Genomic DNA, 115,343 nt, shown 5'->3' on the forward strand with positions numbered 1-115,343 from the left:
CTTTTCTCCGGAAGTTACCCGGCACTGATCTTGTCTGGGTTTAAACCCATTAACATCCTAAGGGGAACCTATAGAAAGTCTCCACAGGGGGCCAACTTAAGAAAGGGCTTGGTGATTTTTCAGTTTAGCCTCTCCATTGCCTTGATTGCGAGTACCATCATTGTTTATGATCAACTGGGATTTATGTTCAGCAAGGACATGGGCTTTGATAAGGAGCAGCAATTGGTTCTCGATTTCAATTGGGACCAACAGGTCATTGCCAATATGGAAACCATTAAAAACGAGTTTAGGGCTATGCCCAGTGTTAGCTCGGTTTCCATGTCCAGAACTGTTCCAGGGAGCCACTTTCCTGCAGCTGGAACAATGGTGGAATTGGCTTCTGGAGAGATGAAAAACTTTGGCCCCTATATTTATGAGGTAGACAATGATTTTATACCCCATTACAATATTGAAGTGGTTGCGGGGAGGGCCTTTTCCAGAGATTTCCCAACGGACAGTGTTTCGGCCTTAATCGTAAACGAAGCCGCAGCGAAGAACTTTGGATATACGGACCCTAGTGATATCGTTGGCAAAAAATTTGACCAATGGGGAAGACAAGGCACCATCATTGGCGTAGTAAAGGACTTTAATTATCTATCCCTTCATGAAGAGATAGCCCCATTGACACTGCGCCAAGTGAGCTATGGGCAGTATTTTTCACTTAAGCTTAGCTCCAACGACTACTATAGAACAATTTCAGAAATTCGACAAAAATGGGCTGCTCTAGCGCCACATAGGCCCTTCCTTTACAATTTTCTGAATACCTCCTTCAATGAACAATACAAGGCGGAGGTGAGGTTTAGAAAACTGTTTACCATTTTCTCGTTTTTGGCCATTTCCATAGCCTGTTTGGGCCTCTTTGGATTGGTAACTTATAGTGCTATGCAGCGCACCAAGGAAATTGGAATTAGAAAAGTGTTGGGCGCCCAGGTTACCAACATAATTGCATTGATGTCCAAAGATTTTATCAGATTGGTGGGGTTGTCTCTCCTAATCGCGGTGCCCTTTTCTTGGTATGCCATGGATCAATGGCTCAACGACTTTGCTTACCGCATCCATATACAATGGTGGGTTTTTGTGCTGGCTGGAATTTTGGCATTGCTCATTACCTTTTTTACCATCAGTTTTCAGGCCGTAAAGGCTGCTCTTGTTAATCCTGTTAAAAGTTTACGCAACGAATGAAATAAAAAATTTATCATCAATCAACCCTGAGCGTAGTCTAAGGGCTTAAAAATGGACAATCATGTTTAAAAATCATATCAAAATTGCTTGGAGAAGCCTTAAAAATCAGCCTTTTTTTACATTTCTGAACACCTTTGGCCTTGCTATTGGGATGGCTGGAAGCTTGCTGATTGCATTGTACATATATGATGAATTAAGCTATGACACCATGTTTACCGATGCCGATCGGATCTATCGTATAAATGCGGATGTTAAATTTGGTGGTTTGGCGGAAGAACTTGCAGAGGTTTCGGAACCCATGGCCGCCACCTTAAAGCGGGATTGTCCCCAAATAGAAGAAGTAACCCGACTGGTAAACAACGGAAATCTACTGCTCCGGAAAAGCAATGTTACCACAAACATTAAGGAGTTGCATACCGCATATGCGGATTCCACACTTTTTAAATTGTTTGACCTCAACATGCTGGTAGGGAACCCCAACAATGCGCTCAGCAACCCTAATACTTTGGTAATGACCAGGACTGCTGCTGAAAAGCACTTTGGCATAAACAATGCCGTGGGTCAAAAAATGGTCGTCAATAATTCACTAACCTATACAGTGACAGGGGTAATTGAGGATTTTCCCAAAAACTCCTTACTGCGCGACCATTCCATCTTCATGAATATGTCCGGCTATCCAAACATACAATTGGGGCATTGGGGGAGCCACAATTATTACACCTTTATCAAACTGGTTCCATCTGCTCGTATCTCGGACCTTGAAGCACCATTAAGATCTGTTATCGGGAAATATCTAATACCGTGGATTCAGGTATATTATCCAGGCATGACCGAGGACTCCTTTGCCGCATCTGGCAACTATCTAAGGTATAGTACCATGCCTTTAAAGGACATTCATTTGCACTCTTCCAAGAAAACAGAACTCAGCGCAAATGGAACCATGCAAAACATATACATCCTTTCATTTATTGCCCTCTTTCTTGTTGTTTTGGCCTGTGTCAATTTTATGAACCTTTCAACCTCCTATTCCTTAAAAAGAGCAAAAGAGGTAGGCGTAAGAAAGACATTGGGATCTCAAAAAGCAGATTTGGTGAGGCAGTTTTTGATTGAATCGGGGCTGGTCTCCTTTTTATCTCTCCTCTTGGCCTTTGGGATTGCCTTGTTGGCAATGCCTTACTTCAACGAATTGGCCGGGAAAGACATCGCTATCCCATTTTCCAACCCATTTTTTTGGTTGGTTTTGGTGGGAGCAGCAATAATATTAGGCTTGTTTTCCGGAACCTACCCTGCCTTTTTTATGTCTAGGTTCATTCCTGTGAAAGTCTTGAAATCTGGAGGACAAAATAGTGTGGGCGGCGGAAAGGTCAGGAATGCGTTGGTGGTTTTTCAATTTGCCATTTCGGTCTTCTTAATTGTGGGTACCCTGACCATATTCCAACAACTGCGCTTCATTCAGAACAAGGAACTGGGATTTGAAAAAAGTCAGGTTTTGGTCATCAACGATGTTCGAAATGCGGGCAATCAGGTGCAATCCTTTAAGGAGGAAGTTACCCAACTTGCACAAGTAACCAATGCCACCTTAAGTGGTTATTTGCCAACTCCGTCCGTTCGGAGCAGCAGCACCTATTTTAAGGAAGGCGCAAGAGACCAGGAAAATGCCATAAACATGGAGAATTGGAGAGTGGATCATGATTATGTCTCAACCTTAGATCTTGAAATTATAGCGGGAAGGGATTTTGATGTGAGGATTCCAACGGACTCTTCCGCAAGTATTGTGAATGAATCTGCTTTAAAGGTGCTTGGAATTGCGCCCAATGAGGCCATCGGCACAAGAATTTCCACAGACTTGGGTTCAGAGAACCCATCGTTTACAACAATCGTGGGGGTGGTAAAGGATTTCCATTTTGAATCGCTAAGAGAACCCATTGAGGCTCTGGCCTTGACCATTGGCACTTTTTCAAATGCCTTGGTTGTAAAGTTGAATACTGAAAATCTATCCCAAAGCATCTCCAGTATTGAACAGCTATGGAACCAAGTGGCCCCAGGTCAACCTTTTGACTACTATTTTATGGACGAGTCTTTTAACAACACCTATCAAGCTGAGCAAAGACTGGGACGGATTTTTATGATTTTTACGGTTCTTTCCATTTTGATCGCCTGTCTTGGACTATTGGGCTTAGCTGCGTTCAACGCGCAAAAAAGGACTAAGGAAATTGGAGTCCGCAAGGTCCTGGGCGCTACAGTGAGTCAGATTACCTACCGATTGACGGTGGACTTTCTGAGGCTGGTTGGAATAGGAATCCTTATTGCGTTACCTGTGGGGTGGTTTTCCATGGACCAATGGCTGCAAGATTTCTCATATCGAATTTCAATAAGCTGGGAGGTATTTGTACTTGCCGCCATGCTGGCTGTAGGGACTGCGGTTCTCACGGTAAGCTATCAGAGTATAAAAGCCGCTATTGTGAATCCAGTCAAAAGCTTGAGAACTGAATGATAAAAACTTGCCTGGAAGCTGAAGTGCAGAGGGCTCAAAAAACGGACAATCATGTTTAAGAATTATTTAAAAACTGCCTGGAGGAACCTTTTAAAGAACAAGGTTTATTTCTTAATCAACACGGTTGGATTATCCATCGCCATCGCCGTTTCCGTGCTCATGCTGCTTTGGGTTTTTGACGAATACAGCATGAACAAATATCACGAAAAGGATGATCAGCTTTATCTCGTGAAGCGAACCATTCCTTTGGAAGATGGCATCTTGGATGTGTATGCAGGTATTTCCTATCCGTTGCTAAACGCTGCCAAAGAAAAGTTTCCAGAGGTAGAGGACTATATTACCTTGGGTGCCACCTTTGAAGACAACCTTAGAATAGGGGATACCGATTTTAGGGCTCCAGGTGCATTTACCAATGCTGCATTTTTTAAACATTTTACAGTTCCAATCCTTTTGGGAAACGCGGATGATTTGGATAACAAACCGGAATCCATAGCTATTTCTGAAAGTTTGGCCAAACGGTTTTGGGGTGAGGACTGGGCAACCAAAGCGTTGGGAAGTCCAGTGCATATTTATGACAATGGCGATTATGCGGTGGCCATGGTCTATGAAGATTTTCCAAGCCAATCTTCCATCCAAAACGATTTCTACTACGGATTCAACCGCCACCTTAGTCAAAACGATTGGTTATTGGAATGGGGCAACAATGGCATGCAGGGCGCATTTTTGTTGCGTGAAGGTTCAGATATTGCACAGGTCGTTCCCAAAGTGGAGGCCTTATTCAAGGAAAATATTTCAGGGGAGTTTAAAGAGGGGATTTTGCTTCAAAAATTTTCAGACAACTACCTACACAACCAATTTGATGAGCGAGCACAAGTCTCAGGAGGGCGCATTGAATATGTTCGAATCTTCACTTGGGCAGCTATTTTTCTTTTGGTGATTTCCTGTATTAATTTTATAAACCTTTCCACGGCTTACGCCACCAAGAGAGCCAGCGAAATTGGGGTCAGAAAAGCCATTGGTGCCAAAAAGAACATGCTGATTGGGCAGTTTTTTACAGAAACCTCATTGATAACTGCAACATCTTTTTTGATGGGCATAGTGATTACCTTGCTGCTGTTGCCCTTTGTAAATGTACTGACCAATAAGAATCTTGGCTTTGATATTTCCGAGCCACAGCTTTGGCTCACTCTGCTTGGTGTTTTTCTCTTGACCACATTTTTGTCCGCGGTGTACCCTTCATTCATTATTTCCTCTTTTAAACCGGTGGCCGCACTAAAGGGATTGGGCAAAGAGCAAAAGAGTACCACTTCATTCCGAAAAGGATTGGTGGTGCTGCAGTTCTCCCTGGCCCTGTTGCTCATTATTTCGGCACTGGTCATCCAAAAGCAGGTGGATTTTGTCAATCAGAAGGATTTGGGAATTGCAAAGAACCATATCATATCCATTCATCAAGATGAGGTGCTTACCCAAAAATATGAAGCTTTAAAAAATGAACTCATGGCTTCGGAAGGTATAGCGGATGTAACCTTGGTAGGGCCATCCCCGTTATCAACCCCAGCCTCTAGTAGTGGGGTAAGTTGGCCAGGGAAAACCCAGGAACAGGAAAATATTGAATTCGCTTTACTATGGACGGCCCACAATTTTCCAGAAGCTTTTGAAATTCCCATAAAACATGGAGCCTATTATCGGGAAGGAACACAGGACACGCTTAATTTGGTTGTCAACCACACCGCAGCCCAGCTAATGAATCTGGGTGAGAATCCGATTGGAAAAACGGTACAGTTATGGGGTAGCCAAAGGCACATTATTGGAGTTGTGGAAGATTTTCATAACCGCTCGCTGTTTGAACCCATTCAGCCTACCGTATTTCTTTTGGATCCCAATGATGCAGGGGAGATGATGATAAAATTGGATGGAAACCAAACCAAGGCGGCTTTAGCATCGGTGCATGCAGTTTTTGACAAGGTACTCCCCGATAATCCGTTGCATTACGGTTTTCTGGATGAGGAATATGCCGCCAATTACAATGCGGAAATCTTAACGGGAACCCTGGCACGATATTTTGCGCTGATTTCTGTCCTGCTATCTTGTTTAGGACTGTTTGGGTTGGCAGCATTCACGGCCAAGGAACGTACCAAGGAAATTGGGATTCGGAAAGTTCTTGGGGCCAGTGTACAAAATATAACCTTGTTGGTCTCCAAAGACTTTTTCAAACTAATTGCCATCGCCATTCTAATTGCCTCGCCACTGGCGTACTATTTTATGAGCAACTGGTTAAATGGTTTTGCCTATAGCATAAACATTCCAATGTTTGCCTTTGTACTAGCTGGCGGACTAACCTTGTTGGTAGCATTGCTTACTATAAGTTTTCAGGCGATTAAATCAGCTACCGCCAACCCTGTAAATAGTATACGAACCGAATAAATCAATCAATCAAAACCAGTCAGTCATGTTAAAGAATTATCTCAAAATTGCTTGGAGAAACCTTTTAAAGAACAAGGCTTATACCATCATAAATATTGGAGGATTGGCCTTGGGGATGGCAGTTACACTGATCATTGGCCTTTGGATGGAAGATGAACTTACATACAACAGTTATTTTTCAAACAGGGAGGAAATTGCACAGATCTACCAATCGGAAAATTTCAACGGCACTATCGGCACTGGGCCAGCAATTCCTCGTCCTTTGGAAAAAGCCTTACGGGAAGAGTACGGAGCTAATTTCAAGCATATTGTGATGTCTTCCTGGAGCACTTCCCAGTATTTGGAATACATGGAAACCAGTATTTCCAGGGATGGAAATTTCATGCAAAGTGGGGCTCCTCAAATGCTGGATCTAAATATTCTAAAGGGCGAAAAGGATGGATTGAGGGATATAAATTCCATTATGTTAAACCAATCCACTGCGCATGTTTTGTTTGGAAATGAGGACCCCATAGGTAAAATCATCACCGTTAATAGCGAGTCTCCAATGACCGTGACCGCTGTGTATGAAGATATTCCTGTCAACAATTCGTTCAAACACCTAAGCTATATTGTTCCCTGGGACAAGTATGTGGCCTCCATGGAATGGGTGAAGAATTCTGAGGATAATTGGGGGAACAATTCTTTTCAAATGTTTGTCCAGATAGCGGAAAATACGACAATGTCATCCATTAGTGCCGCCATCAAGGACGTAAAGAAAGAAAGTGGCGAAGACATTGCCGAGTTTGACCCCCAGCTTTTTCTCTTTCCCATGCAAGAATGGTATTTGCGCGGGAATTTTGAAAACGGCAAGCAGGTTGGTGGAAGAATAAAATATGTTTGGCTTTTTGGCATTATCGGCGTTTTTGTTTTACTATTGGCCTGCATCAACTTCATGAATCTGAGCACGGCCCGATCCGAGAAACGCGCCAAGGAAGTAGGTGTTCGTAAATCCATTGGCTCCCAAAGAGGACAGCTTATTTCCCAGTTTTTAAGCGAATCCTTTTTGGTGGTTATGTTGGCCTTTTTCATGGCTGTTTTTATTGTCTTGATTTCCTTGGACGGATTCAATGACCTATCCCGAAAGAGCATTGAATTTCCTTGGGGCAGCATTAATTTCTGGGGCATCTCCCTAATTTTTGTGCTTTTGACAGCTCTTTTGGCTGGAAGTTATCCTGCCTTGTACCTTTCTTCATTTAAGCCTGTTCGGGTATTGAAGGGAACATTTAGGGCCGGAAAATATGCCAGTATGCCCAGAAAAATTCTTGTGGTATTGCAGTTTACGGTTTCCGTTGCCTTTATCATCGGAACGGTGATTGTAATGCAGCAAATCAACTTTGCCAAGAACAGACCGGTAGGATATGACAAGGAAGGATTGATCCAAGTCCCAACTTTCAGTGAAGATTTTACGGGCAAATACGATTTAATGCGAAGTGAGTTTTTAGCATCGGGCGCAGCAATTGAAATGTCAGCCTCCAGCTCTCCCACTACAAGAGTATGGTCCAACCGAAACGGTTTTGATTGGGAAGGCAAACCTGAAGGGTTTCAAGAAGATTTGGCGTGGACGGATGTCTCGCCTGAGTATGCCAAGTCGCTTAATCTAAAGATTATCAAGGGCAGGGATTTTTCCCGTGAATTTGCTTCTGACTCTGCAGCAATTCTCATCAATGAAACTGCAATGAATTATATGGGACTCACCAATCCTATTGGAGTGCTTTTGAAGGACAATGCACCTACAGACCCAGACCCTCCAGTAAAGATCATAGGGGTGGTGGAAGATATGGTTGCCCAATCTCCATACGAGCCGGTCAAACAAGCGGTATATGCTTTTAATAGAGAGGATTACACCAATTTTTATAACCTTCGACTTAATCCCAAACAAAGCACAAGTCAAAACCTGGCAATTATCGAGCAGGTATTCAATCAGCATTTTCCGGGGCTACCTTTTCAATATCAGTTTATAGACGAGGAATATGGCAAAAAGTTTGCCGCGGAGGAGCGCGTGGGGCGGCTATCAGGAATTTTTACCGCTCTGGCCATTTTGATCAGCTGTCTAGGGCTTTTTGGCCTTACCTCCTTTGTGGCCGAACAGCGCACCAAGGAGATTGGAGTAAGAAAAGTACTGGGGGCCACAGTTTTTAATGTATGGAACATGCTGTCCAAAGACTTTTTAAAGTTGGTGATCATCTCCTGTTTTATTGCGGTCCCCATAGCATATTATGTAATGAACGGATGGCTGCAAGAGTACCCATATAGGGTTATTCTTAAGTGGTGGATTTTTGCTTTGGCCATGATGGGGGCTATGCTGGTCACGGTGGTCACAGTCAGCTTTCAAGCTATTAGAGCGGCAAAATCCAATCCGATAAAGAGTCTTAGAACAGAGTAAGTGTATCAGTATGATCAAGAACTATCTAAAAATCGCTTGGAGAAGTCTCCTTAAGAACAAAGTCTTCACCTTATTGAACATCTTAGGTTTGTCCGTTGCATTCGGAGTGGCAATTTTGCTGTCCATGGCCGGGTTTTTTGATCTCTCTTTTGATAAATTCCATGAGAACGGCGATGCTATTTACAAAGTGTACTCTATATGGCAAAATCCAAAAGGGCAACAGGTTAGTGAAAGCCATGGGGTACCGCTAATGCCAACCTTAAAACAAGAAGTTCCGGGAATTGAAAAAGCGACTCGCCACTTAGAGGAAGAGGTTATTATCTCCTATGGAGAGAAAGAAATCAATATGGAGGTTAGTTGGGTGGATGCCGATTTCTTTTCAATGTTCACATTTCCTGTTGTCAAGGGGAAAAGGGAAAATCCATTGGAAAAACGTTCAGATATTGTTCTCACCGAAGAAATGGCCCATGTGTTGTTCGGTGGGGAAAATGCCGTGGGAAAAACAGTGCAGGTACTTGTTGATGGCAAGGACAAACCCTTCAATGTTAGTGCCGTGGTTGCCAATATCCCTGAAAACAGCAGCATTGCTTTTGAAGTGGCAATGCGATTTGAAGAAGAGGCCTCCTACCAAGAAAATATTGATGCATGGGATTCCAGATACCATAGCGTTTATCTACAACTATCCAAGAACATGGCTCCCGGGCAATTTGACCCTGCCACGCGTTCACTCATAGACATCAATTTTGCACAGCGGATAGCCAATGCCAAACGCGACGGTGCATTACCGGATGCAGATGGTAGGTTTTACCGCTTTGAACTTTTACCATTGGAAGATGAAAATTTTGTAAGATTCAAAAATGGAGCCTTGGAAGTGGTTCGAAGTGGCCCCTTCTTGGTTTTGGGGATTGCTCTTTTGATTCTTTTCATTGCCTGTGTCAATTTTATAAACATGAGTGTCGCCCAAAGTGGGCAACGACTCAAGGAGATAGGCATGCGAAAAACGCTGGGAGCCAAACGAAAGCAACTTTTCTTTCAATTCTGGAATGAGAGTCTTCTTGTCTTTTTGGTTTCTCTAGGTATTGGAGTATTCTTAAGTGTCCTTTTTCTAGAACAGTTCAAAACCATTTTTGATACAAAAATGTCATTTGATGTCATCATGACCCCGACCATTATCTTGATTTTTACTGGGGCAGTTGTATTGATCACATTACTTGTTGGAGGTTATCCCGCAGTGCTGTTGAGCAAGTTGGGAACCCTACAGTCCCTAAAAGGCAAAATTGAAATCTCAGGAGAAAACCGGGTTCGTGACACCCTTATGGTAGTTCAGTTTAGCATTGCCATCCTACTGATTACGGGGACCTTGGTGCTAAGGAGCCAGCTTGATTTCATGCGAAATAAGGATTTGGGCTTCAACAAGGAACAGGTAGTTTCCTTTCCCATGGATGGAAAGAAAAATAGCTATGATGCCCTTGATCTTCTTCGTAATGAATTGGCGGGCAATCCAGACATATTGGAAATATCAGGGGCGGATAACAATCTGGGTTATGGAAAAGACGGCAGTGTTTCTAAAAGTGTGTTTGGCTTTGAATACAAGAACAGGGTAATAAATACCCACTACCTGACCGTAGACTATGATTATGTGGAAACTTTGGATTTGGAGATCGTTGCGGGGCGAAATTTTAGTAGGGACTATTCAAGTGACCGCTCAGGAGTAGTCATCAACGAAGCCATGGCCAAAGAGTTTGGTGAAAAAAACCCGTTAACGGCCTACATAAGTTTTAATGATTCGATACGATTTCCAGTGATCGGGGTGGTCAAGGACTACCATTTTGAAGAATTGGACAAAAACATTCAACCCATATCCATGATGATGAGCACGGACTATCCTTTATTCTATGCTTACGTCAAGGTCGCTCCAAAAAACATAGCCAAATCCTTTGACGCCATTAAGAACGCCTGGGCTAAAATAGAGCCAAACGCTGAATTTTTAGGGTCTTTCTTGGACGAAAATGTTAATCGCACCTTTAGAAAGGAAGAGAAAATAAACACGATGATTACCTCGGGTTCAATCATAGCTATAATACTAAGCTGTATTGGGCTTTTTGCCATTTCATTGTTGATCGTTACGCAACGTACCAAGGAAATAGGTGTGAGAAAGGTTATTGGGGCGAGCGTAGCCAACATTACATTTTTATTGACCAAGGACTTTTTGAAGCTGGTGTTTATTGCATTTTTAATTGCCTCCCCCATAGCCTGGTGGTTTATGGACGAATGGTTACAAAACTATCCGTTCAAAATAGATTTAAGCATCGGGTTTTTTCTGGCATCGGGATTATTGGCCACGCTTATTGCGCTATTGACAATTAGTGCAAAGACCATTAAAGCCGCTTCGCAAAACCCGGTTAAAAGTTTACGAACCGAATAAAATCTAAACGATGGAGATAAAATCTTATATAAGACATTTATTGAAGAACAAATTGTATGGTTTGGTTACCGTACTTGGATTTGCCATTTCCATGACCTTTGTATTGCTTCTGAGCATTTATATCCAGGAGGAGTTGGCCGTGGATGAATTTCATGTCCATAAAGACCGCATCTATAGAATGGAGAATGAAGCAGTTGATTTTTCACCGCCCATTGCCCAAGACCTGAAAAACAGTGTCCCAGAAATTGAAAGTTTTACACGGGTTCTTGACAGTGATGCCAGAATTTCCACTGCAGATAGTCAAAAAATGAAGTTTGATTATTTGGGTGTTGATGATTCCTTTTTTGAGATGTTTTCCTTTCCCTTGATAAAAGGAAGACCCAAAGAGGTGTTGCAGACCCCCAATAGCATTGTCTTGTCCAAGTCTTTGGCATTGCGACTTTTTGGTACCCTTGATGTTGTTGATAAACAGGTTTCGATTAATACCGAGCACAAGTTTATGGTTACAGGAATCATGGACGACTTTCCAAAGAACACACACTTTAAACCCCAAGATGCCATTGTTAACTTCAAGGCCTTCAAAACGTTGTGGGGATTTGAAACCATTTTGGAGGAATACGGATTTGCTTCCGTGAGCATGTATTTTTTGGCAAAACCCAACACCAACCTTCCGGCTAAAGCGCCAGAAATCTTGGAACGATTCAAAAAAGAGTATTGGCTTTATAAGGATGGTTGGGCCCACTCCCTGGTTTTTACCCCACTACAAGAGCTTTATTTTAGCCCTAAAGAAGGCAACGGGACCCAAAGCAACAGCAAGACCTTGGTAGTTGTTTTGTCCATTATTGTTTTGCTCATCCTGATATTGGCCATCGGGAACTACATCAACCTTACCATAGCCCAGGCAACGTTTAGAGGGAAGGAAGTGGCCATAAAAAAACTGCTGGGGAGCTCTAAAGGAAGCTTGCTGCTTCAATTTGTTAGGGAATCTATGCTCCTGACGGGCGTTGCTCTAATACTTTCTTTGTTTTTATTGAAGTTGGTGGAACCCGTTTTCAATTCCCTATTAAACACCCAAATTGACCTGGATGCCAAAATTGGTTTTTGGAATCTGCTCAAAATCGTATCCGTTTTTGGCCTTATTGGGGCGTTTTCCGGGATTATCCCCGCACTCAAAATATCAAGTTTTAGACCCATTGAAGTTGTACGGGGCCAACTAAGGAAAAAAGCCAAAACGGTTTACGGAAAAGTGTTCATCACTTTTCAATATACCGTTACCATTGGTTTGCTGATCTGTAGTTGGATCATCGTCAAGCAAACCAACTTTTTGCGTAGCAAGGAGTTGGGATTCTCAAAAGACAACATTGTACAAATTGAATATCTAGGAGCGATGAACGAAAAGGCTACCATCAAAAATGCCCTGCTCAACATTCCAGGTGTTGAAGATGTTTCACTCACCTGGCAAAGCCCACTTGATGGAGGCAGTAATCAGACTTTTGATTATAATGGAAAGCCCATGAGTTTTCAAGAATTCGCCATTGATTCCTCCTTTTTCAATGTTTTCAATATTAAGATGACCCCTACACAGGCCGCTAAAGCGGAAAACGGAGTGTATCTGAATGAGGCCGCTATCAGCGCACTGGAAATTACGGATGATCCAGTGTCCTTTAAGATGGAGCAATTTACTGTCCCCATTATTGGTATTACCAACAACTTTAATTTCAACCATTTGCGCGAGAATATTGGGCCTTTAATGCTTAGACATTTGGGGGAATCCTTTTACCCCCAAAACATCTTTGTTCGGATTAATGGGAAGGGAATGTTTAAAACTTTGGATGAGATAAAGTCCACTTACGCTGGTCTGTTGGACAAAACCCCATTTGAAGTCAAGTTTGTGGATGAAACCATTAACAGTTGGTACATCAAAGAAGAAAGAACAGGGAAGATCATTGGATATTTTACCCTATTATCGTTTATTATTTCCGTAATGGGGATTGTGGCAATGTCTGTTTTCTATATGCAGCAACGAAGAAAAGAAGTGGGAATCAGGAAAGTGAATGGCGCATCAATTACGCAAATTCTGTCCATGTTGAACAAGGATTATATCAAATGGGTGGGAGTGGCTTTTGTTTTAGCTGTGCCCATATCGTGGTACGCGCTGCAAAGTTGGCTGCAAGGGTTTGCATACAAAACAACACTCAGCTGGTGGGTTTTTGCCCTGAGTGGTTTAACAGCGCTGTGCATAGCCTTATTGACTGTTAGCTGGCAAAGTATAAAAACAGCGGCTGCTAACCCTGTTGAGGCGCTTAGGGATGAATAAGAATTACTAAAGATAAAATCATGCTATTACAACTAAACAACATATTCAAATGGGTCAACTCTGGAGGCCAACGTATCTTTTTATTGAAGGACATTAACCTTGAAGTCCAGGAAGGGGAATTTATTTCTGTGATGGGCCCCTCTGGCTCTGGGAAGTCCACTTTGCTAAACGTTATTGGAATGCTGGACGGGTTTCAAGAAGGGGAGTACCAATTTTTGGACGAGTCGGTGCACAACCTTAAGGAGAAGCACAGGGCCAACCTGTACAAGGAATATATTGGGTTCGTTTTCCAACAATACCATTTGTTGGATGATTTAACCGTTCAGGAAAATCTGGAAATGCCCTTACTATATAAAAAACTAAAGGGGGCCGAACGCAAGGCCAAGGTTGCCGATATGTTGGATAGATTCAATATTGTTGGTAAAAAGGATTTGTTTCCTGCCCAACTGAGTGGAGGCCAGCAACAATTGGTGGGGATAGCCAGGGCATTGATTTCCAATCCCAAATTGATTCTGGCAGATGAGCCCACCGGAAACCTGAATTCCAAACAAGGGGAAGAAATCATGGATTTGTTCAAACAGTTGAATGAGGAAGGGGTTACCATCATTCAGGTGACACATTCCGAGAAAAATGCGGCCTATGGCTCCAGAATTATCAATTTGTTGGATGGAAGAATGATTTGAAAGTAGAAGGTGGCAGAATACTCTTATTTAGGCTGGAATTCAAGGAAAAAGCAACTTCTTTGTTTTGATGTCTTCGGACGAATTAGTGTAATTCGTATCCAACCGCGGCTTTTAAATGAACCTTGGTAAAAGCAAGAGATCTAAGCCAGTTCCGCAAGCTCTTTGCCTACCAAACTTCCCAATGCAACCCCCATTCCACCCAAACGAACACCGCAACTTATGTTGTTGGAGAGTTGCTTGACTATGGGCGATTTCTGTTTTCCAACGCCCATGATTCCGCTCCATCTTTGGGCGATTTCAACTTGTTGTTGGGGCAGTATAACGGTATCCAATAATTTTTCAAGATGGTCTTGAATCAATTTGGTTTGACCAAAATTGGAGGTTTCCTCAGTTTGCAAATCCAAGTTTCTGCCACCACCAAACAAAATTCGGTCATCTATATTTCTGAAGTAATAGTATCCCTGATCAAAATGGAAGGTACCTTTGATCTTCAGGTTTTTGATGGGGGCCGTGATCAATACTTGGGCACGGGCAGGAACCACATTTTCGGTTGGAAGCAGTTTTGAGGCAAACCCATTGGTGGCCACAAACACTTTTTTGCTTTTAAATTCAAATTGACTTGTTCCCACCACCGCGGAATTTCCCAAGTCGGATAACTCTTCAACAGTGATTCCGTTAAGAATATGAATGCTCTTTTTTAGGCATTTTTGAAGTAAGGTATTCATCATTTGACCCGTGTCCAGCTGTCCTTCAAATTGCTGTGTAATGTAATTGGATTGAATCTGTCCAAATCCAAAAAGATTGCCATTTGTCGCAAAGGGATCTTGTCCAAAAATGGGCTTAAGCAGCTTGTTCAAGTTCTCCATTGCTTCCAGGCATTGTTCAAACAACGCAGAGTCGCTGTCCAGAAAGAGTTCATGCCCTCCTTGCTGTTGAAAACCTATATTGTCATCCCCTAAAAGCTTTCGCATTAATTGGATACCTTGATGACGCCTTTGTACCAGTGCAAATACTTCCTCCTCTGCATGTGATTTTAAGTCTGACAGGATTTCGGAGATGCTTCCAAAACAGGCAAATCCGGCATTCTTGGTGCTGGCTCCTTGTGGAAGGCTCCCTTTTTCCAACACCAAAATTTTACTTTGCGGATATTTTTCCCTCAAATGCAAGGCACAGTTAAGGCCTACTATACCACTACCCACAATGGTAAAATCTACTTTAGAAAACCAAGATTTATATTCCCAATAACTAAGTTGCACGCCTATTACTGTTTGACACGAATTTCACAAATTTTCTCGAATCAATTCTATTTGCTTCCCAGAGTTAATCTAAAAAACACCATCCCTTGATATTAATAAAAAACCCCGATGTAAATCGGGGTTGGGTTTAATCTTGATATTTTGGATCCATTTCAAAGTCTTCCATGAACTTGGTGGTATAATTGCCCGCCAAGTAATCTGGATGTTCCATAAGCTGTCTATGGAATGGAATGGTGGTTTTTATTCCTTCGATTACAAACTCGTCCAAAGCTCTTCGCATTTTGTTGATGGCCTCCTCCCTGGTCTGGGCAGTAGTAATCAACTTGGCGATCATGGAATCGTAGTTCGGCGGAATCATGTACCCGCTATATACGTGTGTATCCAAACGTATTCCGTGACCTCCTGGGGTATGCAAAGTGGTTATTTTACCTGGAGATGGTCTAAAGTCGTTATAAGGGTCTTCCGCATTGATTCTGCACTCAATGGAATGCAATTTTGGCAGGTAGTTCTTTCCGGAGATTGGAACACCTCCAGCGACTAAAATCTGCTCTCGAATCAAATCGTAATCCACCACTTGTTCCGTAATGGGATGCTCCACTTGAATACGGGTGTTCATCTCCATGAAATAGAAATTTCGGTGTTTGTCCACCAAAAATTCCACAGTTCCCGCACCTTCATATTTGATAAATTCAGCGGCCTTGACAGCAGCCGCTCCCATAGCTTCCCGAAGGGAATCTGTCATAAATGGCGATGGGGTTTCCTCCGTCAACTTCTGGTGTCTACGCTGTACGGAACAGTCACGCTCCGATAGGTGACAGGCTTTTCCAAACTGGTCACCCACAATCTGAATTTCAATATGTCGAGGCTCTTCAATAAGTTTTTCCATGTACATGCCCCCATTGCCAAAAGCAGCAGTGGCTTCTTGAACCGCACTCTCGAAGTTGCTTTCCATCTCATCCTCGGACCAAATGGCGCGCATACCTTTACCTCCACCGCCGGCAGTGGCCTTGATCATAACGGGATAACCCATTTTCTTGGCCGTCTTTTTGGCATCATCCACATCCTTCAACAAACCATCAGACCCTGGGACGCAAGGTACACCTGCCTTTTTCATTGTCTCTTTGGCGGTTGCCTTATCTCCCATTTTGTCAATTTGTTCCCCAGACGCCCCAATGAACTTAATCTCGTGCTCTGCACAAATCTTTGAGAATTTGGAGTTTTCAGAAAGAAAACCATATCCTGGGTGGATGGCGTCGGCATTGGTGATTTCCGCAGCCGCTATAATATTGGGAATTTTCAGATATGATTCATGACTGGGCGCTGGTCCTATACAAACAGCTTCGTCCGCAAATCTAACGTGAAGACTTTCCTCATCCGCCTTGGAATAAACCGCTACGGTCTTGATTCCCATTTCTTTGCAAGTTCGAATAATTCGAAGGGCAATTTCTCCCCTATTTGCAATCAATACCTTTTTAAACATAATACCTTGAATTTTCAATGCTCAAATTCCAAATTCCAAAACGTTTATTGGTATTTGGAGCTTGGGTATTGTGATTTAAATTAAGATGGGTCAACCAAAAACAAAGGCTGATCAAATTCAACTGGCGAGGAATCTTCCACCAATACCTTTACAATTTTACCAGAGACTTCGGATTCAATATCGTTGAAGAGCTTCATGGCTTCAATAACACAAAGAACATCTCCCTGGCTAATGGAGCTACCCACCTCAACAAATGCCGGTTTATCCGGAGCAGGTTTTCTGTAAAAGGTTCCTATGATAGGAGATTTGATGGTGATGTATTTTGAATCATCCGCTGCAGGTTCCGGAGAACTGGCTGCAGGAGCGGGTGCTTCAGACGCTGCGGGTGCAGGAGCAACAGGTACCGCTGGAGCCTGAGCCATTGGAATTTGTTGAACAATAGTGGTCTCTGGAGTAGCGGTTGTGCTACCCGTTCGGATGGTGATTTTTACGTCTTCCATCTCCAGCTTTACCTCGCTGGCACCAGATTTGGCTACGAACTTGATTAAACTTTGAATTTCCTTAATGTCCATGGAATATGATTTAGTTAGTTGTGCAATTTATGGATTGTACGCCCATTTTAGATAAATGGCCCCCCAGGTAAAACCACCCCCGAAAGCAGCGAAAATTAAATTGTCGCCTTTCTTAAGTTGCTTTTCATAATCGTGCAACAACAAGGGCAGCGTTGCCGAAGTGGTATTTCCGTATTTATGTATGTTGATCATTACTTTATCGTGCTCCAAGCCCATTCGTTTGGCCGTGGCATCTATAATTCTTTTGTTGGCTTGATGTGGCACCAACCAGTTTACATCCTCATGAGTAAGTCCGTTGCGCTCCATAACCAAGGCAGAAACGTCGGCCATGTTGGACACAGCAAACTTAAAAACAGACTTCCCATCTTGATTGACAAAGTGCTGTTTGTTCCTCACCGTTTCTTCGGAAGCCGGAAGAATAGATCCACCTGCTTCGATTTTCAAAAACTGACGCCCTACACCATCGGTACGCAAATGTTCATCTTGCAGCCCCAAACCTTCATCATTGGCCTCAAAAAGTACGGCCCCTGCACCATCACCAAAAATGATACATGTGGTACGGTCCGTATAATCTATAATGGAGGACATTTTATCTGCCCCGATCAATAGTACTTTCCTATATTTGCCAGACTCTATATAACTAGAGGCGGTAGACATACCATATAAAAAACTGGAGCATGCAGCTTGTAGGTCATAGGAGAATGCATTGGTAGCCCCAATTTCGGATGCTACATAAGCGGCGGTTGCTGCAACGGGGAGGTCAGGGGTGGCTGTAGCCACTAACACAAAATCAATTTCCAATGGATCCAGCCCACGTTTTGCAATTAAATCTTCAGCGGCCTTGATGGCCATGAAGGATGTGCCTTGGTTCTCCTCTTTTAAGATTCTACGTTCTTTGATTCCTGTTCTGGTAGTAATCCATTCGTCGTTGGTATCCACCATGGTTTCCAACACCTTGTTGGATAATACAAACTCCGGAACATACGCCCCCACAGCTGTAATAGCTGCCGTAGTTTTCTTCATATTAGTGTCTTTTTTTGTCAAAAACGTCCAAATTTGACCCAAAAGCTGTGAAAAATAGTCATTTTATATGACTTTTTAGGCAAAAAAGGGTTTTTTTGGATTTAAGTATGATCCATAAAAAAACTCCCGTTGTAAATCAACGGGAGTCGTAATTTCTTTGTAAGAAATCCGCCATTAGGCAGCAGTTTCCTCTTCGGTTTTGTCGATCAACACTTGACCACGGTAATACAATTTACCTTCATGCCAGTGCGCTCTGTGGTACAGGTGCATTTCTCCTGTTACAGAATCTTTTGCAATGGTAGGGGCAGTGGCCTTATAGTGGGTTCTTCTCTTGTCCCTTCTGGTTTTTGATATTTTTCTTTTAGGATGTGCCATTATATAACCTATTTATCCGTTAATAACTTCTTTAAGTCGTCCCATCTGGGATCTGTTTTATCTGATTCTTCCTTGATTTCTTTTGGCTGAAGTTCTTCCAGCTTGTCCAAGATTTCTGATTTTAATGATCCGTCCTCAACCCCAGGATGAACCCGTTTGGGAGGCACCGCCAAGGCCAACATTTCATACACGTATTGAGCTATGTTGATACGGTACTCGCCGTGGGGAATAATCAATATTTCATCGTTCTCATTATTGTACTCCTCCCCAAATTTGATGACCAGTTTTAAGTGCGATGCAATGGGCAAATCAAAAGGTTCACCTGTTAAATCACAATCCACATTAACCGTTCCTTCCGCTTCCAGCTCCAACTCCATCATATTGTTCATCTTGTCCAATATGGCGGTAAGTGCTATTGCGGCATCATTAAATTCTTGGTATTCAAAAGATTCAAAGAACGTATTGTCAATTTTGTACTCAAACGTGTGCTTCCCCAACTTCAATCCTGAAAAAGGAATAAAAAACTCCTTTAGCTCCATCATATATACACTTAAGGTTTGTGTACCAGCCCCATAAAGGCGGGGGCAAAGATACTACTTATTTATAAATCTACAATTCCAAAACCATATTTATGGCCTTGTTCTGTAAATTTTAACTCGCCTTTTTTGTCTTTTGTTTTTGCAGGGGATTTTTATTGAGCTTTATATACTCTTCCCTGTTCCGGAAAACCTGTATGGCGGCAAACACAGCTTCCTTGAACGAACTCTCATCTGCCTCTCCCTTCCCTGAAATCTCATAGGCGGTTCCATGATCTGGCGAGGTCCGCACCTTGGACAGTCCGGCCGTGTAATTCACCCCTTTGCCAAAGGAGAGTGTTTTGAACGGGATAAGTCCTTGATCGTGGTAAGCGGCCAACACGGCATCAAAACTTTCGTGGGTGTTGGAGCCAAAAAAACTGTCTGCCGAATAAGGACCGTAAGCCAAGATCCCTTTGTTGAACAGATCTTGCACCACAGGTTTAAGAATTTTATCGTCTTCCTCCCCTATAGTGCCGTTGTCCCCACTATGCGGATTGATTCCCAGCAAGGCAATTTTAGGTTTTCTGATTCCGAAATCCATTTTGAGGGAATTGACCATGGTAGAAACCTTGTCCCTGATCAACTTTGGGGTTATTGCCTCGGCAACATCCTTAACGGCAATATGATCCGTTAATAATCCAACGCGCAGTGAATCGGCCACCATGAACATCAGGCTCTCTCCATTTAGTTCTTGGGCCAGAAAATCGGTATGGCCGGGAAACTTAAAATCTTCAGCTTGAATATTGTTTTTGTTGATGGGAGCTGTGACCAAGACATCAATTTTATCGGTCTTTAGGGCTTGCACCGCAGCCCGAAGGGACTTGATCGCATATTTGCCCCCTTCTTCAGTTGCCTTTCCAAACTCAATTTTGGGAACTTCCTTCCACACATTTACGATATTGATTTTTCCCTCAATTACTTGGGAAGCATCCCTGACCCCGTTGAAACCGACATTCAATCCCAATTCATTCTTTTGTTGGGAAATGGTCTTGTTGGAGGCAAAGATTACAGGGGTGCAAAAATCCATCATACGGAGATCCAAAAATGTCTTTAGGGCTACCTCACAGCCAATCCCGTTTAAATCCCCTATGGAGATTCCAAGTTTTATTTTTCCCTTTTCCTTCATATAATTTATGCCGTTATGGCTACATTTACGCTACAAAACTACTCAATTAAAAAGATTCATGTTTACAGGTATTATTGAGACCTTGGGAAGGGTAGAAAAGTTGGAAAATGAGGGTGATAATTTGAATATTACCATATCCTCCAAAATAACTCCAGAACTAAAAATTGACCAAAGTGTGGCCCATAATGGAGTGTGTCTCACCGTGGTCAAAAAAGAGGGGAATGCCTATACGGTAACCGCCATTGAGGAAACCTTGAACAAGACCAATTTGGGGGAGCTAAAGGTTGGGGATTGGGTGAATCTTGAAAGGGCCATGGTTTTGGGCGCCCGATTGGATGGACATATTGTTCAAGGCCATGTGGATCAAACCGCTACTTGCTCGGCATACGAAGAAAAAGACGGAAGCTGGGTATTTACCTTTCAATACGATTCCGGTTTAAATAATGTAACCATTGAAAAAGGATCTATTACAGTTGATGGGGTGAGTTTGACCGTTGTTGATTCAAAAAAGGACAGCTTTAGCGTGGCCATTATTCCCTATACCCACGAGCATACCAGATTTAATACCTATAAACAAGGAACTACCGTTAACCTGGAATTTGATGTGATTGGAAAGTATGTGGCTCGGCTGTTGGATGTGAGAGGCTAGACTCAAGACCAAAGACGAAATAGCAAGCCCGTATCCTACAAGCTCTACCGTTCAACATTTCGATTCTTAAATCTAGACCTTAATAAAGATTTTCCTTTTGTACATCACATAGGCCAATAGGCAGTAAAACGAGACCACAGCAAGACCGTACAGCATAGATGAGAATTTCATGGACATGAAATCATGTACAAAGACAGTGTTGAACAACCACTCATGAATGGAGTTTTCGCCATCCACCTTTATCAAATAAAACAACTTGGTGATAAAACTGGACAAAAAGTAAACCACAATTGCGTTTGCGCCTGCATATCTGAAAATACTTCCAAACTGAATTTTCTTTACATCGGTCAGGAAATAAATCAAAGCCAAAAATATATTGGCCCATCCTGCCGTTACCAGCACAAAACTACTTGTCCAAAGGGCTTTGTTGATGGGAAATGCCAAATCCCAAAGGTGTCCCAAAACCACTAGTGCGGCACCCAAAATCAACATGAGTTTGGTTTTGTCCTCCCTTTTTGAAGTCAAGATCAAACCCGTAAAAATTCCCAATAACGAACTTACAATGGCAGGAATGGTACTCAATAATCCCTCAGGGTCGTAGTCTGGTTTGTAGTTATGGGTGCCAAAGATTTGCACATCCAAATAATTGGCAAAATTGTTGGGTGCTCTTTCCAGAGTAGAAGCCACACCTTCAACAGGAACAAGCGTCATCAGGGCCCAGTATCCCAGCAGTAGGGCAACCGAAAGCCCAATAAGTTTTTTCCAATCAAGATTTAGAAACAGGATTGCTGCAAAAAAGAAAACGACCCCAATGCGTTGCAAAACGCCAGGAAAACGAATAGCTTCAAATTCTTTGATAAAAGGAAAACTTATGGTAAAAGCGCCAAGAAACAATCCCAGCCCGATAAGCTTAAGACTTCTGATGGTAATCTTTTTGTACGTGGAGGCCTCTGCCTTTTTATTTTTATAGGCGAACACAATTGAGGTTCCCACAATGAACAGGAAAAATGGAAATACCAAATCCGTTGGGGTATATCCATGCCATTGGGCGTGCAAAAGAGGGGCATATACATTGGACCAAGTTCCAGGGGTGTTTACCAAAATCATCAAGACAATGGTCAAACCCCTAAAAATATCTACTGCCAGAATCCTGTTCTTCATATCGTGTTATAATATGTTATCTTTCATTTTATTCCAGACTCGAATAAGCAAGAGTCCAGAAACCAATGCGATGACGGACATGATCATTGCGGAAGTGGTTTTGCCATAAATCCAATGTCCTGTAGAGAACATTAGGGAGTAAATCAATACTACCCCAAGTAGCATGGCTCCGATTCCTGAAGGCACGGTCCACTTTTCTCCTTTGTCAATCTCAATTCCAGAATCTTTGGCTTCATCAACCACCTTACTCCAACCAGGGCCTCCTGGTTGTATTTTTTTGTAGAAGGATTGCAAGACTTCTTTGGATTCCGGTTGTGTTACAAAGGTGGCCGTTAACCAGATAATACTGGTAACGATCATCACAAATGGAATTTCTCCCCAATCTGGAAAAACACCACCATCTGTGGCGAACAACATTGGGCCCAACGGCGTCGCCTTCAAAAGGATGGACAAGATTCCTGATGCGAACATAGCCGAAATCTCCGTCCAGGCATTAATTCGCCACCAGAACCAACGAAGGATAAAAATGAGCCCTGTTCCTGCCCCAAAAAGCAAAAGCATATCAAAAATCTGCATGGCGTTTTGCATGGCCAAGGCCAAAAAAGCACTTAACACCATCAATATTACGGTGGACAAACGGCCTACGTTTACCATTTGTTTTTCGGTAGCATCTGGATTGATCTGTTTCTTGTAAAAATCAAAAACGATATAGGATGATCCCCAATTCAATTGGGTGGAGATTGTACTCATATAAGCGGCTACCAAAGAGGCCAAAACCAGACCTAAAAGCCCGCTGGGCAACTTGGTTAGCATAGCTGAATACGCCAAATCATGACCCAGTTTATCTTCACTCACGTTTGGAAAGGCCTCCGCAATACTGGCGATGTCTGGATATACTACCAGGGAAGCCAGAGCTACCAAAATCCACGGCCAAGGTCTTAGCGCGTAATGCATGATATTGAAAAAGAAGGTGGCACCAATGGCATGATTTTCATTTTTTGCCGCCAACATACGTTGCGCAATATATCCACCCCCACCGGGTTCCCCGCCAGGATACCAGGAACTCCACCATTGCACGGCCAGTGGAATAACCAACAAGGTAATTACCATTTTGGTATCGCTGAGTTCAGGCAGGATATCCATTTTGGACTTTACCAAGTCATTAGACATCATGGCACTGACCCCTCCCACTTCTGGAAGGTTCACAAGATAGAAGGCCGCCCCAATAGCACCAACCATGGCAACAAAAAACAGGAGGAAATCGCTATAAACAACGCCCTTAAATCCACCAAGCGCACTAAAAACAACCGTAATCAATCCTGCACCAACTACCGTTACCCAAGGCTCCAAATCCAACATAACCCCACCAATCTTTATGGCTGCTAGGGTTACCGCCGACATGGTGATCACATTGAAGATCAATCCGAGATAAATGGCTCTAAATTTTCGCAAAAAGCTAGCAGGCTTTCCTCCATATCGCAGCTCATAAAACTCAAGATCCGTTTTGACATTTGATTTACGCCATAGTTTGGCATAAACAAAAACGGTCAACATACCTGTAAGCAAAAAACACCACCAACCCCAGTTGCCGGAAACCCCTGTGTCACGGACAAAATCGGTCACCAAGTTGGGCGTGTCCGTTGAAAAGGTAGTGGCCACCATTGACATTCCCAGGAGCCACCAAGGCATGCTCCGACCTGATAAAAAGTATTCTGATGAGTTTTTTCCAGATTTTTTGGAAACGTACACACCTATGAAAAGTACAATTGCGAAAAATCCGAAGATTATGAAATAATCTAATGTTTGTATGTCCATTTGGTTAAAGTTGGTTAACCACTAAAGGTATGATTTTTTGGGATACCTTTGCCCATTGTTCGCTAAACATCAACTTTGACCCTATCGACAACATTGGAGCCTTCTTTAATAGCTTGGACCCTTGCTTTTAGTGCTACTTTCCTTATGGGGACATCCAAAGCAGGGCTCAAGGGACTTGCTACTTTTAATGTGACTTTGTTGGCACTGGCGTTTGGTGCCCGTATGTCCACGGGATTGATTATCCCCTTGCTGATTGTGGGAGATATTTTTGCCGTCATTTATTACAATAGGCACACCCAATGGAAGTACATTGTAAAGTTCTTACCATGGATGCTTTCCGGAATTTTGATTGGGGTCGTGCTTGGGAAGGACTTACCGGAACAGGAGTTTAAATTGGGGATGGTCATCGTCATTTTTATCAGTTTGGGACTCTTGATTTGGTGGGACAAACGTAAATCAAGCCAAATACCCACCCATTGGTTGTTTGCTGGACCTATAGGAATTATGGCTGGAATTTGTACCATGATCGGGAATTTGGCAGGGGCCTTTACCAACATATTTTTTCTAGCTATGCGGCTTCCAAAAAACGAATTTGTAGGAACAGCTGCCTGGCTGTTTTTTATTACCAATCTCTTTAAACTTCCCTTTCACATTTTTGTTTGGAAAACCATCACTTGGGAAACCTTGCTTATAAACATCAAGTTGTTGCCTGCAATTGCACTAGGGCTCATTACAGGGGTTTTGGTGGTAAAAAGGATCAATGATAAAAACTACAAACGTTTTATTTTGATTGTTACTGGGATTGGTGCTGTAGTTATGCTGATCAGATAGGGCTATCCGTTGTTCAATTCTTCAGAAAGCTTTTCCAAATCTGCTTTGGTCAAAGGTTTGGTTATGTATCCCTTGATAAAGTCGTACTGTTTGGAAAGATTCAGGTCCTCAGGGGCGATTGAGGATGTAAGGATATGGATTTGTACTCCTGTTTTGATTGCGGCGGGACCATCTTTTAATTCTTCCAATAATTCCCAGCCGTTCATTACGGGCATATTGATATCCAATAAAACCAACTCGGGTAAATTGGAGGGAATTTCTGCTAATTGTATCAGTTCTTGGTATACTTGAAGCCCATTCTCAAAATGCGAAATCTCATCGGTCAATCCAGAGCTTTTGATCAACACCTCCGCCACTTCACGAAATACAAAGTCGTCATCTACTACAAATACTCTGGGTTTTGTCATTGCTTGTTGCATTTGGGATGTGGGAAAGTTAGTGTAAAGGTAGCTCCTTGACCTTCCTGGCTCTGGGCAGATATTTGGGCATTCATTGCATCCATTTGATTTTTGGAAATAAACAACCCCACTCCCTTTGCATCCTTGTTGCCATGAAAGGTTTTGTACATACCAAATAAGTTTGATCCATGTTTTTCCAAATTGATTCCCTTGCCGTTATCTTGGAAGGAAATGACGGTCTGATGGATTTCGGCCTGGGCTTTTATTTTTATAACCAGTTTCTTTTTGGAATCCCGATACTTCAAGCTATTGGTCAATAGGTTTAAGAAAATACTGGTGATATACGCACTTATTCCATAAACCTTGAGGTCATTTGGCACTTCTATTTCAATGTTGGGTTGGATTTCATCAATATGGGCATTTATACTTTGCAACACGCTGTCCAAAGTTGTTTTGATGGAAACCCATTGGGATTTTTGGTTGTGATCTGTTTGAATTTTGATCACCTCGTTCAATTGTACCACGGTTTCATCCAACCGCTCCGAAGATATCCGAATCATTTCCAGAAAGCGTTGTTGTTTATCTGGTGCTATATCATCTAACAACATTCCCGTAAGCATGGATAGATTACTGGAATTTGACCGAAGGTTGTGTGAAACTATATGGGCAAAGTTCAGCAAGCTTTTGTTTTGTTTTTCAGTGGTATTCAGTAGCTGTCTTAGGCGATCATCCGCTTTTTTAATTCGTGAAACATCGGTGTTGGCACCTATCATCCGTAATGCCGTTCCATCTTCATCCCTAAAAACTTTTCCGCGACCATGGATATGTCTAATGGCCCCATCTGCAGTGATTATCCGAAATTCCGTATTGAATTCCTTTTTACCTGCAATGGCAAGCTCCACCTCTTTTAGGCTTTTCTCTTTGTCATCTGGGTGAATGGTCTGTTCCCAAGCGGCCACTTCCCCGCTGAACTCATTTCTATCTATTTGATATAGGTCATACATATTATCATCCCAAACCAAAATATTGTTTACAATGTCGTAATCCCAAATACCAATATTGGAACTTTCAACAGCAACCCTCATTCGATCTGTAAGCACTTTGATTTTGTCGCTCCCTCTTTTGGATTTATCAATATCCATGAATACACCAAACATACGGGCCGCCTTTCCATTGATTGTTTCCGTTTTACCAATTGCCCTGACCCATTTCTCATTCCCCTTAGCGGTTACTATGATGAGTTCAACGTCGTAAGGGGTTCCATTTTCAATAGCTTCGGAAACCACCTCAATTATTTTATCACGATGCTCCCCTTCCTTATAAAAGTTGATTCCCGTCTCCAAGTCGGGAACAAAACCGGAAGGAACCTCATGAATTTCCTTGGTCATCTCGGACCAAAAAATCTTGTTGTTTACCAAATCCACTTCCCAGCTTCCTATTCTTGCTGTCTTTTCTGCCTGTAATGACAGATCTAAGGCGATTTTCTTTTTGGTAACATCATCAAAATAAATGTAATAATTAGCCGATTCGGAAGATGGGTGTAGCACCATCTTGTACCATTTCAATTCGTTTTTTCTTGTGATATGGGTTATGAACTCGTTAACCTGTGTTTTTTGAAAACGCTTGCTCTTTTTGATTTTATGAAGAGATGATGGGAGTTCACCAATTACAGTTTCCAATTCCAAAAAGCCCTCCTTGGGGCCTTCCATTCCAAAAAATTCATAGAAGCTATGGGAACAATCTTGAACGTTCATATGCAGGTCAACCATTACAATGGGGAAAGGCAGGTTTTGAATGGTGGATAAGGGCTGTTTTGTGATTTTCATTGAGCTTGGAAAAAGCATTAAAAATCAAACGTAAGAAAATTCCTAATATTGTATTTTGAGATTGATGTAGCCTGACCATATTCTTTAAAATGATATTGCCAGTGGAATTTAGAGGGCCATTGTTTTTCAAACTTGCCCACTTAGCCTAATTTTAAGGTTGAAATAAAAGATTATGGATTTACAGGGTAAAGTGGCCTACATTACAGGTGGAACCAAAGGGATAGGACTTGGTGTTGCCAAATGTCTATTGGATGAAGGAATGAAGGTAGCTATCAGCGGAAGAAGCCAAGAAGGGGTTAAAAAGGCCGTTGAGGTATTGGGAGATAATGAAAATGTTCTGGGAGTTCAATCTGACGTAACCAAGCTGCTGGATGAGCGGCAGGCGGTAGAACAGATTCTGGAACATTGGGGCCGAATGGATTTGGTCTTGGCGAATGCCGGGGTCGGTCATTTTGCACCAGTGGATGAACTTTCTGAAAAAGCGTGGGAGCAGATGATCAACACGAATCTCAATGGTGTTTTTTATACCTTAAAGGCTTCTGTGGAAGCATTAAAAAAGTCCGAAGGTTATTATATGACCCTGGCCAGTTTGGCAGGGACCAACTTTTTTCCCCAAGGAGCTGGCTATAATGCCACAAAATTTGGCGTAGTGGGCTTTACCCAGGCTGCCATGTTGGATCTTAGAAAATATAATGTCAAAGTAACCACCATTATGCCTGGCTCAGTAGCCACCTATTTTAATGGAAATGAGCCTTCTGAAAAAGACGCATGGAAGATTCAGGCTGAAGACATTGGAAAATTGGTGGTTGACCTGCTTCAAATGCATCCGAGAACCTTGCCAAGTAAAATTGAGGTAAGACCAACTCGCCCTGACCTAAAATAATCAGGATTCCTTTTCGGCAAAGGCCACTTTTGGATCACAGATTTCAAGAATAATCTGATGGAGGTAATTTTCAAAGGTGCTCATGGTCTCTCTATTGATTAATGTACCTGAAGTAGAAAATGGGAGAAATCCATGCTTTAAATTTTTGAAGGAATACAACCCGGCAATAAGAGATTCTGTACCGTGTTTGCTATGGTACAAATAGGCATAACATAGCAGTTGAAAAGCTTTGCTTTTGTCATAATTGGAAATTAGGCTGTCCCAATCTTTGATTTTTACATGGGACGGTTCAACCCTTCCAGTTTTGTAATCCACAATCCGAATGGTGCCATCCACCTGGTCTACTCTGTCCAATGTCCCCTTTAGTTTGACTGGAAAATCAAGAGCAGGGATGTGCAGGGGTGATTCGTATTTTTCTTCCAACGCCAAGATTTTAACCTCATGTTTTTGAAGCTGTGCCATTTCCATATCCACGAAATTCTGAAGGTACTTTAGAATCACATGGTAAACTAGCAGGTATCTTCCTTTGTTGATATCCACCCCAGGGAGTGTTGCTGCAAATTGGGAAGACACCACTTTTGGAATTTGGGTTTGGAGTGATTCCATGTCTGCTTTTTCAAGCACCTTATTGATCAAGGGGTTGTACAGCACCTCCAAACTATCATGAATTATGGTACCAAAGGTGTTGGCCGCAATGGATTGTTCTACCTCCTCGGCATCATAGATCTTAAGAATGTTCTTCTTGTAGAAATCCATGGGATTTCTAATGTAATTGGTAATTGAGGTGGGAGAAAAACCGTTGCCCGCAAAGGTTCGGATGTCCTCCACCAATAAGTTACTTTTTTTAATTTGTGGGTTGGGAGAAGCATCGATTTTCAATTCTGGCGAGGCAATGGAGTGCGTTATATAGCGCGAAATATTCTTATCCGTTAAGAGCTGGGAAATCAATCGGCTTTTTTCTCCGCCCTCCAATACATCGGGCTCTGTGTTATAGATAAGGTGCACATGTTTGGCCCTCTGGATCAGTCGGTAAAAGTGGTAGGTATATATGGCATCTTTTTCCTTGTAGGTGGGTAATCCAAACTCCTGTTTGACATCAAAAGGAAAAAAGGAGTTGCCAGACTTTCCTGCTGGTAGAATTCCTTCGTTGACAGAGGTAATGATGACCGTTTCAAAATCCAAATTCCTGCTTTCCAACATTCCCATAATCTGTAAACCAGAAAGCGGTTCCCCTATAAAATCTGTGGTTTCCAAAGCTGCCAATTGCTTAAAAAAGCTTTTAACCGATTTTAACTGTTTGATAAAGTTTACAGATTCCACATGCTGTTTGAGTTGATTGAACAACTTATGGAATCGATATAGATACTCCAGTTCCATAGGGTCGTTTTGTTCTTGGCCAATGGTCTTTAACTTTTGGATGAGTTGGAGACATCGATTTATCCAATCCAAGGGAGTTGCAGGATTGGCGGGAAACAGCAAACCCAACAGCTCTGACTGGCTCGAATACTTCTCAAGATATTGGTGATTGAGATAAAGCCTGTTGTGTTGTTTGATATCCTTGCCGATTGACGAAATGGCATCCACCTTTTCGGAAGAAGAAAGTGAAAGACAAAATGGATTGGAGAAAAAGCGGAGGACATCTTCAAAAAACCACCCTTTTTCGGATTGGGCCAATTGTAGGTCCAAAAAAGACAAAAAGAAGGAATACAGAACCGTTTTGTTCAATGGGAAACCCATGGTAATGTTCACCTTGGAAACTGAAGACGGAAGAGCCTGGAGCATTGGATTGAGCAACGATTCGTCTGCCAGAACCAAGGCGGTATCGTGAATACCATCTGGGGTGGCACGCTGTATTTCCGCCAAAAGATTTCCTACATATTGGGCTTGGCTTATACTTTTTGGTACGCCGGTTATAGATATGTTCTTCTGGGATAAAAAGTTTTGATGGACGCCTTCCAGTTCATTTCGTTGATAATAGGGCCAAGCTTGCTTGTAGTTCCTAATAAATAGTCCGGCATCGTGGATAGAGCTGTCCAGGAAATAGGCGTCTATGTCCCAATAAATGTGATTGGCGGGACTATCCAAATAGTGTTGAATGATTAAAGCTTCGGCTGTATTGAGGGCGTTGAACCCGATGAAAACAATTGGTTCTTCCTGAAAGATGGAATCACCGGTATCTATATGCTTTGCGGCCCATCGGTACAAAAGGCCCTGATAGCCCTTTTGTTGAGCTATAAGAGTTTTGGTAAAGGCCTCGTAAATGGTGCTCAGATTGTTCCAAAGTGCGAGATAGTTCTTCACCAAATCAGATTTGTCCTTTTGCATGGACCAATGATTGAGTTCCTTTATGGCCGAGAGATAATTAAGAATTTCGTTTGGCGGAATAAGGTACCGGTCTATTTCATTAAAATCTTGTAGCAGGGTTTGTCCCCATTTCAGAAAAGTGTCAAAGTCATCGTGTTCTTTAATTTCGGTCTTTTTGTAGACCGAATAAAGCTCGAGAATAAGATCTACATTGGAAGCTTGGGTCAGCCCCGAGATTTGGGTCACAAAATCTTCAATGGAGAGCACAGTTGGGCTAAAAATGTTCTTTCCAATAATCTGCGCCATATGTTTTTTAAGGAAGGTTCCTGATCGCTTACTTGGAAGTATATAGGTGCATTCGGTGAGGGACACACCTTTTTGCTGAAGATCATGGAGTACGTATGCGAGGAAGCTTTGTTGCATGGACCAAAAATAAAAAAGGCTCCCGACATTGTCGGGAGCCTTTTTATGAAGGAAATCTAAATTCCTTGTATTATTTGATCAAGTTGATTTCAACTCGTCTGTTTTGCGTTCTACCAGCTCTTGTGTTGTTGGTAGCGATTGGCTTGTCTTCACCGTATCCGATGGCAGTCAATCTACCAGCGTCAATTCCTTTGTCAATCAAGAAATCACGTACAGAGTTAGCTCTCTTCTCAGAAAGAGACTGGTTCAATTTAGCGCTACCTACGCTGTCAGTGTGACCTTCAACAGTAAACTTAGCGTTAGGATACTCGTTCAAAATTTGGATGATGTCAACCATTACAGAAGTAGACTCAGCTTTGATTGAAGATTTACCAGTATCGAACAAGATAGTTCTAGCGTAGTCGTTCAATTGCTTTTGAACTTCCTCAGTTACTTCTGGGCATCCGTTGTTGGCTACTGTACCAGCTACGTCAGGACACTGATCGTCTTTGTCAAGAACGCTGTCACCATCTCTGTCTGGCCAAGGGCATCCGTTGTTTTCAGCAGGACCAGCTTCGTTAACACACTGATCGTCTCCATCTCTTACACCGTCACCGTCAGCATCAGGACAACCTGCCAATGCAGCAAGACCAGCTTCGTTAGGACAAGCATCGTCTTTGTCAGCGATTCCGTCACCATCGGTATCAGGGCAACCGTTCATTTCTTTGGAACCAGCTTCGTTAGGACAGCTATCCTTGCTATCTTCGATTCCATCGCCATCAGCATCAGGACAACCGTTGAAAGCTTCCAAACCAGCAACCTCTGGACAAGCATCGTCCTTGTCATAGATTCCGTCACCGTCAGTATCAGTTCCACCAAATTTGATACTAATACCTCCCATGTGTTGGAAATGTCTTACCAAGAAATCTTCGAAAGCGTGCTTGTATTGGGTTTGTAGGGTAAGGCCAACATTTTCGGAGAACCAAATGTTAACACCAATACCACCATTAACTGTACCAGCACCAATTTCATCAATCCAAGTATAACCACCACCGATTTCAGCAAAAGGATCGATAGTTGTGTTTTTTAGGAAGTTGTATTTGATGGTACCGTCTACAGCATAGTGTGAAAGATCGTCTATGGATTGGTCACCATTTTTTTCAAGTCTGTTCAAAGAACCTCTTGCTCCAATAGAGAAACCATCCCCTATATATTTAGAAACAGCCACATAAGAAACGGAAGGCAAAATATTCCAGTGATCAGATACATTGAAATACTCATCAAACAAAGTAGTACTTGAGAACGGGTTGTCCTCGTCGTTAGTAGGGTAAGTGTCAATGGCGTTTACCCCAAAACTGATCTGCCATGGATTATTCTCGTCTTGCGCTTGTACGTTGTTAAAGCCCAAAAAGACTAGGGCAACAACTAATAATTTGCTAAGATGTTTCATGCTCAAAATTTTAAGTTTAAGTGTTTATCAGCAGCAAATGTAAGTTGTTAAGACTTATTAACAAAATCAAATTTTCTTTTTTTTTGGTGCATTACATAGAAGTTTTAGTGCAGTTCAACGATTTTTAAAGCTTTTCCAACTTCGGTGAAGGCAGCTATGGCTTTGTCCAAGTGATGCTTCTCATGGGCAGCGGACAACTGAACCCTTATCCTTGCCTTTCCTTTGGGAACCACGGGATAAAAGAACCCAATTACGTAAATGCCCTTTTCCAAGAGCATGTCTGCCATTTCTTGGGATAACTTGGCATCATAGAGCATCACGGGAACGATGGCAGAATCCCCATCAATGATGTCGAATCCGGCCTCTTTCATGCCTTTTTTGAAGTATTCCGTATTCTTTTGAAGCTTATCGCGTAAGCTGGTGTCTTTATCCAGCATCTCAAACACCTTAATGGAAGCACCTACTATGGCAGGAGCCAGGGAATTGGAGAAAAGATAAGGGCGAGATCGCTGGCGCAGCATTTCTATGATTTCCTTTTTACCAGTAGTATAACCCCCCATGGCACCTCCTAAGGCTTTGCCAAGGGTTCCGGTAATAATATCTATTCGGTCCATTACGCCTTTTTCTTCCAAGGTGCCCCTGCCGGTTTCCCCAATAAATCCAGCAGAATGGCATTCGTCAATCATCACCAGGGCATCATATTTGTCCGCCAAATCGCATATTTGGTCCAATGGGGCCAATAATCCGTCCATGGAGAACACCCCGTCGGTAACTATAATCCTGAAACGGGAACCGTCGTCATGGCTCTGCTTAAGTTGGGTCTCAAGATCAGCCATATCGTTGTTGGCATACCTATAGCGTTTGGCTTTGCACAAACGAACCCCATCAATAATGGAGGCATGGTTAAGGGAATCGGAGATAATGGCATCCTCCGCAGTCAACAAGGGTTCAAACACCCCGCCATTGGCATCAAAGGCAGCAGCATATAATATGGTATCCTCCGTACCGTAAAAATTGGCAATCTTTTGCTCCAGGTTTTTATGGATATCCTGGGTGCCACAAATAAATCGAACGGAGGACATTCCAAAACCATGGGTGTCCAAGGTATCTTTGGCCGCTTGGATTACCTCGGGATGGGAGGAAAGTCCCAAATAATTGTTGGCGCAAAAGTTGATTACCTCCTCTCCAGTGGATATTTTGATGACAGCATCTTGTGGGGAGGTGATAATGCGTTCCTTCTTAAAAAGGCCTGCTTCCCTAATGTTGTCCAGTTCTTGGGTCAAATGTTGTTTTATAGTTCCGTACATAGTTTTTTGTTTAAAGGAAAAGGGGTTTTATTTCGTGATCAATATATACAATAATAAGATGTCCGAGGGTAAAATCCATGGCTTTTAAAGCATCGGCATATTCCATGATTTGTTCGTGGTGTGAAGGGGCGGGTTTACCTGTTTTGTAATCAATAATAGTTGCCTTTCCATCTTTTATGGCGATTCGATCGGGCCTTAGGGTTTTACCATTGCCCAGAAGGATTTCCTGCTCGTTTAATATTTGGTGGGCCAGGGTAAAGTATTCCCTGAGTTGGGGATGTTCAACCACCGCAATAATTTTTTCTTTGACATATCCCGAATCGGCCGCCGTAAGCTGGCCTGATACCTGAAGGTCATTTAAAACTGAAGGAACATCATCCGCAGTCTTAATTTTGCTCAAGGCATGGTGAACCAAATTTCCAAGTTCTATAGCCTCCCTGCGTTCATCATCCCACAGATGAACAGATCCGGTGGAAATGGCAAATCCAGTATTCCTTTCATCCTTATCTACAAATGGAATACTGCTGCTCGGCATGGTCGGTTTCCCTTGTTCTTCATCCCTGTGGGTCAATTCCCCAAAAATGAACTTTCCCGTTGAGCCCTCTTCCAATCCTTGTTGATCAAGGAAATATTGGAACAAGTTGGAATAGGAGTTGCATTGATCCAAGCTGTTTACAGCTTTGTCAGTTTCGGAGAGTACAAAAAGTCCTTTTTCAGCCCTCGTCAAGGCTACGTAGAGGACATTAAGGGCATCCAGTTCGGTTTTTTCCATTTCCTCCAAATAGTTCTTGGAAGTGATCTCGTTATACTGGAGCATTTCCTTTTTTGTGTTGATGAGGAATTCATCGAGTCCCAGTTCTTTTTCTTTCGGGGAAACACCCACCCAAGATTTCTTTTGCTTTCTGGGATCATGGATCAAGGCATTGGCAAAGGGAAAAATCACTATTGGAAATTCAAGTCCTTTGGACTTATGAATGGTCATAATTTTAACCGCATCAATATGCTCCGGTGCTGCAATGGAAAGCTTGTCCTTCTTCTGCTCCCAATACTTAAGGAAGGCATGGATTCCCGGACCTTCCCTCTTTTCAACAACCAGCACTTCGTCCAGAAGAAAAACCAGATAGGCTTGGGATTCATCCGTAAGCTCAAAATGTCGAATGGCCCTTTCCAAAATGGTGATCACAGGTTGGGTTTGGAGCTCGGTTATGGAAAACCCGTAGGACTCCAACAGCAAATCCGTTAAGTTGTCCAGATGACTGGAAATAAAATGATGCGGATCAGAGGCGGTTTTGGACAGATAAAACAAAAGCGCGTAGTTGGCCTCCTGATCGGTTGGATTTTCCATGACTTTCAACAGAGAAATCAGAAACCCCACTGTGGAATTATTTTTTAACAAAAGCGATTCCGAGGAAACAACGGGAATTTGATTTTCGGATAGAAAGTTGGCCAAGAGCATGCCATGGTCATTTTTCCGCACCAAAATGCAGATGTCGGAATACACATAATCCTTGGATTGTATATTCTTAATGGTCTTTAGCACCTGTTTACAATGTTCCTCCGCCTTATCATCAACTTCCTTGTCCACAAAGGAAAATTCAATATAACCCCCTTGTTTGTTGTTGGTCTTCTGCTGGCATCCTTCCAAGAAAAGATTGCGATATTCCGTATTCCTTAATAAAGGTGCAACGGTACTGAAAAATTGGTTGTTGAACTGAACTATTTCACTGTAGCTCCTCCAATTGGTATCCAAAGCAAATGTGGTAGGGCCAACAGAAAAGGGTCTGGATTTGCCGCTGATCAGGTTTAGAAACTGCTCCGCTTTGCCCCCTCGCCATCTGTAAATGGCCTGCTTAACATCCCCTACCAGAAAAAGGGTGCCCTGTTCGTTTTTCTCGTTCACACTTTCCAGGGCATTCCCGATCAAAGGAACCAGATTTTCCCACTGCACTTTGGAAGTATCTTGAAACTCATCCAAAAAGTAGTGTCTGTACTTTTCACCCATCCGCTCGTAGATAAAGGGAACGGGTTGGTTCTTGACTTCTTTGGATAAAAGCGAGTTTAGGGCAGAAATGGGAATGATTTCGCGATCCAGTTCAATGTTCTTGATTTCCTTGGCGATTTCGCTCAGCAAGGTCAGGGGAACAATGTTGCCATAAATGTTACGCAGATAATGGCGTTGGTACAATGTTTTCTTTATGGCCTGGTAAAGCCCAAGAATAACGGTGGCCAAATGGGAACCGTCTCGTTTGTCCGAAGCTTTTAAAAGTCTGCCAGCTTCAAGGGACTCTTCCAGTTTGTTGGCGTAAAGTACTTTGATGTTGAATTCCTTCTCACAGATTTTCTTGAAGTGGTTGGGGAGCGTCTGTCTGGGGAAATCTTCAGGAGCAAATCCTTGCTTTTCAATTTCCTGTAAGACCAAAGTGGCCTGTTGGATTACGTGGGATTCCAAAGCAGCAATTTGTGTGGAAATCTTTTGTTGGACTTTCTTAAAATCCTGAAGGGTTTTGGTTTCCAAGGATGCAATATGATCGGCATGATCCTCTTGAAAAAGCAGCTTGCCAATTTCCATCAGATCATAAGAAACGTCCCAACTTTTGTCCTCTTCAATTTTTTCCAGGGAAAATGCAATGAGGGTTTGGGTCAAGGCTTCGTCACTGCCCGCTCGTTCCAATAATCGGCCTATGGCCTCGTGCAATAATAGATCGGTGTCCAGCTCCACTTCAAAGTTTTGCGAAAGCTGTAGGTCGCGGGCAAAGGTTTTGATGATTTTATGGTTGAACTTGTCTATGGTGGAAATCTCAAAAAAGGAGTAGTTGTGCAAAATCCGTTGTAACACCGTTTGGGAACGTTGCTGTAATTGTAGTGGACTCAACGAAAGTTCCTCCCGAATTTCATTGAAAAGTGAACTTCGCTTCTCAGGGGGAATGTCCAACCCAAAAGTATACAGGCTTTCCAAAATCCGCGACTTCATTTCACCCACCGCTTTGTTGGTAAAGGTGATGGCCAATAGCTGCCTGAATTTGGAAGGGGAACCATCCTTTAGCAACAGCAAAAGGTATTCCTTGGTCAAGGAATAGGTCTTGCCGGATCCGGCTGATGCGCTGTATATTTTAAATTGGGGAGACTCCAAAACCATTTTCCTGCAAATTACGGATTACCCGCCTTAAGTTAATCTCCGAGAGCATGAAATATATCCCATAAAGCCGTATTTTTACAGGAATCAATAATAACTTAAAAACAGTACAATTATGGCTTTTGAATTACCAAAATTACCCTATGCATACGATGCTTTGGAGCCACATATAGATGCCAGGACCATGGAGATACACCATACCAAGCACCACAACGGCTACACCACCAAATTGAACGGCGCCATTGCCGGAACCGCCTTGGAGGGACAGTCCATAGACGACATCCTTTCCAACTTGGATATGTCCAATGGTGCGGTTAGAAACAATGGTGGAGGATTTTACAACCATTGCCTTTTCTGGGAAGTAATGTCCCCCGATGGTGGAGGTGCCCCAAGTGGGGATTTGGCCGCTGCCATTGATGAGGCATTTGGTTCTTTTGATGCGTTCAAGGAGCAGTTCAGTGCTGCTGCCGGAACCCGATTTGGTTCTGGATGGGCATGGCTTTGTGTGCACAAAGGAGGGAAGCTGGAAATCTGCTCTACACCCAACCAGGATAATCCGTTGATGCCGGATACAGGTTGTGCAGGACACCCCATTTTAGGATTGGATGTTTGGGAGCATGCCTATTACCTAAACTACCAAAACCGCAGACCCGATTATGTTGCTGCATTCTTTAATGTGATCAATTGGGACAAGGTAGCGGAAGGATATGCTTCCAATAAATAATAACTAGAAATTCAAGCGTCACTTCGAGCGTCCCGAAAGAATTTTGGGGCGTATCGAGAAGTGAAGTCCGGATAAAAGTACTTGATTAAGAGGGCCGCACTAGCGGCCTTTTTTTTGCGTCAGTTCGAGTGTCCCGAATTTAATTCGGGATGTATCGAGAACAAAATGAGGCATTGCAAACACATCCCTGATTTCAGCATGCTGAAATCTTCCCTTCTCAAGAAGGGAGCATATACTAAAAAGCGACAGCAACCAATTCCCCTCTCAAGAGGGGTTCGGTGTGTTAACTCAAAACCTCCATCCGTCAATTGAAAAGGGGCATTCGTCAATTGGGAGACTCTTGGCCAAGCACGTTCCGCTTCTTTTATGGTCTAAACCACATGAATGAGGAGCAGAAAGACTTTCAACCTGTTATTTGCAATACTTATTTTCTCTTGCGGTAATGACGATAGCCTAAATGGTCTCAAAGGGAAGCAGACCCAAATTGAAAGCGTGGAACCGATGAGCGGCGCAATAGGCGAAATTGTGGTTATTGAAGGAAAAGGTTTTGGGGATATGATGGAAGAAAATAGGGTGAAATTTAATGGCCATACAGCCTCTATCATAACTGCGAGTATAACAAGATTGGTAGTAACTGTTCCGAATGGAGCAGAGAGCGGTCCTGTAACAGTAAAGGTAGGAGGTAAGACAGCAAAAAGTAATACTGACTTTGTCGTTAAGCCCTAAGAGATCAATTGGCCTAGTGGACAAAAGCAATGATGTATTTGTAAAATATTTTTTTGGGGTAATTGGATTTTTTTTCAATTGGGGGCGCCTTTGGCGTCCCTTTTTTGTTTTTAAATACCCCAAATAGAAAAGGGCGAGGAAGCCCTCACCCTTTTCGTCCCAAATCTTACCATAAACTTAACCTACTTATGCTATGGCGAAACTAAATTACTGGTATTGTGAGAAATAACAAAAGTTTTTGCAGAATTTTTTGAATTGGAACCAAAAATGGAAGGGAAGATTTAAGCAACATTTTTGGTAAATCGTTGGGGTTCAAACATAAAGAAGGCGGACATTGTCCGCCTTCTTTCCCCAAATCTTACCATGAACTTAACCTACTTATGCTATGGTAGCCCCAAAAGTAAGGCAAGGGGTTGTTTTGGGAACAAGCTTTTAGATGAAACTCCTGTTAATTGGGTGAACGGATCTGGAAGGGGTGTGAACGTACGGGAATTCAGGAAAAGGACTACGGGGAATTATGGCAACTCCTAAAAAATAAAGCGACCGGAGTATTCTCCGGTCGCTTTCCCCAAATCTTACCATGAACTTAACCTACTTATGCTATGGTCCTCCAAATGTAAGGCAGAGCGCCGCTTTGGGAGCAAGCTTTTAGATGAAAGCCCAGTTGTTCGGGTGAAATACAATTGTCGTTGAAAAGGACTACGAAATTTGTTGGGGAAAGCGGGATGTAAAATAAAAAAGGTGGAATAGCTTCCACCTTTTTTGCCCCAAATCTTACCATGAACTTAACCTACTTATGCTATGGCAATACTAAAGTAGGTTTGTAGGTTGCCCAGTGGGCATAAATCCGTTCATCTGCACGTTTCATCGATGAAATGCACAGCTAATCCCGATAATGGGAAAACTAGTACGCCCTCTGGTTTTTTCCCTCGTAAAAATTAATGAATGCCCTGTTTACAACACGGTTGCCTCCTGGTGTAGGATAGTTGCCTGTAAAGTACCAGTCCCCCAAATTTTTGGGACAGGCTTGGTGCAAGCCTTCAATGCTCTGATAGATGATATCCACTTCAGCATTGATCCCTTTCGGACTTAGGATTTCGGCAATTTTCTTCGAAATCTGGTCTGCAGTGAATGGAGCGTAGAATTCCTTTACATAGTTCACCACCTCTTTGTCCTTAGACTCAGTTTGGGTGAGGCACTTTTCATAAATCTCTCGGATCTTGTCTGTGGTGCCATGATCTTCGTGCAGTGCTTGGGCCGCTTTAAAGGCCACAAAATCCTCCAGCTTGGCCATGTCTATTCCGTAACAATCCGGATAACGGATTTGCGGAGCCGAGGAAACCACTACAATCTTTTTAGGAGATAAACGATCCAAGATTTTTAGGATACTCTTCTTTAAGGTTGTCCCTCTAACAATACTATCGTCAATGATAACAAGGTTGTCCCCTTTTTTTACAGAACCATAGGAGACATCATAAACGTGGGCCACCAAGTCGTCTCTACTACTATCTTGGGTTATAAAGGTCCGTAGCTTGGCATCTTTGATGGCCACTTTTTCTATCCGCGGGCGAACGTCCAAAATTCTGTGTAGTTCCTCTCCGGAAATGTTCGGTCCAAGGGCAAGGATTTGCTCCTCCTTGAGTTTGTTAAGGTAGTTCTGCGCCTCTTTGACCATTCCAAAAAAAGAAGTTTCCGCCGTATTGGGGATATAGGAAAAGACAGTGTTGGCCAAATCATTATCAATGGACTGAAGAATTTGTGGGAATACCAATTTCCCCAGCATCTTTCTTTCCTGATAGATTTCCTTGTCACTTCCCCTAGAGAAATAAATTCGTTCAAAAGAACAAGCCTTTCTTTCTGTAGGTTCTTGGATTTGCTCCAAATGAACATCACCTTTTTTCTTGATGATCAAGGCATGTCCTGGATCCAGTTCTTTAACTGAATCGTAGGGCACATTGAATACGGTTTGTATGGCAGGGCGTTCCGAAGCCACTACCACTACTTCATCATCTTGGTAATAATAGGCAGGTCTGATTCCCGCGGGATCACGTACCACAAATCCATCACCATGTCCCAATAGACCGCCCATGGTATAACCCCCGTCCCAATTTTTGGAGGCCTTTCTCAATATTTTGGCAACATTTAGGCGTTCTGCAATTAGGGGCGAAGCTTCCCTTTTGTTGTATCCTTCCTTTTTGATTTGTTTGTACAGTTTGGCTACGGCATCATCCAGAAAATGTCCAATCTTTTCCATCACGGTTACCGTATCTGCCATTTCCTTTGGATGCTGACCCAGGGTAACAAGGTTCTCGAACAACTCGTTTACATTGGTCATATTAAAGTTACCTGCAACAATGAGGTTCCGATGCATCCAGTTGTTCTGCCTTAAAAAGGGGTGAACGCTTTCTATGCTGTTCTTCCCAAAAGTGCCATACCTTACATGCCCCATCAACAACTCCCCTATATAAGGAATGTTGCTTTTCTGCAGCTCCACATCATTTTCCAAGCCTGGATTTTGTTCCAGCGCCGTGTTGATGCGGTCATTGATTTGGGCAAAGATGTCTTGGATCGGCTGTTGCTGGGCGGAACGTACCCGACTCATATAGCGCTCCCCGGGCTTCATGTCCAATTTAATACTGGCAAAACCGGCTCCGTCCTGACCTCTGTTGTGCTGTTTTTCCATCATGAGGTACATTTTGTTGACCCCATAAAAAGCAGTACCGTATTTTTCCTTGTAGTACTCCAGTGGTTTAAGCAATCGGATCATGGACAATCCGCACTCGTGCTTAATAGCATCACTCATAACAAACCAAAATAAAAAAGCCCCGAAACGTGTCAGGGCAGTTATTTATGTTAACTCAATATTGAATTGCGTCAATTCTTTAAATTGCATAAGGCGGCGCTCCACCTGCTGCTTCTCCAGTTCCAGCATTCGTTCCGTACCAAATCGTTCTACACAGAACGAGGCCAGGTTAGATCCATGGATAATGGCATTCTTCAAACTTTCAAACGAGATATTTTTGGACTCGGCCAAATAACCGGCAAATCCACCAGCAAAGGTATCTCCAGCTCCAGTGGGGTCAAAAACCTCTTCCAATGGTAGGGCGGGTGCAAAGAAAACATGTTCTTTATGAAACAAAAGTGCCCCGTGCTCCCCTTTTTTGATCACCACATATTTAGGACCCATCTCCTGAATTTTGGCCGCAGCCTTTACCAGGGAATATTCGTTGGTCATCTGTCTTGCCTCTTCATCGTTGATGGTAATCACATCAATCTTTGCAATGACCTCCATCAACTCATCCCAAGTATTGTCCATCCAGAAGTTCATGGTATCCGCTATAATAAGTTTTGGTCGTTCTTTCATCTGTGCAATTACACCCAACTGGATGTTTGGATGAAGATTACCAAGCATAACAACATCTGCGTTTTTGAAGTTGTCCGGGACAACGGGGTTAAAATCGGCCATGGTGTTCAACTCCGTGACCAAGGTGTCCCTGGAATTTAGGTCATTGTGGTACTTGCCTTTCCAGTAGAAGGTCTTACCTCCTTTTACAACCTCAATTCCGGAAATGTCAATATTATGTGCTGTGAAAATATCCAGATATTCTTGAGGAAAATCTTCTCCTACCACAGAAACTACGGCTGACTCTACCTTAAATTGTGAAGCAGCCAAACCTATAAAGGTGCCTGCGCCACCAAGAATTTTATCACTCTTCCCAAATGGCGTTTCAATATCATCAAAAGCCACACTGCCTACAATAAGCAATTTGCCCATGCGCTAAAATTTGCTGCAAATATACGTTTAGATATTCCATTTTCCACCACTTGACATTTAATTAAGAAAATGGTGGGAAATCTATTGGATATGACCCTACTTTCTTCCAAAATCTGCAGGAATTTCACCCCAGGCTTTCGTCTCCCATTTTACAATTGGCGTGTTGTACCTATTTTTTTTCAACCAATTTTCTGCGCGTTCTATCAGTTCAAAGAGCTGGGCATTTTTGGCGTTTTTTTTCAGTTTGGTGCCGCACTTTTTCTTTCGCACCCAGCCAATGGCTATCCTGGAATCGGAATAGATCACACGCTCACTTTTTCTTTCCTTTAAAAAGGCCAGGCCATGCACCAAGGCCAAAAACTCCCCTATATTATTGGTTCCTTGCTCAAACGGCCCCTGCTTGAACAACACTTTTTTGGATTTGGTATCCACCCCTTGATATTCCATTTTGCCAGGATTCCCGCTGGATGCCGCATCCACCGAAATGGAATTGTAGTTGGGGTCGCCGATTCGCAACAACTCTTCCGGGGATAGTTCCTTTTTTCCTTTGGAAGTCCCTTTGTACTCCAAGTAATTGCCATTGTACGCTTTTTTGGCCTCTTCAAAAGATGAAAAGGACTTGTATTGTGCACCCTTGAAGCCTGTTATTTGAGCTTTGCAGTCGTCCCAGCTCTCAAATATTCCGGGTCGTTTCCCCTTCCAGACCACATAGAATTTTTTCTTATTCGCCATGTTAGGTTAAGAGTTTTTCAATCACTTTGGGAAAGTGCTCGTATTCCAGTTCGTGCACTTTTTTGGCAATGGATTCAGGGGTATCCTCTGGTGTCAATTCCGTTTTGGCTTGAAAAATAACGGCGCCCTCATCATAATTCTCGTTCACATAATGAATAGTGATACCCGTTTCCGTTTCCCCGCTTTCTTTTACAGCCTCATGGACTTTGGATCCATACATGCCTTTTCCACCATACTTGGGTAATAGCGCAGGATGTATGTTGATGATTTGGTTTGGAAATGCACGAATGAAACTTTCAGGAATCTTCCATAGGAATCCTGCAAGAACAATAAGGTCTGGCTCAAGACTTTGGATTATCCTCAAAAGCTGGTCCGTTCCAACAAACGATTCCCTATTAAAGTAGTAGGCGGGAACCTTTAGCCTTTTGCTGCGTTCCAGTACTTGGGCAGTATTTTTATTGGTGAAAACCGCTGCGACTTTGGCCGTTTGTTGTTCCTTAAAATGGGTTATGATTTTTTCGGCATTGGAACCGCTGCCGGATGCCAGAATAACTATCTGTTTTACGTTGGGTTTCTCCTGCAAATCGTTGTACATGTTTAAAAGGCTAAATTACTGCACGCGTACCTAATATGTTTAATTTGAGGCACATTTTATCGACAAATGGTGTATTTAATCCAAAGTTTTATATTTTTGCCCCGATTAAATTTTTAAAACCGATATAATTATGTCAGACATTGCATCAAGAGTAAAGGCTATCATCGTTGATAAACTAGGTGTTGATGAAAATGAAGTAGTAGCTGAGGCTAGCTTTACCAACGACTTGGGCGCGGATTCCTTGGACACTGTTGAACTTATCATGGAGTTTGAAAAAGAATTTGACATTCAAATCCCTGATGATCAGGCAGAAAACATTGCAACTGTTGGTCAAGCCATTAGCTATATAGAAGAAGCCAAGTAATTTTATGATATTTTACTAAAGATTTTAAATTATCCATGTGGTGAGGATCACATGGATAATTTTTTTTTAATTTAGGTTCATAAGGGTAAATAATAGTTCAATGCAGTTAAAGCGAGTTGTGGTTACTGGAATGGGTGCGTTAACACCTATAGGTAACAATTTGGAGGCTTATTGGGAAGGACTAAAAACAGGGAAAAGCGGTTGCGCTCCCATCACGTATTTTGATACGGAAAAGTTCAAAACCAAGTTTGCCTGCGAACTTAAAGGCTATAAACCTGAAGATTATTTCGATCGAAAGGAAGCCAGAAAACTAGATAGGTTTGCCCAATATGCATTGGTTTCTTCCGATGAAGCCATTGCAGACTCCGGTATCAATTTGGATACAGTCGACAAATTTAGGGTAGGTGTAGTTTGGGGTGCTGGAATAGGCGGTCTGGAAACTTTCCAAAATGAAGTGATCGGGTATGCCGGCGGAGATGGAACTCCAAGGTTCAATCCTTTCTTCATCCCTAAAATGATTGCCGATATTGCCCCCGGAAATATTTCCATCAAGCACGGTTTTATGGGGCCTAATTATACCACGGTATCTGCCTGTGCCTCTTCTGCCAATGCCATGATAGATGCGCTCAATTATATTAGATTGGGCCACTGTGATGTTATTGTAACAGGTGGTAGTGAGGCGGCGGTTACCATTGCCGGAATGGGAGGATTCAATGCTATGCATGCCCTATCCACGAGAAATGACAGCCCAGAGTCGGCTTCCAGACCTTTTGATGCCACTAGGGATGGTTTTGTTTTGGGAGAAGGTGCAGGAGCCTTGATTTTGGAAGAGTATGAACATGCCAAGGCAAGAGGCGCCAAGATTTACGCAGAGGTTTTAGGTGGCGGACTTTCCAGTGACGCCCACCACATGACAGCCCCTCATCCAGAGGGAATTGGAGTGGTTAAGGTTATGGAAAATTGCCTTCAGAATGCCGGACTAAACCCAGAAGATGTAGATGCCATCAATACGCACGGAACATCTACGCCTTTGGGAGATGTGGCCGAATTGAAAGCCATCTCCAAAGTGTTTGGGAAACATGCTCCCAACATTAATATCAATTCCACAAAATCCATGACAGGGCACTTATTGGGTGCGGCCGGAGCCATAGAAGCTATTGCTTCCATCTTGGCCATGGAACACAGTATGGTTCCTCCCACGATCAACCATAGTGTGGTGGATGAGAACATTGACCCTTCATTGAACCTGACCCTTAACAAGGCACAGGAAAGGGAGGTAAATGTGGCCATGAGCAACACCTTTGGGTTTGGCGGACACAACGCTTGTGTTCTGTTCAAAAAAATAGGGTAGTTTTGTAGTGTAATGAAATTCCCCTCCAAAATATTCAATTCCCATCCGAAATCGGATGGGGATTTTTTTTTAGGTATTAAGTCAATTCTGGGATTTAAACCCAAAGATCTTGATATTTATAAAAAGGCATTTCTGCATCGATCCGTAAACAAAAGGGATAAAGACGGTAACCCCATGAATTACGAGCGCTTGGAATTTCTTGGGGATGCCATGCTGGGAACCATAATTTCCAAACACCTATATAATAAGGTGCCTGGGGGAGATGAGGGATACTTAACCAAAATGCGCTCCAAAATAGTCAGTAGAAAACACCTCAACGAGCTTGGAAAGGATTTAAAACTGCTTAAATATGTAGAGAGCAGAATTCCCAAATCCCACTTTGGGGAAAACATTCACGGCAATGTTTTTGAGGCCTTGGTCGGAGCTATTTATCTGGATAGAGGGTATACCTACTGCGAAAAATTCATCAATTCCAGGGTCATTATGCCGTATGTGGATATTGAGCAATTGGAAGGAAAGGTAATCAGTTACAAGAGCTTGCTCATAGAATGGTGCCAGAAACAGAAAAAGACTTTTCACTACGATGTTTACGAAGATACAGGCAATGACGAGCTAAAGCATTTTGCGGTTAAATTGACCATCAACGAAAGAGTTATGGCCAAAGCACGGGCCACATCCAAAAAGAAGGCAGAGGAAAAAGCCTCCAAAAGAGCCTATTTTGCCCTTCAGAGTAGAATAGAAAATAGTTGACTTTAAATTACGGTAAACTCAAACGTTTTCGTTGTGTTAAAATGGGTATTGTCCCTATTAAGCTAGGCTGTCAAAGGGAATAGGAGTATATTTGGGGTTCGTGTAAAAGAGATGTGGACGACCCATAAGATATCTGAGGATTTTTATGACGACAACTTTCAGCTTATTGCAATTCATAGTGGGCTGGAAGATTTTGCGATGGGCTATGCCGTTAATTTAGCCTGTGGACTTCAATTAAGTAGAAGGAAAAACGACCTGCAATTTGACCAAGACCTCACTTTTTCAGTCTTTGATTGGGACGATGAATTGAGTGACACTTTTTGGACGCTCATGTCCAACAAATGTGCTGTTGAAGAGACCATTACGTCCATTGGACTTTTTCAGGACAGAACTTCTTCCAGAGCAGATTATTTGATCAAAGAACGCAAGGAAGTAGATTACTTTTTGAAGGTTGATGGCGTGGACGGGCCTACCCTGGTTCAAAAAATAAAGGCCATTAACACTATTCCAAAGGTGGTTACTGCGTACCCACTAGAAACACAAACTTTAAAATCAAAAAGAAACCTAATCTTTTAACAATGCCAACCGTTAAAAAAACAAAAATAGTAGCCACCCTTGGACCTGCCACCAGCAAGAAGGAAGTTCTTCAGCAAATGATGGAAGCTGGGGTGGATGTTTTCAGAATAAATTTTTCCCATGCTTCACATGATGACGTAGCTGAGCGAATAAGGCTCATTAGGGAATTGAATTACGAACTTGATACCAACACTGCGATTCTTGCCGATTTGCAAGGACCAAAATTGAGAGTTGGGGTTATGGGAGGTGAAGCTGTGGTGGCACCCGGGGATGAGATTACCTTTGCCACTGGAGAACCCTTTGAAGGAAGCGCCAAAAGGGTTTATATGAACTATGCCAGCTTTCCCCAGGATGTGAAACCAGGCGAGCGCATTTTGTTGGATGATGGAAAGCTGATCTTCGAGGTGAAGTCAACCAATGGGAAGGATGAGGTGAAGGCTGTTGTGGTACAAGGAGGCCCTTTGAAATCCAAAAAAGGTGTTAATCTCCCCAATACAGATATCTCGCTGCCAGCCTTGACTGAAAAGGATATTAAGGACGCCGAATTTGCCATTTCCCAAGAAGTGGATTGGATTGCACTGTCCTTTGTTCGGCATAGCCAGGACCTTATGGACCTGCAAAATTTGATCAACAAACATTCCGAGCACAAGATTCCAATTATCGCCAAAATTGAAAAACCTGAGGCGGTTGAAAACATAGACAAGATTGTTGCCTATTGTGATGGTCTTATGGTTGCTCGTGGGGATTTGGGTGTGGAAATACCTGCACATGAAGTACCTCTGATTCAAAAACAGTTGGTATTGCGGGCTAAAAAAGCCAGGATTCCCGTGATCATTGCAACACAGATGATGGAAACTATGATCACCAGTCTTACCCCAACCCGAGCCGAAGTCAATGACGTGGCCAACTCTGTCATGGATGGGGCGGATGCCGTAATGTTGTCTGGAGAAACCTCAGTCGGAAATTACCCGGTTCAGGTTATCGAAAAAATGTCCAGTATTTTGATGAGCGTGGAAGGTTCCAATCTGATCAGTGTTCCACAGACACCCCCGCATATTCGTACGAAAAGATATATTACCAAATCCGTTTGTTATCATGCCGCCATTATGGCCAACGAAATAGAGGCCAAAGCCATATCAACCTTGACCAATAGTGGTTATACGGCTTTCCAGATTTCCGCTTGGAGACCCAGTGCCCACATTTTGGTGTTTACCTCTAACAAAAGAATCCTGACCCAACTAAACTTGTTATGGGGAGTAAAAGCGTTCATGTACGATAAGTATGTTTCCACGGATGAAACCATAGAGGATGTAAACCAAATTGCCTGCAAAAAAGGCTATTTGGATGTTGGGGACATGCTGATAAGCTTGGCAGCCATGCCCATCAAGGACAAGGGAATGGTTAATACCCTTAGGGTAACAGAAATAGAAAGCTGTAGTTTCTAGGCTACTTTTTCAAAAGCAATAAAATTGACCAACTTGCCAGCCTTGTCAAATACAGGGCTGCTTTTGATATGGCATTCGTAAGTGGTGCCATCTTTCCTGTAATTGGTCAAAACCACTTCAAAGGGTCGTTGGTCCTTAATGGCCTGGGAAACTTGACTTGTGGTTTCCCTACAGGTGGCCTCCCCTTGGAACATTCTAGGTTGTTTACCTAAAACCTCATGCGGTTGATAGCCATTCATTTCAACCATATTCTGAGTGGCATAAACAATATTCAACTGGGCATCCGTAACAACTACTACCTGATCCTTTTTAAGAATCTCAGTGCCAAAATTGGCCATTTTACGCCATTTTCCGGATAATGCCATGCTCTCCAAACTTTTTACATCGGCAAGGTTGCCAGACAGTCGATCAAAAGACTGGGCAAACAAATCCATGGAGTGGAGAGGGTAGCCATGCACATCCAATTTATTGTAAAAAGTATGTGCAGCTTCGTCGTAAAATCGCATCTTTTCCATACCCAATACTATAAAAAGGAATATGGACCAGAAAATCTACGCATAACATTAACACTCTTGTTTAAGAATTTACGTGTTATAGATGGAAATTGGGCTGTAAGTATCAACAGTATTTAAGGACTAAAGTCCAGAAAAACCATCATCCGGGCTTGGAATAGGGCAGGCTAGTATATCATGAAATACGAATATTCAGATCCAAAACTGGGGGCCATATTAGGTCTTACCAATGACATTAGAAAAGACAAGGATTACTTTTCATCAACGGCCAACACCATTAAATTTTTATGGAACCGAAACCCTGAACCCATAAGTCTTGAGGTAGATGGATTTGATTTAATGCTGGAACCCAATCAAATTGTAACGGTAACTTATCTGCAACAAGTGTCTTTTGTGAAGACCAGACTGCCGTTGTCCTCGGTGTTTTTTAACAGGGAATTCTATTGTATCTCAGATCATGATGCCGAGGTGTCCTGTAATGGCATCTTGTTTTTTGGCACCCAAGATTTACCCATCATTTCCATACCTACTGATCAACAGCGGAAATTCAATCTATGGTATGAAGTCTTTGTGGAAGAGTTTTCCACTCCTGACAATATTCAAGGGGATATGTTGCAAATGCTGCTGAAGAGATTGATCATCATGAGCACCCGATTGGCCAAAGAGCAGCTGATTGTGAAGAGTTTGGACAACACCCAAATTGATACCATCCGTAAGTTCAATTATCTGGTGGACATCCATTACAAAACCAAAAGAAAGGTAAGCGACTATGCGGACATGCTCTTTAAGTCGCCAAAGACCCTTTCCAATTTGTTTTCCATTTATAATCAGAAAACACCACAACAGATCATATTGGATAGACTCATGTTGGAGGCCAAACGCCTGATCCATTTTACTGAAAAACAAAATCAGGAAATTGCCTACGATTTAGGGTTCAACGATCCGGCCCATTTTAGTCGTTTCTTCAAAAAAATGACGGATATGAGCCCCTCGGAGTATAGAGAAAACCTGCTTATTGCTCCCTAAGGGAAATTTTGGCAAGCGTTCGGGAAATCCCTCCTAACACCTCCCCTCTTTTTCGTCACATCTTTGCTCAGTAATTAAAAGAAAGGTAAAGATGAAATCACTGGAAAAATCTGTTTTCAATCTCATTGAGATTTTCAGGTCTACACGAAGACCAGAAACAAAATCGATTATTTCTGCCGCGCATTGTGAGCAGAAATACCATCACGATTTTTATTGTGATGCAGAAAAACCATTTGTAAAGAATTTTTAACCCATATAACAATTAATAGAATTTATAATCATGAGCAATTTTAATGTACCAAAAAGAGAAGAAGTAAGTAGTGCCAATCAGGCCATTTTTGACAACTTGGAAAAAGCAGTTGGTTTTGTACCCAACCTTTATGCAACCTATGCATATTCAGAAAATGCCCTAGGGAATTACCTGACTTTTGCCAACGCCAAAACATCCCTTAAAGCAAAAGAAAAAGAAGCAGTGAACCTTGCAGTTAGTGAAGTAAATGGATGTGAATACTGTTTGTCTGCCCATACCGCCATTGGTAAAATGAATGGATACACAGACGAGCAAATTTTGGAATTGAGAACTGGAAGGGCCTCTTTTGACAACAAATTGGACGCTTTAGCCAGATTGGCCAAAAACATCACTGAAAATAGGGGTGTAACGGATGCTGCTGTTCTTGAAAATTTCTTCGATGCCGGATGGACGAAGGAAAATTTGATAGACACCATCGTTTTGGTTGGTGACAAAACCATCTCCAATTATATCAACAACACAACACAAATCCCTGTGGATTTTCCAGTGGCACAACCCTTGGAAGCAACAGTTTAATTAAATACAAGAAAACAACAAGTAATTATGAAAAAGACAATTTCAATTTTAATAGTAGCACTAGTAACTGCATTTTCTGTTCAAGCGCAGGACAAGATGGGCAAAAATGAAGCAGTGAAAACTATTGCCTTGGAGCAAACTTCCGGTGAGTTTACACAAAAGCAAATTACTGTTTCTGAAGGAACCTATGTTTTTGACATTGCCAATAACGGTGTAGGACATGATGTAGGGTTTGTTTTGGTGAAAAAAGGACAGGATTTGAGCAAGCCTGAAAACCATATTCAAACGGCTTATGTGACCAAACCGGTTGCAACTGGAGCTTCCCAGACCTCCAAGCCCACTAAACTAACAAAAGGCGAATATGTATATTTCTGCCCTTTGAATCCAACATCAACAGACAATATTTTGACGGTGAAGTAGATGGATTGATGTATGGTTGTAGAAGCCTCTTCTGAAAAGAAGGGGCTTTTATTTTACCTCAGAATTGGCAAAAAGGGAAGGAGCCATGTTTTTTGCCATGTAAATGGGCCAATCATTTTTGAACAGATAACTTTCAGTGATGGCACTTTCGTACAAAAGATAAATTCCACCTGATATTTTCTCGATTTCCGCTTTGGAGACATTGATGATGTTTTCTCCAACAACTTCCCCCAAATAAAGCAAAAGCTCCTTCTTGTGCTTTTGGATTACGGCAATAATCTTTTTTTGCTTTGGCGAAAGCTCCCCGAACGTCTTGAGGCCCCAGCAACCGTGAAAATTCTCTTCACGATACAAATCCCTAAGAAAGTCGAAGATGGCCAAAAGCTGGTTTTTTCCAGTCTTTCGCTTGGATACAAAACTCCTTAATGAATCCAGGAGTCCATCATGTCGCTGCTGCAGATAGGCAATGCAAATCTCTTCTTTGGACTTAAAATGACTGTACAGGGTAGCTTTGGCAATACCACACTTTTCCACGATCTCATTGATTCCCGTGGAGTTGTAACCGTTAAGATAAAAGAGGTTACCCGCAGTGGTTATGATATGTTCATGTAATTCAGGACGTTGCACTGACACAAATTAAGTAAGAAATGGGGTATGCGTCAAATTTAAAAATCAAATTTTAATTGTACAATAAAAGATTCCTTGGGAGTTTCCTCGTTTTTCTTTTCCGTATTAAGGTTGGCCAAGGAGATTCCCAGCAACCTCACCGAATTTTCCAATTTGGATTGGTACAACAGTTCCTTCGCCGTCTCCAGGATGAGTTCTTTTTTGGAGACAAAATAAGGCAGGGTCTTGCTTCGCGTCTGAAGCGTAAAATCACTGTATTTGATTTTTAAGGTAATGGTTTTACCTGCAATTTTCGATTTTTCCAACCGCCGCTCCAATTCAGTGGCAATATGATCTAGCTTTTCCAGCATAAATACCTCACTGCTTAGGTTTTCACTAAATGTACGTTCAGCACCCACGGACTTTGGAATACGATGCGGTTTTACCTCACTTGTGTGAACCCCACGGACCACATAATAATAGTAACGGCCGCTCTTTCCGAAGTGCTGATCCAAAAATTCCAAGGATTTTTCCTTAAGGTCGATTCCGGTGAAAATACCTAGCTTGTACATTTTTTCCGCAGTGACTTTTCCCACCCCATAGAACTTTCGAATATCCAATTTTTCCAAGAATGCAATAACCTCTTCGGGGTTTACCGTTTTTTGTCCGTTGGGTTTGTTGTAATCACTGGCCACCTTGGCAATAAATTTATTGATGGAGATACCTGCAGAAGCGGTCAATCCGGTTTTATCCAGGATTTTCTTTCTAATTTCCTTGGCAATTAAGGTGGCCGAAGGGTTCCCTTTTTTGTTTTCGGTGACATCAAGGTAGGCCTCGTCCAAGGATAGGGGCTCCACCAAATCGGTGTATTCAAAAAAAATATCCCGTATTTGACGGGAAACTTCCTGGTAACGGTCGTAGCGGGGTCGAACAAAAATGAGGTCAGGGCAATTTCGCTTCGCGATATAACCGGCCATGGCACTCCTTACCCCGAATTTTCGAGCTTCATAACTGGCAGCGGAAACCACCCCGCGTTTGGAGCCTCCACCCACCGCAATGGGCTTGCCTAGGAGTTCAGGATTATCGCGCTGCTCCACAGATGCGTAGAAGGCATCCATGTCCACATGAATAATTTTTCGCAAAGGAAGATCCAACTCCATACCCAAATTTAGGCTATATTTAGTTTGATGGAACACTTGGAAATTGAACGGAAATTTTTGGTCAAATCAGAGGACTACAAGCATCAGGCAAATGAGCAGATTCGGATTGTCCAGGGGTTTTTGAATACGGCACCGGAACGCACGGTTCGGGTAAGGATCAAAGGAGACAAAGGGTTTTTGACCGTGAAGGGAGCTAGTAACGTTTCTGGAACTACCCGATTTGAATGGGAAACCGAAATCAACATAGCTGAGGCGACCAACTTAATTGATCTGTGCGAAGCGGTTATCCTGGAAAAAAACCGATTCAAAGTTCCATTTGGCAATCATGTTTTTGAGGTGGATGAGTTTCTTGGGGAGAATAGGGGACTTGTTGTGGCGGAAGTGGAACTGCAACATGAAGATGAGGTTTTTGATAAACCAGATTGGTTGGGGGAGGAAGTAACAGGAGATGTTAGGTACTACAATTCCCAACTCAGCAGAAAACCATTTCAAAATTGGTGATGGGAAAGTTTAGCCGTCGTTCGTGGATAAATTTGCTGATTTTTTGCTCGGCGTGCGCTGCTATTTTCGCAGATTATATGAGCTGGGAAATGCTTTATCGCATCCTTAAACCATTGACCACTGTTTTAGTGATTTCCCTTTTATTTTTTGCAAAAAACCCAAGCTTGATCAAGTTTAAGAACATTATGGTTGCCGCCTTGATCTTCTGCTTGCTTGGAGATATCCTATTGCTTAAGGATGAATTCTTCGTATTTGGTTTGGGCTCATTCCTGATAGCCCATCTGCTTTTGACTTACGGATTTGTGGTGTTGGAGGGCTTTCATTTTCGTTTGACTTCAGGGCTACTTTTTCTGGGATTGGGTTTGTCCATATTCTTTTGGCTGAAGCCCGATTTAGGGAATCTGGAATTCCCTGTGGCCATCTACATTTTGGCCATCTGTTGCATGGCTTGGCAGGGCTTTGGACTTTGGTTTAAAAAAAGGATAATGGCATATACCCTTATCGCCATTGCTGTATTCTTATTTATGTTTTCGGATACGATGATTGCTGTAAATAAGTTTAAATCCCCATTCCCTCTTTCAGGAGTTGTCATTCTGAGCACCTATTGGATGAGTATTGCTTTGATTGCCAACGCAACATTTCTAAAGCTCAAGGAGCAAGATAGATAAGGGTCAATCCAACTTTTCGTCAAGGGAGAGTATGGTCTGAAGTAAGACGTTCGTTCCGTTGGCCATGTCCTCCGCGGATGTAAATTCTTTTGGTGAGTGGCTAATTCCACCTTTGCTGGGAACGAATATCATTCCCGTAGGAGCAATATGGGCCATATCCTGAGCATCGTGTCCCGCTCCACTGGGCATATATTTAAAGGAAAGACCTAAGTTTTTGGAGACAGCTTCAATTTCCTTTTGCACTGCTGGATCGGTCAACGCTGGATCGGCGGTGGTGTCCAGGGGAACAAACTCAATCTGTACGTTGGAGGCGTTGCTTATTTCCTGGGCTTTAGCTTTAATGGCGTTAAAAACCTGCTCTATTACCTGGGAAGATAGGTCCCTAATTTCCAAACTGGCCACCACTTTTCCAGGAATCACATTGGGTGCCCCAGGCTCCGCTTTTATTCGGCCTACGGTACCTACCTGTGCACCTTCAAAACTATTGGTGACCTCATTGACGGCAACTACAAATTTGGCTGCGGCCAGAAGTGCATCTTGCCTGGCATTCATTGGGGTGGTACCTGCGTGGTTGGCAAATCCAGTGAAAACCACATCCCACCATTTTAGTCCAACTATACCCTCCACGATGCCGATATCCAAATTTTCTTTTTCCAAGATTGCGCCTTGTTCAATATGTAATTCCAAAAAGGCTGCCATGGAGTTTTTCTTTCGAATGACTTTTTTGATTTGGGTCGTATCCCCACCCAAACGCATAATACCCTCTCCCATGGTATAGCCCGTGGAATTTGCCACGGTAAAGGCCTTATGGCTTAAATGACCTGACATGGCTCGACTTCCCATTACACCACCTTCCTCGTTCGAAAAAATAATCACCTCCAAAGGATGTTTCGTCTTAATGTTGTTTTCGTTCAGGGTTTCAATGATTTCCAAAGCAGCCATAGAGCCCAAACACCCATCATAATTTCCTCCATTGGGAACGCGGTCTATATGTGAACCAAAGGAAATGGTTTTGGCTTCTTTGTTTCTACCCTTTCTAAGTCCGATAATATTTCCCGCATAGTCAATGGATACGGCCAAGCCCATATTTTCCAGGGTTTGAACCACCCATTTCCTTGCTTCAATGTCCGCATCACTGAAAGCCACCCGCTCCGTTTCTCCATTTTCTTGTAACCCAATTTTGGCTAATTCCATAATTCGGGATTCCAATCGATTTTGATTAACGCGAACTTCATTTTTCTGACCCAAAATGGAAAAGTGGACCAAACAAAGCAAGATAAAAAGAAGACGAATTCCCATGATTAAAAGTGTTCTGAAATTAATCCAAATTGAGTTCGATGCTATAATGCACCTTTATAAATATAGGGATAAAACCAGCTAAGCGTTAGTTATCAGCTAAATGGAATTTTAAGAGGCTTACTTTTCTTTAATCGGAATCCAGATTTCCTCTTCGGAATTGGGGTCGTTGTTTCTGTATTTACTGCCCAAAACCTCAAAATGTGGTCTGTCGTCCAAAAGGTATTTGGAATTGGGGAGCCAAACCGTAAAAATATATTGGAAAATGGAAGTGTCAGCACTGGAACCTTTATAATGAAAAACAGCATAGAGCCCACTTTTTAAGGTAAAACTGTCCATTCCATCAGGGATATTTTCATGGTCTGCGACTTCAACACTGGCCCATTTTACAAAATTGTTGGTGGGGCTGAAATTTGCAAAATAGGAAGGGTCGTATACTTGCATCGAAATAAAATCAGAAGAAAGCCTGTTCTCTATTTCATGGATTCTTGACCTAAATTTTCCCCATAGCTCGAAGGTTTTATTGTGAACCAAGCTCATGGAGGTATGCATACCCACAAGTTGTTTCTCCTTAAGTACGTTGATTTGGGGTTCCATTTACCTTTTAAAGGGAGCTTTTAAATTGCTCCAAAAACCGAATGTCATTTTCACTTAACAATCGGATGTCTGAAATTTGGTGAAGTAGCAACGCAATACGATCAATACCCATACCAAATGCAAATCCTGAATACACCCCAGGGTCAATATTACAATTTTTCAGTACATTGGGATCTACCATCCCGCATCCCATGATTTCCAACCATCCTGTACCCTTGGTCATACGATAATCGGTTTCGGTTTCCAATCCCCAATACACATCCACCTCTGCGCTAGGCTCCGTAAACGGGAAATAGGATGGGCGTAATCTAATTTTTGACTTGCCGAACATTTCCGAGGTGAAATACTGCAAGGTTTGTTTCAAATCCGCGAAAGAGACGTTTTTGTCCACGTACAATCCTTCCACCTGATGAAAGAAACAATGGGAGCGCGCTGAAATGGCCTCGTTCCGATATACCCTACCAGGGGAAATGGTTCTTATGGGGGGTTGGTTGTTTTCCATATACCGCACCTGGACACTGGAGGTGTGCGTGCGCAAAAGAATGTCAGGATCGGTCTGGATAAAGAACGTATCCTGCATATCCCTTGCCGGATGATATTCAGGAAGGTTCAGAGCTGTAAAGTTATGCCAATCGTCTTCAATTTCCGGGCCTTCGGAAACATTGAAACCAATTCTTGAAAATATATCTATGATTTGGTTCTTTACAATGGAAATAGGGTGCCTGGCTCCCAGAGGGATAGGTTCACCAGGTCGTGTTAAATCCCCAAATTTGCCGGAAGTCTCCGCTTGGTTTTCCAAAGCCTCTTTCAGGGAGTTAACCTTATCGGTGGCTGAGGTTTTCAATTGGTTGACCACCTGCCCAAATTCTTTTTTCTGTTCGTTAGGAACATTCTTGAATTCGGCAAAGAAGGAATTCAGCAACCCTTTTTTCCCCAAGTACTTAATTCGAAAAGCCTCAATTTCATCTTTGGATACAGAAGTAAAGTTCTCAACTTCAATCAAATGCTCCTTTATGGTCTCAATCATCTTTGTTGGCTGTATTGGCCGACAAATTTAGCAAATTGTCCTTGAATATATAGGCTATGAGAAAATGAACTGCCACCCCACCAAAGAAATGCCATAACCAATGGGTGCCCATTGGAAAAAATGTCTGGGTAAGATCAATACTTCTAAAGTAAATGGCAAGGGCAAAAACCAAAAAGGCCAAACTAGCCAGCCCCGCATTTTTCCATTGGGTTTTGTACAGGTGCCAGCCCAAGGGCAATAGAATGGTAAGTGCTGTAATCACATAGCCCAAAGAGATTCGCAGTCCTGATGGGATGGGGAGGGTCCGCAGCAAAAAGGAAGCTCCCAAAACAGCCACAATCAAGAGCAATCGAGACCACCATGTTTGAGCCAGTTTGAAAATAAAATAGATGACCAAGGCCAAACAGAGAAACATGATGGGCATCCAATCCAATCGAAGCCAAAACTCGTGGCTACGCGTGGCGTGAAACATAGTACCACCAACATAGCTGATTGCGATTATAGGGAGCACCCATGCCAAAAACTGATGTTGTTTTGGGTTTTTGTACACCTTCAATCCCCAATAGACCACCAGTACTACAAAAATGAGATTGCTATAGGTGTTGAAAGGTTCCACAGGAAATCTTCCTTCCAATGTTTCCAGATAAATGGGCCCTGTATCGTTCGGGAATTTGGTCAATGGAATCAAAAGAAAATCTTTAAGCAGACCCTATTAGACGTCCAAATCCTTTACATTTTCCTTTATCCATTCCAAACAGGAATCGAAGTCTTCAAAGATATTTTCTCTCGGAATCAAATCGGGAATAATATCAATACGTTCCATCATATACTTGGGTTGATCTAGGATCCCCACCAACATAACGTGAATATCCTTTTTCCTAAGATCCTGTAGTACATCTTCCATGGCATACAAACCGGATTGATCCATGTATTGCATCCGATCCATTCGGATGACAACATTGGATGCCGTAGGAGGTATTTGTTCGGCCAATTGTTGGAAATCACTGGTGGAACCAAAGAAAAGCGGCCCTTTAATGTGCTTGATGAACACTTCTTCCTTAAGTTTCTGTGGAAAATTCTTTTCATCCGCCCAAGGTTGCTCCTTTAAAGGTTTAACAACGGAGCGCGTAGCGGTAAGATCTCCAATTTTCTTCATGAACATAAGAGAAGCGATTACCAATCCAATGCCTACGGCATACACTAAGTTCCAAATGGAAGAAAGTACCAGAACAACAAGCATCACTATAACCTCAGAACTGAGTTTTAACGGACCAACTTTCATATCTTTTGGCAAGTACGGAATGGCTTTTAGACCTTTATAATCCATCACCCCAATCCCAACGGTAACCAAAATACCAGCTAAAACCGCAGCAGGAATTTGGGATGCAACAGGACCCAATGCCAAAAGAATGACCAAGAGCAAAAGACCTGCGATCATTCCTGAAAGACGAGTTTTACCTCCTGAATTGATATTCACCACCGTTCTAATGGTAGCACCTGCACCAGGAATCCCTCCAAAAACTGCTGCAATACTGTTACCAATTCCTTGCCCCACCAATTCCTTATTGGGTTTGTGTTTGGTTTGTGTCATGTTGTCGGCGACAACAGACGTCAACAAAGAATCTATCGCTCCTAAGAGTGAGAGGGTAAGTGCAGTAAAAATGTAAGGAGTGAGCGAAGACAGTTTAAACTGGGTAAAAATGTCCATTTGAAGAATTGGAAGCCCTTCTGGGATTTTTTCAATGGGTCTGTAATCCCATCCAAGCCCATAGGCAAGTCCAGAGACCACAATAAGTGCCACAAGGGTACTGGGTACCGCGGTAGTGATCCTTTTAAATCCGTAAATGATGAAGATGGTGGCCAAGGCCAGCCCCAATTCCAACCAATTAATGTTTTGTAGGGCACGCGGGAGTACTTTGATGGTCCCAACAACCCCAGAAGCATCTTTGGCGGCCAAAGTCTTGGCCTCTTTTTGCATGTCCTCAGGGGTGATCTGGCTTGCCCTTCTGATGGTTTCCTCAAAATCCTCGAGTACCAGAATTCCTTCGCCAGCCTCTTCCTTTAGGATGTTTTCCAGAATCTCCTCTTCAGCGGCAGCCTTAAACTGATTCACATATTCGGCATCCTCTTTTGGATAGTAACCTACCGCAGGTAGAATTTGGGTAACCAGAATAATCACGCCAATGGCTGTCATGAATCCAGAAACCACTGGGTAAGGAATATACTTGATATACTTACCAAGGCCAATAAGCCCCAGTCCTATTTGCATTAGACCAGACAATAGGAATACCGCCAAAATAATGGGCAAGGCCTTATTGACATCCCCATCATGAACGGCAAGAATTCCACCTATAATAACCATACTCACGGCCGTCATAGGTGCGGTAGGCCCAGAAATCTGCGTGTTGGTTCCTCCAAAGAGGGCTGCAAAAAAACTAATGAAAATTGCACCGTACAATCCGGCACTTGGGCCCAATCCGGAGCTTACCCCGAAAGCAAGAGCCAGGGGCAAAGCCACAATACCTGCGGTGATTCCCCCAAATAAATCCCCTCTAAAATGCTTGAACATACCTTACAGTTGGTTATAAGTTGTAATGTAAGATAGTGATTTTAGAAAATTAAAAAAGGCCAATGAAATGTTAAACACTGGCCTTTTCGAAATTGTTGGGGAAAGGGTCTTTACATATAACTCACCTTTCCGTTGGAGATGTCGTACATGCCTCCAACAATCAGAATTTCCCCATTGTCCTCCATTTCTTTTAAAACAGGGCTTTGGGTTCTAATGTTATCCATGGTCAATTGCACATTCTTCTCTGCAACGGTATTTACAAAACCCAAATTCTTGGAAGTTCGTTCCGAAGCTTCGGAAGGTTCTGAAACGGCATTGACAGCGGGCTTAATTTTACTGAGCAATTCTGTAAGATTTCCCATTTTCGCATCGTCACAAGCACCTTTAACCGCTCCACAAGCGGTGTGGCCAAGCACAACAATGATCTTGGTGCCAGCAAGCTTGCAAGCAAACTCCATGCTGCCCAAGATATCCTCGTTTACAATGTTACCGGCTACCCTAGCGCTAAAGATGTCTCCAACCCCTTGGTCAAAAATCAATTCTGCTGACACCCTTGAATCGATACAGCTTAGGATGGTGGCAAAGGGAAATTGCCCTGATGCTGTTTGGGCCACTTGAGCCAAAAGATCGCGATCGGCCTGGTTCGTTTCTACAAAACGACTATTGCCTTCTTTCAATAGATCCCAGGCAGCCTGGGGCGTCAAGGCGGCTTGGGTTTCTTTCGTTTGTGTTATCATAATTTCTTCGGTTGTCTTTAATTTAAAGCGTTAGCAAATTTTGTGTTGCGCTTTCCAGCTAAAAGGAAAGGCACATTAAATTTACCAATTACATTTTTAACATTGATATTGGCATTGGATGCATCTTCCAAATCCACGTACAGCAAGTCAACATTTGTTCTGGAGAGGTAGGTTGCCATGTTGTTTATGGCATTGTCCTGCGGCTCAAAAACATATTCCACCATTTTTGGACCCTCCTGATCTTGAACACTTTGATCCTCACGATTCGCAATTTTGAATGATTTTAGAGGCTGGGAACTTTGAGATATCAACTTCTCCATCAAATCCATGTTCCCAAAATCTTTTTTGCCATTCACTACCCCCAAAGAGAGTTCTTTGTTGTTGGAGATAACTTGTTCGTGGGACGCAATCATAACCAAACCATCAAATGTTGACATGACATGTTTAGTGATTCCATCTCCCAAAAATTTGATTGGGATGGATTTTCTTTGGCCCAAAATGATAACATCAGGACGCATTTCCTGGATTTGTCTGTTTATTTCTTCCTTAACGTTACCCACCTTAAACGTGGTGTCGATTTTTAACCCAAAATCCTCTTCAATGGGCTTAACCAACTGTTTAATGTGTTTTTTAGAGGTTGTATAGGTATCATTGATCGATCGTACCGCAGATAACTGATTGTCTTGTTTTACAACAACCAGAGGTTGCTTTACATGTAAAAGGGAAATTTCCCCTCCAATCATTTTCGCCAGGCCGGCGGTGTTTTTCAAAATAGTATCGGTCTTTTTCTTTAGATCCGCAAGGATCAATATTTTATAATTCTTATTTTTCATAATAAATTAATTTAAGCTTAAACTTGATTTTGGGCGAGTTCTAAAGAACTCAATAAAACTGGCGGGGTTTTCTTCAATCCCGCGCTTTGACACCAATTTTATATCGATATTCCTTTCTTTGGCCTTAAAGGCAAAATCTTCGAGAATTTCGATGATATCATTGTCAAGGTATCTGGTATTCAAAAGACTGAGCTCCAAATAGGTGTCATTGGGAAGACTGTCCAATTCTTTTAGAATGGCTCCTTTGTTAAAGAAGGTCACCTCCTCGGCCAATGTCATTTTAATTTTATGCTTGCCGTTGCTCTTGTCCTCAATATGAAGGAAGTGCGAGTTTTGGTAGCTCTTCAATAAAATGACCACAATCCCGACCATCAGACCCAATCCAATCCCGATGAGTAAATCGGTGAAAACAATACCGAACACGGTAACCACAAAGGGGACAAATTGTTTCCAGCCCAGTTCATACATTTTTTTGAACAATGCCGGTTTTGCCAACTTGTATCCAACGATGAACAATATGGCTGCCAACACTGACAGGGGAATCATATTCAACAGTCTTGGAATCAAAATAATGGATATCAACAGGAAGAATCCATGAATAATTGCAGAAGCCTTGGTTCTACCTCCAGATTGGATATTGGCAGAACTTCTAACAATAACCTGTGTTACAGGTAATCCTCCCAACAAACCAGAAATACTATTTCCCACGCCTTGGGCAAAAAGTTCCTTGTTGGTAGGGGTAGTTCGTTTATGGGGATCTAGCTTATCGGTCGCCTCCACACATAAAAGGGTTTCTAAACTGGCCACTAAGGCTATGGTGAAAGCCGTTATCCAAATTTCAGAATTACCTATCACGCTAAAGTTGGGAAAGCTAAGTAAGGTACCCAAGGTGTCAATGCTTTCCGGGATTGGTACACTTACCAAAAGTTTATCGGAAATACCAAAGGTGGAATCATCTTTTGTGAATACATAAAACAAAATTCCCAAAACCACGGCAACCAACGGGCCTTGTACCAATTGGAAAAATTTGGACTTTTTGCTAAGTACCTTATCCCAAAGCAATAGAATTGCCAGCGCCACAATAGCGACAATCGTCGCTCCTGGACTGATATAGTTTAAGGAGTTTATAATTTCCGTGAAAGTGTTTTCCCCATCTACCTGGAAAAAGGCAAAATTTCCCTCGGTGTTTTCGCTATATCCGAAGAAATGCGGAATCTGCTTTAAGATGATAATAATACCGATTCCGGTAAGCATTCCTTTAATTACGGAAGATGGAAAGTAATAGGCTATAACCCCAGCTTTTAGGATACTGAAGAGAATTTGAATTAGGCCACCCAAAACAACGGCAACCAAAAAGTTTTCAAAACCACCTAAAGTTCCAATAGCGGTCAATACAATGGCAGCCAAACCTGCGGCAGGACCACTTACTCCAATTTGGGAGCCACTTAGGGCACCCACTACGATTCCCCCGATGATACCGGCAATAAGCCCCGAAAACAAGGGTGCTCCACTGGCAAGTGCAATACCTAAACATAGTGGTAATGCAACAAAAAATACTACGATACTTGCAGGCAAGTCGCTTTTAATATGCTTGAACATGAAATAAAAAGTTGTTGCCTCCGCTATAGTTTTTAGGTTGGAGGCGGTTAAAAATTGATAAAAAGTCTTGGGTTATACCAATTCTTCTGGAGGGGGGAGCAAAATCTCTGCTGTTACATCCAATAAAAGAGATGGGTCTTCTGTATTTTCAACCTTTGCATTTTGGTCAAAAAAGTTATTGTCAGAAGAGAATGGACTTAGAAACAAATCCTTTTCGCCAAATTTTTTCTCAGATTCCTTTTCCGATTTTTTTTCTTCATCGCCGGAATCCATGTGTATAGCAATAGAGCAATCCCTATCCACCAAAGGTGCTATTGATGGTGCCAATATGGAGAATATCAGCATTAAACAAATAAAAGGATGCGCTATGGCCTTCAGCATTTGGGAAATTTTAGACAAAAATAAACTTATGAGTGTTTATTACTGTTAAATAAATTTTAAAAATCTTTCAACAGCCTTATGCTTTCCTTTGGCAACCAACCCGTTTGCCCATCAGCCAATTGAATCTTTTTCCAGTCGTCCAATTGATCTAACACCTTAACCTTGGTTCCTTCGTGAAGGGTAAATACAACTTCACTATTGGAGTTGGGCTCTGAACTGATTTTTACTTCCTGACTAAAAATTATGGCAGGATTATCATTTTTAAATTCTTGATATTGCAAATAGGCCAACAGTACACATAGCACACCGACAATCAGGGCAAATACACTGGAAATAAAAGCAATACGTTTTTGTGTGGCTGGACGCAAAAAGAAGTAGGCCAAATAGGCCAAAACAAACAACAGAATAAGTGCTACAGCCAAATACGCCCATTGATCAAATGAGAAAAAGTTGACCAATGCGTAATAGAATTGCGCAATTTCCGTCTTGGGCATTTCCTCCACGGCATCCAATCGCATGTTCTGTGCGTACCCTAAATTATTTAGAATTTCCTTGTCGTTTGGCTTTAACAATAAGGCTTTTTCATAATACAGAATACTGGGCCCGATAGCATTTAATTTGTAGTGGCAATTCCCCAGATTGAAGTACAATTCTGCAGAATGCTCTCCATTTTCCAGGATTTTCCCATAGTTTTCAATGGCCTTGGTGTATTCTCCTTTATTGTAAAATTCTGTGGCCTGTTTAAACAAGGCACTATTTTGGGCGGTTCCCAAAACGACAGATAAACAGAGGGTCAAGGTCAAGAGGAACTGTCTCATAATTGTTTATCCAGTTTAGAGATTACTTCACTTGCCTTTGCATAGTCATTTTGCATTTGCACATCAGAGAAAGGGCTGTACCTAGCCATCTCACAATTTTGCAAGAGGCTTATAAAACCTTCAATATCGGAACTGTCTACATTTTTGTCGGATAAAATCTGTGTGATTTTTTCCTTGCTGAATTCCGAGGTCTCAATCTTCAACTTGGCCTTAAGGTAATTGTGCAATCCTTTTTCCAGAGCTACATAAAACGCCTCTTTGTTCCCAAGCTCCTTTTTGGCGGTGGAGAGATACTTTCTTGCCAACCTATTGGCTTTCTTGATCTTATTGCCTACCACGTCGCTTGCAATGGCTTCCCTTTTCTTAAAGGAGAACACCGCAATGGGAATTAGGATAAGTGGTGCAAACAACAAGAGATAGAAGGTATTGGAACCAAAGAAATAATTGGTGCCGATCTTGGTCAAATTGGGATTCAACTTTATAAAATGGAACTGCTTACCTGTGGGAACTACAAATTGCTTATTGGTCGTTACTGCACTTTCAGTGCCAGAAGAACTTAAAGGACCTTCCAGAACCTCAATATTGATTTCTTCAGAATCAATGGTTACATATTTTGAGGTTTTGGGATTGAAATAGCTAAATGAGATACTTGGAATAGGATATTTGCCCCTGTAAGAAGGAACAATGGTATAATTGTTGGCCACGCGGCCCTCCATACCCGTGCTAATGGTACGTACTTTCTCGTCAAATTCAGGTTCATATACTTCCAAGGCGCTGGGCAGTTCAGGCTCGGGAAGTTGGAAAAGCTTTAGATTCCCTTTGCCTGAAACCTCCACTTTTGCCTGTAGGGATTCCGAAGCATTGAGTGTTTGCTTGCTCGTGGTCACCTTAAAATCGAAGTCTCCAACGGCCCCTCCAAAGTTGGCTGGTTTACCAGCCTCTGGTAACCCCTTTACGCTCAAGGTTCTTCTTCCGGCGGAGACCGTTTTGGTGGTTTGGGTGTAAATTCTACCTCCAAAGAAATCCCTTCTGTTGGTAGGTACATCCACATAAATTTCCAAAGCAAGTGGCTCAATATCCAATTTTCCGGATTTCTGGGGATACAGTACTACTTTTTTCAGCACAACGGATAAATAGGGCTTACCGTTATAAGTTGTATTTATGGGTTTGGGTTTGGAAACGTCAATTTCCTGACTCCAAAAGTTATTGTAGGTAGGATTGTCGAGTGACCTGTAATTGGTCACCCGAATGGAGTGGCCTACATAAAGTTTATAGGTAACGGTTACCGCCTCATTCAAATAAGGGCTTCCATTGGATACTTCTGCTACCAAATGAAGACTTTCATCCGCAACATCGTCCACCGTTTTTTGGTCATTGGGTTTGTCCACGGCAGCCGTGACTTCTACCGTCTTTGGTAAAGTTTTATAGGTTTCGCCACTGATTTCTATGGTAGCCTGCTTAATGTTGAATCTCCCTCTGGCCGTAGGAACCAAAATATAGGAGTAAGTTTTGGAAAAGCTTCGCTTCCCGTTGACCCATGAAGAGCTAATGGATTGGGATGGCCCCATGACCACTTTGAACCCATCGAAGGAAGGTGGATTGAAATTGTCTCCATCCTTGTTCATGGTAAACTCCACCCTTAGGCGCTCATTTATTCCCAGTTTTTCCTTGCTGAGGTTCATTTCAAAAGTAACCTCTTCTTCCTGTTTTTCTTGGGCATACAAAGGATTGCCCAAAAAGATTGGGGAACAAATCAACACCCATAAAATGGACCATTTGATTTTCATTACCAATCCTTCTCGTTTTTGATTTTTTTGCCTTTCACTTTTTTCGCCTCCATCTTCTCCTGTACTTTTTTCTCCTCGTTCTGCATGGCTTCTAGCAGATTTTGTATCTGCTGCTTTGAAAGTTGGTTGGGGCGGGGTTGCTGTTGCTTCTCATCTGGCTGATCTCCTTCGCTGGGTTTTTGCTCTTGCTCCTTCTTTTCATCACCGTCCCCCTCAGTATTTTCCTCAGGTTTGTTTTCTCCATTTTCCCCATCATCGCCTTGATCTTTGTTCTCATCCTGATCTTGTTCCCCCTCTTGATCTTTGTCGTTTTCCCCGTCGTTGTTTTGGTCTTGGTTCTTGTCTTTTTGATCTTGTTGATCCTGCTGATCTTGGTTATCGTCGTTTTGGTCGTTGTTCTGCTCGTCTTGCTGATTTTCCATCATTTTTTTGGCTAAAGCAAGATTGTATCGGGTCTCTTCATCCGTTGGATTATTGCGCAAGGCCTCCTTATAAGCTTCAACTGCTTTTTGGTATTCCTTATTTTTCATGAACACATTGCCCATGTTGTGGAAAGCTTTATGCTTACCTGGTTTTTCCTTGGATTTTTCCCCGGCCTGTTTGAATCGGCCAAAGGCCTCCTCAAAACTTTCTCTGTTGTAATAGGCAGTTCCCAAATTAAAGGGCGCAACGGTATTGTCCGAACTCTTTGAAATAGCTTTTCTGTATTCGCCTTCTGCGGCGATAAAATCATTGGTGGTCAATTCCTTGTTGGCATCCCAGGTTAGATTCGTGGACGCCTGCAGTGCCTTCTCTGCCTCTTTGGCTGCTTCACCTTCTTGTCCATAAGCCCAAACGGTACAGAACAAGAGACCCAAAATCAATCTTAGCTTATGCATCATCGTGTTCATTAAAAAGGTTTAGTTTTTTCAACCACTTGGTTTTTCTATCCAGCAAGAAAACGTCCAAAAATAAAAAGAAAAGACCTATGCCCAAGAACCACTGAAATTGGTCTTTGTATTCGGCAAATTGCTTGGCCTCGAATTCTTTTTTGTCCATTTGGTTCAACTGTTCCTTGATATATTCCACAGCATTTTCGGTGTTGGAACCATCAATATATTCCCCGTTACCCTCTTGGGCAATTTCGGAAAGTACGGCCTCATTAAGCTTTGTGATTACAACTTCCCCTTGGTTGTCCTTCTTTAGGCCCTCAACAATGCCATTTCTTTTGAGAGGAATGGGTGCTCCTTTGGGTTTTCCAACTCCAATGGTAAAAATGCGAATACCATTTTGAATGGCTTTGTCCACTGCTTCAATGGTAGAACGTACTGAATGATCCTCACCATCAGACACAATGAACAAAACCCGATTGGTCTGTTCTGCATCATTGTAATAGGTGCTTGCCAAATCTATGGCCGCATTGATTGCCGTTCCTTGGGAGGACAACATATTGGTGTTCATGCTTTGAAGGAACATCTTGGCCGCACCATAATCCGTGGTAATGGGCAGTTGTGGATATGCTTGGCCTGCATAGGCAATAATTCCAATCCGATCACTCGCCAATTGATTGATAATCTCTGAGACCAGGCGTTTGGATTTCTCCAGTCGGTTGGGTGCAATATCCTCTGCCAGCATACTTTTGGAAACATCCACTGCAAAAACAATATCGACCCCTTCTCGTTTAACCGTCTCCAACTTGGTTCCAATTTTGGGGTTGACCAAGCCCAAAATCAAAAAACTTAGACCCAATAAAAGAAATATGAGTTTAAGTGCAGATTTAAAACTTGAACGATTGGGCGCCAACTTGCGCAAAAGCCCAACTTCTGCAAACTGCCGTTGGGTTCTCTTCTTCCAAACTTGAAGAAAAAAGAAAGCCACCACCATTACGGGGATAATGGCCAAAAGATAGAAATATGCTTTTTCGTCAAGCTGAATCATTGTGCTATATAAAACTTTTAAAAACAGAGTTGCGCAAGGCCCACTCCAACAACAATAAAATTCCCGCAAGGAAAATCAAGGGTCGGTACTTTTCGTCGTATTTGTAATATTTAAATTCCTCTATCTCGGTTTTTTCTAGTTTGTTGATCTCATCATAAATCTCCTCCAACTTTTCGTTGTCGGTTGCCCTGAAATATTTTCCGCCTGTTACTTTGGCGATGTCTTTTAGCAAGGCCTCGTCTATTTCCACCTGTCGCATACCATATCTAAAGGTGCCGTCCCTATTGTAAGCCACGGGAGATAAAGCATTTCCGTTCGTTCCCAAACCAATGGTATAGGTTTTTATTCCAAATTCCACAGCTAGATCTGCTGCAGTTTTGGGCTCTATAAACCCAGAATTGTTGACTCCGTCCGTCAACAAAATGATCACCTTGCTGATGGCCTTGCTTTCCTTTAGTCTATTGACTGAGGTTGCCAATCCCATTCCAATGGCGGTTCCATCTTCCAAATCGCCATAAGAGATTTCCCGAAGCGCGTTCAGTACGATGGACTTGTCACTTGTAATAGGAGTTTTGGTATAGCTTTCCCCTGCATATCCCACCAAACCAATCCGATCATTTGGGCGTTTTTTGATGAATTCACCCGCTACATTTCTTAAGGCAGTAAGTCTGTTGGGCTTTAGGTCACGTGCCAACATACTTGAGGAAACATCAATGGCCATGACAATATCGATTCCTTTTGTGGTTTTGGTCCTAGTGGAAATATCCTCAATCTGTGGGCGGGCCAAAGCGGTAATTATGGAGGCCAAGGCCAGCAATCGCAGCGCAAAAAGAACTGGTCTTAGTTTTGAGGCCAAACTACTAACGGTAAAACCTTTGATGCTTGAGATTTTTAACGAAGCCACTTCTTCCCGATGCTTGAAAAGATACCATAGCAAAGCCATTGGCAGCAGAAGGAACAGCCAAAAAAATTGTGGGTTTGCAAATTCGATATTATCAAACATTTATACCTGTGTTTTTACGTCAAGTGTTTCCAGCATACGCTTCACTATTTGTTCTGCATAGGCATCGCCCCTTTCATGATAGATGATTACCTGCTGTACAAATCCTTTACCTCCAAAGCACAAAATCATATATTCAATTTTGGCCGATTTCTTGGTCAACGGATGTTCGAACGAACCAGAACCATAGGTTTTTAAACCAGCCACTCCAGATTTTGTATTGAACTCATCGGTCTTGGTCAGCATATTTCTTACCCCCATGCTTTCAAATTGGGCCAGATTGGCCTCAACCACCGCTTCAAAATTGGGATCTACAGCTTCTTTATAAGTGGTAGAGTTGGTCGAAACAGAAAATAGACCGTCCACTTTTCCATTCATAAAAGTCTGATGCGATTTGATTACCTCTGCCGCTTCCGTGGGCAATTCCACTTCTTGTCGAATCAACACTTGAGGGGTTTCAATTTCTATTGGGGGATATCCATAGGAACTGGACACCCATTCCCCTTCCAACAAATCTTTGGTAGGATGACCAAAAACGGTATCCTTGACTTCTTTGAATCCAAAATAGACTATGGAAGATGCTCCTCCAATCACAATTAGTCCAGCAAAAATGGCAGCCGCCAAAATAATACGTTTCCGTTGTTTTTTCTTGGCCAATTCCAGCTGGTATTCTTCTGTAAGCATGAGTTCTTCTTCCGTGGGTTCCGGAAGGGCATCATGGGTCTTAACCACAATTTGTTCTACCATTTTCCGATCTTCCTCTGCTACGGAGGTGGATGGCCTTGACTTGGCAAATTTGACCAAATCAGCTGTTTGGAGAATTTTTTGGAATTGGACAATGGTATCATGGTCTAGGTCCAGCTGACCTGCATCTTTGAGCATTTCCAATTTGGAAATAAGCTGGTCCGTAGTACTTTCCAAAGCAGAAACGTGAACATCTTCTTCCAAATAAGAACGCACGATGTCCGTTAGTTCGGAATAATACTTTTTGTATTCGTCCTGAATGAGATATCTCGAATTTTCAAGCTTTTTTAGTTCTAATAAGGCACGGTCATAAGGCGGTAACAAGGCTTCTTTTTCTTCCTCGGTCAATGGCTTTTTTCGCAAAAAGAACCAATAGACCAATCCACCTATAATCAATAACGCCAACAGCACCCAAAGCACGATCATCCATATTTTGGCGTAACTTTTATCCACTTCGATTAGCGGCTTAATGTCGTACATCTTCTGTTTGGTGGTGTCCACCACAACATCAGCCACTTTAATGTTAAAAGAGTCAGTGAAAAAGGGTTGTTCGTTAATAGCAATACGCTGAGGTGGAATGGTATACGATCCACTGTCAAACTGTGTTAATGCATATATCTGCTGTAGAATTACCCTATTGTTGTTTTTGACCGTATCCTGCATTATGGCCTCCACGGACTCCAAGGGGGAAAAGGTTTGACCTTCCGGAAAATGGACAACATTCAGAGAATCGGTTTCCACTGTAATGGTATACTTGATTTGCTCCCCTATTTTGATGCCTGTAGTATCAATTTCCGCAGTGACTTTGGAAGCTTGTGAAAACCCGATGGAAGGAAGTAAAAAGAGACATAGTAAAACCACACCCCAAAGCAGTGGGGCTTTTCTTGGAACTTCCAATATGGGGGAACTTATCTGCTGCATTATCCTCTTCGTTTAAAGTAGCCCAACAATTTTTTCACATAACTTTCATCCACACGGCAATTAATTACCCCGCAACCTGATTTGGTGAAGGAATCCATGAAGTACTCCACTTTTTCCTTATGGAAAGTGCCATAGGCGTTCCTCACTTTTCTGGATCTTGTGTTCACCAGTTGGAGCGTTCCAGTTTCAGCATCAAGCATTTGAACCATACCCAAATTGGGGATGGACTCTTCCCTGGCATCATACACCCTAATCCCTGTCACGTCGTGTTTGTTGCCTACAATACGCAAGGTGTTGTCATAATCATCAGTAATGAAGTCCGACAGCACAAATACGATGGCCTTTTTCTTCATCACATTGGTCAAAAATTTAAGGGCTTCGGCAATATTGGTCTCGCTACTTTGCGGTTTAAATTCCAACAATTCCCGAATGATGCGCAAAACATGGCTTTTCCCTTTTTTAGGTGGGATAAAGAGCTCAACCTCATCCGAAAACAAGATTAAGCCGACTTTGTCGTTATTTTGAAGTGCCGAGAAAGCCAGCGTGGCTGAAATCTCAGTAATCACCTCTTTCTTGAATTGGTTGGTGGTTCCAAACAACTCGGAGCCACTTACATCAACCATCAGCATCATGGTAAGTTCCCGCTCTTCCTCAAAAACCTTTACGTAAGGTTCATTATACCTTGCAGTGACATTCCAATCAATGGTTCTTACATCATCCCCAAATTGATACTGCCTTACCTCACTGAAAGTCATCCCCCTACCTTTAAAGGTAGAATGGTATTCCCCACCAAAGATATGGTCGGAAAGACGCCGGGTCTTTATTTCAATTTTACGTACTTTTTTAAGTAACTCTTTCGTATCCATCAGTAAGCAAACCGTATTTAGGTTTCAGTTTTAGGTGATGGTAGGTTGTTGTTGGGAGATCACCTGTAAGACAAAAGTTCCTGCTAAGGAACTTCTACCTCATTGACAATCTTGTTGATGATCTCTTCGGAAGTGATGTTCTCAGCTTCGGCTTCATAGGTAATCCCAATACGGTGCCTTAGTACGTCATGTACAACAGCTCTTACATCTTCCGGGATAACATATCCTCTTCGTTTAATGAATGCATAGCATTTAGAGGCACTGGCCAAATTGATACTTCCCCGGGGAGAGGCACCAAAACTGATAAGGGGTTTTAAATTCTCTAGATTGTATTTTTCGGGATAACGGGTGGCGAACACCAAATCCAAAATGTACTTTTCAATTTTTTCGTCCATGTAGACTTCCCGTACCGCCTGTTGCGCGCTCAAAATTTGTTTTAGGGTAACTACAGGTTTCACTTCCTCTGTGGCGCCCTTGAGGTTTTGCCTAATAATTAGCTGTTCCTCGTTCAATTTGGGATAATCTATTACGGTTTTCAGCATAAAACGGTCTACCTGGGCTTCAGGAAGCGGATAGGTTCCTTCCTGTTCCACTGGGTTTTGCGTGGCCATTACCAAGAATGGCGCATCCAGTTTAAAGGTTTCATCCCCAATGGTCACCTGCTTCTCCTGCATGGCTTCCAAAAGTGCCGATTGTACTTTGGCAGGTGCCCTATTGATCTCATCCGCCAAGACGAAGTTGGCAAAAATAGGCCCCTTTTTTATCGAAAAATCGTTCTCTTTGATATTGTAGATCAATGTACCCACCACATCGGCAGGCAAAAGATCGGGAGTGAACTGAATTCTACTAAAACTTCCCTTAACCGCTTTGGAAAGGGTGTTGATGGCTAAGGTTTTAGCCAGTCCGGGAACACCTTCCAAAAGTATATGCCCTTGGCCTAAAAGTCCAATTAGCAGTCGTTCCACCATATGTTTTTGCCCAACAATGGCTTTGTTCATTTCCTGGGTGAGCAGGTCAATAAAAGCACTTTCCTGGGCAATTTTCTCATTCACAGCACTAATATCTATAGTAGTGTTTTCTTCCATATAACCTTTTATTCTTTAGGTATTTCTGTCAATTTTTTTCTAGATGTGCAAAATGAAAATTAATTTAAAATCCATCTGTTAATTAATGGTTAAAAAAATCCCCGGAAGCCCAGTTTTATGAAGGTTTTAAGGGTTTAATTTTATACTTTCATCCCGGATGCAAAATACAGATAAATTTTCCAAAGTTATTGCCGGAACCATGACATGGGGGAGTTGGGGGAAACAACTTTCCAAACATGGGATGATTGAATTAATGGAACATTGCCTGGAAAATGGACTTACCACCTTTGATCATGCCGATATTTATGGGGACTATACTACCGAAGCGGACTTTGGGAAAGCCTTTGCTGATAGCGGGATAGATCGATCACAAATTCAGATGGTGACCAAGTGCGGCATTCAGATGACATCTGGCAGGGACAACCGCCTGAAGCATTATAACTACGGAAAGGACTACATAATTTGGTCTGCCGAGGAGTCTTTGCGGAAACTGAAGACGGAGTACTTGGATTTGTTCCTGTTGCATCGCCCCAGTCCGTTAATGCATCCTTCGGAAATTGGAGAGGCCGTCAACCATTTGTTGGAGAGTGGAAAAATCAAGCAATTTGGGGTGTCCAATTTTACACCTTCACAGATAGCAATGTTGGAAAATGTGGTGGAAGTTGAGGCCAACCAAGTTGAGTTTTCCTTAACGCATACGGCGCCAATGTACGACGGAACTTTTGACGATTGCATAGCCAATAAAAGGCTGGCCATGTCATGGAGTCCTCTTGGGCTGGTTTTTAGAGAGGAAAATGCACAAACCGTGCGAATCAACCAAACCCTGTCCCAACTTGGAAAGAAATATGGCGTGGAGGAAAGCGAAGTTCTTTTGGCTTGGATGCTAAAACATCCTGCCGTTCCCAGACCTGTTATTGGAACCACCACCAAGGAAAGAATAGCTTCATCTGCCAAGGCCGTGCAATTGGATCTGGAATTACAGGATTGGTTTGCACTTCTGGAAGCAAGCCAAGGGCAGGAAGTACCTTAAACTTTATGTATGGAATTGAAGACTGCATTGATAACGGGAGCCACCAGTGGAATTGGTAAAGCAACCGCCGAGCTTTTGGCGAAAAATGGATTTAATTTGGTGCTATGTGGCCGACGAACAGATCGTTTAGACCAACTTCGGAACACATTGGGTGAACAAACCGAAGTTCATACCCTAACTTTTGATGTTAGAAATCGAGAGGAGGTTTTTAAGGCTTTGGAAAGTTTACCCCAAAACTTTTCCCAGATAGATGTGTTGATCAACAATGCCGGCAATGCCCATGGGATGGATTTTATTGATTCAGGAAGTATGGACGATTGGGATGCCATGCTTGACATTAATGTTAGGGGGCTGCTCCATGTTTCCAAGGCCATTATGCCACAAATGGTGGAAAGAAAGGCAGGGCATATTATCAATATCGGATCTCTGGCAGGGAAGGAAGTATACCCCAAAGGAAATGTGTATTGTGCCAGTAAATTTGCTGTTGACGCCATTAGTCAAGGGATGCGAATTGATCTTAATGAGCACGGTATTAGGGTTGGAGCGGTAAATCCAGGTCTGGTGGAAACGGAATTCAGTGATGTTCGATTTAAAGGGGATGCCAATCGGGCAAAAACCGTTTATCAAGGCTATCAAGCACTAAAGGCGGAAGATATTGCCGACATAATTCACTTCGTCATTACAAGACCATATCATGTAAATATCGCCGATTTGTTGGTGTTACCAACTGCACAGGCGGGTAGCACCATTGTGAATAAAAAATCATGATCAACAAACGCCTTCTGGTTAAAAACCTGCTTGCCCATAATGATGAAAATAGTTTTTACGACAAAAAACGATTTATTGCCATTGGGGAAAAGGAGGGGAAGGCGAAATTCTTAAAACATGTTTGTGCTCTTGCCAACAGCAATCCTTTGAATAATTCCTTTATTGTGGTTGGGGTGGAGGACGAGGACAATAAAATTGTTGGGGTTGATTTTTTTGACGATAGCAAAATCCAAAACCTGGTCAACGCCTACCTGGACAACCCGCCTATAATTTCATATGAGAACATTCCCTTTCCGCACCTTCCGGAAGGCAAAGTAGTGGGTCTGGTAACCATTCGTTCCAATGGTAAGGTATGCGCCCTTCGAAAAAATATCTGGAAGTATTACGGAGGAGCTGTTTTTTTTAGGGAAGGAAGTATAAGTCTTCCCAAAGCTTTTGATATTGAGCTCAAGGACATCAATTCAGAAGCGGTGGCCACCATAGAACAGCATGCCCGCAATAATATAGAATTGACCTTGGATGCCGTCATCAATTTTATAAACAACAGACACGCAGACCTCACTAGCGATTACAAAGTATTTAAGGAACAGTTTGTGGTTTGCTGGGCAGGAAACAAGAAAATCGTTAAGAACAAAACGTACTTTTCCAGGGTGGATATTGAACTGATCAACGAGCAGGTCAAATTATTTTATTCGGCCTTGGATGAAATCACGATAGACTATACCGAAGATTCCTTTACCATGCTGGAGTTTGTGCAATTGGGATTGGGAGCCGAACAAAAATATTATCCCTTGGAAGAAATGGTGATTACTTTTTCTGAGAATGGGAAATACACCATCAACAGCAAATTGGTATTTGAACCACCCCAATATGACAAGAAAACGCTGCACCATGTCTTGAATACCAACAATACATTATTGCAAAAATTGAAAAAGAACATTGGGCTCAACAAAGTTGAGATTGCGGATTTGATGCATTTACCTGCCACCTACCTCATTTGTTATCTGAACGGATTTGAAGAGGCCAAGGAGCAAATGGAACAGGCCCGGCCACTCATAAAACGACAGGACGCCAATATATATCAATCTCTGAAAGAATCGTTGCGAATACTCCGGAAGGTGAGGTACAATTAGGATTTTTTAAGCCAGATCATTTGATAGGGTTGGAGTTCCAACAGCCCACTTTTCACATCAATTTTTTTATCAGTTACCAGATCTTTTGGATTTCCTTTGGTGAAATAACCCAATTTCATCAACCAACCAGAATCTATGACTTGTGGATTTTCATCAAAATTGCAGATCACGATAATCCCTTTCTTGGCATCTTGGGTTCTTTCAAAAACCAGCATATGGCTATTTCCACTCTGATGCAGGACTAGATTGTTGGTGTCGGCCAAAACAGGGTTGGCCTTACGGACAGAGATTAGGTGTTTAAGGGTGTGATATACTTTGCTTTGGGGCAAATCCCCATTCCCAAGTTTTTTAACCACGCTCCAATCTTGTTGGGGGCGATTCACCCATCGGCTATCACCACTTTTGCTGGAATCCTTGGAATAGGAGTAATCGTTTAAGGTGGCAATTTCATCCCCGGCATAAATCATGGGAATTCCCCCAAACGATAGGATGATTCCGTGCAGCAAATTTATTTTGGAAATGGCATTTTCAAGCAGGTCTTTATGCCCGCTTTCCAAAGCTGATTCCAACCCTAATAAAGAGGCCGCACTGCCCGTGATTCTTCCGTCGCCCGTTTTGGGATTGTACATAAATAGCAAGCCTTTGGCGGGAGACCAATCCAATCTTTGACAATAATAATCCAATAAGAATTTCCGGTGCTGTTGTGGATTCCATCCCATCTCTCGGATAAAGGAATCATCGTACCCAAGACCTATGTCATCATGACAACGGATATAATTGATCCAGGTGCATTCCTTTGGTTTTGCAGGAACTTCGGTAAGGCTTTTGTAAAGCAGCCCTGTTTTTTTGGTGGCAATGGAGTTCCACAAAAGCGCCATAAGCGATGCGTTATAGGCTACTTCGCACTCATTGCCCAGTTTTGGTCCTTCGCCAAAATATTTGATGATGTCCTTGGGAGCCACAATGGCCTCCGCCAAAAAAATAGTGCCGGGAGCAACCACTTGTAGACACATGCGGAATAAGGACACCAAATTATGGGCTTCGGGCAAATTTTGGGAAATGGTCCCTATTTTCTTCCACAAGAATGCCAGGGCGTCAAACCGAACCACATCAACACCCAAATTCACCATTTTGACCAAGTTGGTCAGCATCGCCATAAAAACTTCTGGGTTGGTATAGTTCAGATCCCATTGATAGCTGTTGAAAACGGTCATCACCCAGCGATCCATTTCTGGGATATATGTGAAGTTGCCGGGTGAGGTTTCAGGGAATACTTCCGGAAGCACCTTCTCAAAGGCGTCTGGGATGGTCCTGTCTTCAAAGGTGTAGTAGTAATCCAGATATTTTTGCTCCCCTTTTTTCGCCTTTTTTGCCCATGGATACTCATCTGAAGTGTGGTTCACAACAAAATCCAGCATCAGTAAAATACCGTGTTTCCTAAAGGCGGAGGTTAACTTCAACAAGTCTTCTTGGGAGCCGTATTTTTTATCGACCTTCAGATAGCTGTTAACCGCATATCCGCCATCGCTTTCTCCCTTAGGTCGCGTGGTAATGGGCATTATATGAATAAAATTTACCCCAAGATCTTTGAAATAAGATATTTTTTTATGTAATCCCTTCAGGTCTTTGTTGAAGTTTTCCACATACAATTGCATCCCTACAATATTCTCGTTTTGGTACCAAGATTCGGCCTCCAAGCGTTCCAGATCTTGACGCTGAAGTTCATCTGGCCGAAGGGCATATAGCTTGGGTAAAAGTTTTAGTAGTTTATCAAAATCCTTGCTGTGCTTATCTACGGGATATAGTGAAAAGAAGAGCTGTTGGATCAAGCTAAGGTTGGTGCTTAGCCTTAAATCAAAAAGTGCCTTGGGAGTTTTGACATTTAGCCGATTTGAAACGAGCTTATGTAAAGCAGCTTGGTTCATCAGGCTTCCAATTGTGATCTAGAGGGGAGCGAGGGGATGGCTCCGTAGTTAGTAGTGGTGATGGCACCGGCCTTATTGGCCAAGGCCACCATGGGAATAAGGGAATCAAAGTCGTCCACGAGATGTTCAAAATTGTCCATATCTGCAATTTGTTTCAACAGACAACCAATAAAAGCATCTCCGGCACCTGTGGTGTCAACGGGCTTGACCTTAATGCTGGGGACGACTTGTTTGTTTTTGTCCATGCTTACCAAAGTCCCTTCCTTGCCCAGGGTTACCGCGATAATTTTTGTTCCAACGTGATGGAGAAAATCGCACGCCTCATTTAGGTCTTCCTTTCCAGATAGTAGTTGGGCTTCCTCCAAACTGAATTTGCACAAATGGGACTTTTCTACAAATGGCATACATTTTTTAATGAACCGTTGTTCGTTGTCCTTCCAAAGATCTCCCCTGAAATTTGGGTCAAAGCTGATAAACATTTCTTTGGTGAGCGCATCAAAAAGGTATTTACCATATGCCTTCTCTAGTTCTCCTCCCAGTAATGCGGTAGCGGCTCCCAAATGCATAATATTGCCATGAAAATCTTTCCTAAGAGATGGGTCATAGGTCAATTCCCGATCGGCACCCCTGCTGAAAACAAAGTCACGTTCGCCATCTTCAGCAAGTGAGACGAATGCAAGTGTTGTGAAAGTTTTTGAAATTTGGGCAAGGGATACATCGACCCCTTCTTTTTTTATGACATCCAGCAAGAACTTCCCGAAGGGATCTTCGCCAACCGCACCAATAAATACACCTTTACCTCCCAATTTGGAAATAGCACAGGCCACATTGGCCGGAGCGCCTCCTGCTTTTTTGGTAAAGATGGTGGCTTGGGTGAGGTCACTGCCCTGCTTTTCAGCAACAAAATCGATTAGCAACTCACCTACGCAGAATACTTTCTTCATTTTATCCGATACAATATCCCAATGTACATAGAAAATGGGACCACATCCAAAAATAGGGCAGGATTTATAGAAGTGTTCGGAACAACTTTACCCCAGTTTTTCATGATTCAATGTATTTGTGCGTATAATTGCCCAAAAATTTGGTTCATGAGAACTTTGGTAATTGGTGATGTTCATTCCGGCTTTAAAGCACTGGAGCAATTACTTCAGCGAGCAAAGGTGACGACGGATGATCACCTCATTTTTTTGGGGGATTATGTGGATGCCTGGAGTACTGCTGTGGAAACAGTTGATTTTTTGATGGAACTGAACAAGCATTACCAATGTACTTTCATAAGGGGCAACCATGACGAGCTATGCCGCGAGTGGTTGATTACCCAAAAAGAAAACCCGCAGTGGCTGGCCCATGGAGGCGCGGCAACAAGGGACTCTTATTTGGCTGCAAGCAAGAAAAAATGGGAAAAGCACTTGGATTTTTATGCAGGGCTGCAAAACTATTTTTTGGACAAGGACAATAGACTGTACCTGCATGCTGGATATACCAATTTAAAGGGTGTGGAATATGAGTATTTTGACCAGCTTTTTTACTGGGACCGAACCCTTTGGGAACTGGCCAAAGCCTTGGACCCCAACATGTCTCCCGATCATCCTAACTTCCCACAAAGGTTAACCCATTATAAGGAGGTGTTCATTGGGCACACCCCATTATCCAAAATAGGGGAAGCCGTACCCCAAAAGGGCGCCAACATTTGGAATGTGGACACAGGAGCTGCTTTTAAGGGAGCCTTGACCATGATGGATGTGGAGACCAAGGAGTATTGGCAAAGCGATCCCGTTCACACCTTTTATCCGGGAGAACGTGGGAGAAACTAACTTAGAATTTACCCGATTTGTGCTTGTCTTGCCATTTGGCCAACTCAACCCATTGCCCTTTATAGGCCATTTTGGCCTGCATGGGCCAGGAAGCCGGGTCGTGAATTCGGTAGCGATCCCCTCCTGAATTAAGTACTTCTTGACATTTTACAGTGGATATTTCCGAGAGGTCTTTCCAGGTCTTGATTCCAAAATTATGGAACAGCCCTTCTATTTTTGGCCCGATACCCTCTACTATCTTGAGGTCATTTTCCTTTACTCGTTTTTTCAAGGCAGCTTTGGCGGCATCGGCATCAAATCCTTTGGATTTACTTGATGAAGGAGTAGCAAGGGAGTTGGAAATGGATTCTGTTTTTTCCGTTGCGGCTTCATCAACCAGCTTTTTGTAGCACGCTTCCAGTTCAGCTTTCAATCGGGCATTCTCTGATTCCAGAGTTGCCAGTTCTGCAGAGGAATCAACAACTGCGGCATCCTTGCCTTTTCCAATTAAATAACCCAAGATGCCAGCAATTAGGCCTACCAAAGCTGGAATAATCCAACACCAAATATTAATATTTTCAGCACTCATAATTAGTGGTTTAAGGTTTTTCTTCTTCCTTCTTCTGAATCAATGCATACGACACAGCTCCCAAATAAACATTGCCTTCCTTTTCCATTTCCTCATCCAGTTTTCCCAACACTTTGATTTGACCGGAAGGAATTCCCGAAATGATAAAATGGTTTTTAACGGATTGTGCCCGTGCCAAACCAAGATTGGGATACGGGGTATTGTTTTCTTCTTTAGGTGTAAAATGTCCAATGATATTGACAACGGAAGAGTCGTTGGCAATCAAATAGTTCCGTAAGGTCTCAACCCCATCTTTCAATTCCTTCGAAATGGGCATTAGAAAGGTAGGGTTGGAAGGATGGAAATCAAAATTGTCCTTGATGTTGAGTGCAAAGCTCCCGTCACTAAGGGCAAAAGGGTAGGTCAGTTCTTTACTTGACTGTTTCAGAACTACCGAATTTTCCAATTGACGGGGTTCCTGATTTGCTTCGTTAAGACACCCACTGCAGAGATTGAGATACATCCAAGTTCCAATGGCAATAACTGCCACTATCCCTAGCAGGTATAAATTCTTGTTGGACATCGGAACAAAAGTTAGTGTTCGTACCTACAAAATATTAAAAAAATGCTAAAGAATCAGGGTTTAACCGATAGAATCCTAGGGACTTATGTCAATTATTCGATTCTGAAAAGATATCATTTCAACTAACGAAGTATCAAAAAAGACCAATCATACAGTTTTCATGACCAATGGTAACTTTCCGATGGAACCTCAAGCGGAATAATGGGAAATTTGTACCATATATATTAGGTAAGGAACCCTATTTCTCCCGACCAAGTTCCGGCATTGAAATAGGGTTTAATTTAAGTTTGAGTTAGTTAAGTTGGTTTAAAGAAAGCCGATGCTGCGTTTGTACAGCAACGGCTTCTTTATTTTTAAAGATCAAATTTGATGCCTTGGGCCAACGGAAGTTCTGTAGTATAGTTGATTGTGTTTGTTTGCCTACGCATATACACTTTCCATGCGTCAGAACCACTTTCACGACCACCTCCGGTTTCTTTCTCACCTCCAAATGCACCGCCAATCTCAGCTCCGGATGTACCAATGTTTACATTGGCAATTCCGCAATCACTTCCAGAAGCGGACAAGAATCGTTCCGCCTCCCTTAGGTTATTGGTCATAATTGCGGACGATAAACCTTGAACAACACCGTTCTGTTGCGCAATGGCGTCCTCAACGTTTCCTGAGTATTTTAAAAGATAAAGAATGGGTGCAAAAGTTTCTTCCTGTACAATCTGAAAACTGTTTTTGGCCTCCACAATAGCAGGTTTTACATAGCAGCCACTTTCATAGCCCTCACCAGTTAGAACACCACCCTCTACCAAAATGGAACCACCTTCCTTCTCGGCTTCTTCCAAGGCTTTTTGATACATGGCAACCGCATCGGTATCGATCAGCGGTCCTACATGATTGTTCTCATCCAGTGGATTTCCAATACGAAGTTGTTGGTAGGCATCGGTTACTGCTTCCTTTACTTGATCGTAAATAGATTCGTGGATAATCAATCTACGGGTTGAGGTACAGCGTTGTCCTGCGGTACCCACAGCTCCAAAGACCGCCCCAATCACCGTCATTTTGATGTCGGCATCAGGTGTAACAATGATAGCGTTGTTTCCGCCGAGCTCCAATAAGGATTTACCCAATCTGGCAGCAACCGCTTGCGCCACTATTTTGCCCATTCGGATAGAGCCCGTTGCTGATACCAAGGGAACCCTTTTATCCGTGGTCATCATTTCTCCCACTTTGTAATCGCCATTGATCAAGCAGGAGATACCTTCGGGAAGGTTATTTTCTTTTAAAACTTCGGCAATGATATTTTGACAAGCCACACCACACATTGGTGTTTTTTCAGAGGGCTTCCAAACACAAACATCTCCGCATACCCAGGCCAAAGCCGTATTCCAGGCCCAAACGGCCACAGGGAAGTTAAAGGCCGAAATGATTCCGACAATTCCCAGAGGATGGTACTGCTCATACATGCGATGCCCTGGTCGTTCCGAGTGCATTGTCAATCCATGCAATTGACGGGAAAGACCAACAGCAAAATCACAGATATCTATCATTTCCTGAACTTCTCCTAAACCTTCCTGGTAGGATTTTCCCATTTCATAGGAAACCAATTTTCCAAGGGGTTCTTTAAGCTCACGAAGTTTCTCACCAAATTGACGAACCATCTCACCTCTTTGGGGAGCAGGAACCAATCGCCATTCCTTGAAAGCCGATGTGGCGGCTTGCATTACTTTTTCGTAATCTTCGGATGTGGTGCTCTTTACCTTTCCGATCAACGCTCCATCCACAGGGGAATAAGAAGCTATGGTATCTCCTGAACCGAAGTTGTTTGAACCGGTGGAAGTACCTTCGTTTATTTGGTTTAAGCCCAATTTTTGAAGAGCTTCATCTATTCCAAATGATACTGCAGTTTCTGACATTTATAACTTTTTATAGGTGTATTGTTATATTTCGCAAAAATACGAATATTCCCGATGAACATAGCGAAGATTTCCTAAAGGAAAAAATGGATGATCAATAATCCCAATCCAATCAAAGCAGGAAGGGCTTGGACGGTAAAAATCTTTTTGGAGGCCGTGAGCGCACCGTAGATTCCTGCCACAGAAACACAGCCCAAAAAGAACATGGCAACATATACTTGCCATTCTGGATTTTTAATGAGTAAGGACCAGATCAGTCCTGCTGACAAAAAACCATTGTATAGTCCCTGATTGGCCGCTAGGGTTTTGGTAGGTTCAAACAATTCCTCCGGAAACTTTCGGAACACTTTCTTGGCCTTGGTGGTCCAGGCAAACATTTCCAACCACAAAAAATATAGGTGCAAAATGGCAACTAAAACAATAAATATTTTGGCGATTATCAGCATGATCAATCTTTTGCGGTAAAACGTTCGTCAACAGGCATCACCGTTCCACAATTATCACAGGTTCTTAGTTCTTCGGAACCATAAAAATGCTCAAAATGAGATAAAAAATCCTTTTCAATATCATGTAAGGTAAAATACGCCTCGTAAAGTTTATGGTTGCAATTGTCACAGAACCACAAAAGTCCGTCATCAACGTTCATGTGGTCCCGTTTACGTTCCACCACCAAACCTATGGAGTCTTTATGTCGCACGGGTGAGTGGGGTACTTTGGCCGGATGGAGGTACATATCTCCCGGGCCCAACTTCATTGTTTTCTTCTGTCCTTCCTCTTGAATATGAACCTCAATGTTGCCTTCTAATTGATAGAACAATTCTTCCGTTTCATTGTAGTGATAGTCCTTACGTGCATTGGGTCCTGCCACGATCATTACAATATAATCACCAGCGTCTTTATACAGATTCCTATTGCCCACGGGAGGTTTAAGGGTATCCCTATTTTCCGCTATCCACTGATTTAGGTTGAAAGGAGCTTGTGCTGCCATGTCCAAGATTTTTTGAAAGGTATAAAAAACCTTTTTGCCAGCATAGGCTTTAACAAAAAGACCCATGCTATGCATGGGCCCTAATAATATGTTGACATGTAAATAATGTTTATTGCGCCTCTACCTTCATAAATATTTGGGTAAAGTATGGCCTACCTTCTTTATCCACTTGTACACTTAAAGTGGTATGGGTAAAATCTCCTTCCAAAGTGGTTTTATGGGAGCTGCTATTTAACCATCCCTCCAATGTCTTTTCGGCGGTGGAATAGTAGCGGGCCACATTTTCACTCACCTGCACGGCATTTATTTCCGATGCAATCTTGGAGGCTCGGGATTCAAAATTATCATGGCTCAACTCGTTCTTGGAAATCATGTAGTTGTTATGGTCCTTGGCATGCACATAGGAGGAGGGGCTGTTTTGAAGTGTTGTTGCGCCAATGGACGTTCGGTGCTCGTTTACCAGATTCACCAATTCAGCTTCCATCTCCTCGGGATCCACGGTCATCTTTTCATTCTGAAGAAAGGATTCAGCAATAGCTTTTTCCTCTTCAATTGTGGACGACTTGCTGCACATAGTGAGGCCTACAACGGCGGCCGTCAACCATAGGGTGTAAAATACTCTTTTCATTTTCAGGGCTATGCTTTGGGGTGGTTCTGGCACCCCATATGTTCTAGTAGCTAAACTAGCTGAGAAGCTTGCCCGAGCCATAAATTTTCCATGGGAACACAAAATTATCCGTTAAGAGGTCAAAAAGCCTCATTTATCAATCGGAACTGGATGAATCCCAGTTCCTTTCGTCGATAAAAATTACCGTTTAAATGATGATGTTTTGGTCTGAAGCCGTTGGATTCTCTTCAGGATTTGGATTGGGTTGCTCAGCTTCCAAAACCCAAGCAAATACCAGAGCACCTATTTCTTTCACCGGATGGTAAAAAAGGGATTCTTTTTTTGTGTCCTCATTAATAAAATTTAATGGAGCCGTAAGTCGTTCAAAGAAGATAAGTAAGGCACCGACTATAATGGCAACTTTGAGCATCCCAAAAATGCCTCCAGCCACCTTGTTTAAAAGACCAAGCATTGCAAAATCGGCAATTTTGGTCAGGAACTTGCCAGCAAAGTGAACCAATAGAACGATACCAAAAAAAGTGATGAGAAAGGCAGTGATTTTTAAATACTGTCCATTCCAACCCATGTTTACAGACAAATGGTCTGCTGTGAGGTATGAAAAATGAATGGCGCCATATATTCCAGCAATAAGGGCCACAAGGGAAGCAATTTCTACGAAAAGCCCATTTTTAAGGCCTTTATACAGTCCCCATATCAAAAGAACACCAATAACAATATCCAGAAAGTTCATTGCTTCGATTTTAACAAATATAGGATATTGATTACTACCTTTGGTGACCGTCAAACAAAGGGATATGGCAAGGGACGAGGAACTTAAGGAACGATGGGATCAATTGGTTGTAAAGCTGTCCGAACAATTTTCGGATGGGGATCCCTTGGACATAGACGGAATGGTCTATTTGGTAGGTGTACAAGAACTGGGAAACTACCATAGAACTTTTAAGAAGGATGAAAAGGTCAATCTTATGCATATTGCCATTTGTAGATTGTTGGAGCCTTATGGGTATTACGACTTTGATTTTTATGACGATGATGGTTGGCCCCATTACACGGTCAAAGAACAACTACCTCCCTTAAAACCAGGAGAGCAATCCATTTTGATGAAGGAGGCCTTGGTGAACTATTTCCTGGAAAAAGAGTACATTAAATAATAAGAAATCCAAAAAATGGAAACACCCTTAAGTTTTACCAACCTTGAAAGGAAAAAAAAGATTGACAAGGCCATAAAAACAGACTTTGACCTAGTGGTGATTGGCGGTGGAATAACTGGCGGGGGTATTGCCTTGGACGCAGCTTCAAGAGGGCTAAAAGTTCTCCTGTTGGAAAAAGGGGATTTTGCTTCCGGTACCAGTAGTAAGTCCACCAAATTGATTCATGGGGGTCTGCGATATCTCAAACAATTCGATTTTTGGTTGGTGAAGGAAGTGGGTTCCGAAAGGGCCATTGTGCACAAGTTGGCTCCCCATTTGGTGTTACCGGAAAAGATGCTTCTCCCCTTAATTGAAGGAGGTTCTTACGGGAAATGGTTAACCTCCATTGGGCTTAAGGTGTATGATATCCTTGCCCAAGTGACCGGAGAGGATAAGCGGCAAATGCTGGAGAAAAAGCAAGCGTTGAAACTGGAGCCTCTCTTGCCCAAAAAGATATTGAACGGGGCGGGATATTATGCGGAGTATAGAACAGATGATGCCCGTTTGACCCTAGAGAATATCAAGACCAGTCTTCAATATGGGGCAGACGCCCTGAACTACATGAGGGTGACCGGATTTGTTTACGAGAATGAAAAGGTGTCAGGAGTCAAGGTGAGGGATGAGGTCTCTGGAACGGAACACCAAATCAATGCGAAATATGTAGTGAGTGCCGCTGGCCCTTGGGTAGATGAATTACGCATCATCAACAACTCCAAAAAGGGTAAGCGCTTGCATTTGACGAAAGGGGTCCATTTGGTATTCCCTAGAGAAAAATTGCCCGTAAAACAGTCCGTCTATTTCGATGTGCCTGATGGACGTATGATGTTCGCGATTCCACGGGGCAAAATAACCTATGTGGGAACTACCGACACCAACTTTAACTTGGACAAGGATCATGTTCGAACCGATTTGGCAGACGCTATCTACCTTATTTCTGCAGTGAACAATATGTTTCCTGAGATCCATTTGGAAATGGAGGACATCATCTCTTCTTGGGCTGGCTTGAGGCCTTTGATTCATGAGGAGGGAAAATCGGCTTCAGAACTGTCCAGAAAAGATGAGATTTTTACTTCGGATACGGGACTGATCAGCATCGCTGGAGGTAAACTCACAGGGTATCGCAAGATGGCGGAGCGAACCGTAAATCGGATTGCCCAAAAAATGCAGGAAGACCATGGGATGGAGCTTCCATCCAGTCAAACGGAAAACATTCCACTCTGCGGAAGCAATTTTAAGAAATTCAAACAGGTCAAGAAATACATTGCAGAAGTACATGAGCGCATCCAAGCGGATGGGTTATCCGAGTATGATGCATGGTACCTCGTCACCACCTACGGAAAGCAAACGGAGCTGATATTGGAACTTTACGAAGTTCAGAAACAGCAGGATGCTTATGAACGGATGATTCGAGCAGAGACCAAGTTTTCCATTGCTCATGAAATGGTGTTGAACCCCATGGATTTCTTTATCCGAAGAACAGGGAGACTTTATTTTGACATTGAGAGCGTTAAATTGTTCATGGAACCGGTATTGGATGAATTCCAACAGGCGTTTGGGTACACCAAGGAGGAAACACAATCCTTTAAGGAGTCATTGTTGCATGAACTTGATTCGCATTCCAATTTTTCCTTGGATAGGGTTTAGGCTCCATCCTTTGCCAACCAGTGCAGCTACAGGAATTCCCTATATTTGGTTAAACTAAACTTCCGCGTTTCCCATGGACGCCAACCTTTACTTTTTCTATGGCTGGTGGCAGTTTGCTGTCTGTCTTTTCGCATTTTTAGCGTTGATCGCAATTTGGTGGCAGATTGGAAAAAAGCAAAATGATTTCGGACAGGTCTGGCTGGCCTTGTCCATACTTGCTTGGGCTTTTTCAGGTTTGCTGGAAGTTTATTTTACTGGAGTTTCACAGACTAATACCCTATATCTTGACAGCGGGCGGAGCATATTCTCCTTGTTTAACAGTTTGTTCATCCTGCTGGCCTTACCATGGTTTAGATACCTTCCCAAACCCCTTGCACCAGTTATCAAGGGAGGTTTTTGGAGATATATTGTTGGCGTTCCATTTTTGTTTTGCTTGGCCTTTACCGTTCACAAACTGGTGGTAGGAAGGGAATATGGATATATCCAAGAACTTGACGTGTATTATGCGGTTTTTACCCTTATTTTTTTGGGAGGAGTACTTTGGGAATCCTTCGCAAAAAGAAGATTAAAAGTGCTGTCTTGGCTTTCGCTGGTATGCATTCTGATTATTCTAGTTGCCCAGTTTTTTAAGCTATCGGAATCTGAGCATATATTGTTGCTTTTTTCAGCCATTTTCAAAACGAGCTTGATCATGCTATTTTTTGCACTGGCACTCAGCTGGGTCAAGGAGCTTGCAGAGAACATCATACCCAAATCGGCTCATTTGAGTTTGGTTTTTTCCAAGGAGAAAGATATATCAGGAAAATGGATGTCCACCGTGGTGTTAAACGGTTTTCCTGGAACCAAGGAGCGAAAAATTGTACTTACTCCCAAGTTGCATTCGTTGCTTTTGGAGTTTGCCCAGCGATGCAAAAGAGGCGAGAAATCCTGGCTCGAGATCAAGCCGAAAAACTTTACAGCAGGAGAAAAAAACTACGATATTGGGGATTACAATCAAATAAAGCGATTACTGAATGCACTTCTGGATGGACTTTTTGGCAAGGGGAATTGGAGCAGGGAACAGCATTTAATACCCCTAAAAAACACCTTGTTCGAAATGTCGGAAAGTAGAAATCGAAAGATTCGGATGATTCTTCCACCAGAAAACATATTCCTGTAAAACAGCAACTTACAAAATATTTGTCGGTTCACAGACTTACCGACATGGCATAAGCTTTTCCGACAACGGCTTCTATTCATAGCGTCTTTTTTCAATTTCCCGAAAATTTGAAAATCGGATCTATGAAATTCAAGCATCTCTTTTTGTTGCCCCTACTTATTTTTTTGCCTCAGCTTTCATCCGCCCAGGGCTTGGATCAGCAGATTAATGACTCCTTCATGCCCTTTGCCATTTGGTGGGAGGCTTTTATACTGGGCACGGTACCCATTGGTGGTGCCAATATCCCCATAGTTTTGATTCTCCTCATTATGGGTGCTCTCTTCTTTACCATCTACTTTAAGGGAATCAATGTGCGACTTTTTCCAGTAGCAATCAATGTGGTCAGGGGGAAGTATGATGAAGTGGAAGCTGCAGCATCAGAAGGAGAGCAGGGAGAGGTCAATCATTTTCAAGCTTTGGCAACAGCTGTATCGGGTACGGTTGGATTGGGAAATATCTCCATGGTGGCGGTAGCCATCTCCATTGGTGGCCCAGGCGCTACCTTTTGGATGATCTTGGCGGGGCTTCTGGGTATGTCCACCAAGTTTGTGGAATGTACTTTGGGAGTAGCATATCGGGATATTGATGAAAATGGGAAAGTGTTTGGTGGCCCTATGTATTATTTGTCCAGGGGGCTAAAGGGGCAAGGATTTAAAAGTTTTGGGAAACTATTGGCGGGTGTATTTGCCATCCTATGCGTTGGCGCATCCTTGGGTGGAGGGAATGCCTTTCAGACCAACCAAGCAGCAGCACAAATAATAGGTCAATTTCAGATAGAACACGAAGCTTCAGGAACCATTATTGGGATGATATTTGCCATTTTTGTGGGAATTGTGATTATTGGAGGGATCAAACGCATCGCCAATGTTACTGGTAAAGTTGTCCCGTTTATGGCCTTGCTCTATGTGTTGGCCGCGATATTTATCATTTGTTCCAATATATCATTGGTGGATGATGCACTATCCTTGATCGTTAGCGAAGCATTTAGTCCCAAAGCTACCGTAACGGGCGGTTTTATTGGGGTGATGATTCAGGGTTTCCGAAGGGCGGCCTTTTCCAATGAGGCTGGAGCAGGATCATCTGCCATTGCACATTCTGCCGTGAACACCCCTTTTGCTGCATCGGAAGGTTTGGTTGGACTGCTGGAACCTTTTATTGACACGGTCTTGATTTGCACTATGACGGCCATAGTGATCATCCTCTTTAATATGGAGGGCATGTTTGTTTATGGTGACGTGGTCAACGGCAAAGCTCTGATGCTTGACGGATCTAGGATTGGGGGAATCAATCTTACCTCCCAGGCTTTTGAACATGCCATTCAGGGATCATCATTTGTGTTGGTTATAGCGGTGATTCTCTTTGCATTTTCTACCATTCTTTCCTGGTCTTACTACGGCCTCCAGGCTTGGAAATACCTTTTTGGAAGAAGTAAGTGGACGGATCTTAGCTATAAGGTTTTATTCCTGATGTTTACCATACTTGGTGCAGCCATCACTTTGGATGCTGTGATAAAATTCTCTGATGCCATGATTCTTGCCATGGTTTTCCCCAACATGATCGGACTGCTCTTTTTGTTCCCAAAGGCCAAAAAGGAGCTCGGGAAGTACTTACATGCTATTAAAGTTGGGACTTCAAAATTTTAGTGTTATGGTGATACCGTGGGAGCTAGACCCACTATTTCCCGAGCCCAATTAACAATAAGGTTGATGGTTCCCTCGTCCCATTTCCCAGGCTTTCCTTCAAAAGAGTTTTTGGGGTTTTCGTGAATGGTGTTCCAATGATCCAATCCGGGATACTCATATAAAATATGGTCTTTATGTCCATTCCTTTTTAGGACATCGATAATCATTTGGTTGTCAAATGAGGACATGATCCAATCGTTGGAACCCCTTAAAATCCTAACAGGAACTTTGACTTTTTCCCATTGTCCGGCAAGATCAAAATCCTGTAGCTGTTGGTAATAAGCAACTGGACGGCCATACATGTGGGCGGCTGAATGGTAATTGTAATTTGCAAGGGCAGGTTGCTCATCCACCACTTCTTGATAGGTTTTCTTTTGAATCAACATTCCATAATAAAGTGGGATATAGTATTTGTTCATTTTATCCACAATCTCGGATTCTGAATTGCCCTTAAATTGAAGAAGACGCCGCTCGATTTCCAACATATGTTCAAACCAGGTCTTAAAAAAAGTTCCATCAGAAATAACGCCTGCCAAATCAAACTCATTGGCCAATAGCGGAGCTAACGCACTGCCCATACTGGAGCCATATACCACAATTTTTGAAGGATTCACATAAGGCTTGGTCTTGAAATGTTTTATAGCAGCTCGGTATCCGGCTAGATCAGTTACAAAATCCGATTGGCTACAATCTCCATCACTATCACCTACCCCGGGCTTTTCTATGCGCATAACCACCATTCCCGATTTTTCTACTAGGTCTTTAATGGTCTGCACCCAATTCCCCTTTCGTCCTGGATAGGTTTCAATACTGGAACAACTTAGACCCCCAATGAGTACCACAGCAGGTTGTTTCCCCTGTTTTTTGGGTTTGGTGATAATGATGCGTTGGGTGATACCGTGGGAACTGGTCACTTCTTCATAATAGGTGTCCAAATTTTTATGGATTTCCCGTTCCATGGGATTGAAAGTCACCTCTTTTTCAATCAATTTCTGATTTCTAATCGCCTTGATTTGAGTTGGCACCTTGGCTCTAAGACCATAGGATATCTCCGTCCACTTTTCATCAGAGTTGGCAGCAATTCCATCGACTTCAATAATCAAATCATTGACCAAGAATCCCGATTTGGCCAACGGGCCGTCGTCTTCAATTTCTAGGATTTTAGCTCCTGGATTGTCCGTTTGCGGCCCTTGAATTTTAGCCTCCCAAGAGCTTCTTCTGCCCAGTTGTTGTGCTTGGATGGAATTGGATATGGATAACAATAATAAAGTGATAAATAAGGAACAGTATTTCATGACTGATGTTTTATGATTTCCTTAAAAGTAGATTGCCTAATTTTAGACAAGGGACAATTTATGCCTACGGCCTTGTTTTTTATACGTAAGCCACTTTGGTAATGATATAGGAAAAGCTTGTTCATGAAATCGAATACCAACTTTTATCTATTTGGATCAAGGATTGCCACCCATTGTATATTCTGGGTACTGTACTATATATTATTTGGATTGATATGGGTGAGCGAGGAAGGTTATTTAGCCTCCTTTTATTTGGAGTTTGTATTGCTGCCCATCCGAATTTTGGCAGTTTATATTACTCTATATTATCTATTGCCGCAATTTTTGCTCCAAAGAAAGTACAAGGAGTTTCTCCTGGGCTATGGTTTAACGCTGCTGCTGGGAGGGGTGTTGCAAAGGGTATTTATCCATCTTTTTTATGAGGAGTTGTTGTTGAACGATTCCTCAGCTGGACTTTTTAGCATAATGATGTTGGTGCGTGCCATTGTGTTGATCAATACCACGGTGCTGTTTGTACTAGGCGCAAAACTTTTTCAACTGTGGGCCTTGGAGCAGGAAAAGAACAAAAGGTTGGAAAGTGAGATTTTGGAAATCCGCTCCAATAGAAAAACACACCGAGTTCCCGTGGATAGCATTCTCTTTGTGGAGGGATTGGGAAACTACGTCACTTTTCATCTAGAGGACAAATCCAAGATAACAAGCTATGGAAGTATTAAAAAAACACTGGAACAGCTTCCCTCAAATTTTAGGCGGGTTCACAAGTCCTTTATCGTAAACAAAGAACATATTAAATCCTATGATGCCCTGACGATCGACATTCAGGATAACTCCATACCCAGGGGCAAAAGTATTGCGGACGATGTTTTGCTGAACTAGTTCAGCTTTTCCGTCAACTTTTTGAAGACTTTTTTCGGATTTTTCTTCTCATACAGCACTTGAAATACTGCATTGATGATTGGGGTTTTGGTTTTTTTGATTCTGTTTTGATTGATGAGGTGTGCACTTTTGGTGGCATAGTAACCTTCCGCTACCATGTTCATCTCCATCATGGCACTCTTTACGGTATACCCCTTCCCGATCATGTTCCCGAACATTCTGTTTCGGCTAAAGGTAGAATATCCCGTGACCAGCAAGTCACCCAAATAGGCCGAATTGTTGATGTTCCGTTTCATTTTATAGACTTTGTCTATAAACCGTTTCATCTCCCTAATGGCATTGCTCATCAGTACACTTTGAAAGTTATCGCCATAGCCAAGGCCATGGGCGATTCCAGCCGCGATCGCATAAATGTTTTTCAGCATGGCAGCGTATTCGGTGCCAATAATATCATCTGAAATTTTGGTTCGGATATAATGACTTTGAAGGGCATTGGCCACCCAGTGGGCTTTTTGCTCATCCGCGCAGGCGATGGTAAGGTAAGAAAGACGTTCTAGCGCAACTTCCTCCGCATGGCATGGCCCGGTAATTACCCCAATATTTTTGAATGGAATTTGATAGACATCATGAAAATGTTCCCCAACGATCAATCCACTTTCAGGAACTATACCTTTAATGGCAGAGAAAATGATTTTGCCTTCCAAAGAGGAAAACAGTTTTTTGAGTTCGCTCTCCAAAAATGCGGAAGGAATAGCAAAAATGAGCACGTCGGAACCGTTAACCACGGTGTTCATGTTATTGCTTAGTTGAAGCTTGGAAATATCAAACTCGACAGAACTCAGGTAGTTGGGATTGTGCTTTTCCTTTAGAATATGATCAATAGCTGATTCACTGCGCATATACCAAGCCACTTGATCTTGGGTTTCCACCAACATTTTTACAATGGCAGTTCCCCAACTACCACCTCCAATGACTCCAAAACGAAGTTTTTTGTCCATCCATCTAATTTGGAAGCAAAGCTAAAAAATATATTGAACCACCTATTAACTCTTGATTATCAGAAGGTTATGGTTTTGGCATGGTGCTTGGTTTATACCAATTGAATCAAAACGTCCAGATTATGAAAATGGGAAAACTACTTTTTGGAAGCTTAATTATAAGCCTTTTGGCCAGCTCTTGCTATACAGATGTTGTCTTTGAAGATGACTTTATCGAAGAATCACCAGTTAATACAGCCTTGGTTCTGGAATCTTATGATTTATGGTATGTGGATATCAATGCAACCAAAGGAAGCGGGGAAGTTCCTTTTTTGCAACGGGCCTTTACCATATCGTTTGATTATGGAACCATTAGGGCCAATAATAACCTAGTAGGCATAGGAAAAACTGGGAATGGATTGGGAATAGATGTTGGTAACTACGGAACCTTGTTTGGCGCTGTCGAAATTGACCATGATATAGACGGGGTTTGGGTGCTGGACGTTTTTGCGGTCAATAACAACACCTTGGAATTGTACGATTCCCGTTCGGATACTTCATATATCATTAGAGGGTATCAGCGAAACAGTTTTGATTATGACCAAATATTCTACGACAACCTTCATTACTTTTTACAGGAATATGAGGCATGGGAAAAGACCTACACCAGTGAAGTTGGGGCAATCAATGATTTTGATGATGAGAACTTCCTTCAATTTTTATCTGGAACGGATGGAGACTTTTTTAGATCCTCTGTGGATGGTTCAGGAACCTCAGTATCAAATCTGCAATGGGATTTTGAAGGGGATTATGAAATATTTGATGTGGCAAACGATCCCACCCTCAAAACTTTAACACTGGATTATGACTTTTTGGGCAATGACTATTTTGAGCTATACGTTATAGATGATAGTACCATAGAGTTGTACCATGTGGACAGCGAAACGGTTTATGAGTTTCAAGGTAGAGGATATATCGAGTTTTTGAAGTCTGGAGACAAAGTGGGAAAAAAGCGTTCAAAAGTTAAATCTTCCTTAATGAACGTAACAAGGCAAAGAAAAATGTAAGGAGAAAATATAGTGTTCGACTATTTAGACAAGTTTTTTGGTTGGTTATTTAGTTAAGAATCGCCTCAAGTTCTCAGCTTGGGGCGGTTCTTCTTTTATACCTATAGTAAAAAGTTAAACCTTCCTTTTAAGATTGACCAAATATTGTCTTTTAAAATCGGATGGATTTTCCCCACTTATTTTTTTAAAAGTCCTGTTGAAGTATGAAAGACTTTCAAATCCACATTCGTAACAAGTTTCGCTCACATTCTTCCCTATAAGTAGTAACCTTTTGGCCTGACTGATACGGTACTGGTTTAAAAAATTGGTAAAGGTATTTCCGGTACTCTTTTTAAAATATCTGCAAAAGGCCTCTTTGCCCAGATTGCATAGTTCTGCCACCTCGGCTGTTTCAATTTTTCGTTGATAGTTCTTATCCACAAAAGCATGTAAGTCCCTTAATCGTGCCTGCTCTTTTTTTCGATAGCGATTCACGAACGGATAATCGTGCAATAAAAAATAGTCGTTGCTACTGGCAAGTTCCTTTAAAATATGGATGGATTCCATAAACAAGTCAAAAGGGGAAAGCAAATGCAGTTCTTTCAATCGTTCCCCAATTCGCTTTTTGGTATCCCCAGTGAACACTATTCCATATTTGGATTTTTCAAAGAGCTCATTGATGGATTCCAGTTCTGGAATGTTGGTCAACAGCTCTTCCTTAAAGCTGGGCTTAATGTGTAGTACTTCCTTAATGTAATCCGTTTGCACCCCGTAATCAAAATTCAAGTGGGGAATGTTGGAGCCAATAAAGACCAGGTCACTGTCCTCAAAATTGGAAATACTGTCCCCTACATGTCGGGTGGCGCTGGCGCCTTCAATATAGACCAACTCGTACTCCGGATGAAAATGCCAATAGAACAAATGGTTCAAACGTGGGAGGTGCAAAAGTCGGAATGGACTTTTGGTATTGGGTGCTATGGTCTCTAATTGAATTTTCAATTTTCACTTTTATACCCATTAAAATATGGATTTTACTTTAAATTATCAATATAGTTCAAATTTATATCAATATGAAGGTTGAGAAACCCTAAGGTGCTATCTAGTTTTATCCCATAGAATTTAGAAACGGAAAAAATAGAAAACATGGAAAAAGAAGCAAAAATGGAGATGGCCAATAAGGCTCACGAGGAAATTCCAGGAAATCCATCCACAGCAACCAGCAGTAAGATCAGACTAAATGACCGATCTAATGGAAAGTCACTTCGGGTACTTTCAGAAGAAGATTGGGACTTTTGGATTCACAACGGCTATATCGTAATAAAAAATGCCATTCCGAAGGAGCAAGCAAAGGCCACGGCCGATTTTATATGGGAATTTGATGAAAAAGATCCCAACGACCCCAATACTTGGTACGCACCCGCGAGGGCAGAAATGAAAATGAAGGAACTCACCGGAACGGGAATGGTAGAGGTGTATAACCATCAGCATTTATGGAACAACAGACAAATGCCAAGAGTGTATGATGCCTTTGTTGATGTTTGGGGCACAGAAAAACTTTGGGTAACCATTGACCGTGCCAATTTGAATTTCCCATTACCACCTGGTGTGGAGAAAAAAGGATTCATCCATTGGGATTATGATCCGGAGACCCGACCACAAAATGTTCAAGGGGTTTTGGCCCTGGCAGACCAGACGGATGAGAACATGGGAGGTTTCCAATGTATTCCTTGGCTGTACCGAAATTATGATACCTGGAAATTGAAACAGCCCGAAGATCGTGATCACTTTCAGCCGGACTTGGAAGGATTGGAAGATAAAATTGTTAAAGTAAAGATGGAGGCAGGGGATTTGTTGATATTCAACAGTACGGAACCCCATGGTATCAGGCCCAATAAATCCAAGAACAAAGTTAGGATTGCCCAATACATTTCCATGATGCCGGCAGAGGAGGAAAACGAGGAATTGAGACAATGGCGCATCAATTCGTGGAAGAACCGTGTGGCTCCCGAAGGATATGCTTTTCCAGGTGATCCACGGAATTGGGAAAGGGATAAATATGGAACCGCAGAACTTACCGATCTGGGACAAAAGTTATTGGGTTTAAAAAACTGGTAACTTTAAGCATTGACCAAACCAAACCTCTATGTTAACCAATATTAGTAGTTGGGATATACTTATTATCCTTGTTTATTTTGGAATTATTTTATGGATTGCCAAATGGGCATCAAAAGGCAAAGGTGGCTCTGGCGCCGCGGCGGATTATTTCTTGGCAGGACGTGACCAAGGATGGCTGGTGGTGGGAGCATCTCTTTTTGCATCCAATATTGGTTCCGAAATTATTTTGGGAGTCTCTGGAGCTGGGGCAAGAGCGAACATGCCCATGGCCAATTTTGAAATTTTGGCAGCCCTGGTGCTTATCCTTTTGGGATGGGTCTTTGTTCCCTTTTATCTTAGAACGGGAGTATATACCATGCCGGAGTTTTTGGAGAAAAGATACTCCAAAGCCTGTCGTAATTACCTCTCCATAGTCTCTATTTTGGCCTATGTGATCACCAAAATTTCCCTGATCATATTTGCTGGTGCGCTGGTCTTTGAAACCATAGGAGTGCCCTTTTGGACTGGGGCTATTGTTACCGTATTGGCTACAGGATTTTACACCGTTTTAGGTGGATTGAAGGCGGTTATATATACCGATATGGTTCAGGCTGTGATTCTATTGTTGGGAACCATTGCGGTTACCTTGTTCGGGATTCACCAGTTAGGGGGATGGGAAGGTCTTATAAGTACTTTGGATTTGGCCGCAAACACTGAGGGCAATCCTCCAACGGAACGTTTTTTTAATTTATGGCGGCCCATGACGGATACAGAATACCCTTGGACAGGAATGCTCTTTGGAGCACCCATACTTGGTATTTGGTATTGGTGTACGGACCAATATATTGTGCAACGTACCCTCTCCGCAAAGGATGTATCCAATGCCAGAAAGGGCGCATTATTTGCCGGATATTTAAAACTGTTGCCGGTATTTATCTTTTTTATTCCTGGGGTGATCGCATACGCATTGATGCAAAAAGGGGAGATCAATTTTGCCTTGGAAAATGCAGACCAAGCCCTACCGGCCATGATCACCAATTTTTTGCCATTGGGATTAAAAGGCTTGGCCATTGCAGGACTTTTGGCCGCTTTGATGAGCTCTTTGTCTTCAGCGTTTAATTCAAGTTCCACGCTCTTGACCATGGATTTTTACAAGCAGTACAGACCACAAGCTTCAGATAAAAACTTGGTCAGGTTTGGTCAGTTGGCTACCGTGGTTTTGGTCATTGTAAGCCTAGGGTGGATTCCCTTCATGAAAACCTTGATGGGTGGGGGAATATTCCATTATCTGCAAAGTGTGCAGGCCTACATTTCACCTCCAATAGCAGCAGTATTTTTATTCGGACTCTTTTACAAGTGGATCAATGCCAAGGGCGCCATCGTGGCGCTTTGGTCTGGCTTCTTTTTGGGGATACTTCGCTTGGTAACGGAATTTATGGCCAAAGAAGGAATCTTGATGGTGGGCGAAGGCTCCATCTTAGCTTTCTTTCTGGACATCAACTTTCTACATTTTGCTCTTTTCCTATTTGTGTTTTGTGCCTTGGTATTGGCCTTGGTCAGCAAAACAGGTTTGCCCAAATCGGATGAGGCATTGAGGCTGGTTACCTTTCAGAAAAAGGACAAACTTCCTTCCAAGGAACGCTCAAGAGATATGGTATTGACCATAGTGTTGATTGTTTTGGTCTTGATTTTATGGGCTGTCTTTAGTCCATTGGGATTAGCAGGTTAATTATGGATTTACAGTTAAAAGGCAAAAAAGCATTTATTTCAGGATCAACTGCGGGGATTGGTTTTGCCTTGGCCAAAAGCATGTTGGCAGAAGGAGCTGAGGTCACCCTAAATGGTAGATCATCAAAGTCGCTGGAGAAGGCCATGGAAAATTTACAAAAAGAAATCCCCCATGGTAAAGTGAATGGCATTGCAGCAGATTTTGAAAATCGAGATGATATAGAGCAACTCCTGGATCAACTACCCGAGGTAGACATTCTAATTAACAATATTGGAATTTATAAGGCAGAATCCTTTTTCCAAATGAAGGACGAGGATTGGTATCGGCAGTTTGAGGTCAACGTGATGAGTGGGGTACGTTTGTCCAGATTGCTTCTGCCCAAAATGTTGGAACGCAATTGGGGCCGCATACTATTCGTCTCCAGCGAATGTGCTTCCTTGGTGCCTCCAGATATGTTGGCCTATAGCACTACAAAAACAGCTATGCTGGCCATTTCCAAAGGACTGGCTCAATTGACCAAGGGTACAGGAGTCACCATTAACTCGGTTTTACCTGGATCCACCCTCTCCGAAGGAGCAGAGCGATTTTTGGAAACTGAGGCAGAAAAAATGGGAAAAACCAAAGCGGAGGTAGAAGCGGATTTTTTTAAGGATGTACGGACGTCATCGCTTTTACAGCGTTTTGCATCCGTGGATGAAGTAGCCCATACCATTACGTATTTGTCAAGCCCCCTTGCCGCAGCCACCAATGGAGCGGCCATTAAAATTGATGGTGGTAGCACAAGCGGAATTTTTTAGAAATCAGCATATTATCTTCCGAAATAGTGATTTTCTTGAGCTTGGGATCATGAATTCGTGAAATCCCTCATTGGGATTCGTGTCATAAGCTGAATAGTGCTATTTTTGCCGCCTTCAAACAGGAGCTATGAAAAAGTATCTCAATCTTTTCGACTTTTCCCAAAAGGTAAACTACCGAACCGAAGTGCTTTCAGGATTGACCGTTGCCTTGGCCTTGGTACCAGAAGCCATTGCCTTTGCTTTGATTCCTGGGTTTTCTCCCTTGACAGGATTGTACGCTGCGTTCGTTTTGGCCTTGGTGACTTCCATTTTGGGCGGTCGTCCTGGTATGATTTCTGGAGCTACAGGTGCAGTAGCTGTAATTTTTGTAGGCTTGATCTTGGAGCTTAAACAGACCTTTCCCGGAATAGACCCAACCACAATTTTGAACTACACTTTTGCCACGGTGATCATAGCAGGAGGCATACAGATTTTGGCTGGACTACTTCGATTGGGAAAATTTATTCGCTTGGTACCACATCCGGTGATGTTCGGGTTTGTCAATGGTTTGGCGATTATCATATTTATGGCCCAATTCCCAAATTTCTATGTGAAGGGAACTAGCGATCTCTTATCTGGATCAGCACTCTACACCATGTTGGGTTTGACTTTGCTCACCATGCTCATTATTTGGGGCTTTCCCAAGTTGACCAAGGCAGTTCCGTCCTCCTTATTGGCCATAATAGTAGTCTCGGCCATTGTTATCGGTTTTGGGATTGATACCCTCACGGTTGCCGACACCATGCAGGAAGGAGAGAGTATAAAAGGGGGATTCCCACCCTTGTCCATTCCCAAAATACCATTGACCATGGACACGTTCCTAATTATCATTCCCTATGCAGCCATTGTTGCCGGAGTAGGTTTAATTGAGAGCTTGCTGACCTTGAACATTATTGATGAAATTACCGAAACCCGAGGTAGTGGAAACAAGGAGTGCGTAGCTCAAGGAACGGCAAACATACTTTCTGGTTTCCTTTCTGGAATGGGTGGTTGTGCCATGATCGGTCAAAGTTTGATCAACACTTCCTCAGGTGCCAGGGCAAGGCTTTCAGGAATCACTGCGGCAGTAATGCTCTTGGTGTTTATTATGTTTGGAAGTAGCCTTATTGAGCGATTGCCGATGGCCGCCTTAGTTGGGCTTATGTTTATGGTTGCCATTGGAACTTTTGAATGGGCCAGTTTTAAAACCTTCCGTAAAATGCCCAATTCTGATGTGATTGTAATGGTTTTGGTGACTTTGATCACGGCCATAACCCATAATTTGGCCATTGCGGTTTTATTGGGGGTTGTTATCTCGGCTTTGGCATATTCTTGGGAGAACGCCAAGCGCATTAGAGCCAGAAAACATGTAGATGAAGATGGGGTTAAACACTATGAAATTTATGGCCCACTTTTCTTTGGTTCCACCACCTTGTTCGCTGAAAAGTTTGATGTGCAAAACGACCCTGTTGAGGTTATCATCGATTTTAGGGAAAGCCGAGTGGCAGACATGTCTGGTATTGAAGCCCTGAACAAAATCACGGAGCGTTATGCCAAAGCGGGTAAAAAAGTACACCTAAGACATTTGAGTAAAGACTGTATCCGTCTTTTGAAAAACGCGGAGGACATTATCGAGGTAAATGTGCTTGAAGACCCAACCTACAAGGTAGTTGCGGACAGTGTTAAGTAAAATGTAGCCCTAGTTAACTCGATAAAATAAGATATCCAATCAATATTAGGGTGCTAAGAACAATAAAGGTGATGAGGTATAATTGAATTTCCTTAAATCGCTCTCTTTTGGCCTGAGCTATGATCTGATCCCTAATTTTCTTTTGTTCAAATGGAGTAAGCTCTTTGAATTGGAGTTTGGTCTCACTTGCATATCCTTCATAGGCCTCCCGAATATCACTATAGCTTCGCCTCTTTTTTAATAAAGCACGATTTGCTTTTACTACTAACATTGGTTGACTTGCAGAGCCCATGGAACATCGTTTTATCTATTAGTAGTTAAAACCAAGTTTTGTTACAAGCTTACCAGAGCCTTCTAACTTCTAAGTCTACCATTGAACATACTAACTTTTGGGTGAATTGGATTGCCAGATGCTCGGCGCATCAAGGTAATTTGACCAGCGTGGTAAATACAATCCGAAAGCATGCCATTGATCAAATTCCAATAAGGATATTTGGACTCTTGGTCACCACGTTGAAAAACTACGCCCGTGGCTTCAAAATCGTTAGCCTGTTTCCCAAGCATTTTGGTACTGGCGGTTTTTAGGTTCAACAAGGTTTCCCTCCTAAGCTCTTCAAAGGAAAGCTCTGGCGGATTTTCCACTCTGACGTTGGGTGTGGCATCGGCCGCATTCAAGATCATTTTGGACATACCGTGAATATGGCGCAAGGTCTCTATGCTGGCCCTGCCATCTTCGGATGGTTTGTACTCCAGGTCTTTTTGGGTTAGACCTTTTGTTGCCCAATAGTATCGAAAGCCCAGACCATCTATCATTCGGGCAGCAACATTTCCGGGACTATAGTCCTCGGGATAATCCGGAATTTTGTGATACGGTAATTCTTCCTGCGCACTCATTGGGTTACATAAAAATAGGGAAAGGAACAGCACTAAAGTACTGACGAGAGGTTTCTTGGTTATCATATACATATAAATAAGGAATCAAATTAACCGTTTTGGATGTTACCGCCCAGCGTTTTGACAAACATTTAGCATATAAGATTACTTGACGAAGGATAATTCCAAGGTTTCACCCTCACCCAATGCTTCCCATTGTGCCAACAAGTCATTAAGGGATTGTTGAATTTCAGCTAAGGAATCGGTGTTAAGACCATGGGGATAAGGTAAACCTTCCCGAGCCAAAATCTCTTTTAAGGTTGGGATTAGATCTATATGCCCCCCGCCAGATTGAAGGTTGGTCAACAACAGGTTCACCAGGTGCTCGGTTTGTAAAGATTCAGGAGGTAGGTTTGCAGGAACCAACGCTTCAGGTCTTTTATCCCGTGGCAATTCAAAATCCTCAATATTGAACCCATCGGACAGCAATCCGTAAAAGGCCTTTTTAAAGCCCAAAACGGTTTCCGCGGCATAATGGGCAAGGTCATGGACTTCAAAATTTGGATGTATTTGGGCCCAAGTAACACTGCCATCCTCCCTAATACAGTTGAGTATACTGGCTTTGCCTTTTCTTTTTTTGAACTGAATTTTCATAGGGCTAAGTCAGACTTAAGGGTGCGTTTATTGGCTATTCAATGCATCCTTTGTAGAAGGGAGTAAAGGGATGAATTTCCAACTTAAAAAGTTTATGTTGAATAGCCAGATCCTTATGAAGCATACCTGTCACCTCCTGTAGATCCTTTCCAAGAATAATCAACATTCCTGTATCACTATAACGTGCTCCCAAAGAGATTTTCTTTTCCTTGCGAAGTTGGGCTAAAAAGGATGAATGTTCCTTAAAATATTCTTGTTCATGAGGTTGTTTTTCCGTATCCCAGTTTTCACCAAGGGTGTATAGGGCCACAAAATAGGACGCTGTTTTTTCTTCGCTTTGCGAAAAGGAATGGAATGGCAGAACCCATAAAAACAACCAAAGGATTAACGTCTTGGGCGTTTTGATGACATCAATTATGTTTATGTTAGGATTGATTTTCATTGCTTTCGTAAACTCCAAATCTCATAAAGAGGAGCACCCTTGCTACTGAACCCTGAATGGTGCCAGTCACCATTTTTTAGGTCAAAGTCAAACTCAAGGCTTGCCCCAACCCGAGTGTTATCCCTGGAGAAAAATTTGATGTTTTCCGTGTACTTGCCGTCAACGGTGGTATACGTTCCGCCCCCGGTTCCCATGAATTGTTTGGTTTCGGTATTATAGGCAATCCATTGAAAACGGGTGCCTGATAAAATTTTCATGGTTTTTCTTGGCCTGTTGGTGTCACGGTGCCGTAAAGTCCCATCTGTTTTTCTCCCAGACATGAGCCAGGCTCCAGCTAACGCACCAGGAGCACCATCGTCCAATCGATTCCATGTACGCTCACCATCTTTTACTTTAAGGGAATCTTGCGTCAAAACAATTTCAAAACTGATTTGGGTTCCGACCCTATCCGGATTTTTAGTGTCAAATTCCACCGTTTCGGTCAACATAGTACCGTTTAACTCCCAACCCCCACCATTGGTGCTGATAAAGGCTCCTGTATTGGCATCGTACCAAGTGGCTACTTGGAATCCTTGGGAAAAGATGACCACATTTTTTATGGCCTGTCCCTCTTCACTGGTGTACACATTCTCCCAAGCTCCCAATAAACTTTGACAGTGGAGGGCATTAAAAAAGAGGCAGCTAACAAATGCAAGCAGAATGGTTTTCATGTGTTAGAATATCTTAAGTGAATCCCTAAATCCTTTCTCGAAGAAAGTTTAGAAATACCAAACCGAATTCCCAATAATTGGGAACCGTTACCTATATCGCCCTTGCGCTTAAAGCGTACGCAAGTATTCCGCCAAATCCCGAGCCTGTTCTTCGGTCAGGTTTTGGTTGAGCATGATGGCATTGTTATATTCTTTCAACAAAGCCTTTGCAATTGGGTCTTCCCGTAGCATAACATCAGGGTTGAGCATCATGTTCATGACCCACTCAGGGCTTCTGCGCTCGTAAACACCTTGCATGGCCGGGCCAATCATGCGTTGATCAACCATGTGACATGCCACACAGATGGAGTTGAAACTAGCCTCCCCACGAGCTGCCATTTCTTGATCTATCTCATCCGCGAAAGTAAGTTCTTTGATGGGTCCAACACCTTTGTTGTCCAAGTCCACTGGAACACCTTCGCTGGCATCCGCCTTTTTGTCCTCGGCTTTGGAACGACTTACTTCAAAACCGTCCTTCTTTTCTTCTTTCTTTCCGCCACAGCTTGCTACAAAGGCAGCTAAACATAAAAACAGGAGTATTTTTTTCATTTCAGTAGATTGTGTTGTAGTTAGTTGAATTTGCAGCTACTAAGATATATAAATAGCGGAGAACTTTTTACCCCTTTATTTTGACGTCTATAACAACTAACAAGGTACTTGAAGTCAGTGTGAACTAAAAAACTCCAAGGCTCTGGCTTCGGTATAGGTAGTTCCGTTCTGACCCCAAAAGCCGACATGTCCTCCATGTTTGGGAATTTCCAAATGGATGTTTTGGTTCTGTTCGGCTTCCGCATAAGGGTAGCATTCTGGGCCCAAGAAGGAGTCATCAGCAGCATTAATGATCAGGCTGGGAACTTGAATGGAAGGTAAAAATTGCAGGCAACTGCACTGGGTGTAATAGTCAAGTGCATCTTTAAAATCATGTGCCCTGCTGGTGTAGATGTCGTCAAAATCCTTTAGGGTCTTTATGGCCTTTATATCCACATTGGAAATTAAATGGGGAAACATTTTTTGCTTTTGCCTGAGCTTGGCAATCAAGTGTTTTTTAAATCTTTTGGCGTACAGAATATTTTCAAACGTCAATAGCTTTTCGCATGAACTTTGCAAACTGCAAGGTACAGATACAGCCACGGCAGCTTTGACTTCCATTGGAATCACATTGCCCTCTCCCAGATATTTGAGCGCCAGGTTACCGCCAAGACTAAATCCCTTTAAGTAAATATCCTCATAGTTCTTTGTTGATATTATATGATCAAGAACTTCTTTCAAATCTTCAGTGGCCCCGCTATGGTACGATCGATATTTTGAATTGGGTTCCCCACTGCACCCCCGATAATTAACTGCACAAGCATCAAATCCTTTAGTGTTGAACAGCTTGGCGCTCCCCGTGATATAGGGCCGTTGGGCATCCCCTTCCAAGCCATGCAACAAAACCACCAGTTTTTGGGAAGTATTTGGAGCAAAGCTCCAGTCCAAATCCAAAAAATCCCCATCAGAAAGTGTTATCCGCTCCCTCTTTTGGGCAACGCCTTTCACTATTCTAAAAAGACCATTGTAGATAGTGGCCAAGTGCCCATTTCTAAAAAAAAGCGATGGCTTATAAGTGGAGGAAACCTGCGGCATTAATACAGAATATTATGCATAGGTTGGATTTTTGGAGGCAGGTTTTGTTCATCCAACATATCTCTAAGGTCAATTTCGATGGTCCGGCATAAGGCAGTCATGGGAACATCATTAATACGTCCTTCAAAGGGATCCTCGCTGTTACTGCCCACACTCTCCATGGTGGAGAAAATCCAGGAAATTAGAATGGAAAAAAAGATCATCAAAACAATATACCACCAATTGTTACCTACTTCCAATTCTTTAAGTTCCGTAGCAAATACGTTCAATAAACCAAAAGGGAGTAGCAGTAAAAATATCCAGGTAAAAACGGTACTGAAATAGGCATATTGTCTGGGAAATGGAGTGTTTTTGATTCGTTCACACTTGCCTTGCAGGTTATACATTTCCTCCAAATTGCCATGAAAGATTTGTTTGTCGAATTCGGTGATTTTGCCTTCGGCCAACAACTTTTTTAGATGGAGGCCCTGTTTTTTCACAAGATGCGTGGCAACGTTTTTCCTATTTTCAATGGAATCCACTTCCTGGGGTCCCAATAAATGATCCATTCCACTGCAAACAGGATTTCTTTCGCCATGGCGATCAAACAATCGTTCCACCGCTCGATTTTCTTTTTTGGAAAAGCTGGTAGGTTGCCGTAATTGGATACGCAAAGCGTTGATCCAAGCAATATGCCTATGGATAAGAACAATTTGGGCATCGCGGTCGTTTTCCACCAGACTCAAAACGTTGTTGGCCCAAGTTCTTGAATAGTTTACGATACCGCCCCATATTTTTCGGGCTTCCCAAAAGCGATCATAGCTCTGGCTATTTTTAAAACCGATGTAAAACGCAACAGCAATACCTATTACCGAAATGGGCTCAAAGGGAATATCGATATGGGTCCAGTTCAAAAAATAATAGAGATAAAATACAATGGAGGCGTAGACGGTAAAGAAAATTAACTTTCTCCAGGCAAACCTTAAGATAAGCGCCCAGCCTATGTTTCTTTTAATGTACATATTTCTTCAGATGGTTTTTGGTCTACCCAAAATACAAAAGAAAAGTAAGAAATGCGCTTAGTACTTGGGGTAGCGCTCCAGCAATTGGGCCTGTTCTTCAATAGCGGTTTTAAACTCCGATTTTAAAGTTGACACAAGTTCCGAAACGGGAAGTACGTTGTCAATCGTGGTAACCCCGTGCCCGGCAGACCAGATGGTCTTCCATGCCTTGGCTTCGGTATCCAGTTCTTTCCCGAAATCAATTTTGTGGTCTTTTTTCAAATCTTCCTCAGAAATGCCAGCGGCTTTTAAACTGGCGGCCAAAAAGTTGGCATGCACACCCGATATGGCTGCCGTATAAACCACATCGCTTGACCCCGCTTCAATGATCATCTTGCGGTATTCTTCCGGAGCCTTGCTTTCTTCCGTATTGATAAAACGCGTACCCATATAGGCCAAATCGGCTCCCATTTGCATGGCGGTGGCAATATCCTTGCCTGTACTGATGCAGCCGGAAAGGATAATGGTTTTGTCGAACATTTTTTTCACTTCTGCCACCAGACTCATAGGGTTGATGTTTCCAGCATGTCCTCCAGCTCCTGCTGAGACCAAAATAAGCCCGTCCACGCCTGCTTCAGCCGCTTTTTCGGCATGCCTTTTTTTAATGATGTCATGAAATACCAGACCGCCGTAGCTGTGAATGGCATTGACCACCATGCTTACCGCACCAAGAGAGGTAATGACCAAGGGAACCTTGTGTTTCATGCAGAGTTTCACATCGGCCTCCAATCTAGGGTTGGTAGGATGCACAATTAGATTAACCCCAAAAGGAGCGGGCTTTTTACCCGTTTCCTCTTCAAATTTTTTGAGTTCCGATTTAATTTCGATGAGCCATTCCTCAAAGCCTTCACTGGTTCTTTGGTTAAGAGCAGGGAAAGTACCCACAATCCCATTTTTACAGCATTCAATAACCAATCGCGGCCCGGAAATTAGAAACATGGGTGCCGCAATGGCCGGTAAACTTAAATCTTGGATAAATTCAGCTTTCTGACTCATGATAACTTTCTTGGAGTTTTAAATTTAAGGTTAATTGTGCCTTCAGATGGGATCCATTTCTGAAAAGTATGGTAATTTTACAAATATTATGCATGCATAACAAATAATCAGCCTATGTTTTTTAAGGAGTTCGAGGTACGCTGGAACGATTTGGATGCCAACAGGCATTTGGCCAATTCGGCTTATATCAATTTTATGAGTCACACCCGAATGTCTTACATGACCAAAATTGGCTTTGGGCACAAGGAGTTTGTGAAATATAGCATAGGCCCAGTGGTGTTTTATGAGCATATCTACTATTTTAAGGAAGTCTTTCCAGGAAAGCCCATTAAGGTTTCTTTGGAACTCAAGGGCATGAGCGAGGATGGTATGTTTGTGGAATTCCATCACAATTTTTACGACAGCAATGGAAAACACCTCTCGCATTGTGAGATGCTTTTTTCTTGGATCAATATGGAAACCCGAAAACTCACGGCACTTCCAATTGAAGTTTTGGAAGTTTTCAAAAGTCAGGAAAAAGCAACAGATTTTAGGGTGTTGACCAAGGAGGATACCCGAAAGTATGCCAAAGTGCCTAAGGACCTGTCTTAGGTTTTCTACTGGCCAAATATACTCCCAAAAGCACCAAGACCGTAGCTAGAATTTTGACGGTTGTCAATTGGTCCTTGCCGGAGAAGAGTGCAAAAAGGATACCTATAAGCGGCTGTAAATATACAAAGGCACCTACCGTAGAGGCTCTCAATTGGGTAAGGGCAAACACATTAAATAGATAGGTCATAAAGGTAGTCCCGATAACCACAAAAGCGATTACCCCATATACCCACAGGGGTAGAGTAGCCCATTCAATTTGGGAATATTCCGGGTAGGTCACTGGAAAGGCGATTACAAAACCGATGGTGAAAAGCCATTTCATCAGGGTAAGGGGATGGTACTTTTCAAGCAGCTTTTTTACCAAGATCAAATAAGAACCATATACCGTTGCGTTCAGTACAAAAAGTATGTTGCCCAGGGGAATATTGGGTGCATCTTGTCGGATTTCAGCCCCAAATAAAATCAAACCCAAAGCCCCAACAAAACCAAGGAAGATTCCCAATCCCTTGTTCAAAGTCACTTTTTCCTTAATGAACAAGGCCGATAGCACCACCACAATAATGGGGGTGATGGTCACCAGCACCGAGCTGTTAATGGGAGTGGACAATTGCAATCCTTTGAAAAAGGCCAGCATATTAATGGCCATCCCCAAAAGTGAACATGCCAGAATATGGAGCCAGTCCTTTTTTTCAATACGCTGCTTGGGTCCCAAAAACGAAATGGCCCAAAATAAGATGGAGGCACCCCCCAAGCGCAACATGATAAACCCATATGGACCCACGTAGTCGGGCATGGCTCCCTTGGCTATGGTATGGTTAAGACCATAGATGGTGGTAGCCCCCAAGGCGGCCAATAAAGCTAGGGTGCGTTTGTTCATGAATGTAGCGCGGCTTTGGCGGCTTCTACCACCTTTTTGGAATTCCCAACAAAAATTTGATTCTCCAAGAGCAATACCGGTCTTTTTAGAAAGGTATAATGCTCCAAAATCAGATTTTTGTAGTCTTCTTCCGTGAGCTTTTGTTCATGAAGACCTCTTTGCCTGAACAACATGGCCCGTCTGCTGAAAAGCGCTTCGTAACTCCCGGCCAATTGTGCCATCTGTTCAACTTGCTCAGCGGTCATGGGTTCCGATTTTATCTCTTGCAGCACAACGCCATCCAATGGTTCCAAATCTTTAAGGATACGTTGGCAGGTGGAGCAGCTTCCTAGGTGGTATATTTTTTTCATTTTTCAGAGTTGTGATTCCCAAGAACATGGGAATCCATAATTATCCAATAATTCAATCAAAGGTCGTGCATTTGAAATTAAGACAGCGCAAAATCCACTGCTTTCTGGGCGTGTATTTTAGTGGTATCAAAAGATGGAACCGCTATTTCTTCCGACGGGATAAGAATGGGCAATTCTGTACACCCCAAAATTACGCCTTCCGCCCCTTGGCCAATTAATTTTGCAATGATTTCCAAGCATTGCTTTTTAGACGCTTCTGTAAAGACTCCCTTGACCAGTTCGTTATAAATAATGGATTGCAGGATGTCCATTTCGGCATTGGTTGGAACCAGAATCTCCAAACCAAATTTTTCCTTAAGGATTTTGGTATAGAAGTCTTTTTCCATGGTGAACTTGGTACCTAGGAGTGCCACTTTTTTCAGACCCTTTTTCTCAATCGCCTCTCCTGTGGCGTCCGCAATATGCAGAAATGGAATGGAAACTGAATTGGTGATATGGTCACTCACCAAATGGATGGTGTTGGTGCAAAGCACCACCATATCTGCACCGGCTCTTTCCAATTTTGCGGCCTCATTTGCCATGGATTCGCCAATTTTATCCCAATCCCCTGAAAAGGAAAACTGCTCTATTTCATCAAAATCCACGGAAGTAAGGACGGTTTTGGCCGAATGGGAACCACCCAAGCCTTTCCTAACCATTTGATTGACATGCTGGTAATAAATTTTGGAGGATTCCCAACTCATTCCCCCAATCATCCCAATTGTTTTCATGCTAAATCTACTTTATTTGATTTTTGACCTGTCCTCTGCGCCATCCAGGGTAAAGGACGTAAGAAATTTTGTGATACGTTCATTTAATACTTGTCGGAACGATATCTTGACGGGTTGCTCTATGCAAGTACAGCTAATACAGTTTTCCATACATTTCACATTTAGATATTCATAAATATCGATTTATAAAACAAAAAAATAATACCTTGTTATCAGTATTGCTTAACAAAACTATAAAACATTTACATATTTATATTTATAGATATGTTAAATTTGTGACAAATCCCTGAAATGGAAAAACAATTTGACATCCTCCTAAAGAATCGAATCATCTTCAAGTGCTTTTTGGACCAAACCCCGAAAGAAGATTTGTTTCGAATTCCAAATGGTTTTAAGAACAATATTTGGTGGAACATTGCCCATGCCATGGTCACACAACAATTATTGATTTATAAGCTCAGCGGGGTGGATTTTGATATTGAAGAAGAACTGATAGACAAGTACAGGAAGGGAACTGTACCTGACGGTGTCCCGTCCGAATCCGAATTCAACAAAGTCTCGGAATATATTATTAGTACCGTGGAGCAAATGCAGAAAGACTACGCGGAAGGCTTGTTTACCAATTTTGAATCCTATATAACCACCCCAAAAGTTGGTCTTGAAACCGTAGAGGACGCCATTGCATTTTTAACTTTTCACGATGGGATACATCTCGGGGCGATCTTGGCCATTCAAAAGGTCTTAAGGGCATAAGCTCTAGTTTTTAACCGGTCGTTTCAGATATTTATTGGCTTCCACGAAGGGTATGGTCAGGATTTTTGGGCCATCCGCATAAGAGGCAATCTCATACTGATTGTATATCAACTGTATGCCGTCTTGGGTATAGCCCAGATTTTCAGAGAGATGAAAATGGTCGCCCTCAAACATAAATCCCGTGCCATTTATGTTTGTGTCTTGAGGTACATCTTCCTGGATTCGAAATTTGGTTTCTGCATAGTTTACAAAACCCTCTTCATCATCAAAAAGTTCCCACTGTTCCGCTTCTTGTCCCTTAATTTTATCAAAATTGAGGAAGGTTACGGAGCTATATCCGTGAGCGCCTCCGGTAAAAGTGTATGCATTCATTACCAAGGTTAGAATAGACTTGTCCTCAAAAGCAACATCGCAATTGATCTTGGCTTCCCATCCCACAGTTTCATCGGGAAATTTGTTCTTAAGCTCCTTGAAACTCCCTGAAAAAGAATTGATGGCATCTCCCATTGTTTCGATTTCTTTATCCTCGTCCCAAGAGAGGATGGCTATGACTTCTTCCTCCAAGGCAGTATTAATGGCATCGGCTAAACTGGTTTCATCCAAGGCCTTTGGCAGGGAAATCTGAACCTCTGGGCAATCCCCACATGATTGGCCTTCCAGCTGCTGGGTTTCAAAAGTAAGTTTATGGTCATTTTCGCAACCAAGGGAAAGCAATAAAAGCAGGAGTAGATAAATGGACTTGTTCATTATAAGGGGTTTATGGACTTCAAAAATAAGACTTCATTGATTACTCCAAAAGATAACAATACATTTGCAGCAGACTAATATACAATGAGCAAAAGAGAACTTAATTTCAATAGCAAAACAATTCACGGGGGACAGCAACCTGATAAGGCCTATGGAGCCGTAATGCCCCCAATTTACCAAACATCTACCTATGCCCAATCCACACCTGGCGGGCATATGGGGTATGAATATTCCAGAAGTGCAAACCCAACGAGAACGGCATTGGAAAATGCCCTGGCCAGTATCGAAAATGGCAACTATGGATTGGCATTTGCCAGTGGACTTTCGGCCATGGATGCGGTGATCAAATTACTCAACCCAGGTGACGAGGTGGTATCCACCAACGACTTGTATGGGGGAAGCTATCGCTTGTTCAAGCAGGTGTTTGAGAAGTACGGGATTACCTTCCACTTTATAGGAATGCAGGATCCGGTGGCCATTGAGGACAAAATCAATGATAAAACCAAGTTGATCTGGGTAGAGACCCCTACCAACCCCATGATGAACATCATTGACATTAAATCAGTTTCCGAGTTGGCCAAAAAACACAGCTTACTTTTGGCAGTGGACAACACTTTTGCCACCCCATATTTACAAAGGCCTTTGGACTTGGGAGCAGACATTGTAATGCACTCGGCCACCAAATATTTGGGAGGGCATAGCGACGTGGTTGTTGGGGCCTTGGTGGTTAAGGACAAAGCCTTGGCGGATCAGCTTTATTTTATTCAGAATGCAAGCGGAGCGGTATGTGGACCCATGGACAGTTTTTTGACCCTTCGCGGGATAAAGACCCTGCACGTACGTATGCAACGCCATTGTGAAAACGGGCAAGCCATTGCCGAATTCCTTTTGAACCATCCAAAAATTGAAAAGGTGTACTGGCCAGGTTTTGAGAACCATCCCAATCATGACATTGCCAAATCGCAAATGGATGGTTTTGGTGGCATGATATCCTTTATCACCAAAGGAAGCAGTTATGAGGATGCCATTAAAATTGTGGAAAAATTGGAAGTATTTACACTGGCAGAATCTTTGGGTGGGGTTGAGAGTTTGGCAGGCCATCCGGCAAGCATGACCCATGCCAGTATTCCCAAAGAGGAACGCGAGAAAAGTGGAGTCGTGGACGCCCTGATCAGATTGAGCGTGGGTATTGAGGATGTCAACGATCTTATAGCGGACCTGGAACAGGCGATAGGATAGCCAATTTTGAAAAATTTTCAGAAAAAGGCTATTTGAATTATGTAAATAGTATAATTTTGCCCTCTAATTCCTAATTTGTTAAAATTCTCCGAAATCGAAATCGGGGAAATTAAACTTGAAATCCGTTATATGGAAGCAAAAATCAAAGCATTTATGGATGAGGTGATTGCCCGAAATGGACATGAACCTGAGTTTATCCAAGCGGTACAAGAGGTAGCCGAAACGGTTATCCCTTACATTGTCAAACACGATATTTATCATGGCAAAAATATCCTTTTGCGGATGGTGGAACCAGAGCGTTTGATATCCTTTCGCGTGGCCTGGGTTGACGATAGTGGAGAAATTCACGTAAACCGGGGATACCGAATTCAAATGAACTCGGCCATTGGCCCTTATAAGGGAGGACTTCGTTTCCACCCAACGGTGAATGCCAGTGTCCTAAAGTTCCTTGCTTTTGAACAAGTATTCAAGAACAGTTTGACCACACTTCCCATGGGAGGTGGTAAAGGAGGTTCGGATTTTGATCCGAAGGGGAAATCGGATGATGAGGTCATGCGTTTTTGCCATGCCTTTATGCTGGAATTGAACAGACATATTGGCCCCAATACAGATGTTCCTGCAGGGGATATTGGAGTGGGCGCCCGTGAAATTGGATTCCTATTTGGGATGTACAAAAAGATACGAAACGAGTTTACCGGGGTATTGACGGGGAAAGGTCGTTCTTGGGGTGGATCCCTGATCAGACCGGAAGCTACTGGATATGGAACCGTATACTTTGCAGATAGCATGCTCAAGACCCAGAACCAGTCCTTTGAGGGAAAAAAGGTTGTGATTTCCGGTTCAGGGAACGTGGCCCAGTTTGCCGCTGAAAAAGTGATGCACTTGGGCGGAACGGTATTGACACTTTCAGATTCTGGAGGATATATCTATGATAAGGAAGGTATTGATGAAGACAAATTGGCCTTCGTCATGGATTTGAAGAACAACCGAAGGGGAAGAATCTCCGAATATGTGGATAAGTACCCATCAGCAGAATACCATAAGGGCAAAACGCCTTGGGAAGTAAGCTGTGATGTGGCTTTACCTTGTGCCACACAAAACGAGCTGGATGGGGATGACGCTGCCACCTTGATCAAAAATGGTTGTATCGCTGTTGCGGAGGGGGCAAATATGCCTTCTACTCCTGAAGCCATACACGCCTTCCACGATGCCAAAATTTTGTTTGCGCCTGGAAAAGCTTCCAACGCTGGGGGTGTTGCCACTTCAGGATTGGAAATGTCACAGAACTCCTTGCGTATTAGCTGGACAAGGGAAGAGGTTGATGAACGCTTGAAAGGAATTATGGGAGATATCCACGATTCCTGTATCGAGTTTGGTAAAGAAGAAGATGGCTACTGCAACTATGTTAAAGGAGCCAATATTGCTGGATTTGTGAAGGTAGCCGATGCCATGTTGGCCCAGGGGGTTATCTAAACACAGATTCTAATTCCATAAAATCAGAGTGGGCGGTTGTTGGTCAATCGCCCACTTTTTTTATATTGGACCAATCCCGTTTTTCAAATGCAGGTAACCACCAAGGCCATAGTACTTTCTTCCTTAAAATATGGCGATACCAGTCTTATCGTTAAGGCCTTTACGGTGTCCGATGGTTTAAAATCCTATCTGCTCAAAGGAGTGCTCAACTCCAAAAGGGGAAAGTTGAAAGCCGCTTATTTTTTACCCTTGATGCAGTTGGAGATTGTGGCCAACCACAAAAACAAGGGCACCTTGGAAAGCATCAAAGAGGTAAAAGTAGCGGTGCCTTACAAGACACTTCATACCGATATCATCAAGAACAGTTTGGTGCTTTTTTTGGCTGAAATGTTGGGAAATAGCATTCAAGAACAAGAAGAGGACAAGGCGCTTTTCAATTACTTGGAGTACACCTTGCATTGGTTGGATGAAAATACTCCCCCACCCAGTTTTCATCTTTTGTTTTTATTGAACCTCACTAAGTTTTTAGGGTTCTATCCCGATACTTCCTTTTTAAAGGCTCCCTACTTTGACTTATTGGAAGGGAGTTTTGTCACAGCTCCTTCCCTTAACCCTATGATCCAGGGAGATGAAATTGTCCATTTCAAAACACTCTTGGGCATAAATTTTGATGCACTTCAAGCGATACAAATGAACCGGCACCAAAGACAGGAATTGCTAAAAAAAGTTATTCTGTATTTTGAATTACATTTGCACGGATTTAGAAAACCGAAGTCTCTGGCCGTTTTAAATGCAGTTTTTGAGTAGTATGCGCAACATTGGTTTTGTCCTCCTTTTCCTTATGGCCTCCCTTTCTGGTTTTTCGCAAGAAATCACTGTTTTGGATGCTGATACAGGAAATCCTGTGGCCAATATTGCCATCTTTAATAAGGACAAATCCAAAACCTCGGTTTCCAATTTAAACGGGAAGGCCAACCTGGATATTTTCGATGGTAAGGAACGCATCACCTTTAGACATATCAGTTATGAGGAGCTGGTGACCACCCGGGCTAAAATTGGGAAAAAGGGAAACCGCGTGTATCTGGGATTGAAACCTGAAGAATTGCAGGAAGTGGTCATGTCCGTATCCAAATGGGAGCAACAAAAAAAGGATATTCCCCAAAAGATTGAATCCATTGATGCCAGAACCATAGCCTTTACCAATCCGCAAACCTCTGCCGATTTGCTGCAAAACAGCGGGAAGGTTTTTGTGCAGAAAAGTCAATTGGGTGGAGGGAGTCCCATGATAAGAGGTTTTGCCACCAACAGATTATTGCTTTCCGTGGATGGCGTACGGATGAACAACGCCATTTTTCGAGGCGGAAACATACAGAATGTTATTTCGGTAGACCCCTTTACCATCAGAAATACGGAAGTGATTTTTGGCCCTGGATCGGTAATTTATGGAAGTGACGCTATGGGAGGGGTCATGAACTTTTTTACCAGAAACCCCAGATTTTCATTTACGGACAGTCTTACCGTATCTGGTAACGCCACATATCGCTTTGCAACGGCCAATAACGAGAACACGGCACATGTGGATTTGAATCTGGGGCAACAACATTGGGCATCTTTCACCAGTATCACCTACAACAATTTTGATGACTTGGTTATGGGAGAAAGCGGGCCAGATTCCTATTTAAGGAACCAATTTGTGGTTAGGGAAAACGGAATGGATGTGCTTCGGGAAAATAACGATCCAAGAAAACAGTTGACATCAGGATATGATCAAATCAACTTATTGCAAAAATTCACCTATAAACCCAATGCCACTTGGAACTACGATTTGGGACTTCATTACTCGGAAACCTCGGAGTTTTCCAGATATGACAGATTGATCAGACCTAATGATGAAGGTGATGGACTGCGTTCAGCTGAATGGCAATATGGCCCACAAAAGTGGTTTATGGGCAATTTTCAAGTCACCAAGCAGGGAAAGAACAAATTTTATGATGGGGTAAAGCTCACTACCGCCTACCAGTTTTTTGAAGAAAGCAGGATAAATCGGAATTTTCAAGCTGTAGACCGATTTACCACAACGGAAAAGGTGGATGCACTTACCGTAAGCCTGGACTTTGAAAACAAAAAAATTGGAGACCTCAGACTGTACTATGGTGCAGAATATATTTTCAACAAAGTACATTCCGAAGGAAGCCAGACCAATATTACAACCGATGTAATTTCGGCTGCGGCCTCCAGATATCCCGATGGGGCCACTTGGCAGACCTTTGCTGGCTATATTAACGGGGAGTATAAGTTGATGCCCAATTTTACCCTGCTTTCAGGGGCTCGGTATAGCCAAGTCTGGGTGGATGCCCAGTTTGACAAAACCTTTTATCCCTTTCCATTTGATGAGGCTGATTTGATTACGGGAGCGCTTACGGGTAGCGTGGGATTTAGCTGGTTTCCAAAGGCCGATTTACAGATTACCTTGAATGGTTCTACCGGATTTAGAGCGCCCAACATTGATGATATTGGAAAAATCTTTGATTCTGAACCAGGAGCTGTGGTGGTTCCCAACCCTGAATTGGAACCCGAATATGCCTACAATGTGGAATTGGGGATTCGGAAAAATGTACAGGATAAAATAGTGTTCAAAGGAGCTGCTTTTTATACCTATTTGGTTGATGCCTTGGTAAGACGGGATTTTACCTTCAACGGAGAAAACGAAATCATATACAATGGGGAATTGAGTACCGTCCAAGCCATTCAAAATGCTGCGAAAGCGTATGTGTATGGGGTGGAAGTGGGCCTTGAGGCATTTTTAAATGAGAACTGGGCCATTGCCAGCAATTTGACGATTACCGAGGGCACGGAGGAAGATGATACTGGGGAGGAAAGTGCCGCTCGGCATGCCGCTCCCACTTTTGGAGATGTCCACTTGATTTGGCAAAACCAAAAGTTGAAAGCCGACTTTTTCCTCAACTATAACGGTGAAATAGGGTATAATGATTTAGCCTTATCCGAACGGAGCAAGTCCTATATTTATGCTGTGGATGAAAATGGAAACCCATATAGTCCATCTTGGTACACCCTTAACTTTAGGTCGCAGTATCAAATAACCAATGCCTTA

The 115,343-nt window shown here is 42.6% G+C and carries 107 protein-coding genes (2 of these 107 cut by a window edge); 43 read left to right on the plus strand and 64 right to left on the minus strand.

The features are described from left to right. From ACRHOZ_RS08835 to ACRHOZ_RS08865, 7 genes are all read left to right on the plus strand, one after another. Positions 1-1,221 carry the 3' portion of an ABC transporter permease gene (locus tag ACRHOZ_RS08835; protein WP_431124766.1) on the plus strand. The gene continues 1,182 nt to the left of window position 1, outside the view, so only the last 1,221 of its 2,403 coding nucleotides appear in the window; its start codon lies off the left edge, out of view; it ends in the stop codon at positions 1,219-1,221. 61 nt (positions 1,222-1,282) lie between these two features. Next, positions 1,283-3,715 (plus strand): ABC transporter permease, encoded by a 2,433-nt coding sequence (locus ACRHOZ_RS08840; protein ID WP_431124769.1) that lies wholly within the window; start codon positions 1,283-1,285, stop codon positions 3,713-3,715. Between the two features lie 51 nt (positions 3,716-3,766). Continuing rightward, positions 3,767-6,139: an FtsX-like permease family protein gene (locus ACRHOZ_RS08845; RefSeq protein ID WP_431124771.1), complete on the plus strand. Its 2,373-nt coding sequence runs from the start codon at positions 3,767-3,769 to the stop codon at positions 6,137-6,139. Positions 6,140-6,164: 25 nt separating this feature from the next. Further along, a complete protein-coding gene (locus ACRHOZ_RS08850) occupies positions 6,165-8,564 on the plus strand; it encodes an ABC transporter permease (protein WP_431124773.1) in 2,400 nt (799 codons plus the stop codon). 10 nt (positions 8,565-8,574) lie between these two features. Further along, entirely contained in the window at positions 8,575-10,989 is a 2,415-nt protein-coding gene (locus ACRHOZ_RS08855; protein WP_431124775.1) for an FtsX-like permease family protein, read from the plus strand. Positions 10,990-10,999: 10 nt separating this feature from the next. Further along, a complete protein-coding gene (locus ACRHOZ_RS08860; RefSeq protein WP_431124777.1) occupies positions 11,000-13,306 on the plus strand; it encodes an ABC transporter permease in 2,307 nt (768 codons plus the stop codon). A 20-nt stretch (positions 13,307-13,326) separates the two neighbouring features. Further along, positions 13,327-13,989: an ABC transporter ATP-binding protein gene (locus ACRHOZ_RS08865; protein ID WP_431124779.1), complete on the plus strand. Its 663-nt coding sequence runs from the start codon at positions 13,327-13,329 to the stop codon at positions 13,987-13,989. A 140-nt stretch (positions 13,990-14,129) separates the two neighbouring features. On the opposite strand, the gene ACRHOZ_RS08870 is transcribed toward ACRHOZ_RS08865, so the two are convergent. From ACRHOZ_RS08870 to pdxA, 7 genes are all read right to left on the minus strand, one after another. After that, on the minus strand, positions 14,130-15,245 hold the full coding sequence (locus tag ACRHOZ_RS08870) for an NAD(P)/FAD-dependent oxidoreductase (RefSeq protein ID WP_431124781.1): 1,116 nt from the start codon (positions 15,243-15,245) through the stop codon (positions 14,130-14,132). A gap of 127 nt (positions 15,246-15,372) precedes the next feature. After that, positions 15,373-16,725, minus strand: coding sequence for an acetyl-CoA carboxylase biotin carboxylase subunit (accC, locus tag ACRHOZ_RS08875; protein ID WP_431124783.1), 1,353 nt, complete (start codon positions 16,723-16,725; stop codon positions 15,373-15,375). An 80-nt stretch (positions 16,726-16,805) separates the two neighbouring features. After that, a complete protein-coding gene (accB, locus tag ACRHOZ_RS08880; protein WP_431124785.1) occupies positions 16,806-17,297 on the minus strand; it encodes an acetyl-CoA carboxylase biotin carboxyl carrier protein in 492 nt (163 codons plus the stop codon). 27 nt (positions 17,298-17,324) lie between these two features. Continuing rightward, positions 17,325-18,320, minus strand: coding sequence for a beta-ketoacyl-ACP synthase III (locus tag ACRHOZ_RS08885; RefSeq protein WP_431124788.1), 996 nt, complete (start codon positions 18,318-18,320; stop codon positions 17,325-17,327). Between the two features lie 174 nt (positions 18,321-18,494). After that, positions 18,495-18,695: a 50S ribosomal protein L32 gene (gene rpmF / locus ACRHOZ_RS08890; protein WP_138837132.1), complete on the minus strand. Its 201-nt coding sequence runs from the start codon at positions 18,693-18,695 to the stop codon at positions 18,495-18,497. Between the two features lie 8 nt (positions 18,696-18,703). Beyond that, complete coding sequence (locus tag ACRHOZ_RS08895; protein WP_431124791.1) at positions 18,704-19,237, minus strand: YceD family protein; 534 nt, start codon at positions 19,235-19,237, stop codon at positions 18,704-18,706. A gap of 109 nt (positions 19,238-19,346) precedes the next feature. After that, positions 19,347-20,399 (minus strand): 4-hydroxythreonine-4-phosphate dehydrogenase PdxA, encoded by a 1,053-nt coding sequence (gene pdxA / locus ACRHOZ_RS08900; RefSeq protein ID WP_431124794.1) that lies wholly within the window; start codon positions 20,397-20,399, stop codon positions 19,347-19,349. 58 nt (positions 20,400-20,457) lie between these two features. On the opposite strand from pdxA, the gene ACRHOZ_RS08905 reads away from it, so the two are divergent. After that, positions 20,458-21,048, plus strand: a complete 591-nt coding sequence (locus ACRHOZ_RS08905) for a riboflavin synthase (RefSeq protein WP_431124796.1) — start codon at positions 20,458-20,460, stop codon at positions 21,046-21,048. Between the two features lie 72 nt (positions 21,049-21,120). Here the strand turns inward: ACRHOZ_RS08905 and ACRHOZ_RS08910 are convergent, their stop codons facing one another. Both ACRHOZ_RS08910 and ACRHOZ_RS08915 read right to left on the minus strand, forming a co-directional pair. Continuing rightward, on the minus strand, positions 21,121-22,209 hold the full coding sequence (locus ACRHOZ_RS08910; protein WP_431124799.1) for an acyltransferase family protein: 1,089 nt from the start codon (positions 22,207-22,209) through the stop codon (positions 21,121-21,123). Between the two features lie 6 nt (positions 22,210-22,215). Then, the gene (locus tag ACRHOZ_RS08915; RefSeq protein WP_431124801.1) at positions 22,216-24,024 is read right to left on the minus strand and encodes a sodium:solute symporter family protein; all 1,809 of its coding nucleotides are present in this window, start codon (positions 24,022-24,024) and stop codon (positions 22,216-22,218) included. A gap of 75 nt (positions 24,025-24,099) precedes the next feature. Here ACRHOZ_RS08915 and ACRHOZ_RS08920 point away from each other — a divergent pair, with 75 nt between their 5' ends. Continuing rightward, positions 24,100-24,855: a sulfite exporter TauE/SafE family protein gene (locus ACRHOZ_RS08920; protein WP_431124803.1), complete on the plus strand. Its 756-nt coding sequence runs from the start codon at positions 24,100-24,102 to the stop codon at positions 24,853-24,855. 2 nt (positions 24,856-24,857) lie between these two features. On the opposite strand, the gene ACRHOZ_RS08925 is transcribed toward ACRHOZ_RS08920, so the two are convergent. Together ACRHOZ_RS08925 and ACRHOZ_RS08930 are read right to left on the minus strand one after the other, a co-directional pair. Continuing rightward, positions 24,858-25,262 carry a response regulator gene (locus tag ACRHOZ_RS08925; RefSeq protein WP_431124806.1) on the minus strand — a complete coding sequence of 135 codons (405 nt, stop codon included), beginning with the start codon at positions 25,260-25,262 and terminating at the stop codon, positions 24,858-24,860. Continuing rightward, a complete protein-coding gene (locus ACRHOZ_RS08930; RefSeq protein WP_431124809.1) occupies positions 25,259-27,079 on the minus strand; it encodes a PAS domain-containing protein in 1,821 nt (606 codons plus the stop codon). The genes ACRHOZ_RS08925 and ACRHOZ_RS08930 overlap by 4 nt, the downstream gene beginning before the upstream one ends. 172 nt (positions 27,080-27,251) lie before the next feature. Between ACRHOZ_RS08930 and ACRHOZ_RS08935 the strand changes: the two genes are divergently transcribed. Then, positions 27,252-27,962: an SDR family oxidoreductase gene (locus ACRHOZ_RS08935; RefSeq protein ID WP_431124811.1), complete on the plus strand. Its 711-nt coding sequence runs from the start codon at positions 27,252-27,254 to the stop codon at positions 27,960-27,962. On the opposite strand, the gene ACRHOZ_RS08940 is transcribed toward ACRHOZ_RS08935, so the two are convergent. The 4 genes from ACRHOZ_RS08940 to ACRHOZ_RS08955 form a co-directional block, all read right to left on the minus strand. After that, complete coding sequence (locus ACRHOZ_RS08940) at positions 27,963-30,689, minus strand: PD-(D/E)XK nuclease family protein (RefSeq protein ID WP_431124812.1); 2,727 nt, start codon at positions 30,687-30,689, stop codon at positions 27,963-27,965. It abuts the gene before it with no gap. 70 nt (positions 30,690-30,759) lie between these two features. Then, positions 30,760-32,118 carry an OmpA family protein gene (locus tag ACRHOZ_RS08945; RefSeq protein ID WP_431124815.1) on the minus strand — a complete coding sequence of 453 codons (1,359 nt, stop codon included), beginning with the start codon at positions 32,116-32,118 and terminating at the stop codon, positions 30,760-30,762. A 104-nt stretch (positions 32,119-32,222) separates the two neighbouring features. Next, positions 32,223-33,425 carry a glycine C-acetyltransferase gene (gene kbl, locus ACRHOZ_RS08950; RefSeq protein WP_431124818.1) on the minus strand — a complete coding sequence of 401 codons (1,203 nt, stop codon included), beginning with the start codon at positions 33,423-33,425 and terminating at the stop codon, positions 32,223-32,225. Positions 33,426-33,435: 10 nt separating this feature from the next. Then, positions 33,436-36,561, minus strand: a complete 3,126-nt coding sequence (locus ACRHOZ_RS08955; RefSeq protein WP_431124820.1) for a UvrD-helicase domain-containing protein — start codon at positions 36,559-36,561, stop codon at positions 33,436-33,438. Between the two features lie 112 nt (positions 36,562-36,673). On the opposite strand from ACRHOZ_RS08955, the gene ACRHOZ_RS08960 reads away from it, so the two are divergent. From ACRHOZ_RS08960 to ACRHOZ_RS08970, 3 genes are all read left to right on the plus strand, one after another. Beyond that, positions 36,674-37,282, plus strand: a complete 609-nt coding sequence (locus ACRHOZ_RS08960) for a superoxide dismutase (protein WP_431124822.1) — start codon at positions 36,674-36,676, stop codon at positions 37,280-37,282. Positions 37,283-37,666: 384 nt separating this feature from the next. Continuing rightward, positions 37,667-38,008: an IPT/TIG domain-containing protein gene (locus tag ACRHOZ_RS08965; protein WP_431124825.1), complete on the plus strand. Its 342-nt coding sequence runs from the start codon at positions 37,667-37,669 to the stop codon at positions 38,006-38,008. Between the two features lie 363 nt (positions 38,009-38,371). Continuing rightward, positions 38,372-38,539 carry a hypothetical protein gene (locus ACRHOZ_RS08970; protein WP_431124827.1) on the plus strand — a complete coding sequence of 56 codons (168 nt, stop codon included), beginning with the start codon at positions 38,372-38,374 and terminating at the stop codon, positions 38,537-38,539. Positions 38,540-38,912: 373 nt separating this feature from the next. Here the strand turns inward: ACRHOZ_RS08970 and ACRHOZ_RS08975 are convergent, their stop codons facing one another. The 4 genes from ACRHOZ_RS08975 to purN form a co-directional block, all read right to left on the minus strand. Beyond that, complete coding sequence (locus ACRHOZ_RS08975; protein WP_431124829.1) at positions 38,913-40,811, minus strand: amidophosphoribosyltransferase; 1,899 nt, start codon at positions 40,809-40,811, stop codon at positions 38,913-38,915. 45 nt (positions 40,812-40,856) lie between these two features. Further along, positions 40,857-41,783 carry a PfkB family carbohydrate kinase gene (locus ACRHOZ_RS08980; RefSeq protein ID WP_431124831.1) on the minus strand — a complete coding sequence of 309 codons (927 nt, stop codon included), beginning with the start codon at positions 41,781-41,783 and terminating at the stop codon, positions 40,857-40,859. A gap of 96 nt (positions 41,784-41,879) precedes the next feature. Continuing rightward, positions 41,880-42,515 (minus strand): viroplasmin family protein, encoded by a 636-nt coding sequence (locus ACRHOZ_RS08985; protein WP_431124834.1) that lies wholly within the window; start codon positions 42,513-42,515, stop codon positions 41,880-41,882. A 1-nt stretch (position 42,516) separates the two neighbouring features. Beyond that, positions 42,517-43,110, minus strand: coding sequence for a phosphoribosylglycinamide formyltransferase (gene purN, locus ACRHOZ_RS08990; protein ID WP_431124837.1), 594 nt, complete (start codon positions 43,108-43,110; stop codon positions 42,517-42,519). Positions 43,111-43,240: 130 nt separating this feature from the next. On the opposite strand from purN, the gene ACRHOZ_RS08995 reads away from it, so the two are divergent. From ACRHOZ_RS08995 to pyk, 5 genes are all read left to right on the plus strand, one after another. Then, the gene (locus ACRHOZ_RS08995) at positions 43,241-43,474 is read left to right on the plus strand and encodes an acyl carrier protein (protein WP_009778413.1); all 234 of its coding nucleotides are present in this window, start codon (positions 43,241-43,243) and stop codon (positions 43,472-43,474) included. Positions 43,475-43,574: 100 nt separating this feature from the next. Continuing rightward, the gene (fabF, locus tag ACRHOZ_RS09000; RefSeq protein ID WP_420401267.1) at positions 43,575-44,825 is read left to right on the plus strand and encodes a beta-ketoacyl-ACP synthase II; all 1,251 of its coding nucleotides are present in this window, start codon (positions 43,575-43,577) and stop codon (positions 44,823-44,825) included. Between the two features lie 12 nt (positions 44,826-44,837). After that, complete coding sequence (gene rnc / locus ACRHOZ_RS09005) at positions 44,838-45,575, plus strand: ribonuclease III (protein WP_420401266.1); 738 nt, start codon at positions 44,838-44,840, stop codon at positions 45,573-45,575. 111 nt (positions 45,576-45,686) lie between these two features. After that, a complete protein-coding gene (locus ACRHOZ_RS09010) occupies positions 45,687-46,151 on the plus strand; it encodes an IPExxxVDY family protein (RefSeq protein ID WP_431124841.1) in 465 nt (154 codons plus the stop codon). A gap of 2 nt (positions 46,152-46,153) precedes the next feature. Beyond that, complete coding sequence (gene pyk / locus ACRHOZ_RS09015; RefSeq protein WP_431124844.1) at positions 46,154-47,596, plus strand: pyruvate kinase; 1,443 nt, start codon at positions 46,154-46,156, stop codon at positions 47,594-47,596. Here the strand turns inward: pyk and ACRHOZ_RS09020 are convergent. Then, positions 47,593-48,111, minus strand: coding sequence for a PAS domain-containing protein (locus ACRHOZ_RS09020; RefSeq protein ID WP_431124846.1), 519 nt, complete (start codon positions 48,109-48,111; stop codon positions 47,593-47,595). The genes pyk and ACRHOZ_RS09020 overlap by 4 nt on opposite strands. Positions 48,112-48,285: 174 nt before the next feature. On the opposite strand from ACRHOZ_RS09020, the gene ACRHOZ_RS09025 reads away from it, so the two are divergent. The 3 genes from ACRHOZ_RS09025 to ACRHOZ_RS09035 all read left to right on the plus strand — a co-directional run bounded on the left by ACRHOZ_RS09025 (position 48,286) and on the right by ACRHOZ_RS09035 (position 50,380). Beyond that, on the plus strand, positions 48,286-49,134 hold the full coding sequence (locus ACRHOZ_RS09025; protein ID WP_431124848.1) for a helix-turn-helix domain-containing protein: 849 nt from the start codon (positions 48,286-48,288) through the stop codon (positions 49,132-49,134). A 280-nt stretch (positions 49,135-49,414) separates the two neighbouring features. Further along, the gene (locus ACRHOZ_RS09030) at positions 49,415-49,960 is read left to right on the plus strand and encodes a carboxymuconolactone decarboxylase family protein (RefSeq protein WP_422349443.1); all 546 of its coding nucleotides are present in this window, start codon (positions 49,415-49,417) and stop codon (positions 49,958-49,960) included. Between the two features lie 27 nt (positions 49,961-49,987). After that, a complete protein-coding gene (locus ACRHOZ_RS09035) occupies positions 49,988-50,380 on the plus strand; it encodes a plastocyanin/azurin family copper-binding protein (RefSeq protein WP_431124851.1) in 393 nt (130 codons plus the stop codon). Positions 50,381-50,428: 48 nt separating this feature from the next. Here the strand turns inward: ACRHOZ_RS09035 and ACRHOZ_RS09040 are convergent, their stop codons facing one another. Continuing rightward, on the minus strand, positions 50,429-51,007 hold the full coding sequence (locus ACRHOZ_RS09040; protein WP_420401259.1) for a TetR/AcrR family transcriptional regulator: 579 nt from the start codon (positions 51,005-51,007) through the stop codon (positions 50,429-50,431). 38 nt (positions 51,008-51,045) lie between these two features. Beyond that, complete coding sequence (gene dinB, locus ACRHOZ_RS09045; RefSeq protein ID WP_431124854.1) at positions 51,046-52,146, minus strand: DNA polymerase IV; 1,101 nt, start codon at positions 52,144-52,146, stop codon at positions 51,046-51,048. A 27-nt stretch (positions 52,147-52,173) separates the two neighbouring features. Here dinB and ACRHOZ_RS09050 point away from each other — a divergent pair, with 27 nt between their 5' ends. Together ACRHOZ_RS09050 and ACRHOZ_RS09055 are read left to right on the plus strand one after the other, a co-directional pair. Further along, positions 52,174-52,647, plus strand: coding sequence for a CYTH domain-containing protein (locus ACRHOZ_RS09050; protein ID WP_431124856.1), 474 nt, complete (start codon positions 52,174-52,176; stop codon positions 52,645-52,647). An 89-nt stretch (positions 52,648-52,736) separates the two neighbouring features. Further along, complete coding sequence (locus ACRHOZ_RS09055; protein ID WP_431124858.1) at positions 52,737-53,315, plus strand: lysoplasmalogenase; 579 nt, start codon at positions 52,737-52,739, stop codon at positions 53,313-53,315. Between the two features lie 3 nt (positions 53,316-53,318). Here the strand turns inward: ACRHOZ_RS09055 and ACRHOZ_RS09060 are convergent, their stop codons facing one another. The 17 genes from ACRHOZ_RS09060 to ACRHOZ_RS09140 form a co-directional block, all read right to left on the minus strand. Further along, on the minus strand, positions 53,319-54,614 hold the full coding sequence (locus ACRHOZ_RS09060; RefSeq protein WP_431124860.1) for a Zn-dependent hydrolase: 1,296 nt from the start codon (positions 54,612-54,614) through the stop codon (positions 53,319-53,321). A 117-nt stretch (positions 54,615-54,731) separates the two neighbouring features. Beyond that, positions 54,732-55,208, minus strand: coding sequence for a GyrI-like domain-containing protein (locus tag ACRHOZ_RS09065; RefSeq protein WP_431124862.1), 477 nt, complete (start codon positions 55,206-55,208; stop codon positions 54,732-54,734). Positions 55,209-55,215: 7 nt separating this feature from the next. Next, on the minus strand, positions 55,216-56,235 hold the full coding sequence (pheS, locus tag ACRHOZ_RS09070) for a phenylalanine--tRNA ligase subunit alpha (RefSeq protein ID WP_431124865.1): 1,020 nt from the start codon (positions 56,233-56,235) through the stop codon (positions 55,216-55,218). Further along, entirely contained in the window at positions 56,228-56,923 is a 696-nt protein-coding gene (locus ACRHOZ_RS09075; RefSeq protein ID WP_431124867.1) for a hypothetical protein, read from the minus strand. Before ACRHOZ_RS09075 ends, pheS begins: the two co-directional genes overlap by 8 nt. 24 nt (positions 56,924-56,947) lie before the next feature. Beyond that, positions 56,948-58,804, minus strand: a complete 1,857-nt coding sequence (locus tag ACRHOZ_RS09080; protein ID WP_431124869.1) for a SulP family inorganic anion transporter — start codon at positions 58,802-58,804, stop codon at positions 56,948-56,950. A gap of 110 nt (positions 58,805-58,914) precedes the next feature. After that, positions 58,915-59,541: a carbonic anhydrase family protein gene (locus ACRHOZ_RS09085; protein ID WP_431124871.1), complete on the minus strand. Its 627-nt coding sequence runs from the start codon at positions 59,539-59,541 to the stop codon at positions 58,915-58,917. A gap of 17 nt (positions 59,542-59,558) precedes the next feature. Next, positions 59,559-60,374, minus strand: coding sequence for a universal stress protein (locus tag ACRHOZ_RS09090; protein ID WP_431124873.1), 816 nt, complete (start codon positions 60,372-60,374; stop codon positions 59,559-59,561). A 6-nt stretch (positions 60,375-60,380) separates the two neighbouring features. After that, positions 60,381-61,973: a SulP family inorganic anion transporter gene (locus ACRHOZ_RS09095; RefSeq protein ID WP_420401250.1), complete on the minus strand. Its 1,593-nt coding sequence runs from the start codon at positions 61,971-61,973 to the stop codon at positions 60,381-60,383. A 72-nt stretch (positions 61,974-62,045) separates the two neighbouring features. Further along, positions 62,046-62,354, minus strand: coding sequence for a hypothetical protein (locus tag ACRHOZ_RS09100; RefSeq protein ID WP_431124877.1), 309 nt, complete (start codon positions 62,352-62,354; stop codon positions 62,046-62,048). 56 nt (positions 62,355-62,410) lie between these two features. After that, the gene (locus ACRHOZ_RS09105) at positions 62,411-63,172 is read right to left on the minus strand and encodes an SH3 domain-containing protein (RefSeq protein ID WP_431124879.1); all 762 of its coding nucleotides are present in this window, start codon (positions 63,170-63,172) and stop codon (positions 62,411-62,413) included. After that, complete coding sequence (locus ACRHOZ_RS09110) at positions 63,169-64,959, minus strand: BatD family protein (RefSeq protein WP_431124881.1); 1,791 nt, start codon at positions 64,957-64,959, stop codon at positions 63,169-63,171. Before ACRHOZ_RS09110 ends, ACRHOZ_RS09105 begins: the two co-directional genes overlap by 4 nt. Next, positions 64,959-65,849, minus strand: coding sequence for a tetratricopeptide repeat protein (locus ACRHOZ_RS09115; RefSeq protein ID WP_431124884.1), 891 nt, complete (start codon positions 65,847-65,849; stop codon positions 64,959-64,961). The genes ACRHOZ_RS09110 and ACRHOZ_RS09115 overlap by 1 nt, the downstream gene beginning before the upstream one ends. After that, on the minus strand, positions 65,830-66,876 hold the full coding sequence (locus ACRHOZ_RS09120) for a VWA domain-containing protein (RefSeq protein WP_431124886.1): 1,047 nt from the start codon (positions 66,874-66,876) through the stop codon (positions 65,830-65,832). Before ACRHOZ_RS09120 ends, ACRHOZ_RS09115 begins: the two co-directional genes overlap by 20 nt. A 4-nt stretch (positions 66,877-66,880) precedes the next feature. After that, on the minus strand, positions 66,881-67,879 hold the full coding sequence (locus tag ACRHOZ_RS09125; protein ID WP_431124888.1) for a vWA domain-containing protein: 999 nt from the start codon (positions 67,877-67,879) through the stop codon (positions 66,881-66,883). Continuing rightward, complete coding sequence (locus tag ACRHOZ_RS09130) at positions 67,880-69,541, minus strand: BatD family protein (RefSeq protein WP_431124890.1); 1,662 nt, start codon at positions 69,539-69,541, stop codon at positions 67,880-67,882. It lies immediately after the preceding gene. Continuing rightward, complete coding sequence (locus tag ACRHOZ_RS09135) at positions 69,541-70,407, minus strand: DUF58 domain-containing protein (protein ID WP_431124893.1); 867 nt, start codon at positions 70,405-70,407, stop codon at positions 69,541-69,543. Before ACRHOZ_RS09135 ends, ACRHOZ_RS09130 begins: the two co-directional genes overlap by 1 nt. Positions 70,408-70,490: 83 nt before the next feature. After that, positions 70,491-71,492 carry an AAA family ATPase gene (locus tag ACRHOZ_RS09140; protein ID WP_420401243.1) on the minus strand — a complete coding sequence of 334 codons (1,002 nt, stop codon included), beginning with the start codon at positions 71,490-71,492 and terminating at the stop codon, positions 70,491-70,493. Between the two features lie 157 nt (positions 71,493-71,649). On the opposite strand from ACRHOZ_RS09140, the gene ACRHOZ_RS09145 reads away from it, so the two are divergent. The 3 genes from ACRHOZ_RS09145 to ACRHOZ_RS09155 are packed head-to-tail and all read left to right on the plus strand — an operon-like array spanning position 71,650 to position 74,423. Beyond that, positions 71,650-72,522 (plus strand): aldo/keto reductase, encoded by an 873-nt coding sequence (locus tag ACRHOZ_RS09145; protein ID WP_431124895.1) that lies wholly within the window; start codon positions 71,650-71,652, stop codon positions 72,520-72,522. A 9-nt stretch (positions 72,523-72,531) separates the two neighbouring features. Then, entirely contained in the window at positions 72,532-73,290 is a 759-nt protein-coding gene (locus ACRHOZ_RS09150; protein ID WP_431124897.1) for an SDR family NAD(P)-dependent oxidoreductase, read from the plus strand. After that, entirely contained in the window at positions 73,287-74,423 is a 1,137-nt protein-coding gene (locus ACRHOZ_RS09155; RefSeq protein WP_431124899.1) for an ATP-binding protein, read from the plus strand. The genes ACRHOZ_RS09150 and ACRHOZ_RS09155 overlap by 4 nt, the downstream gene beginning before the upstream one ends. On the opposite strand, the gene ACRHOZ_RS09160 is transcribed toward ACRHOZ_RS09155, so the two are convergent. Then, positions 74,420-76,348, minus strand: a complete 1,929-nt coding sequence (locus tag ACRHOZ_RS09160; protein WP_431124901.1) for an amylosucrase — start codon at positions 76,346-76,348, stop codon at positions 74,420-74,422. The two genes, ACRHOZ_RS09155 and ACRHOZ_RS09160, sit on opposite strands and share 4 nt — an antisense overlap. Next, on the minus strand, positions 76,348-77,292 hold the full coding sequence (locus ACRHOZ_RS09165; protein WP_431124903.1) for a carbohydrate kinase family protein: 945 nt from the start codon (positions 77,290-77,292) through the stop codon (positions 76,348-76,350). The genes ACRHOZ_RS09160 and ACRHOZ_RS09165 overlap by 1 nt, the downstream gene beginning before the upstream one ends. A 147-nt stretch (positions 77,293-77,439) precedes the next feature. On the opposite strand from ACRHOZ_RS09165, the gene ACRHOZ_RS09170 reads away from it, so the two are divergent. After that, a complete protein-coding gene (locus ACRHOZ_RS09170; protein ID WP_431124905.1) occupies positions 77,440-78,165 on the plus strand; it encodes a metallophosphoesterase in 726 nt (241 codons plus the stop codon). Between the two features lies 1 nt (position 78,166). On the opposite strand, the gene ACRHOZ_RS09175 is transcribed toward ACRHOZ_RS09170, so the two are convergent. The 7 genes from ACRHOZ_RS09175 to ACRHOZ_RS09205 all read right to left on the minus strand — a co-directional run bounded on the left by ACRHOZ_RS09175 (position 78,167) and on the right by ACRHOZ_RS09205 (position 83,548). Next, on the minus strand, positions 78,167-78,733 hold the full coding sequence (locus ACRHOZ_RS09175) for a hypothetical protein (protein WP_431124908.1): 567 nt from the start codon (positions 78,731-78,733) through the stop codon (positions 78,167-78,169). A 10-nt stretch (positions 78,734-78,743) separates the two neighbouring features. After that, positions 78,744-79,295, minus strand: coding sequence for a hypothetical protein (locus tag ACRHOZ_RS09180; RefSeq protein ID WP_431124910.1), 552 nt, complete (start codon positions 79,293-79,295; stop codon positions 78,744-78,746). Between the two features lie 353 nt (positions 79,296-79,648). After that, positions 79,649-81,202 carry an L-piperidine-6-carboxylate dehydrogenase gene (amaB, locus tag ACRHOZ_RS09185; protein WP_431124912.1) on the minus strand — a complete coding sequence of 518 codons (1,554 nt, stop codon included), beginning with the start codon at positions 81,200-81,202 and terminating at the stop codon, positions 79,649-79,651. A gap of 74 nt (positions 81,203-81,276) precedes the next feature. After that, entirely contained in the window at positions 81,277-81,648 is a 372-nt protein-coding gene (locus ACRHOZ_RS09190) for a DUF1304 domain-containing protein (protein WP_431124914.1), read from the minus strand. A 2-nt stretch (positions 81,649-81,650) separates the two neighbouring features. Then, on the minus strand, positions 81,651-82,190 hold the full coding sequence (locus ACRHOZ_RS09195; RefSeq protein ID WP_420401229.1) for a 3-hydroxyanthranilate 3,4-dioxygenase: 540 nt from the start codon (positions 82,188-82,190) through the stop codon (positions 81,651-81,653). 109 nt (positions 82,191-82,299) lie between these two features. Continuing rightward, positions 82,300-82,818: a CAP domain-containing protein gene (locus ACRHOZ_RS09200; protein WP_431124917.1), complete on the minus strand. Its 519-nt coding sequence runs from the start codon at positions 82,816-82,818 to the stop codon at positions 82,300-82,302. A 187-nt stretch (positions 82,819-83,005) separates the two neighbouring features. Next, positions 83,006-83,548 carry a CvpA family protein gene (locus ACRHOZ_RS09205; RefSeq protein ID WP_431124919.1) on the minus strand — a complete coding sequence of 181 codons (543 nt, stop codon included), beginning with the start codon at positions 83,546-83,548 and terminating at the stop codon, positions 83,006-83,008. Between the two features lie 64 nt (positions 83,549-83,612). Between ACRHOZ_RS09205 and ACRHOZ_RS09210 the strand changes: the two genes are divergently transcribed. The 4 genes from ACRHOZ_RS09210 to ACRHOZ_RS09225 all read left to right on the plus strand — a co-directional run bounded on the left by ACRHOZ_RS09210 (position 83,613) and on the right by ACRHOZ_RS09225 (position 88,493). Further along, positions 83,613-83,969: a hypothetical protein gene (locus ACRHOZ_RS09210; protein ID WP_420401226.1), complete on the plus strand. Its 357-nt coding sequence runs from the start codon at positions 83,613-83,615 to the stop codon at positions 83,967-83,969. Between the two features lie 15 nt (positions 83,970-83,984). Next, on the plus strand, positions 83,985-85,652 hold the full coding sequence (locus ACRHOZ_RS09215) for a glycerol-3-phosphate dehydrogenase/oxidase (RefSeq protein WP_431124921.1): 1,668 nt from the start codon (positions 83,985-83,987) through the stop codon (positions 85,650-85,652). Positions 85,653-85,725: 73 nt separating this feature from the next. Continuing rightward, positions 85,726-86,811, plus strand: a complete 1,086-nt coding sequence (locus ACRHOZ_RS09220; protein WP_431124923.1) for a hypothetical protein — start codon at positions 85,726-85,728, stop codon at positions 86,809-86,811. A 122-nt stretch (positions 86,812-86,933) separates the two neighbouring features. Then, positions 86,934-88,493, plus strand: coding sequence for an alanine/glycine:cation symporter family protein (locus ACRHOZ_RS09225; protein WP_431124925.1), 1,560 nt, complete (start codon positions 86,934-86,936; stop codon positions 88,491-88,493). 2 nt (positions 88,494-88,495) lie between these two features. On the opposite strand, the gene ACRHOZ_RS09230 is transcribed toward ACRHOZ_RS09225, so the two are convergent. Then, entirely contained in the window at positions 88,496-89,827 is a 1,332-nt protein-coding gene (locus ACRHOZ_RS09230) for a serine aminopeptidase domain-containing protein (protein WP_431124928.1), read from the minus strand. 123 nt (positions 89,828-89,950) lie between these two features. Here ACRHOZ_RS09230 and ACRHOZ_RS09235 point away from each other — a divergent pair, with 123 nt between their 5' ends. Further along, positions 89,951-90,703 carry a LytR/AlgR family response regulator transcription factor gene (locus ACRHOZ_RS09235; protein WP_431124930.1) on the plus strand — a complete coding sequence of 251 codons (753 nt, stop codon included), beginning with the start codon at positions 89,951-89,953 and terminating at the stop codon, positions 90,701-90,703. On the opposite strand, the gene ACRHOZ_RS09240 is transcribed toward ACRHOZ_RS09235, so the two are convergent. Then, on the minus strand, positions 90,700-91,701 hold the full coding sequence (locus ACRHOZ_RS09240) for an NAD(P)H-dependent glycerol-3-phosphate dehydrogenase (protein WP_431124932.1): 1,002 nt from the start codon (positions 91,699-91,701) through the stop codon (positions 90,700-90,702). The genes ACRHOZ_RS09235 and ACRHOZ_RS09240 overlap by 4 nt on opposite strands. A gap of 122 nt (positions 91,702-91,823) precedes the next feature. Here ACRHOZ_RS09240 and ACRHOZ_RS09245 point away from each other — a divergent pair, with 122 nt between their 5' ends. After that, entirely contained in the window at positions 91,824-92,747 is a 924-nt protein-coding gene (locus ACRHOZ_RS09245) for a nicotinic acid mononucleotide adenyltransferase (RefSeq protein ID WP_431124934.1), read from the plus strand. A gap of 114 nt (positions 92,748-92,861) precedes the next feature. Here the strand turns inward: ACRHOZ_RS09245 and ACRHOZ_RS09250 are convergent, their stop codons facing one another. Next, a complete protein-coding gene (locus tag ACRHOZ_RS09250) occupies positions 92,862-93,725 on the minus strand; it encodes an AraC family transcriptional regulator (RefSeq protein WP_431124936.1) in 864 nt (287 codons plus the stop codon). Positions 93,726-93,869: 144 nt separating this feature from the next. Between ACRHOZ_RS09250 and ACRHOZ_RS09255 the strand changes: the two genes are divergently transcribed. The 4 genes from ACRHOZ_RS09255 to ACRHOZ_RS09270 all read left to right on the plus strand — a co-directional run bounded on the left by ACRHOZ_RS09255 (position 93,870) and on the right by ACRHOZ_RS09270 (position 99,054). Then, the gene (locus ACRHOZ_RS09255; protein ID WP_431124939.1) at positions 93,870-94,841 is read left to right on the plus strand and encodes a phytanoyl-CoA dioxygenase family protein; all 972 of its coding nucleotides are present in this window, start codon (positions 93,870-93,872) and stop codon (positions 94,839-94,841) included. A 28-nt stretch (positions 94,842-94,869) separates the two neighbouring features. After that, the gene (locus ACRHOZ_RS09260) at positions 94,870-96,549 is read left to right on the plus strand and encodes a sodium:solute symporter (RefSeq protein ID WP_431124941.1); all 1,680 of its coding nucleotides are present in this window, start codon (positions 94,870-94,872) and stop codon (positions 96,547-96,549) included. A gap of 2 nt (positions 96,550-96,551) precedes the next feature. Continuing rightward, positions 96,552-97,346 carry an SDR family NAD(P)-dependent oxidoreductase gene (locus tag ACRHOZ_RS09265; protein ID WP_431124944.1) on the plus strand — a complete coding sequence of 265 codons (795 nt, stop codon included), beginning with the start codon at positions 96,552-96,554 and terminating at the stop codon, positions 97,344-97,346. A 127-nt stretch (positions 97,347-97,473) separates the two neighbouring features. Continuing rightward, positions 97,474-99,054, plus strand: coding sequence for a SulP family inorganic anion transporter (locus ACRHOZ_RS09270; protein ID WP_431124945.1), 1,581 nt, complete (start codon positions 97,474-97,476; stop codon positions 99,052-99,054). Between the two features lie 13 nt (positions 99,055-99,067). Here the strand turns inward: ACRHOZ_RS09270 and ACRHOZ_RS09275 are convergent, their stop codons facing one another. The 9 genes from ACRHOZ_RS09275 to ACRHOZ_RS09315 form a co-directional block, all read right to left on the minus strand. Further along, on the minus strand, positions 99,068-99,325 hold the full coding sequence (locus ACRHOZ_RS09275) for a hypothetical protein (RefSeq protein WP_431124947.1): 258 nt from the start codon (positions 99,323-99,325) through the stop codon (positions 99,068-99,070). An 83-nt stretch (positions 99,326-99,408) separates the two neighbouring features. Further along, positions 99,409-100,014, minus strand: coding sequence for a DinB family protein (locus ACRHOZ_RS09280; protein ID WP_431124948.1), 606 nt, complete (start codon positions 100,012-100,014; stop codon positions 99,409-99,411). Positions 100,015-100,092: 78 nt separating this feature from the next. Further along, entirely contained in the window at positions 100,093-100,581 is a 489-nt protein-coding gene (locus ACRHOZ_RS09285) for a hypothetical protein (RefSeq protein WP_431124951.1), read from the minus strand. 34 nt (positions 100,582-100,615) lie between these two features. Next, positions 100,616-101,023, minus strand: coding sequence for a hypothetical protein (locus tag ACRHOZ_RS09290; protein WP_431124953.1), 408 nt, complete (start codon positions 101,021-101,023; stop codon positions 100,616-100,618). Beyond that, a complete protein-coding gene (locus ACRHOZ_RS09295) occupies positions 101,020-101,733 on the minus strand; it encodes a membrane or secreted protein (RefSeq protein ID WP_431124954.1) in 714 nt (237 codons plus the stop codon). The genes ACRHOZ_RS09290 and ACRHOZ_RS09295 overlap by 4 nt, the downstream gene beginning before the upstream one ends. 108 nt (positions 101,734-101,841) lie before the next feature. Beyond that, entirely contained in the window at positions 101,842-102,321 is a 480-nt protein-coding gene (locus tag ACRHOZ_RS09300) for a c-type cytochrome (RefSeq protein ID WP_431124956.1), read from the minus strand. Positions 102,322-102,435: 114 nt separating this feature from the next. Further along, positions 102,436-103,395, minus strand: a complete 960-nt coding sequence (locus ACRHOZ_RS09305; protein ID WP_431124959.1) for a YheT family hydrolase — start codon at positions 103,393-103,395, stop codon at positions 102,436-102,438. Beyond that, a complete protein-coding gene (locus tag ACRHOZ_RS09310) occupies positions 103,395-104,396 on the minus strand; it encodes a bestrophin family protein (protein WP_431124961.1) in 1,002 nt (333 codons plus the stop codon). Before ACRHOZ_RS09310 ends, ACRHOZ_RS09305 begins: the two co-directional genes overlap by 1 nt. Before the next feature lie 57 nt (positions 104,397-104,453). Beyond that, positions 104,454-105,431 carry an NAD(P)H-dependent flavin oxidoreductase gene (locus tag ACRHOZ_RS09315; protein ID WP_431124963.1) on the minus strand — a complete coding sequence of 326 codons (978 nt, stop codon included), beginning with the start codon at positions 105,429-105,431 and terminating at the stop codon, positions 104,454-104,456. 114 nt (positions 105,432-105,545) lie between these two features. Here ACRHOZ_RS09315 and ACRHOZ_RS09320 point away from each other — a divergent pair, with 114 nt between their 5' ends. Continuing rightward, positions 105,546-106,022: an acyl-CoA thioesterase gene (locus tag ACRHOZ_RS09320; RefSeq protein ID WP_431124966.1), complete on the plus strand. Its 477-nt coding sequence runs from the start codon at positions 105,546-105,548 to the stop codon at positions 106,020-106,022. On the opposite strand, the gene ACRHOZ_RS09325 is transcribed toward ACRHOZ_RS09320, so the two are convergent. From ACRHOZ_RS09325 to ACRHOZ_RS09335, 3 genes are all read right to left on the minus strand, one after another. Further along, entirely contained in the window at positions 106,006-106,899 is an 894-nt protein-coding gene (locus tag ACRHOZ_RS09325; RefSeq protein WP_431124968.1) for a DMT family transporter, read from the minus strand. The two genes, ACRHOZ_RS09320 and ACRHOZ_RS09325, sit on opposite strands and share 17 nt — an antisense overlap. After that, on the minus strand, positions 106,896-107,249 hold the full coding sequence (locus tag ACRHOZ_RS09330; RefSeq protein ID WP_431124970.1) for an arsenate reductase family protein: 354 nt from the start codon (positions 107,247-107,249) through the stop codon (positions 106,896-106,898). The genes ACRHOZ_RS09325 and ACRHOZ_RS09330 overlap by 4 nt, the downstream gene beginning before the upstream one ends. A 77-nt stretch (positions 107,250-107,326) precedes the next feature. Beyond that, positions 107,327-108,019 (minus strand): aspartate/glutamate racemase family protein, encoded by a 693-nt coding sequence (locus tag ACRHOZ_RS09335; RefSeq protein WP_431124972.1) that lies wholly within the window; start codon positions 108,017-108,019, stop codon positions 107,327-107,329. 291 nt (positions 108,020-108,310) lie between these two features. Here ACRHOZ_RS09335 and ACRHOZ_RS09340 point away from each other — a divergent pair, with 291 nt between their 5' ends. Next, positions 108,311-108,772, plus strand: coding sequence for a DinB family protein (locus tag ACRHOZ_RS09340; RefSeq protein ID WP_431124974.1), 462 nt, complete (start codon positions 108,311-108,313; stop codon positions 108,770-108,772). Between the two features lie 3 nt (positions 108,773-108,775). On the opposite strand, the gene ACRHOZ_RS09345 is transcribed toward ACRHOZ_RS09340, so the two are convergent. Beyond that, positions 108,776-109,519 (minus strand): PdaC/SigV domain-containing protein, encoded by a 744-nt coding sequence (locus ACRHOZ_RS09345; RefSeq protein ID WP_431124977.1) that lies wholly within the window; start codon positions 109,517-109,519, stop codon positions 108,776-108,778. Positions 109,520-109,603: 84 nt separating this feature from the next. On the opposite strand from ACRHOZ_RS09345, the gene ACRHOZ_RS09350 reads away from it, so the two are divergent. The 4 genes from ACRHOZ_RS09350 to ACRHOZ_RS09365 all read left to right on the plus strand — a co-directional run. Continuing rightward, complete coding sequence (locus ACRHOZ_RS09350) at positions 109,604-110,758, plus strand: cystathionine gamma-synthase (RefSeq protein ID WP_431124980.1); 1,155 nt, start codon at positions 109,604-109,606, stop codon at positions 110,756-110,758. A 129-nt stretch (positions 110,759-110,887) separates the two neighbouring features. Beyond that, positions 110,888-112,231, plus strand: coding sequence for an NADP-specific glutamate dehydrogenase (gene gdhA / locus ACRHOZ_RS09355; RefSeq protein WP_431124983.1), 1,344 nt, complete (start codon positions 110,888-110,890; stop codon positions 112,229-112,231). A gap of 87 nt (positions 112,232-112,318) precedes the next feature. After that, positions 112,319-113,038 carry a DNA repair protein RecO gene (recO, locus tag ACRHOZ_RS09360; protein ID WP_431124986.1) on the plus strand — a complete coding sequence of 240 codons (720 nt, stop codon included), beginning with the start codon at positions 112,319-112,321 and terminating at the stop codon, positions 113,036-113,038. Then, positions 113,022-115,343, plus strand: the 5' portion of a protein-coding gene (locus ACRHOZ_RS09365; protein ID WP_431124988.1) for a TonB-dependent receptor. Its footprint extends 111 nt past the window's final position; only the first 2,322 of its 2,433 coding nucleotides appear in the window; it begins with the start codon at positions 113,022-113,024; its stop codon lies off the right edge, out of view. The genes recO and ACRHOZ_RS09365 overlap by 17 nt, the downstream gene beginning before the upstream one ends.

This window comes from Flagellimonas flava, assembly GCF_050617915.1.
GTDB lineage: Bacteria > Bacteroidota > Bacteroidia > Flavobacteriales > Flavobacteriaceae > Flagellimonas > Flagellimonas flava_A.

Coding starts and splice junctions, on each gene's coding strand:
- ACRHOZ_RS08840 (WP_431124769.1), top strand. CDS start 1,283: ATGTTTAAAAATCATATCAAAATTGCTTGGAGAAGCCTTAAAAATCAG.
- ACRHOZ_RS08845 (WP_431124771.1), top strand. CDS start 3,767: ATGTTTAAGAATTATTTAAAAACTGCCTGGAGGAACCTTTTAAAGAAC.
- ACRHOZ_RS08850 (WP_431124773.1), top strand. CDS start 6,165: ATGTTAAAGAATTATCTCAAAATTGCTTGGAGAAACCTTTTAAAGAAC.
- ACRHOZ_RS08855 (WP_431124775.1), top strand. CDS start 8,575: ATGATCAAGAACTATCTAAAAATCGCTTGGAGAAGTCTCCTTAAGAAC.
- ACRHOZ_RS08860 (WP_431124777.1), top strand. CDS start 11,000: ATGGAGATAAAATCTTATATAAGACATTTATTGAAGAACAAATTGTAT.
- ACRHOZ_RS08865 (WP_431124779.1), top strand. CDS start 13,327: ATGCTATTACAACTAAACAACATATTCAAATGGGTCAACTCTGGAGGC.
- accC (WP_431124783.1), bottom strand. CDS start 16,725: ATGTTTAAAAAGGTATTGATTGCAAATAGGGGAGAAATTGCCCTTCGA.
- accB (WP_431124785.1), bottom strand. CDS start 17,297: ATGGACATTAAGGAAATTCAAAGTTTAATCAAGTTCGTAGCCAAATCT.
- ACRHOZ_RS08885 (WP_431124788.1), bottom strand. CDS start 18,320: ATGAAGAAAACTACGGCAGCTATTACAGCTGTGGGGGCGTATGTTCCG.
- rpmF (WP_138837132.1), bottom strand. CDS start 18,695: ATGGCACATCCTAAAAGAAAAATATCAAAAACCAGAAGGGACAAGAGA.
- ACRHOZ_RS08895 (WP_431124791.1), bottom strand. CDS start 19,237: ATGATGGAGCTAAAGGAGTTTTTTATTCCTTTTTCAGGATTGAAGTTG.
- pdxA (WP_431124794.1), bottom strand. CDS start 20,399: ATGAAGGAAAAGGGAAAAATAAAACTTGGAATCTCCATAGGGGATTTA.
- ACRHOZ_RS08905 (WP_431124796.1), top strand. CDS start 20,458: ATGTTTACAGGTATTATTGAGACCTTGGGAAGGGTAGAAAAGTTGGAA.
- ACRHOZ_RS08910 (WP_431124799.1), bottom strand. CDS start 22,209: ATGAAGAACAGGATTCTGGCAGTAGATATTTTTAGGGGTTTGACCATT.
- ACRHOZ_RS08915 (WP_431124801.1), bottom strand. CDS start 24,024: ATGGACATACAAACATTAGATTATTTCATAATCTTCGGATTTTTCGCA.
- ACRHOZ_RS08925 (WP_431124806.1), bottom strand. CDS start 25,262: ATGACAAAACCCAGAGTATTTGTAGTAGATGACGACTTTGTATTTCGT.
- ACRHOZ_RS08930 (WP_431124809.1), bottom strand. CDS start 27,079: ATGAAAATCACAAAACAGCCCTTATCCACCATTCAAAACCTGCCTTTC.
- ACRHOZ_RS08935 (WP_431124811.1), top strand. CDS start 27,252: ATGGATTTACAGGGTAAAGTGGCCTACATTACAGGTGGAACCAAAGGG.
- ACRHOZ_RS08940 (WP_431124812.1), bottom strand. CDS start 30,689: ATGCAACAAAGCTTCCTCGCATACGTACTCCATGATCTTCAGCAAAAA.
- ACRHOZ_RS08945 (WP_431124815.1), bottom strand. CDS start 32,118: ATGAAACATCTTAGCAAATTATTAGTTGTTGCCCTAGTCTTTTTGGGC.
- kbl (WP_431124818.1), bottom strand. CDS start 33,425: ATGTACGGAACTATAAAACAACATTTGACCCAAGAACTGGACAACATT.
- ACRHOZ_RS08955 (WP_431124820.1), bottom strand. CDS start 36,561: ATGGTTTTGGAGTCTCCCCAATTTAAAATATACAGCGCATCAGCCGGA.
- ACRHOZ_RS08960 (WP_431124822.1), top strand. CDS start 36,674: ATGGCTTTTGAATTACCAAAATTACCCTATGCATACGATGCTTTGGAG.
- ACRHOZ_RS08965 (WP_431124825.1), top strand. CDS start 37,667: ATGAGGAGCAGAAAGACTTTCAACCTGTTATTTGCAATACTTATTTTC.
- ACRHOZ_RS08970 (WP_431124827.1), top strand. CDS start 38,372: ATGAACTTAACCTACTTATGCTATGGTAGCCCCAAAAGTAAGGCAAGG.
- ACRHOZ_RS08975 (WP_431124829.1), bottom strand. CDS start 40,811: ATGAGTGATGCTATTAAGCACGAGTGCGGATTGTCCATGATCCGATTG.
- ACRHOZ_RS08980 (WP_431124831.1), bottom strand. CDS start 41,783: ATGGGCAAATTGCTTATTGTAGGCAGTGTGGCTTTTGATGATATTGAA.
- ACRHOZ_RS08985 (WP_431124834.1), bottom strand. CDS start 42,515: ATGGCGAATAAGAAAAAATTCTATGTGGTCTGGAAGGGGAAACGACCC.
- purN (WP_431124837.1), bottom strand. CDS start 43,110: ATGTACAACGATTTGCAGGAGAAACCCAACGTAAAACAGATAGTTATT.
- ACRHOZ_RS08995 (WP_009778413.1), top strand. CDS start 43,241: ATGTCAGACATTGCATCAAGAGTAAAGGCTATCATCGTTGATAAACTA.
- fabF (WP_420401267.1), top strand. CDS start 43,575: ATGCAGTTAAAGCGAGTTGTGGTTACTGGAATGGGTGCGTTAACACCT.
- rnc (WP_420401266.1), top strand. CDS start 44,838: ATGAAATTCCCCTCCAAAATATTCAATTCCCATCCGAAATCGGATGGG.
- ACRHOZ_RS09010 (WP_431124841.1), top strand. CDS start 45,687: ATGTGGACGACCCATAAGATATCTGAGGATTTTTATGACGACAACTTT.
- pyk (WP_431124844.1), top strand. CDS start 46,154: ATGCCAACCGTTAAAAAAACAAAAATAGTAGCCACCCTTGGACCTGCC.
- ACRHOZ_RS09020 (WP_431124846.1), bottom strand. CDS start 48,111: ATGGAAAAGATGCGATTTTACGACGAAGCTGCACATACTTTTTACAAT.
- ACRHOZ_RS09025 (WP_431124848.1), top strand. CDS start 48,286: ATGAAATACGAATATTCAGATCCAAAACTGGGGGCCATATTAGGTCTT.
- ACRHOZ_RS09030 (WP_422349443.1), top strand. CDS start 49,415: ATGAGCAATTTTAATGTACCAAAAAGAGAAGAAGTAAGTAGTGCCAAT.
- ACRHOZ_RS09035 (WP_431124851.1), top strand. CDS start 49,988: ATGAAAAAGACAATTTCAATTTTAATAGTAGCACTAGTAACTGCATTT.
- dinB (WP_431124854.1), bottom strand. CDS start 52,146: ATGGAGTTGGATCTTCCTTTGCGAAAAATTATTCATGTGGACATGGAT.
- ACRHOZ_RS09050 (WP_431124856.1), top strand. CDS start 52,174: ATGGAACACTTGGAAATTGAACGGAAATTTTTGGTCAAATCAGAGGAC.
- ACRHOZ_RS09055 (WP_431124858.1), top strand. CDS start 52,737: ATGCTTTATCGCATCCTTAAACCATTGACCACTGTTTTAGTGATTTCC.
- ACRHOZ_RS09060 (WP_431124860.1), bottom strand. CDS start 54,614: ATGGGAATTCGTCTTCTTTTTATCTTGCTTTGTTTGGTCCACTTTTCC.
- ACRHOZ_RS09065 (WP_431124862.1), bottom strand. CDS start 55,208: ATGGAACCCCAAATCAACGTACTTAAGGAGAAACAACTTGTGGGTATG.
- pheS (WP_431124865.1), bottom strand. CDS start 56,235: ATGATTGAGACCATAAAGGAGCATTTGATTGAAGTTGAGAACTTTACT.
- ACRHOZ_RS09080 (WP_431124869.1), bottom strand. CDS start 58,804: ATGTTCAAGCATTTTAGAGGGGATTTATTTGGGGGAATCACCGCAGGT.
- ACRHOZ_RS09085 (WP_431124871.1), bottom strand. CDS start 59,541: ATGATAACACAAACGAAAGAAACCCAAGCCGCCTTGACGCCCCAGGCT.
- ACRHOZ_RS09090 (WP_431124873.1), bottom strand. CDS start 60,374: ATGAAAAATAAGAATTATAAAATATTGATCCTTGCGGATCTAAAGAAA.
- ACRHOZ_RS09095 (WP_420401250.1), bottom strand. CDS start 61,973: ATGTTCAAGCATATTAAAAGCGACTTGCCTGCAAGTATCGTAGTATTT.
- ACRHOZ_RS09100 (WP_431124877.1), bottom strand. CDS start 62,354: ATGCTGAAGGCCATAGCGCATCCTTTTATTTGTTTAATGCTGATATTC.
- ACRHOZ_RS09105 (WP_431124879.1), bottom strand. CDS start 63,172: ATGAGACAGTTCCTCTTGACCTTGACCCTCTGTTTATCTGTCGTTTTG.
- ACRHOZ_RS09110 (WP_431124881.1), bottom strand. CDS start 64,959: ATGAAAATCAAATGGTCCATTTTATGGGTGTTGATTTGTTCCCCAATC.
- ACRHOZ_RS09115 (WP_431124884.1), bottom strand. CDS start 65,849: ATGAACACGATGATGCATAAGCTAAGATTGATTTTGGGTCTCTTGTTC.
- ACRHOZ_RS09120 (WP_431124886.1), bottom strand. CDS start 66,876: ATGATTCAGCTTGACGAAAAAGCATATTTCTATCTTTTGGCCATTATC.
- ACRHOZ_RS09125 (WP_431124888.1), bottom strand. CDS start 67,879: ATGTTTGATAATATCGAATTTGCAAACCCACAATTTTTTTGGCTGTTC.
- ACRHOZ_RS09130 (WP_431124890.1), bottom strand. CDS start 69,541: ATGCAGCAGATAAGTTCCCCCATATTGGAAGTTCCAAGAAAAGCCCCA.
- ACRHOZ_RS09135 (WP_431124893.1), bottom strand. CDS start 70,407: ATGGATACGAAAGAGTTACTTAAAAAAGTACGTAAAATTGAAATAAAG.
- ACRHOZ_RS09140 (WP_420401243.1), bottom strand. CDS start 71,492: ATGGAAGAAAACACTACTATAGATATTAGTGCTGTGAATGAGAAAATT.
- ACRHOZ_RS09145 (WP_431124895.1), top strand. CDS start 71,650: ATGCAAAATACAGATAAATTTTCCAAAGTTATTGCCGGAACCATGACA.
- ACRHOZ_RS09150 (WP_431124897.1), top strand. CDS start 72,532: ATGGAATTGAAGACTGCATTGATAACGGGAGCCACCAGTGGAATTGGT.
- ACRHOZ_RS09155 (WP_431124899.1), top strand. CDS start 73,287: ATGATCAACAAACGCCTTCTGGTTAAAAACCTGCTTGCCCATAATGAT.
- ACRHOZ_RS09160 (WP_431124901.1), bottom strand. CDS start 76,348: ATGAACCAAGCTGCTTTACATAAGCTCGTTTCAAATCGGCTAAATGTC.
- ACRHOZ_RS09165 (WP_431124903.1), bottom strand. CDS start 77,292: ATGAAGAAAGTATTCTGCGTAGGTGAGTTGCTAATCGATTTTGTTGCT.
- ACRHOZ_RS09170 (WP_431124905.1), top strand. CDS start 77,440: ATGAGAACTTTGGTAATTGGTGATGTTCATTCCGGCTTTAAAGCACTG.
- ACRHOZ_RS09175 (WP_431124908.1), bottom strand. CDS start 78,733: ATGAGTGCTGAAAATATTAATATTTGGTGTTGGATTATTCCAGCTTTG.
- ACRHOZ_RS09180 (WP_431124910.1), bottom strand. CDS start 79,295: ATGTCCAACAAGAATTTATACCTGCTAGGGATAGTGGCAGTTATTGCC.
- amaB (WP_431124912.1), bottom strand. CDS start 81,202: ATGTCAGAAACTGCAGTATCATTTGGAATAGATGAAGCTCTTCAAAAA.
- ACRHOZ_RS09190 (WP_431124914.1), bottom strand. CDS start 81,648: ATGCTGATAATCGCCAAAATATTTATTGTTTTAGTTGCCATTTTGCAC.
- ACRHOZ_RS09195 (WP_420401229.1), bottom strand. CDS start 82,190: ATGGCAGCACAAGCTCCTTTCAACCTAAATCAGTGGATAGCGGAAAAT.
- ACRHOZ_RS09200 (WP_431124917.1), bottom strand. CDS start 82,818: ATGAAAAGAGTATTTTACACCCTATGGTTGACGGCCGCCGTTGTAGGC.
- ACRHOZ_RS09205 (WP_431124919.1), bottom strand. CDS start 83,548: ATGAACTTTCTGGATATTGTTATTGGTGTTCTTTTGATATGGGGACTG.
- ACRHOZ_RS09210 (WP_420401226.1), top strand. CDS start 83,613: ATGGCAAGGGACGAGGAACTTAAGGAACGATGGGATCAATTGGTTGTA.
- ACRHOZ_RS09215 (WP_431124921.1), top strand. CDS start 83,985: ATGGAAACACCCTTAAGTTTTACCAACCTTGAAAGGAAAAAAAAGATT.
- ACRHOZ_RS09220 (WP_431124923.1), top strand. CDS start 85,726: ATGGACGCCAACCTTTACTTTTTCTATGGCTGGTGGCAGTTTGCTGTC.
- ACRHOZ_RS09225 (WP_431124925.1), top strand. CDS start 86,934: ATGAAATTCAAGCATCTCTTTTTGTTGCCCCTACTTATTTTTTTGCCT.
- ACRHOZ_RS09230 (WP_431124928.1), bottom strand. CDS start 89,827: ATGAAATACTGTTCCTTATTTATCACTTTATTATTGTTATCCATATCC.
- ACRHOZ_RS09235 (WP_431124930.1), top strand. CDS start 89,951: ATGAAATCGAATACCAACTTTTATCTATTTGGATCAAGGATTGCCACC.
- ACRHOZ_RS09240 (WP_431124932.1), bottom strand. CDS start 91,701: ATGGACAAAAAACTTCGTTTTGGAGTCATTGGAGGTGGTAGTTGGGGA.
- ACRHOZ_RS09245 (WP_431124934.1), top strand. CDS start 91,824: ATGAAAATGGGAAAACTACTTTTTGGAAGCTTAATTATAAGCCTTTTG.
- ACRHOZ_RS09255 (WP_431124939.1), top strand. CDS start 93,870: ATGGAAAAAGAAGCAAAAATGGAGATGGCCAATAAGGCTCACGAGGAA.
- ACRHOZ_RS09260 (WP_431124941.1), top strand. CDS start 94,870: ATGTTAACCAATATTAGTAGTTGGGATATACTTATTATCCTTGTTTAT.
- ACRHOZ_RS09265 (WP_431124944.1), top strand. CDS start 96,552: ATGGATTTACAGTTAAAAGGCAAAAAAGCATTTATTTCAGGATCAACT.
- ACRHOZ_RS09270 (WP_431124945.1), top strand. CDS start 97,474: ATGAAAAAGTATCTCAATCTTTTCGACTTTTCCCAAAAGGTAAACTAC.
- ACRHOZ_RS09275 (WP_431124947.1), bottom strand. CDS start 99,325: ATGTTAGTAGTAAAAGCAAATCGTGCTTTATTAAAAAAGAGGCGAAGC.
- ACRHOZ_RS09280 (WP_431124948.1), bottom strand. CDS start 100,014: ATGATAACCAAGAAACCTCTCGTCAGTACTTTAGTGCTGTTCCTTTCC.
- ACRHOZ_RS09285 (WP_431124951.1), bottom strand. CDS start 100,581: ATGAAAATTCAGTTCAAAAAAAGAAAAGGCAAAGCCAGTATACTCAAC.
- ACRHOZ_RS09290 (WP_431124953.1), bottom strand. CDS start 101,023: ATGAAAATCAATCCTAACATAAACATAATTGATGTCATCAAAACGCCC.
- ACRHOZ_RS09295 (WP_431124954.1), bottom strand. CDS start 101,733: ATGAAAACCATTCTGCTTGCATTTGTTAGCTGCCTCTTTTTTAATGCC.
- ACRHOZ_RS09300 (WP_431124956.1), bottom strand. CDS start 102,321: ATGAAAAAAATACTCCTGTTTTTATGTTTAGCTGCCTTTGTAGCAAGC.
- ACRHOZ_RS09305 (WP_431124959.1), bottom strand. CDS start 103,395: ATGCCGCAGGTTTCCTCCACTTATAAGCCATCGCTTTTTTTTAGAAAT.
- ACRHOZ_RS09310 (WP_431124961.1), bottom strand. CDS start 104,396: ATGTACATTAAAAGAAACATAGGCTGGGCGCTTATCTTAAGGTTTGCC.
- ACRHOZ_RS09315 (WP_431124963.1), bottom strand. CDS start 105,431: ATGAGTCAGAAAGCTGAATTTATCCAAGATTTAAGTTTACCGGCCATT.
- ACRHOZ_RS09320 (WP_431124966.1), top strand. CDS start 105,546: ATGTTTTTTAAGGAGTTCGAGGTACGCTGGAACGATTTGGATGCCAAC.
- ACRHOZ_RS09325 (WP_431124968.1), bottom strand. CDS start 106,899: ATGAACAAACGCACCCTAGCTTTATTGGCCGCCTTGGGGGCTACCACC.
- ACRHOZ_RS09330 (WP_431124970.1), bottom strand. CDS start 107,249: ATGAAAAAAATATACCACCTAGGAAGCTGCTCCACCTGCCAACGTATC.
- ACRHOZ_RS09335 (WP_431124972.1), bottom strand. CDS start 108,019: ATGAAAACAATTGGGATGATTGGGGGAATGAGTTGGGAATCCTCCAAA.
- ACRHOZ_RS09340 (WP_431124974.1), top strand. CDS start 108,311: ATGGAAAAACAATTTGACATCCTCCTAAAGAATCGAATCATCTTCAAG.
- ACRHOZ_RS09345 (WP_431124977.1), bottom strand. CDS start 109,519: ATGAACAAGTCCATTTATCTACTCCTGCTTTTATTGCTTTCCCTTGGT.
- ACRHOZ_RS09350 (WP_431124980.1), top strand. CDS start 109,604: ATGAGCAAAAGAGAACTTAATTTCAATAGCAAAACAATTCACGGGGGA.
- gdhA (WP_431124983.1), top strand. CDS start 110,888: ATGGAAGCAAAAATCAAAGCATTTATGGATGAGGTGATTGCCCGAAAT.
- recO (WP_431124986.1), top strand. CDS start 112,319: ATGCAGGTAACCACCAAGGCCATAGTACTTTCTTCCTTAAAATATGGC.